Source organism: Dactylosporangium sp. NPDC006015, assembly GCF_040614215.1.
GTDB classification, from domain to species: Bacteria; Actinomycetota; Actinomycetes; order Mycobacteriales; family Micromonosporaceae; genus Dactylosporangium; species Dactylosporangium maewongense.
Genome location: NZ_JBEXUD010000022.1, coordinates 1 through 112,092 on the forward strand (window position 1 = coordinate 1; position 112,092 = coordinate 112,092).

The following is a 112,092-nucleotide window of genomic DNA, read 5'->3' on the forward strand; positions in this document are numbered from 1 at the left end:
GCTGTCGCGGCGGGTCCCGGCGGGGGATTCCCACCGGGACCCGCCGGGACCCGCCGCGGGTCCCGGCGGGGGATTCCCACCGGCGGAAGTGGGTAGTCGTCCAGCTATGGGCCAGCAGGTGAAGAACATCATGACCAGCGCACCACTCACCATCGACGTCGACGCCCCGATCACCGCCGCCGCGGAGCTCATGCGCGACGCTGACATCGGCGCCCTCGTCGTCACCGCCACCAGCGGCGTCCGCGGCGTCCTGACCGACCGCGACGTCACCGTCCGCGTGGTCGCCACCGGCGCCGACCCGGCCACCACCGCCGTCGGCGACGTCGTCGCCCCCGACCTGGTCGCCGTCTCCCCACACGACGACGTGGACACCGCCACGGAGCTCATGCGCACCAACGCCCTCCGCCGCCTCCCAGTCCTCGACGGCGACGACCTCGTCGGCATCGTCTCCCTCGGCGACCTCGCCATCGACCACGACCCCACCTCACCCCTGGCCGACATCAGCTCCGAGGCCCCCAACAACTGACCTCCCCGCCCCACCGCTCTCCGGCGACGGGTTCCCACCCACCCCCCGAAGTGCTGCCACACGTCCCAGACGCGCCGCGTTGTCAGTCGTGCCGCGTTGTCAGTCGTGCCGCGTTGTCAGTCGTGCCGCGTTGTCAGTCGTGCCGCGTTGCGGGGTGTGCCGCGTTGCGGGGTGTGCCGCGTTGCGGGGTGTGCCGCGTTGCGGGGTGTGCCGCGTTGCTGGGCGTGCCGCGCTGCACGGGGAGACGCTGCGCTGCCGGAGATGCGGCGCTGCTGGGGTGCTGTGCCGGGGGGCGAGCCGCGTTGTCATGTGTGACGTGCTGCCGGGGTGCTGGGCTGCTGGATGCGCAGCGCTGCCATGTGTGACGCGCTGTCGCGCTGACAGGGTGGGCCCTGCACTGCGGCCGGCGGTCGGAGGCCGCTCCACCGGCGTGCGACGGCGAGAGCGTCGCGATCGCCGCGGCGCCGCCGTGCCAGCCGTCGGACGTGACGGCCGGGAAGCTGCCGGGGCTCGCCGCATTCGTTCGTCAGCCTCTGCAACGTGAACCAAGCGCGGCGACCACGTATCGCCGGGGAACCGTCCGAGCCGGCAGCACCTTGTCGGTTGCGGTGGCGAGCGCCCACGCCAGCCGATCGGGCACGGGCACGGCTCGGACAACGATCGTGGCGGCCGCCGAAGGTCGGGGAGATCCTCGGCGTGGCGGTGAACGGCGCGGAGTTCTACGGCGAGGTGGAGAGGTCGTGGCCGCCGGCGGCAGGTGTGAAGCGCAGGTGGGGCGCATGCCGAGGGGCGCGTTGAAGGTTGTGGAGGCCTGTGGCGGGCTGGTGAACGACGTGGAGGCGAAGGTCGTGGGGGTCTGTGGCGGAGCGGCGAACGACGTGGGGATGAAGGTTGTGGAGGCTCACGGTGCCTGGGTGTCGAAGGGCGGAGGATCTGCAGCGAGGTGAAGGTCGTCGAGGCACGCGGCGGGATGTGAAGGTCGTGAAGGCCTGTGGCGGGGTGGCGAACGACGCGGGGATGAAGGCCGTGGATGCGTGCAGTGGCCGGGCGTTGGAGGACGTGGGGATCTGCGGCGGGTAGTGAAGGACACGGAGACCCCGCGGGGCTGAAGGCGGTTGGGATGTCCGTTGACGAAACCAGTGCAGCCGCGCCGCAGCGGGCCACCGGTCGGGGCCGGCAGTGGTTGTGGCTGTCTGGGGTGTCGGACGGGGCTGAGGGGGCCGGTCGGTCTCAGGTGGCCGGTGATCGCCTGCGTCGCCAGGTGCAGCGCCCTGGACCTGAACTCGCCCCGCCAGCGGCGCGGGATGCGGAGGGGGACGACGAGGTAGTTGAGGGTGGTGGTGGGCAGGGAGGTGGTGAACGTGGTTGCGCGTAGGTCGGGCTGGAACTGGAGTCGGGCGGGGCTGAGGGGGCGGTCGGTGTCAGGTGGTCGGTGGGGTGCGGAGGGGGACGACGAGGTAGTTGAGGGTGGTGGTGGGCAGGGGGGCGGTGAACGTGGTTGCGCGTAGGTCGGGCTGGAACTGGAGTCGCACGGGGTGGTGGGGGAACGCGCGCAGGGCGTCCAGGAGGAGGCGGGCCTGGAACGAGCGGACGACGTGGGTGCCGTCGGTGGTGGCCTTGAGGGTTTGCTCGGACTCGCCGGTGAGGGGGTCGTCGGCGTGGACCAGGAGGGCGCCCTCGATCGGTTGGAGAGTGACGCGGCCGTGGGGGCCACCGAAGGCAGTGGCGCGGTCGACTGCCTGGGCGAGGGTGTCGGCGTCGGTCTCGACGGTGCAGATGGCGGAGATGTCGAGGAGGCGGGACATCTGAGCGTCGGGGTAACCGGTGCCGAGGGTCGGGGTGGTGAGGCTGCCGCCGTCCCAGGACAGGGCGAACAGGTCGTCGTCCGCGTGGACGTGGATGGTCTCCTCGCGGGACAGGTGCTGGGCGGCGCGGGCCAGCACGGCTGCGGGCACGAGTGCTTCGACCCCGGCGCGGACGGTCGCAGTCTCGCGGGCGACGGCATCGGTTGCCGGCGTGGAGGTGGGGTGCCAGGGGATCGCGGCGGCGGCCAGGCGGAAGCGGTCGGTGGCCAGGAGCGACAGGGTGGTGGTGTGGGCGCGGAGGCGGACGCCGGTGAAGAGGGGGAGGGCGTGCTCGCGGGAGGCGGCGCCGGCCACCGGGACGGCGGCGGTGCGGAGGTCGTCGCCGGCGACGGTGCCGTGGGCAGGGGGCAGGTGGACCGGCGGGGGTGTGGCGTCGGGGAGGCTGGGCAGCGCGAACCGGGCGCCCGGGACGCGGATCGACAGGCGGCCGCCCTGGACGGTGAGGCGGGCGTCGGCGGCGTCGAGGGACGTGAGGGTGTCGGCGACGGCCCGGCGGGGGACGACGACCTCGCCGGGGGTGTGGACGGTCGCGGGGGTGTGCAGGTGGACGACGACCTCGCCGTCGGTGGCGACCAGGTGCAGGCCGGCGTCGTCGGCGCGCAGCAGCACGCCCGCGTGGGACGGCTGCAGGGAGCGGCCGGTCAGCATGCGCAGCAGAAACGACGCGGCTGCGGCGAGCCGGGAAACAGATGCGGTCACGTCCATGCCTGCGAACCTACGCCGAGGGTATGACAAAAACCGGAGCCGGCGAGAGCACGCAGCCCTCACCCGATCGCGGTATAAAACCGACCAATGCCGCATATCATGATCGCGTGGCGATGACCGCTGTCACGGAAGCGCCGCCGGGGCTGTCGCTGGTCTTCGGCGTCGGTGACCTGTTGTGCGCACTGCCCCTGCGTGAGGTGGTGGAGACGATCCGGCCGCTGCCGGTGCAGCCGCTGGCGGGCACGGCCGACGTGCTGCTCGGGGTCAGCGTGATCCGCGGGCTCGCGGTGCCCGTCGTCGACACGGCGCGGCTCCTCGGCGCGGCGGCGGAGCGGCCCAGCAGGTTCGTGACGACGCGCACCGGAGGCGGGCCGCTCGCGTACGCCACCGGGCCGGTCCGAGGCGTGCTGCCGGTGGAGCCGGACGCCGACCGGCCGCCACCGCCGATGCTCGCCGCCTCGGCGACCAGGATCGTCGCGGCCGTCGGCGTCCTGGATGCCCGCCCCCTGCTGTTCCTGAGCAGCGAATGGCCACTGCCGAGCGCGCCCCGCGACGAATGGCCGTTGACAAGCCCAAGCCCAAGCCCAAGGACAAGCTCAAGCACAAGCTCAAGCCCAAGCCCAAGCACGGAGCACGACGAGTGGCCGGTGCACGATGGAACGTGACGAGGACGTCGCGCGGCTGCGCGAGCTGCTGTCGGTCCGGCTCGGGCTGACGTTCGACGACAAGCGGGACCCCCAGCTCGCCGCGACCCTGCGGGCGCGCGCCGGCCAGCACGGCCTGTCCGGCCGGGGCTACCTCGACCGCCTCGGCACCGCCTGGAACAACGAGCTCGCCGCCCTCGCCGAGGCCGTGACCGTCAACGAGACCTACTTCTTCCGCAACATCGAGCAGTTCAACGTCCTGGCGGAGGTGGTACTGCCCGCGCGCGTCCGGGCCAGGGCCACCCAGCGATGCCTGCGGCTGCTGTCGGTGGGCTGCTCGACGGGCGAGGAGGCGTACACGCTCGCGATGGTCGCGGCCCAGCGCGTCGAGCCGTCGTGGGACGTGTCGATCGTCGGGCTCGACGTCAACCGGGCCGCCCTGCGCGTCGCCGCCGCCGGGCGGTACTCGCAGTGGTCACTGCGGGAGACCCCGGACGCCGTGCAGCAGCGATGGTTCCGGGCCGCCGCCGACGGGGTCGAGATCGACGAGCGGCTCCGCGGGCGCGTGCGGTTCCTGGAGTACAACGCGGTCAACGACGACCCGGTGCTGTTCGCGCCCGACACGTACGACGTCGTCTTCTGCCGCAACCTGCTGATGTACCTGACGCCGAGGACGGTCGCGGCCGCGGTCGCCCGGATCACGCGGGCCCTGGCGCCGGGTGGCTACCTCTTCCTGGGACACACCGACACGCTCGGCAGCAAGCCGCCCGCCCTGGCGGTGCAGCACACCCACAACACGTTCTACTACCAGAAGGTCGTACAGCAGGCGCAGAACGCACACCGGGTGCGGCCGGCGCCTCAGGAGGACGGCAAGGCGAAGGCGCTGCATCTCGTGCAGCAGGAGCGGTTCGGTGAGGCCCTCGCGGCGCTCGACGCGATCGACACCGCCGCGGCCGACCGGCCCGACGTGCTGCTCCTGCGCGGCGCCGTCCTCGCCCATCTCGGGCACACCGGGCGGGCCGCCGCGGTCTGCCACCGCCTGCTGGACCGTGACGCCCTCAACCCCGACGCGCACCACCTGCTCGGCGAGTGCCGGGAGGGCGACGGCGACACGGACGGGGCGCTGGAACACCACCGGATGGCCGCCCACCTCGACGCCGAGTTCGCGATGCCGCGGCTGCGGATGGGCCTGCTCGCCCGGCGCGGCGGCGACCGGGCGACCGCCGAACGCGAGCTGGGCCGGGCCGCGGCCCTGCTGCGGCACGAGAAGGAGGAGCGCGTCCTGCTCTTCGGCGGCGGGTTCGGCCGCGGCGCCCTGATCGCCCTCTGCCACGCCGAAACGGCCGCACCACGATGACGCCCGCGGAACACGCCATGACAGCCACGGACCGACGCCGGCCGCCGCGGGACACGCGATGAAGACGAAGACCCTCGACCTGATGCAGCGCCTCGCCGAGCTGCGCGAGTCGTTCGACCGCTCCTTCACCGAGCCGCACCGTGAGCAGGTCACCGGCTTCGACGACCTCCTTGCGATCCGGGTCGGCGGCCACCGGTACGCGCTGCGCCTCACCCAGGCCGCCGGTCTCTTCCCGGACCGCCCGGTGACGCGCCTGCCCGGCCCCCAGCCGTCGCTGCTCGGCGTCGCCAGCTTCCGGGGCTCGATCGTGCCCGTCTACGACCTCGGGGCCGTGTTCGGCCACCCGGCCACCGCCGACCGGCGCTGGCTGGTCCTGGTCGCCGGCGAGCCGACGGTGGCGCTCGCGTTCGAGGGCCTCGACGGCCACCTGCGCGTCCCGCGCGACCTGATCGTGGAGGAGTCGACGGGCCACGGCCCGCGCGGCTGCCTGCGCGGGATCGTGCCGATGGACGGCGGCGCCCGGCCGATCGTCGATGTCCCGGCGGTACGGGCGGCGATCCAGACACTGACGGGAGCCGCACGGGACGCGGTGACAGCGGGGGACGGGGAACGATGAACCGGAGATGGACGTTCGGCCGCAGGCTCGCCGCGGGCTTCGCGGCCGTCGTGCTGCTCACGATGATCACCGGCGCGGTCACGGTCGCCGCGCTGGACACGGTCGTCGGCGGCAAGGACCACGTCATCGACATCGGCGTGCAGGGCCTGGTGGAGGCGCAGCAGCTGCGGGTGTCGGTGGAGGCGAAGAGCAGCGCGGCCCGCGGGTACCTGCTGACCGGCGACGATCGGTTCCGCACCCAGATCACCGAGGCCCGCGCCGCCTTCGCCCAGGCGGTCCAGCGGTTGCGCGGAGTGACGGACTCGCAGCGCGAGCGGGACCTGCTCGACGCCTCCGTCCAGGCCGAGCAGAACCACCAGGCGGCGCTGGAGGCGGTGATGGCGTTGCAGCGGGACGCCGCCCCGGCAGAGCGGATCGGCAGGGAGTTCGACGACACGGTGGCGCCGCAGCGCGAGGCGCTCAACCAGCACATCGACGCGCTGGCCGGGCTGCTGCGTCAGGACCTGACGGCCCAGCGGGACGCCGCGTCGAGCAAGGCGCGGGTGGCGACCTTCGTCGTGATCGGCATCGCGCTGATTGCACTGGTGCTCGGGGTGCTGGTGGCGGTGCTGCTGATCCGGGCGCTGGGCAGGCAGGTCGCCAGCACGGTCGGGCACATCCAGAGCTCCTCGGCCCAGCTGGAGGCCGCCGCCAGCCAGCAGGCGAACGGCGCCCGCGAACAGGCGACCGCGATGAGCGAGATCAACACGACGATCGAGGAGCTGCTGATCACGTCGCGTCAGATCGCCGAGGGCTCGCAGCGGGTCGCGAAGATCGCCGAGGAGACCGCGGGCGCGGCCAGCTCCGGCGACGCGACCATCGAGCAGGCCCGCGAGTCGATCACCGCGATCCGCCGCCAGGTCGACCTGATCGTGCAGCACATGCTGGAGCTCGGGCAGCGCTCGCAGCAGATCGGCGGCGTCGTCGACCTGGTGTCGGAGCTCGCCGAGCAGACCAACATCCTGGCCATCAACGCGACCATCGAGGCGTCCGGGGCGGGGGAGTGGGGCCGCCGGTTCGCGGTCGTCGCCGACGAGATCCGCAAGCTCGCCGACCGCACCGCCGGCTCCGCCAAGGAGATCCGCGCCCTCATCGAGGACGTCCGCGGCGCGGTGAACACGACGGTCATGGCGACGGAGACCGGCGCGAAGGCCGTCGACGCCGGCACCCGGCAGTTCGGCGCGGTCACCGCGTCGTTCCAGCAGATCGCCGACCTGGTCGCGACGACGACCGAGTCGGCGCGGGAGATCGAGCTGTCCACCAAGCAGCAGACGACCGCGGTCGAGCAGGTCAACGTCGCGGTCACCGACACCGCCCGGGTCACCCAGGAGAGCGAGTCCAGCGCCGTGCAGACCAGACAGACCGCCACCCATCTCGCCGGTCTCTCCACCGAGCTGCTGCGGCTGGTCGCCGCGGGCGCCGACCGGCATTGAGCGCCCCGTCGCCCGCGGTGCCGGGAGCTGCCGGAATGGCGCGACAGGCCAAGGACCCGCTGCGGTACTTCCGGATCGAGGCGCAGGAGCTCGTCGGGCAGCTCGCCCAGGGGGTCCTGGAGCTCACCCGCGACAGCGCGGACCGGGAGCCTGTCGCCAGGCTGCTGCGGCACGCGCACACGCTCAAGGGCGCGGCGCGGGTGGTGCGGCAGAAGGAGATCGCCGACGCCGCGCACGCCCTCGAGGAGCTGCTCGTCCCGCACCGCGACGGCGCCGCGCCGGTCCCGCCGGAGACGGTCGGCGCGCTGCTCACCCTGACCGACCGGATGACCGCCCTGACCGACGTTCTGCAACAGCCGGACAAGAAGGAAGAAAAGCCCGAAAAGCCAGAGCCTCAAGCCGCTCCTGTACGCCGTGACAGCGCCGACATCGATGAGCTGCTCGACGCGGTCGGCGAGGCCCATGCCCGGTTCGCGCCGCTGCGCCGCCAGGTCGCGACCGTCGAGCGGGCGCGCCGGGCCGCCGAGGCGATCACGGAGCAGCTGCGGATCCGCGCCGCGCAGCACGACGGCGCCGACGGCCGGACGGGCGCCATGGCGACCCGCCTGGCCGCCGACCTGACAGCGCTCGGCCGGCAGCTCACCGAGACCGTCGAGCAGGTGGAGCGCGAGCTCGACGACATCCGCGGCCGCGCCGAACGGCTCCGCCTGGTGCCGGTCGCGGCGGTGCTGACCACGCTGCACCGGGCCGCGTACGACGCCGCCGCCGCCGAGGGCAAGAAGGTCGTCTTCGACAGCCGCGGCGGCGACCTGCGGCTCGACCCGCACGTGCTGAGCCTGGCGTCCGGCGCGCTGCTGCACGTGGTCCGCAACGCCGTGTCGCACGGGGTGGAGACCGAGGCGGAGCGGCGCACCGCCGGCAAGCCGCCCGCCGGGCACGTCACCGTGGAGGTCCGCCGCCGCGGCACGAACGCCGCGTTCCGCTGCACCGATGACGGCCGCGGCTTCGACCTGGCCGCCGTGCGGCGCCAGGCGGAGGCGCAGGGCTTCGTGGCCGGCGGCTCCGGGACGGCCGAGCAGGACGTGCGGGAGCTGATGCGGCTGCTCATGCACGGCGGGATCAGCACCGCCGGCGAGGTCACCGGCATCTCCGGGCGCGGCATCGGCCTCGACGCCGTCCGTGACGTCGCCGAGCAGCTCGGCGGCGAGATCGACGTCAGCACCGAGCCCGGCCGCGGCACCACCGTGGAGCTGGTCGTGCCGCTGTCGCTGGTGTCGCTGTCGGGGCTCGTCGTCGAGGCGGCCGGGACCCTCGCGTCGCTGCCGCTGGACGCGGTGCGCACCTGCGTCCTGCTGAGCGCCGTCGAGGTCGCCGCCGCCGCGGCGGCCGGCGCGATGGCCCACGAGGGGCAGGTCATCGCGTTCCTGCCCCTCGCGCGCGTGCTGACCCCGGGCGGAGATCCACCGGCGCAGCCGCAGGGCGACGGCGGCGCGGTCGGCGTCATCATCGCCGCCGGCGGCCGGGTCCTCGCGGTGGGCGTCGACCGGCTGCTCGGCACGTCGGCGCTGGTCGTGCGGCCACTGCCGGAGCTCGCGCCGGCCGGCGCGGTGGTCAACGGCCTGTCCATCGACGCCGAGGGCAACCCACGGATCGTGCTCGACCCGCACGGCCTCGTCGCCGCGGCCGACGGCGAGAAGCCCGCCGACCCGCTCACCCGGGAGGCCGCCGCCGCCGGGCGCACCGACCCGGTCCTCGTCGTCGACGACTCCCTCACCACCAGGATGCTGGAGCGCAGCATCCTCGAGTCGGCGGGCTACGAGGTCGAGCTCGCCGCCTCCGCCGAGGAGGCCCTCGAGCGGGTCAAGCTGCGGCGGTACGCCCTGTTCCTCGTCGACATCGACATGCCGGGCATGGACGGGTTCACGTTCGTCGCCCTGACCCGCGAGGACCCGGTGCTGCGCGAGACGCCCGCGATCCTCGTCAGCTCGCGCGCGTCCGCGGAGGACCGCCGCCGCGGCGCCGAGGCCGGCGCCAGCGCGTACATGGTGAAGTCGGAGTTCAACCAGGAGGAGCTGCTCGGCCACATCCGCGACCTGGTGGGGAACCCATGATCAAGGTACTGGTGGTCGAGGACTCCGCGACGGTGCGGCAGTGCCTGCGCGAGGCGCTCACCGAGCGGCACGGCTTCGACATCGTCGGGGAGGCCGTCGACGGCGCGCAGGCCGTCGAGCTGTGCCGGCGGCTGCGGCCCGACGTCATCACGATGGACGTGGTCCTGCCCGTGATGAGCGGCCTCGCCGCCACCGAGCGGATCATGGCGAGCCAGCCGACGCCGATCCTCGTGGTGTGCTCGGCGTCCCGGCAGGAGCTGTTCACCACGTACGACGCGCTCGCCGCCGGAGCGGTCGACGTGCTGGAGAAGCCGCGCGGTGACGCCTCCGACGACACGTGGGGCGCGCGGCTGCGCACCGCGGTCAAGGTCGTGTCGCGCATCCGGGTCGTGACGCGGCACCGGCCCCCGGGAGCGGCCGCACCCGTGCAGGCGGCCATCCGTACACCTCGGATGCCCAGGAGACTCGTCGCGGTCGGCGCCTCGACGGGCGGCCCCGGCGCCATCGTCACGTTGCTGCGCGGCGTCCCGAGAGGCTTGTCGGTGCCGCTGCTGTACGTGCAGCACCTCGCCACCAACGAGACGTTCGCGCAGGCCTTCACCGGGTGGCTCGCCGAGCAGACCGGCCATGTCGTGCGGTACGCCCGCGGAGGGGAGAGCCTCGAGTCCGTCGCCGGGCAGGTCGTGATGGCGCCGCCGGACCGGCACCTGATCGTCCGCGGTGGGCACCTGCACCTGAACTCCGGGCCGCCCCGGCACTCGTGCCGCCCGTCCGTCGACGTGCTCTTCGAGTCCGTCGCCGCCGAGGTCGGCGCGGGCGCCACCGGCGTGCTGCTCACCGGCATGGGCCGCGACGGCGCCGAAGGCCTGCTCGCGATGCGCCGCTCCGGCGCGCACACCTACGCGCAGGACCAGGGCAGCTGCGTCGTCTACGGCATGCCGAAGGAGGCCGCGGCGCTGCACGCCGCGGTGGAGATCCTGCCGCCGGACCTGATCGCGGCCGGGCTGACGGAGAAGGTCGGATGGCGAGCACCGTCCTGATCGTCGACGACAGCCTGACCGTCCGGATGGACCTCCACGAGGCGTTCGAGGAGGGCGGCTTCCGCACCGTGCTGTGCGCCAACGGCGCCGACGCGCTCGCCGCGTTCGAGGCCGAGCAGTTCGACGTCGCGCTCTTCGACGTGCTGCTGCCGGACGCCGACGGGGTCGAGCTGCTGCGGGCGCTGCGCGCCCATCCCGGCCACGCCGGGGTGGTGGCGCTGCTGCTGTCCAGCGAGGCGGAGGTCAGCGACCGGCTCCGCGGCCTGCGCCACGGCGCCGACGACTACGTCGGCAAGCCCTACGACGCGCACGCGGTCGTGGCCCGCAGCCGGGAGCTGCTGCGGCGCGGTGCCGAGCCACCCGCCCAGCCGTCGGTGCTGGTCATCGACGACAGCCTCACGTTCCGCGAGGAGCTGCGGCACCTGCTCGCCGGCGCCGGCTACGAGGTCCTCGCCGCCGCCAGCGGCGAGGAGGGGCTGCGGGTCGCGGCGGCCAGCCCGCCGAGCGCGATCATCGTCGACGGGGTGCTGCCCGGGATCGACGGCGCGACCGTCATCCGCCGGGTCCGGCTCGACGCGACGCTGCGCAACGTGCCGTGCCTGCTGCTGACCGCCGCCGACGACTACGCGACCGAGCTGCAGATCCTCGACGCCGGCGCGGACGCGTTCGTGCGCAAGCAGGAGAGCCTGGCGGTGGTCCTCGCCAAGCTGGCCGCCGTGCTGCGCAAGAGCACCGTCACCCCGCTGCCGCCGGAGGGCCCGTTCCACGGCCAGGTCAAGGTGCTGCTCGTCGACCCCGACCGTGGGTTCCTGGACCACGCCGCGGACCTGCTGCGGGAGGAGGGCTACGAGCCGGTCGCCGCGCCCGACGCCGACGACGCCCTCGCCATGCTCGCCGTGCAACCGGCCGGGTGCGTGGTCCTGGCGGTCGACGGGCAGGGCGACACGACCGCGGGCCTGGAGCTGTGCACCCGGATCCGGTCGGTGCCGGGGCTGCGTGACATGCCGGTCATCGGCCTGGGCGCCGGCGACGCGCTGCTGGACTGCCTCGCTGCCGGCGCCGACGACTACGTGCGCCGCGCCGACGGCCCCAACACGCTGCGCGCCCACATCCGCGCGCACATCCGCCGGCAGCAGCTGCACGAGCAGAACCGGCGGATCCGCGACGAGCTGGTGCGCCGGGAGCTGGAGGCGGCGCACGAGCGGGCCGCCCGGCAGGTCGCGGAGGCCCGCGCCGAGCTCGTCGAGGAGCTCGAGTGGCGCAACCGGGAGCTGGAGGCCTTCAGCGGCTCCGTCTCGCACGACCTGCGCTCGCCGCTGCAGACGATCATCAGCTTCAGCGAGCTGCTGCTGGAGGAGCAGACCGGCGGGGAGCCCACCGACCTCGCCCTGCGCATCCACAGGGCGGCCCAGCGGATGAACGCGCTCATCGACGCGCTGCTGCAGCTCGCCTCCGCCAACCGCGGCCAGATCCAGCGCGCCGCGGTCGACCTGACCGCGCTCGCCACCGACGTCGTGGACGAGCTGCGCCAGCGCGACCCGGACCGGGAGGTGGAGGTGACCGTCGCGCCCGGGATGCGGGCCTCCTGCGACGGCGAGCTGGTCCGCGCCGTCCTGATCAACCTGGTCGGCAACGCGTGGAAGTTCACCGGCCGCACCGCGTCCCCGCGGATCGAGATCGGCTGCTCGCCGCCGGCGTTCTACGTCCGCGACAACGGCGCCGGCTTCCCCGCCGAACGCGCCGACCAGCTCTTCCGCCCCTTCGGCCGGCTGCACGACAGCAGCGACTTCCCCGGCACCGGCATCGGCCTGACCACCGTCCAGCGCATCGTCGACCGCCACGGCGGCCGGGTCTGGGCGCAGAGCGAGCCGGGCCGCGGCGCGACGTTCTCCTTCACGCTCCCCGACGCCTGAGCTTCGTGGCGTCGCCGCAGAACCTTCCGGGCGGCTGCCGAGTATTGAGTGCATGCAGCGGCCCGAGAACGACGACGACCGGTTCGTCAGCTTCATGCATGCCAGCGCGGCCCGGCTGTACCGGGTCGCGTACCTGCTCGCCGGGGACGCCGCGCAGGCGGAGGAGCTGACCCAGCAGGCCCTCGTGCGCACGTACACCGCCTGGTCCCGCGTCGCCGGCGACGACGCCTACGGCTACGCCCGCCGGATCCTGGTGAACCTGCACAACGACTGGTGGCGGCGGCGGTTCCTGCGGGAACGGCCGACGCCGGACGTGCCGGAGCCCCGCCGCGCGGAACAGGACCCGGCCGACGGGGTGGTCGTCAGGGACGGGGTGGCCCGGGCCCTGCAGACGCTGTCGCGACGGGAGCGGGCGGTGATCGTCTGCCGCTACTACCTGGACCTCACCGAGCAGCAGACCGCCGACGAGCTCGGCGTGGCCCTCGGCACCGTCAAGAGCACCAACGCGCGGGCACTGCGCAAGCTGCGGATCGCGGCAGACGAGACGACGTATGAGATGAAGGAGGCGCGGTGATGCGCAGCATCGAGGAGCTCCGTCGGGCGATGCGCGACGAGACCGCCGACCTCGCGCCCCGGGTGACGTTCGCCCAGGTCCGGCAGCGGGCCCGCCGGCGCCGCTTCACCGGACTGTTCACGTTCGCGGCCACTGTACTGGTGTCCGTCGCCGCGACGATGACCGCCCTGGCGGGCGCGCCGGCCGGACCCGCCCCGCTGCCCGCGCCCTCGCTGAGCGCCGCCGCACCCACGCTGAGCGCCGCCGCGGCGGCACCGACGCAGCTGGCCGGCGACACCGAGCTGCGGGGCACCGGGCCGGTCGTGCGCACCGGCGTCGCCTACGGCACCGGCGAGGAGCTCGTCCTGCGCTACAGCGGCGACGACATGAACGGCCTGTACTCGGCGCTGCACGACCCGGCCAAGGGGACCTACCGCAGGCTCGGCGGCGGCATCACCGTGCCGCCGGTCGGCGGGTTCTCCACGATCCTGGAGCTCGACGACCGGCACGGCGGCATTGTCGACTACGGCGTGGTCCACGGCGCCGGCCTGCGGGTCGAGCTCACCGCGGACGGGCAGCGCACGCAGGCGAGCACCGCCGAACTGCCCGGGATGCCGGACGCGACGATCTTCTGGGTCCGGCGCGCCGGGGTCGCGGTCCAGCCGACCGGCGCGGTCGGCGGGCCCACACCGGATCTCGGGTTCACCGCCCGCGACGCCGCCGGGGTCGTCGTCGCCACCGGCGGCCAGGTCCAGCGCAGCGACGGCGAGGTCGTCATCGCCGACACCTCCGTCCAGATCGGTGACCTCATGCGGACCGGTGTGACGCTCGCCGACGGCGGCCGGCTCGTGCTGTGGTTCAGCGGCGACGAGCGCGGCGCCGGGCTCGTCGCCGGCAGCGACCACGGCACCGGCGCACCCACTGAGGTGCGCGGCCTCGGCCGCTTCGCCCGCCCGCCGTTCGACATCGGCTTCTACGGCGGCCGCCACGAGTTCGACGAGGCCGGCGGCACCAAGATCGTCGTGTCCGTCTACGTCGGCCCGGCCGCCGCGGTGACCCTGGGCGCGCCCGGGGCGACGGGCCGCGGATCCGCGCGCTGGAGCGCCCACCCGCAGCTGCGCGTCGCGTGGGTCAACGGGGTCCCGGCGGGGGACGGGTGGAAGGTCAACGGCGTCGCCACCGACGCGCAGGGGGCGGTCGTCGCCGCCTACGACGGCCGGTGACGGCGCCGGCGGGGTGTGCGATCGTGCCCGCATGGATATCCGGGTCATCCGGTCAGGCACGGTGCAGGTCCGGCACGGGCTGCTCGCGGTACGGACGATGGCCGCGCTCGGGGGCGAGATCTACGGCCGGATGGCGACGCTGTCCCGCGACCAGCGGGACGAGCACTCGATCATCGACATCGTCGACCAGTTCAACCGGGTCCGGTCGGTGGCCGACGGCGAGCGGGAGTACCTGCAGGGCGTCATCGAGTTCTACCAGGCGCGGACGGAGACCAAGATGACGATCGCCGCGGAGCGGCTCGCCGTGATCGCCGCGGTGACCCTGCCGATCACCGCGCTGTCGTCGGTGCTCGGCATGAACCTCATCGTCAGCGACCACACGCGGTGGCCGCACCTGATCGCGGTCCTCGTCATCATGGTCGTCATGTCCGGCACCCTGCTCGGCTGGGCCAAACGGCAGGGCTGGTTCTAATTAGCCACAGGCCGGCTCTCGCTACAGGGCTGGTGCTCGCTACAGGATGCGGGCGAGGAAGGCGTCGAGCTTGCCGCGGGTCCGCTCGACCTTCTCGTCCACCGAGAGCGTCTCCCGCGGCCCGCCGGCGTCCGGGGTGCGCAGCCCGCGCACGTAGAGCGAGCAGGCCAGGTCGCTGCAGATGTACGAGCCGACCGAGTCGCCCTTGCGGCCCGCCTCGCCCGCGCGGCGGCCGGTCATCAGCGACACCCCGTTGCCCGGGTGGGTGGTCAGGCACAGCGAGCACATGTTGCGGTGCAGGAAGCCGCGCTGCTGGGCCGCGATGCGCAGCGTGACGCCGACGAGGGCGTCGCCGCCGCCCGGCGCGACCAGGTAGGCACGGTCCAGCGCGCCCGGGTCGCGCCAGCCGAGGAAGTCGAGGTCGGGCCAGGGCCGGTCGGCCAGGTCACGGGGGAGCGCGATGCGTTTCGCCTCGCCCTTGGAGCAGTTGACGAACGACGCGCGGATGTCGGTCTCGGTCAGTGGTCTCACGCAGCCGACGGTACCGACGCCTAATGACCCTAGGCAACTGACTATTGTGGCTAGGATGAGACGCGCAGGGCTCACCACCGACCTCGTGACCCGGGCCGCCGCGGACCTCGCCGACGAGGCCGGGCTCGACGGCGTGACGGTGTCGGCGGTCGCGCGGCACTTCGGGGTCAAGGACGCCAGCCTCTACTCGCACGTGCGCGGGCTGCGGGACCTGCGCTCGCGGGTGGCGCTCCTCGCCGCGGCGGAGTTCGCCGACCTGCTCGCCCCGGCGGTCGCCGGCAGGTCCGGCCGGGACGCGCTCGTCGCGTTCGCCGACGCCTACCGCGGCTACGCCCGCGCCCACCCGGGTCGCTACGCGGCGCTGCAGGCGCCGGTCGACCCGGCGGCGGACGTCTCGGCCGCGCGGCGGGGGATCGAGCTGACCTACGGGATGCTGCGCGGCTACGGCCTGGAGGAGCCCGACGCCACCGACGCCGTGCGCCTGCTGCGCAGCACCCTGCACGGCTTCGTCGACCTGGAGGCCCGCGGCGGCTTCAACGACCCGCGCGACGTCGACGCCTCCTGGCGCCGCACCGTCGCCGCGCTGCACGTCCTGCTGATCCATTGGCGGGAAGCGCTCTCAGAATGAATTAGCAGCTCAGAGCGCTGTTTGAGAGCGCTCTCAGAAGTTGACCATTGACATTGGTCAGATCGATTCCCCAAAATCACCAGGGACCCCAGGAAGCCGCCCACTTCTGATCGGAGTCCCACCCGATGCGCCTTACCCGAGGCCGACCCTTGTTCACCGGCGCCGCCGCACTCGCGCTCGTCGCCTCCGCCGTCACCTTCGTCGCCCTGCAGAGCGCCGCCGCCGACACGCTCGGCTCCGGCAGCTACGCCACCACCCGCCCCGCCGGTCAGGCACCGCCCGCCGGCTGCGGATCGATCGGCACCAACCCGCGCCAGTGGGTCACCGCCAACGCCCCAGCCGGCGCCGTCCCCACCAACGACTGGTGGTCGTCGCTGCTGTTCAAGAAGTTCAACTGCAGCTACTCCGAGCCGCTCAACGCGCACCCGATGGCGTTCAAGCCCGCCAACAACGGGCTCGGCGTCAGCTACACCACCGACGCCGCGATCTCCGGCACCGCCACCGGCGTCGGGGAGTACCACTACCCGTACACGACCGACTTCACCCTCGGCGTGGCCGGCCTCAACTCCCCGGACACCAAGGTCGACGGCTGGACCGACTGGACGGTGACGCCCTACTGGTCCGACGGCGCCCGCACCCTGCGCGCCACGATCGGCCACGGCCTGCCCTTCGTCTACGCCCGCACCAGCGGCGGCAGCGCCCAGCTGACCTTCGGCGGCCCGCCCGCCGTGTGGAGCAACAGCGGCGCCCGGATCGGCTTCACCGTCCGCGGCCACGACTTCGTCGCCTACGCGCCGACCGGGGCCACCTGGACCGTCAGCGGCAGCACCATCACCTCGACCCTCGCCGGCAAGGACTACTACTCGGTGGCGCTGCTGCCGACGACCACGTCCACCCCGGCGGCCGACCGGACGGCGCTCGCCAACACGTACGGCACCTACGCGCACAACCACGTGACCGGCACGCGGGTCAGCTGGGCGTACAACGCCGGCGCGAGCACGGTCAACGCGACCTACGCGTTCACCACCACCGCCCGTGAGGGCAGCGGCAGCGGCACCGTCGTGTCGCTCTACCCGCACCAGTGGAAGAACCTCACCGGCGCCACGCCCATCGCGCAGACCTACGTCTCGGCGCGCGGGCCGATGAAGACGCTCACCGGCGTCTCGTCGTTCACCACCGGCACGAAGTACCAGGGTGTCCTGCCGGAGATCCCCGCGGTCGCCGACAGCAGCGGGGCCGACCTGGCCACGCTTGGCGGCTACCTCGACCAGGCCGCCTCCGGCGACCCCCTGGCGGGCTTCGGCGACGACACCTACTGGACCGGCAAGGGCGTCGGCCGCGCCGCCCGCCTCGCCGAGATCGCCGACCAGCTCGGCCGCACCGCCCAGCGCGACGCGCTGCTCAACGCGATCCGCACCCGCCTCACCAACTGGTTCACCGCCAGCCCCGGCGAGGCGACCCGACTGTTCGTCTACGACGCCAACTGGGGCACGCTGATCGGCTACCCCGCGTCGTACGGCTCCGACAGCGAGCTCAACGACCACCACTTCCACTACGGCTACTACATCGCCGCGGCCGCGACCCTGGCGAAGTTCGACCCGGCGTGGGCGGCGAGCAACGCCTACGGCAGCATGGTCAACCTGCTCATCCGGGACGCCAACAACCCCGACCGCAACGACACGATGTTCCCGTTCCTGCGGGACTTCGACATCTACGCGGGCCACGACTGGGCCTCCGGGCACGGAGCGTTCGGCGCCGGCAACAACCAGGAGTCGTCCTCGGAGGGCATGAACTTCGCCAACGCCCTCATCCAGTGGGGCCAGGCGACCGGCAACACCGCCGTGCGCGACGCGGGCCTGTACATCTACACGACCCAGGCGCAGGCGATCCAGGAGTACTGGTTCGACTCGTCCAACCAGAACTTCCCGTCGACGTTCGCGCACAACACCGTCGGCATGGTCTGGGGCGACGGCGGCGCGTACGCCACCTGGTTCTCCGCCGAGCCGGAGATGATCCAGGGCATCAACATGCTGCCCATCACCGGCGGCTCGCTGTACATGGGCTACAAGCCGGCCTACAACAGCGTCAACTGGAACGAGATGGTCACCAACAACGGCGGCCCGCCGACCGTCTGGCAGGACGTGCTGTGGTCCTTCCAGGCCCTCGGCAACGGCGACACCGCGCTGGCGAACTTCCGGGCCAACTCCGGCTACACCCCGGAGGAGGGCGAGAGCAAGGCGCACACGTTCCACTGGCTGCGCAACCTCGCCGCGCTCGGCCAGGTCGACACGTCGGTCACCGCCAACACGCCGCTCTACGCGGTGTTCACCAAGAACGGCGCGAAGACCTACGTGGCGTCGAACCTGACCGGCTCACCGCTCACCGTGACGTTCTCCGACGGCCGGACGCTGACCGTGCCCGCCGGCAAGACCGCCACGACCGGTGCGTTCACGTGGGTCGGCGGCGGCGGGACCAGCAACCCGCCGACGTCGCAGCCGCCCACCTCGCAGCCGCCGTCGTCCCAGCCCCCGTCGTCGCAGCCCCCGTCGTCGCAGCCGCCGTCGTCCCAGCCGCCGGTCGGGTCGAACCTGTTCTACCTGCGCAGCGGGCCGGCGCTCAACACGACCGCCGGGACCGCCGCGGGCACCCAGACGGTCAGCGCCGCCAACGGCAACTGGGACGGCACGCCGCACAACCCGGTGACCTACACCAAGTGCGGCATCACCGGCAGCACGAACGGCCAGGCGACCGCGTTCACGCTGTACGTCGACGCCGGGAGCACCGTCGGGCAGGGCATCCAGGTCCGGGTGTCGTACGACCTCACCAACAACGGCAGCGACGAGCGGGTGGAGACCTACCGGTACTTCGCCACCGACCCGGTGCCGGGGACGGAGACGTACACGCAGGCGGTGGGCCTGTCGTCCTCCTCCGGCAGCCTCGGCGCGATGAGCAACGGCTGTGTCCGCATGGAGGTCTGGAACGCGATCGGCAACGCCGCGACCACGGTCCGGATCGACGCGTCCGCCGCCAACGGCAACCAGTCGACGCTGCGGATCCCGTACACCGTGTGAGTTCTTCCTGAAAGTGGCGGGCCGGCACGAGTCAGTGCCGGCCCGCCATGTTTCAGGCTGACCGGCACCGCTGCTGGGGTCGCACGTATGTCGGTGGTTCGCGAAGTGTTCCTTGCGATGCACCAAACATTACGGAGCCGCTGATCTCGCCGAATCACGGAAACGTGCCAGCGCCTCGGGCCGCTCCTCGACGGGCGCCTGACCCTGGCCCAGCACCGCCAGGACCGTGCCGAGCTTCTCCCGCAGCGTCGGGTCGAGGTGCAGCAGGACGTACAGCAGCGCCCACGCCAACCCGATCACCTTCGCCCAGTCGTGCATCGCTCCGGAGAAGCTGAGCCACGGCTGCGCCGCGTAGACCGCCGCGAGCGGCAGGCCGGCGAACAGCGCGACCCGCAGGACCTCCGCCGCGACCGCCCGCCCGCCGCGCCGCACCGGCGCCGGCACCGCGACCGCCGCGGCGCGCCGCAGCCGGCCGAGCTCGCCGGTGGCGAGGGCCCCCGCGTTGTGCCGCAGCACCTCCTCGACCCGCCGCCACGCGTCGGCGGACGCGGGCGCGGCGACGAGGAACTTCAACTGCCGCACCGCCCTGGCCGCCCCCCGCCCGCCGTCGGCGAGCTGCCGGTGCGTGTCCGGGTCGACGAGCCCGAACGACGCCGGGAGGTCGTGCTCGACGGCGTACGCGATCCGCTCCAGCCGCTCCACCCAGAACCGCCGCCATTGCAGGTCGTTGCGCCGCCCGTGCTGCCGCAGCTCGCCGAGCATCGCGAGGGTCTCCGTCAGCGCGACGGCCCGCGGCGTGCCCCGCCGGTGCCGGCGCATCGCCCACGCCGCGACGAGCCGGCACGCGGCCGCCACGGCGAGCCGGACGGTGCCCATCGCCGCGACGGCGCCGAGCGTGGCACCGGCGACCGCCGTCCAGCCGTCGTGGCCCCGGTACAGCACGGTCCCGGCCAGCGCGAACCCGGCGATCAGCGGCACCGCCCGGGTGAGGACGACCCGGCGGTCGTCGGCCCGGGTGAAGCGGAACAGGATCCGGTTCAGCAGCAGGTACGCCGCGGCCGCGGCGACAGCACCGACGACCTTGCTGTCCGCGGCCGCGGAGAGGACGAGGAACGCGGCCGCGGTCGCCAGGTAGCCGGCGGTGAGCCGGGCCACGATGTTGACACGGTTCCACAGCAACGTGGCGGTCTCGACGTCCAGGGCGTAACTGTCGAGGATGGACCGCGCGGCCGGGTCGGCCGCAGGGACCGAGACGTCCAGTGTGGACAGCAGCGGGACGGTGCCGGTCCGCCAGGCGGCGAGGGCGGCCCGGTCCCCGCCGCGCATGCGCCGCCGGACCATCCACAATGGACCACCGGTGCGCCACCAGAGCGCGCGGCGCCGGGCGCGCAGCCGCTGTGGCACGGTCGCCGCCGGCCCGATCGCGTCCAGCGCGAGGGCCCACAGCCGGTACTGCTCGAAGAGCGTCGACTCCTGCTCCCGGACGGGGAACGTGGCACGGACGGCCGGCGCCGTCGCCTCCAGGAGCTCGACGGCCGTCCTCGGGCGGCCCAGCCAGGCGAGCGCGGCGACCCGCCCGTCGACCACGTCGATGTCGTCGGGGTCCGCCGCCACGACGTCGTCGAGGCGGGCGAGGGTCTCCTCCTCGCGGTCGTCGAGGAACAGCCGCACCGCAAGCTCCTTGACGAGCTGCGGATCCTGCCCGCCGGCGGCGAGCACGTCGATCGCGGCCGGCTGACCCGCCCGCGCCTCGGCCCGCTGGGCCCGGTCCAGGACGCCGGCGGCGTGGGCGGCCGCGTCCATGAGCTCCGCGGCGGGGACGCTCGCCAGCGGGCCCAGCACCTCCTCGACGGACAGCGGCGCCCAGGCCGCGACGACCTCCTCGTCGCGGCGGTGCAGCCGGTGCCGCAGGGCCGGCAGCGGGCCACCGGTCCGCCACCACAGGAGCCGGTGCGGGTCCTCCGCGTCGAAGGCGCCGCACGCGGCGGCCGGCAGCCCGGCGTCGTGGTATGCCTGCGCCACGATCCGCCGCAGCGGCCGGGCGCGCGCGGTCTCGGCCGGCAGGCTGTCGGCGAACCGCACCGCCTCCGGCAGCCGGCGCATCCTGATGAGCAGCGTGCACTGGCGGACCAGCACCTGGATCGGGCTCGGGTCGACGGCGAGCCGGCGGTGCAGCGCGAGCGCCGGCCCGGGCCGGTCGAGCCGCTCGGCGACCAGCGCGGCGCGGCGCAGCAGCAGCGGGTGCGTGGAGTCGCGGCGCAGCGCCTCGGCGAGGGCGGCCGCGGCCTCGGCCCGCCGGCCGCCGTCGAGGTGCGCGGTGGCGGCGTCGCAGGCGGCGAGCGCGTCGCGATCCTGTGCCGTGCCGTTCACGATCCGGGTCAGCAGCGCGCACATGTCCACCGCGGCGCGGGCGGGCGGGCCGGCCGCCTCGACGAGCCCGGCGAGGACGCGCTCCTCCTCGCGCCGCCGCCGCCGGAACTTCAGCAGGCCGCCGGTGCGCTCCCAGTGGCTCCGCAGACCGGCCGGGTGGGTGTCGACCGCCAGCACCGGCAGGTTCATCGCCTCGTACGTCTCCGCGCGCAGCGCCCGGCGCGGTGCGGTGCCGAGCACGGCGAGGGCCTGGACGAACCGTCCGTGGTCGCGCAGAGCGATGTTGCGGTCGGTGATCACGGCCTCGTCGTCGGGGGCGACCCGGTGGGCCTCGGCGAGCAGGGCGAGCGCGCATCCGTCCCAGCCGATCGCGAACTGCGCCGCGGCGAGCGCGCGCAGCAGATCGGGGTCTGAGGGGCCCGTGATCAGGGCCTCCGCCAGCAGGTGGGCGGCATCGGCGTGGTCGCCGGCAACAGAGCAGAGCTCCGCCGCTTCAAGGACCGCTGCCGGTCCAGTGCTCGACATGGCGGTAAGCATCGAGGGTCGCACGTGTTCAACGCGAGCGGTTCACCTGAAGTATCGAAATATCCGACCATCCGGTGAATGTTTCACGGCCGTCCAGCGTCGATACGTCCTCCGGTCGCCGGTTCGTTGCCATGCGCCGCTCACACACCGTGCAATCCAGGGCAGTGAATGCCTTCTGGAGAGAGGTTCCATGAATCGACGACGAAGACTGGCGCTCTGGCTCGCCGCGGCGGTCGCCGGAACGGGCACGGTGGTCATCGCGGCGGACCCGGCGGCCGCGCACGGCGCGATGATGGTGCCCGGCAGCCGGACCTATCTGTGCTGGAAGGACGGCCTGAACGCCACCGGCGCGATCCAGCCGAAGAACCCGGCGTGCGCGGCGGCGGTCGCGCAGAGCGGGCCGAACTCGCTCTACAACTGGTTCGCGATGCTGCGCTCCGACGGCGCCGGCCGCACGAGCGGGTTCATCCCCGACGGGAAGCTGTGCAGCGGCGCCGCGACCGTCTACGACTTCTCCGGCTTCGACCTGAACCGGTCCGACTGGCCGCTGACCCACCTCACGTCAGGCTCCACAATGGAGTTCGACTACAGTAACTGGGCTGCGCACCCGGGCACGTTCTCGTTGTACGTCACCAAGGACGGCTTCGACCCGACGCGGCAGTTCAACTGGTCGGACCTGGAGTCCACGCCGTTCCTGCAGGCGACCAACCCGCAGCAGGTCGGCTCGCCCGGCACCAACGACGGGCACTACTACTGGACGGGGCGCCTGCCGTCCAACAAGTCGGGCCGGCACATCATCTACTCGGTGTGGTCCCGCTCCGACAGCACCGAGACGTTCTACGGCTGCTCCGACGTCATGTTCGACGGCGGCAACGGCGAGGTGACCGGCGTCGGCACCACCGGCCCCGGCCCGTCGACCTCGGCATCGGCGTCCACCTCTCCCAAGCCTTCCACGTCCAGCTCACCGCCGCCGGCCGGCAACGCCGGGTGCGCCGCCACGTACCAGGTGACCAACAGCTGGCAGGGCGGCTTCCAGGCCGACGTCAAAGTGACCAACTCCGGCACCGCACCGGTCAACGGCTGGCGCGTCGGGTGGAGCTGGACCGGCGGGCAGCAGGTGAGCCAGGGCTGGAACGCGACGGTGACCCAGTCGGGCGCCGCCGTCACGGCGACCAACGTGAGCTGGAACGGCACCGTCCCGGCGGGTGGCAGCACCAGCTTCGGCATGCTGGTGAACGGCGCCACGGGCAGCGCACCGCAGCTCAGCTGCAGCGCCAACGGGCAGAACCCGCCGCCCACGTCGCCGTCCGCCTCGGCGTCGGTCTCGCCGTCGGCGTCCACGTCGTCGGGTCCGCCGCCCGCCGGCTGCACCGGCGCCGCCTTCTGCGATGGCTTCGAGAGCCAGACCAGCGGCGGGGTGTCCGGCGCGTGGAGCGTCTCCAACGCCAACTGCTCCGGCACCGGCACGGCCACCGTCGACACCGCGGTCGTGCACAGCGGCAGCAAGTCGGTCCGCATCGACGGGAAGGCGGGCTACTGCAACCACGTCTACGTGTGGCCCACCAAGGACCTCAGCGGGCTGGGCTCGGTGTGGTACGGGCGGATGTACGTCCGTCACACGACGGCCCTGCCGGCCGCGCACGTGGCGTTCGCGGCGCTGAAGGACAACGCCGACGGTGGCAAGGACCTGCGCCTCGGCGGGCAGAACAGCGCCCTGCAGTGGAACCGTGAGTCCGACGACGCGACCCTGCCGGCGCAGAGCCCGTCGGGTGTCGCGCAGAGCCGCCCGCTGCCGACCGGGCAGTGGAACTGCGTGGAGTTCATGGTCGACGGCCGCGGGCTGCTCACGACGTGGCTCAACGGCACCGCCGTGCCCGGCCTGCAGGTCGACGGGGTGCCGACCGCCGACATCGACCAGCAGTGGCTGTCGAAGGCATGGGCGCCGCGGGTCAGCGACCTGCGGCTCGGCTGGGAGAGCTACGGCGTCGGCGACGACACCCTCTGGTTCGACGACGTGGCCGTCGGCGCGTCCAGGATCGGCTGCCTCAGCGCATAGCTGGGCCGCAGCGCGGCGGGGACCCCGGGGCGCCCGAAGAACCAGCCCTGACCGTAGTGGACCCCGAGGCCGGCGAGCGCGAGCGCGTCGGCCTCGGTCTCCACCCCCTCCGCGACGACCGTGGCGCCGCACCCGGCGGCCAGGTCGACCAGCGACCGGGTGAGCACGCGCAGCACCTGGTCGGTGCCGACGCCGGTGACGATGCTGCGGTCGAGCTTGATGACGTCGGGCTGGGTCAGCACGATGTGCCGCAGCGATGAGAACCCCGCACCGACGTCGTCGACGGCGAGCCGCATCCCGCCGCCGCGCAGCGGGGCGAGCGCCTGCTTCAGCAGGTCGTAGTCCTCGACCGGCTGGTGCTCCGACAGCTCCAGCACGATCCGGTCCAGCGGCAGGCGGCCCAGCAGGTCCAGGCACTGCGGCGTCAGCAGCGTGCCCGGTGAGATGTTCATGGCGACGTACCCGTGCACGCCGGCCAGATGCTCCGCCGCCTTCCGCAGCGCGAGGACCTCCAGCCGGTCGCCGACGCCGATCTCGTGCGCCTCGGCGAAACACACGTCCGGCGGGCGCTGCCACGCCTGCGGGAAGCGGCTCAACGCCTCCGCCCCGATCCGCCGGCCCGTCGCCACGTCCACGATCGGCTGCAGCACCACCTGCGGCCCGCCCGCCTCGATGACCGGCCCGAGCCGGCCGCCGATCTCCGCGTGCAGCTGGCGCCGGCGGAAGTCCGGCTCGACGACCAGCGCGGCCGCCTGCGACAGCACCTCCATCAGCGCCTTGTCACGCTTCGACAGCTGCTTGTCGGCCCCGAACCCGGCCGCGCAGAACGTGCCGTAGACCGTGCCGTCGCTGAGCACCACCGGCACCGACACGTAGCTGCGCAGGCGGGGCATCCTCGCCGCCGGCAGCTTCATCGCCTCCGGGAACTTGGTGACGTCCGGGATCACCGCCGGCAGCCGGCCGTCCATGATGCTCTGGCAGAACGAGTTGGCCCGGGGGCGGGTCGTGCCGTCGCGGAACAGCATCGGCAGCGCCGACTCCACGACCTCCAGGTGCTGGGTCGTCTCGTCCAGGCGGGTCATGAACGCCAGGCTCAGCCCGAGCGCCTCGCGGGCGGTCTTGAGCAGCTCGGCGATCTGCCGGGCGGACTCGGAGCGGGCTCGTGCCATGTCCTGCACCGTCGGCGGCCGCCTCGGGGTCCTGAGGTTCTGTGGTGCAGGGCACGGTGCGGTTTGGTGACAGAGAGTCGATCGCTTTCCTGACGCCGGGCGCCGAACCGGATCCCTACCGTCATGCGGGACACCGATGCAGATGAGGGAATCATGGGACTTTTCAAGCAGTTCAAGGACATGCGGAACGTCGCCGCCGCCGCGCCGGGCATGGTCGCCCAGGCCCAGCAGACCAGCGCCGCCGCGCAGGCCTACGCGGCCCAGCAGCAGGCCACCTACGGCATGCAGGGCTACGGCGCCGCCAACGCCTACGGTGCCCCGGTCGCGACCGGTATCGCCGCCGACGACCCGCGGCTCGCGCCGATCGCCGGCGTCGACCTGGTGATGTACGCCCGCATCTCGAAGGCCGCCTCGCAGGAGGGCCTCAACGCCGACGGCGTGGTGCTGAAGGCGCAGTCCTTCGGCGTGCCCGCTTCCTCGTGGGACGAGGCCGCGGCCGGCTGGCCGGCCCGCATGCGTGGCGACACCCAGCTCGCCGTGCACTACGGCAACCTGTTCGGTCAGGTCTGACCCCCGTGGGCCTCTTCGGTGACCTGCGCCGGCTGAACCAGCAGGCACGGGCGGTCGACGCGACCTACGACCCGGCCGCCCAGATGCGCGCCGGCATGGCGCAGATGCAGCAGGCCCAGCTCAGCATGCAGGCGCAGACCGCGAACCTGGAGCTGGAGCAGATCGGTACACCCGGCGCGGCGACGATCCTCGGGCTGGTCGACACCGGCACGCGGATCAACATGGTGCCGCTGGTGCGCCTGAACCTGCTGGTCGAGCACGCCGGCAAGCCGCCCTACCCGGTGACCGTCGAGACGATGCTGCCGTTGCACGCGTCGGCGCAGGCGGGGATCGGGCAGCGGGTGTCCGTGAAGGTCGACCCGTCACGCGCGGAGCGGGTGCTGGTCCGCTGGGGCCTGCCCGTCTGAGTCCGCTGTTCCGCCGGTGTACCGGTTGTGCCGTTCCACCGGAGTTGCTGGTTTGCGCTGATCCGCCGGCGTTTCCTGGTTGCGCCGTTCTGCCGGCGATTTTGGTTTGCGCTGTTCCGCCGGTGTACCGGTTGCGCTGTTCGCCGTTTCGCTGGTGCTTGTGTACGGCTTTGCTTGTGTACCGTTTGGGCCCCCGGCACGTCGGCCGGGGGCTGCTCAGCGTCCGCTTCTGCGGCCGACCCTGGTCTGCGCGGAGAACGCCGCGGCGCCGGACGGCCGTGCGGTCGCCGCGGTGCCTCCGGTCTTCGGGGCGCCTCCGCCGGCCGCGGTCTCCCGCTGGCCCTCTCGCTGCCCTTCGCGGTGGGTGGCGGGGCGCCGTCCGTGCCGGCGACCGCTGCCCGCGTCGCCGGCCTCGCCCCCGGCTCGGCGTGCCGTGGTGTCGCTGCCCCGGTTTGCCGTGGCGTCCCCGCTCCGGCGGCCGGTGCCGTCTCCGGCTCGGCGTGCCGTGGTGTCGCCACCCCGGGTCGCCGTGGCTTCCCCGCTCCGGCGTGCCGCCGCGGCGCCGCCGCGGGCCGTCGCTTCCTCGCCGCCGCGTGCCTTCGGCTCGCCGCCGCGCGCGCTCCCGCCCCGGCGTCCGGTCCGGCCGGGGCCTTCCGCGGCGAGCGCGGTGCCGCGGCGGGTGGGGGAGGCGGAGGCTGTGATCGTACCGGCGACGCTTGGGCTTGTGGCACTTTCTGCCGCGCTGCCCGCTCCACGGCGGCGACCCGAACGGCGGCGACCCGCGGTGCGCGGGGTGTCGGTGCCGTCCTCGACCCTGGCGCGACCCTGCTGCCGTGGGACGGTGACCGGCTCGGCGGGCGGCTCGTGGAACGTGCGCACGCCCGGGGCCAGCTCGGTCAGCAGCGAGTCGCCGGGGCGCAGCCTGGTGATCGTCGGCTTGATCCCGGCCTCGCGGGCCAGCTGCCGCACGTCACCGGTCTGCTTGTCGGTCATCAGCGTGACCACGGTGCCGCTGGCACCCGCCCGGGCCGTGCGACCCGACCGGTGCAGGTAGGCCTTGTGCTCCGCCGGCGGGTCGGCGTGGATGACCAGCGCGACGTCGTCGACGTGGATGCCCCGCGCGGCGATGTCGGTCGCGACCAGCGTGCGGGCGCTGCCGTCGGAGAACGCGGTCAGGTTCCGGTCGCGGGCGTTCTGCGCCAGGTTGCCGTGCAGCTCCACGGCCGGCACACCCGCGGCGACCAGCTTGCGCGCGAGGGTCTTCGCGCCGCGCTTCGTGCGCGTGAACACCACGGTCCGCCCGGGCGCGGCGGTCAGCTCGACCAGCACCGGGAACCGGTCCTCGTCCCGCAGGTGCAGCACGTGATGGGTCATGTCCACCGGCGGCGCCGCCACCGGGTCGACACTGTGCGTGACCGGGTCGCTCAGGTAGCGGCGGACGAGCACGTCGACGCCGGCGTCGAGCGTCGCCGAGAACAGCAGGCGCTGCGCGTCGGCGGGCGTCGCGTCGAGCAGCCGGCGGACCACCGGCAGGAAGCCCAGGTCGGCCATGTGGTCGGCCTCGTCCAGGACGGTGACCTCGATGTCGTCGAGGCGCGCGTGACCGGACCGCACGTGGTCGTCGAGCCGCCCGGGGCAGGCGACGAGCACGTCGACCCCGGCACGCAACGCGGCGATCTGCGGGTTGGCCCCCACGCCGCCGAACACGACCTGCGTGCGCAGCGACAGTGCCTGCGCGAGCGGGGCCATCGCGGCCTCGACCTGCGTCGCGAGCTCTCTGGTCGGCACGAGCACCAGCGCCCGGGGGCGTCCGGGGCGTCGCGGTGCCCGGCTCGCGGCGAGCCGGATCAGCACCGGCAGCACGAACGCATACGTCTTCCCGGAGCCGGTGCGACCCCGCCCGAGCACGTCACGACCGGCGATCGCGTCCGGCAGCGTGGCCGTCTGGATCGGGAACGGCTCGGTCACGCCGCTGGCGGCGAGCGCGGCGACGAGCGGTGCCGGGACGCCGAGATCGGCGAAGGTCGCCGACGAGGATGCAGGGATGAGGCGGCGGACCGCCATGAAGTCTCCGAACGTCTGAGGGGTCGTCCTGCCCGGCGCTGACAGTGGTGGTCGCGGCGCGGGGGCCGACGGTGCGGACCCATCGTACCCGAGACGATCACCTGGTTTGCGGCTCGGACGGTCCGGGTAGCTGCCAATCCATGGCAGACATCGATGTCCGGACCGCGGCCACCTACGCGCGGAAGGCGCCCGATGAGCGTCCGCTGCGGGGGTACGCCACCGTCATGGCCGTCTTCGGCGCCGCCGTCGCCACGGCCGCCGGTGTTGCCAAACTCACGGGAAAGCGGCTCCCCGAGCGCCCCGCACCGGCCGACGTGGCCCTGCTGGCGGTCGCCACCCACAAGCTGTCCCGGCTCATCACCAAGGACGCCGTCACCAGCCCGCTGCGCGCCCCCGTCACCCAGTTCGAGAGCGCCGCGGGCTCCGCGGAGGTCAACGAGACCCCCCGCGGCCACGGCGTCCAGCACGCCCTCGGCGAGCTCCTGACCTGCCCGTTCTGCACCGCGGTCTGGGTCGCGTCAGGCCTCGGCGCCGGCCTCGTGTTCGCCCCCCGCGCGACCCGGTTCGGCATGGCCGTGGCGTCCGCGATCGCCGGCGCCGACTTCCTGCACCTGGCCTACTCCGCCGCGAAGAAGGCCGCCGGCTGACCTCCGCTCACTGCTTGGTGGAGTCCCCGCCCCCGGTGTGCTGCTGCGCGGCGTCGACGGCCTTCTCGATGTGCTCAGTGTGCTTGCCGCCGGTCTTGTCGTCGACGATGTCGCCCACCTTCTCCAGCGCGGCGTCAACCTTGTCGTCGTGCTGGTCGGCGAGGTCCTTCACCCTGTCGAAGAAGCTGTTCATCGCTCGTCCCCCTTGTCCGTTTTCCGTACTGTTCCCGTACTCGTGCCACTGTGCCACGATCATGCCCGACCGCCCTCCCCAGGTCACCCGTCCGGCGCGGTTCGCTTCCACCCGGCTGCCTCGACGCGCTGGCCCGGGGTGCTGGCCCGGGGTGCTGCCTCGACCTGCTAGCTCGACGTGCTGGCCTCGGTGTGCTGCCTCGACGCGCTGTCTCGGCATGCTGTCTCGGCATGCTGGCCCGGCGTGCTGGCTCGACGTGCTGCCTCGACCTGCCAGTACGCCGACGCGCTGGCTCGACGCGCTGGCCCGGCGTGCTGCCTCGACCTGCTAGCCCGACGCGCTGGCCGGCGTGCTGCGTCGGCGTGCTGGCTCGACGTGCTGGCCCGGCGTGCTGGCCCGGCGGCGTGCGAGGCGACGATGTTGCCCGCACCCCCATCGGCGCCTAGTGAGGCCGCGTCGTCATCCAAGGCCGCAGCGCCACGCCGGTCGCCTCCTCCACCGCCGCCCGCATCTCCTTCGGGTCGTGATGCGCCGGCAGGTCTTCCATCACCACCTGCACCGCCCCGGTCACCGCCCCGACGAAAGCCCCGACCAACGCCCCCGCCCTGACCCGGTCCAGCTGTTCCGGGAACGCCTCGGCCAGATGCGCCGCGATCTGCTGCTGGGCGTCCAACTGGATCTGCAGCGCCCGCCCCCGCACCGCCGGCACCTCCCGGATCAGCCGCAGCCGTAACGCCGCCAGCCGGTCGGTCAGGTCGTCACTGTCGACGCCGGTCAGATACAGAGCGCGGATCAGCACCTCGACCGGCGTGTCCTCCGAGTCGCGGGCGGCTATCGCGTCGACCGTCGCCTGGACCCGGCGGTCGCTTTCGGGGAACAGCAGCTCCTCCTTGCTCGCGAAGTAGCTGAAGAACGTGCGCGTGCCGATGTCCGCCGCTGCGGCGATGTCGGCCACGGTCGTGCGCTCGTAACCGTCCCGCTCGAACAGCTCGGTCGCGGCGTCGACGAGGGACTGCCGGACTCGGGCGCGTTTGCGGTCACGCAAGCTCATGCCGACATCGTACCGCATCAACTGCCGACTCGCACTCATTGCAATTCTGCACTGGATGCAGCTATCGTGGTGGCATGACTCCTCCCACCGTCCTCATCTCTGGCGCCGGCGTGGCCGGCCCGACACTCGCCCACTTCCTGGCCCGCGGCGGGTTCCGGCCCACGATCGTCGAGCGCGCGAGCGGCCTGCGCTCCAGCGGCAATCCGGTCGACGTGCGAGGCCCGGCGCTGCCCGTGGCCGAGCAGCTGGGCATCATGCCCCAGCTGCGGGCCGCCGCCACCCACGCCACCTCGATGCTCGTCATCGACGCCAAGGGCCGTCCCGCCGGCCGCGTCCCCATGCCGAGCTCCAAGAGCGCGGCGGGCAACAGCGAGGTCGAGCTTCCCCGTGGCGCCCTCGCCGCGATCTTGCAGGAGGCCGCCCGCGGCGACGCCGAGCTGCTGTGGGACGACACCGTCACGTCGGTGTCGCAGGACGCGAGCGGCGTCGACGTCACGTTCGAGCAGGCGGCTCCGCGCCGCTTCGATCTCCTCGTCGGCGCCGACGGCCTGCACTCCGCGGTGCGCCGGCTCGTCTTCGGTCCCGAGCGCGAGTTCGTGCGGCACATGGGCGTCTGGGTGGCGACGATGCCGCTGGACGAGCCGGCCGACCATCCGCACGACGTGCTGATGCACAACACGCCCGGCAGGCTCGTGTCGATCCATCCGTCCACGGGCCGGGCGATGGTCGCGTTCATCTTCCGCGGTCCGATGGTCGACGGCTTCGACCACCGCGACACCGCCCAGCACAAGCGCATCGTCACGGATGCCTATGCGGGCGCCGGCTGGCGGGTCCCCGAGCTCCTCGCCAGGCTGCAGGCGACACCCGACCTCTATTTCGACTCCGTCAGCCAGGTCCGCCTGCCGTCCTGGTCACGGGGGCGGGTGACGCTGCTCGGCGATGCGGCGTCCTGTGTCTCCTTGTTCGGCGACGGCTCGAGCCTCGCCATGGCCGGCGCGCACACCCTGGCGACCGCGCTCGCGGCGAGTCCGTCCGACCATGCGTCGGCGTTCTTGGCGTACGAGGCAGCTCACCGCACCCGCACCGACGCCAAGCAGCGCGCCGCCGGCCTCGCCGCGACGATGCTGATCCCGAAGACGCGGCTCGGCATCGCCACCCGCAACGTCGCCGCCCGCGTCCTGCTCTCGCACGCCTGATCAACCGACGGGCGGCCGCAGGCCGACCCACCGGGCTGCGGCCCGAACGATCTCACCACTGCTCTTGGAGGTGTCAGGTGCGCATCGCGGCGATCGTGTCGGCGGCGGCGAGCATCTGGGCGGCCAGCGGCTGGAGGCCGACCTGGACCAGGACGAGGCCCGTCGAGACGCGTTCGACGACACCCCACTCCCAGATCGCCGTCTCGTCGAGGCCGGTGCGGGCCGCGAGCCAGCGCGAGCGGTCACGGGGGTCGGCCGCCATCAGCTCCACCGGGTCTTCGCGCATGATGACACCGAGGTCGTATTCCGCCTCGACGAGCAACCCGTCAGGGTCGACGAGGCGGAAGCCGTCGGGGGCGCGCAGCGTGTTCCACTCGTGGACGTCGCCGTGGACGAGGACGGCCCGTTCGTCGTCGTGGGCGGCGACGCGACGCTCGGCGCAGGCGAGTGCGTGCGCGACGGTGCGTTCGGCGCAGGGCCGGTCCAGCCGCTCCCACGCCCCGGTGATGAAGGTCGTGAGCCACGCGCCCTTCGCGGCCCCGGTCGGCAGCCCGGCGTCCGGCGCCGGCCGCCACACCTGGCTCGCGACGTCGCAGAGGATCTCGTGGCGCGTGGTGACCGGCAGCCCCAGCTCGAAGAGGCTCGGTCCGAGCTTCTCCAGCAGCAGCGCGTCCCGGGCGACGTCGTGCCGCAGCAGCCGCGCGCACCCGTCGCCGCCCGCGAGCCGCAGCACTGTCACCTCGTTGGCCGCGGCGTTGCCCGCCCGCGGCACGATCAGCTTCAGGACCGCGGGCGTGCCGTCGGTCATGGTGGCGTCGGCGACGAAGGCCTCGGTGGCGTCGGTGTACACCCGCCCGACGCGGATGGCCCAGTCCGCCTCGATGTCGGCGACGAGCTCGGGCAACCGTCGCAGCCAGGCGTGTGCCCCGGCAGCTTCCGCCTTCGCCCGTACCGTCGCCGGCAACGCCTCGTCGACCCACCTCGGCGGCCTGTTGTCCGTGCTCGTCACGGTCCGGTCCTTCCTGTGCCGTCCGCACCTGGCACCACCGGCGTCAGTCGCCGACCGGCGTCTGTCGCGGCCGGTGTCGCGGCAGCGGGCGCGGCTCCGGGCGGTTCGTCCGTGCCGGCCGCCTGAGCTGCTCGGTCGACGCGGCCCGGCCGCTGCGATCCGTTCGGGACGGGAGGTGCCTCCATCGGTCGGAGCCTGCCCGCCGGCCGGGCCGCGGGCAACCGCAATACGGCGCCGCTGTGACGAGGGCCCGACGCTTGGCGGGGTGGCACGGTCAGGTGGTGGCTCGCAGGACGAACCCGCCGCCGTCGCGGTTGCCGATGGTCAGGGTGCCGCCGGCGGAGTCGACGCGTTCGCGGAGGCCGGCGAGGCCGTGGCCCGGCGAATCGAGGTCCGCGTGGCCGGCCGGGTCCCGGGTGGCAGCGGCCCGGGTGGAGGCGTCCGTCGCGGACGCCGACGCGGCGGACGGGCGGGTGGTGGGGCCGCGGCCGTCGTCGCTGATCTCGACGGCGTTGTGCTCCAGGCGGATCCAGCAGTGTTTCGCATCGCTGTGACGGATGACGTTGGTGACGCCCTCGCGGACGACCCAGGCGAAGAGCTGCTGCCGGGCAGGGTCGGCGGCCTCGGCGGTGAGCGGCACCTCGGCCTCGATGCCGGCGGCGTCCAGGGCGCTGCGCGCCGAGGCGAGCTCCGTGGCCAGGGACATCTCGCGGTAGCCGGAGACGGCGGCGCGCACGTCGACGAGGGCCTCGCGGACGAGGCGTTGGATGTCGGTGAGCTCGGCCTCCGCGCGGTCGGGGGCGATGCGGACCAGCCGGGCGGCGAGCTCGCTCTTCACGGAGACGACGGTGAGGGAGTGGCCGAGGAGGTCGTGCAGGTCGCGGGCGAAGCGGTTGCGTTCGGCGGCGACGGCCAGCTGGGTGATCTCCTCGCGGGCCTCGGCGAGCTGGGCGTTGCGCTGCACGACGCGGGTGACGCCCCAGACGGCGAGGGCGGCGACCAGGACGGCGAAGGTGAGGTCGATGCCGCCGTCCCAGCCGGGCACGAGCTTCGGCAGGGCGGCGGCGCACGCGGCGGCGCTGAGGACGACGGTCCAGGCGAGGCGCGGGCCGAGCGAGAACACGGCCATCACGCCGACGTAGACCAGCGCCGTGAGGCCCGATTCGCCGACGATGAGCGTGAGCGCCGCGGTGAGGGCGATCATGACCCCGAGCCGCCACGCCGCGGAGGGAAGGACCATGGGGGCGCCGGTGCGTCGCATCGCGGCGCGGGCGGCGACGAACGACATCAGGTAGAGCACGCAGAAGGCGAGCGCCGCGGTGAGGCCGGCGACGCGCTCCCAGACCTCCGGGCGGCGCCAGGCGTCGCCGATGGGGCCGGCCATGTAGAACAGCCAGACCGCGGCCCACAGCCAGAAGAACCTGGGTGCGGACCGGCGGCTGGTTGGGTCACTCATGACGGACACGGTACCGACGACTCAGGCGCGGGCGGTGTCGACGCGGAACCGGCGCAGCGCGACGAGCGCCAGCACGAGCGTCCAGCCGCCGAGGACGAGGATGGCCTGGACGTCGATGTGGCCGTGGTCGAGCGGGCTGCGGGCGACCTGCCCGGTCCAGTAGGACGGGGTCAACTTCGCGATCTGCTGCATGAAGCCCGGCATGAGCGAGACCGGCACCCAGAGCCCGCCGAATGCGGCGAGGGTCAGGTTGAGCAGCGCGGTGACCTGCTGGACGCCGTCGGGCTTCGCGAGGTAGCCGATGACGACGCCGAGCGCGGCGAAGGGCAGCGCGGACAGCCAGGCGCCGACGAAGCACAGCACCCACTCGGTCGCGGTGAGCCTGATGTGCAGGCCCAGGGCGCCGACGAGGAACGTGACGAGGGCCGGTGGGATGGCGACGAGCAGCGCGACGATGACCTTGTTGACGACGTACCCGCCGGGGGACAGGGGCGTGAGGCGCAGGGTGCGGTTCCAGCCGAGGCCGCGCTCGACGGCGATGGTGCTGCCGCTGGTGAGGGCGGCAGTCATGGCGCCGAAGAGGGCCATGCTGACCATGACGTACTTCTTGGCGTCGGCGTCGCCGCCGACGGAGACGCCGCCGATGATGAGCAGGAGCAGGGCCGGCATGAGCATCGAGAAGATGACGACGCGCTTGTTACGGACGAGACGGACGATCTCCATGCGGAGGTAGGTCGTGTTCACTTGCTGCTCCCGGCGGCGGTGAGGGCGATGAAGGCGTCTTCGAGGTTGCGCGCGGTGACTTCGACGTCGCGCGCGTCGGTGGAGTTGAGCAGGGACCGCAGGGCGGTGTCGGAGTCGTCGCAGTGCAGCATGACGACGTCGCCGCGGGTCTCGACCCGGTCGACGCCCGGCAGGGCGGCGAGGCCGACGAGGTCGGCGCCGGGGAGGGTGGCGCGGATCGTCCGTCCGGTCACGGCCGCCTTGATCTGGGCGGCGGTGCCGTCGGCGATGACCTGGCCGGAGCGCAGGAGCACGATGCGGTCGGCGTAGGCGTCGGCCTCGTCGAGGTAGTGGGTCGCGAAGAGCACCGTGCGCCCCTGTGCTGTCTCCTGCCGCATCGTCGTCCAGAACCCGCGACGGGTCTCGACGTCCATGCCGGTCGTCGGCTCGTCGAGGACCAGCAGGTCGGGGTCGGCGACGAGGGCCATCGCGAAGCGGATGCGCTGCTGCTGCCCGCCGGAGAGGCCGCCGACGCGCTGGTTGGCGAACTCGGCGACCCCCGCGCGTTCGAGGACCTCCGGCACCGGACGCGACCGCTGCTGCAGGGCGGCGGTGAGGCGCACCGTCTCGCCCGCGGTGAGGTCCGGCAGCAGGCCGCCGCTCTGCAGCAGCGCGCCGACCGTGCCCTTCGCGATCGCCTTCGCCGGGGACTGCCCGTCGAGCAGGACCGTGCCCTCGTCGGGGCGCAGGAGGCCGAGCAGCATGTCGATCGTCGTGGACTTGCCCGCACCGTTCGGGCCGAGGAGCGCGACGACCTCGCCGCGGCGGATCGTGAGGTCCAGCCCGTCCACGGCGGTGAGGGCACCGAACCGTTTCGTGAGGCCGGTCAACTGGACTGCTGCGTTCGTCATGCCAGAAGCATCGCCGGGCATCCACCCCGGCGGATCTGTCCGGCGTCACCCGCGACCCCATGACGGATGTCATGCCGGGGTGCATGCGGGATCACCCGAGGACCCTGACACGCGTCCATCGGGCAAATATTTCGTATCGTTATCATTGCGTCCTCGCCCGTTTCATCCGCTTGTGTACCGATATCTGACGACTCATGTAGCCACCTTCGACGTAGATGTCGGTCGTTCGGATGAGCTAACGGGGTGGTGAGGGCCTGATCCCGTGCCATACGATCGCGGTCCCACACCGTCGATCGAGCAGGTCACGTGCGCAAGCAGCTGTCCGTCCCCGAACGTATCGGCGCCCTCGGCGCCGGTATCGCGGTGGCCGCGGCGTTCTGGCCGATGTTCACGACATCCACCGGTCTCGGTGCGCCGTGTCTGCTGCGCACCTTCACCGGCGTCCCGTGCCCGGCCTGCGGTCTGACCACCGCCGCGGTCGAGCTGGTGCACGGACACGTCGTGGCCTCGGCGGCGGCGAATCCGGCCATCCTGGGCGTCGCGGCGGTGACCGCCGTGACGGTACCGCTGCTGCTGCTGCGCCAGGTCGGCGTGGTCGGCGCCCCGGTGCCGTGGTCCGGCAGGGCCCGATCGCGCATGGGCTGGGTCATGCTCGTGGCGGCAGCCATGAGCTGGGCCTTCCAGTTGCACCGGCTCGGGTTCTCCTGAGCCGGAAGTTGTTGCAGTACCCCCACTTTCTCGTCCAAGGAGTTCCATGAACCTCGCAACGTGGCCCGTGCGGGTCGGCGCCTTCATCGTCGACTACATCCCCGCCTGGCTCCTGTTCGGCATCGGCGCCGGCGTCGGCCGCAACGACGACGGCACGCTCGGCCCGATCTACTTCGTGTTCTCGCTGCTCGGCTTCGGCTACATCGTGTACAACCGCTGGATCCTCGGCGGCAAGGGCCAGAGCCTCGGCAAGAAGGCGCTGGGCCTGTACCTGGTCAAGGAGCAGACCGGCCAGCCGATCGGCGCGGGCATGGCGTTCCTGCGGGACATCGCCCACGTCGTCGACAGCATCATCTGCTACATCGGCTGGCTCTTCCCGCTCTGGGACGCCAAGAAGCAGACGCTGGGCGACAAGATCGTCGGCACGGTCGTCACCAAGGCGTAAGTCCGCCATGGGAAGCACCCCGGACCTCCGGGGTGCTTTTTCATGCGCCCGGTAGCGTCGGCGTGATGAGGCTCGTGCTGGTCGCCGACACCCATGTACCGCAGCGGGCGCGTGACCTGCCGGCCCAGCTGTGGGCGGCGGTCGAGGCCGCCGACGTCGTCATCCACGCCGGCGACTGGGTCGACGAGCCGTTCCTGGACCGGTTCGAGGCCCGGTGCGCTCGGCTGGTCGGTGTGTACGGCAACAACGACGGCCCGGCGCTGCGGGCCAGGCTGCCCGAGGTCGCCGACGTCGACCTCGACGGGCTCCGGGTCGCCGTCGTGCACGAGACCGGCCCGGCGACCGGCCGCGAGCAGCGCTGCGACGCCCGCTTCCCGGGCCGGGACCTGCTCGTCTTCGGCCACTCGCACATCCCGTGGGACACCGTCACACCCGCCGGCCTGCGACTGCTCAACCCGGGCTCACCGACGGACCGCAGGCGCCAGCCGTACGCCACCTACATGACCGCGACCGTGACCGGCGGGGCGCTCGTCGACACGGTGCTGCACCAGGTGCTCAGAGCGCCTCGAGCGTGAAGTACTGCTTCAGGAACGGCAGCAGCGTCTGGTACGCGATGATCGTGTCGGGCTGCTTGTTGTCGTGGGACAGCACGATCGAGCCCTGCCGGACGTGCTGCTTCACGTCGGCGATGACCCGCCTGATGTGGGCGGCGTCATCGGAGTCCTTCGTGTGGTTCCAGTCCGCGGGGTCGACGTCCCAGTAGATCGACGCCATCCCGAGGTCCTTCGCCTTCGCGATCAGGCCGGGGGTGAAGTTGCCGCCGGGCGCGCGGAAGTACTTGATCGGGGCGCCGGGGGCGGCGGCGTGGATGGCCTCGTTGGTGCGCTTGAGGTCCCACTCGATGTAGCCGGGGTCCTTCTTCGCGAGATTGGTCAGGTGCTGCCACGAGTGGTTGCACAGGGTGTGCCCCTCGTCGGCGATCCGCCGCACCAGCGCCGGGTTGTCCCGGGCGCGGAAGCCGACCAGGCAGAACGTGGCCTTGACGCCGTTGTCCCGCAGCAGGTCGAGGATCTTCGGGGTGTTCACCGGGTCGGGCCCGTCGTCGAACGTCAACGCGACCGCGGTCGTCCCGGTGCGGCTCTGCGAGCCGGCGGCGCCGTGACCGGAGCCCGGCGGGCGGATCACGAACGTGCCCTCGGGCCCCTTCACCGTCGACGCGCTCGCCTTCGGCGACGGCTTCCCGGCCGGTGACTTCGAGGCGGACGGGCCCGCCGACGGCGACACGTCGGCCGTCGGGGAGGGGTCTGCGGACGCCGTCGCGGAAGGGGCGCCGGTGGCGGGCCGGGCGGCCTGGTGGTCCTGCTTCTTGTCCGACCCGCACGCCGTGAGGGCGAGCATCGAGGCGATCAGCAGCGTGACCACGGACCTGCGTCGGGGCACGTTGAACGCTCCTTACAACAAACGGCAAAACGCGTTGCCCGGCCAACGTAGCCGAATCCGGGCATGATTCACATCCCCTCTAACGGAACGGAGGCATGTGAATACGTAGGGTCATGGGGCTCGATACTGCCGTTATGGTGCTGGCATGACGACCGCCAGGGTGGTGCCCGTGCAGCTCCTACCGCATCTACGCCGTGCCCGGGACCATCTCGACCGGCACTATCGCGAGCCCCTCGACCTCGACGCCGTCGCCGCTGTCGCGTGCGTCTCCAAGTACCACTTCGTGCGCAGCTTCGAGTCGGCGTATGGCGAGACGCCCATGCGTTACCTGACCCGCCGCCGGATCGAGCGCGCCCAGGACCTGCTGCGCTCCGCCAATCTGACCGTCACCGAGATCTGCATGCTGGTCGGCTTCAGCAGCCTCGGCTCGTTCTCGTCCAAGTTCACCGCGATCGTGGGCGAGAGCCCGACCGCCTATCGGGACCGCTGGGCGGCGCTCGGCAATCCGCACGTCCCGGGCTGCTTCCTGTTCATGAACGGCGTGCTGACGCGCAATTCTGGAGAAGCACCCCGAAACTGACGGTCAGTAACGTTGTCCGCATGATCTCGAACGTTTCGCTTGTCACGCTGTACTGCCTCGACCAGGACAAAGCCCGCGACTTCTACGTCGACGTGCTCGGCTTCGAGGTTCGCACCGACGTCACGCTGGGTGAAGGTTACCGCTGGCTGACGATCGGCCACCCGAGCCAGCCGGAGCTGGAGGTGACCCTCATGCTCCCCGGCCCGCCGCTCGACGAGGAGGCCGCCGCATTCGTCCGCCGCCAGCTGGAGAAGGGTCAGATGGGCGCGCTCGGCCTCCGTGTCGACGACTGCCACAAGACGTTCGAGGAGCTGTCCGCGAAGGGGGTCACGTTCCTGCAGGAGCCCTCCGACCGCCCGTATGGCGTGGAGGCCGTCATGCGCGACATCACCGGCAACTGGCTGGTCTTAGTCGAGCCCCGCGCCTTCACACCCGAAGACTTCAGCTGACGGGACGCAAGCCCGCCAGATGACGCGCCGCTTCACCCTGACCTCCGCCCCGAGCCCCGCGATGCACGTGGAGGTGTTTGACGACAAGCGCTCGACCACTGGTCTGCCCGGCACGACGGTCATCGCGACCTGGTCGACTACCTCGACGCCGTCCGTTCGCAGATCATCCCGGCGCTGACGGGGCGGCCGCTGTCGGTGGTGCGGGTGCTGTGGGGGCCAGGCGCCCGTCATGCAGAAGTGCACGCCCGGCTCCAGCCAGCCCGCCCCGACCTGACGCTCGGAGTGGCCGGTTCCGCAGGCGGCGAGCACGGCTCTGCGGTGCGCGACCGCAGCGGTGCGCGACGGCAGCGGTGCGCAACGGCAGCGGTGTGCGGATGGCAGCGGTGCGCGGGTGGCGTCGGGTCGGGTTGGCTGGTGGGCATGGGTGCGCAGAGGGAGATGGCTCAGGCGTGCGGGGCTGAGCTCATGGCTGGTGAGCGTTGTGCGCTGACCAGCCGGTGGCGGCGGCCCACTCCTCCGCTGCGACGATGACGAGGTCGACGACCGGGTCCTTGACGTCGCTGTAGATGCCGAGGTCGTCGGGGATGCCGGAGAGGGCGTCGGCGAGGGCGGACTTGAAGGCGCCATAGGCCGGGACGGCGGCGGGGTGGGCGCGGAACCAGTCGCGGAAGAGCAGGGCCAGGCGTTCGTTCGGGGAGCCGGTGCGCCGGACGTGCAGGTTGATGCCGGGGCCGGACCACATCCGCTTGGTCCATCGGGCCGGGTCGTCGGTCAGGCCGGCGGGCACGTGGTCGCGCTCGAACGGCATGCGGGACAGGCCCAGGGCCTGCAGCGGGGCGTCCAGCGGCGCGTCGAGGTCGGCCACGCTGACCTGCAGGTCGAGGACCGGCTTGGCGGGCATGCCCGGGATCGACGTGCTGCCGATGTGCTCGACGGCGGCGGCGTGCGGGGCCAGGTCGTGCAGGAGGCGGGCGGCGAGCGCGAGGCCCTGGGCGGCCCAGTCCTCGCGCGGCGCGTCGACGATGATCGGCATCAGGGCTCCACTGTGGCTTCGCGTTTGGCCTTGGCGCGGCGTTTTCCTTCGTGCATCGCCTGTACACGTGGCACGGGGATCGTGTGGCCTTCCTCGATCAGGGCGGCGTCGAGTCGTTGCGGGGGTGGCATCCGCTCGGCCCACGGGTCGGCGCCGGCGAGGAGGGCGGGCACGCTGTGGACGGTGAAGTCGGCCGGCGTGACGTCGTCGAGGTCGTCCCAGGCGACCGGGAAGGAGACCGGCGTGCCGGGGCGCAGCCGTGGACTGTACGCGGCGGCGACCGTCGCGCCGCCGACCCTCGTCGGGTCGAGGAAGACCTTGCCCTCGCGGTCCTCGCGGATGAAGGCGGTCGTGGCGAGGGACGGGTCGAGCCGGGCGGCGCGGGCGGCGACCGCGCGGGTGGCGGCGGCGATGTCCTCCATCGGCGCGTGGGCGTCGATGGGCACGAACACGTGCAGGCCCTTGGCGCCGCTCGTCTTCACCACGCTGTCCATGCCGAGGTCGGTGAGCACGGCCCGGATCAGCCTGGCCGCGCCGACCGCGAGCCCGAACGCGTCCGGCGTCGGCGGGTCCAGGTCGAGGATCATGTGGGTGGTGTGCGCGAAGTCGGGTGCCTTCGACAGCAGCGGGTGGAACTCGATGGAGCGCTGGTTGGCGAACCACAGCAGGGTCCGCCGGTCCTCGCACAGCCCGTAGGTGACGTTGCGCTTGGACGACTCGGCCCAGACGGTCACCCGGGGCACCCAGTCGGGCGTGTACTTCGGCAGGTTCTTCTGCATGAAGGGCGCCTGGCCGCGCAGCACCCGCACCACCGACAGCGGACGCCCCGTCAGCGCTGGGATGATCTGCGAACGGACGGCGTCGAGGTAGTCGACCAGGTCGCGCTTGGTCGCTCCCGCCTCGTCGAACAGGGTCTGGTCGAGGTTCGTCAGCGCGACGCCGTCGCGCTCCTCATTCGCAGCGGTCACCGCCACACCGTAACCCCCGTCCGATGTCAGACACTGGAACCTAGTGTCCTAGGAAGCGTAACGCGACGTGACCCCGGCCGCCAGTCGCAGCCGGGGCAGACCCTCAACGAGCGCGGATCACGCCGCGTCCTCCAGCACCAGATCCATGTTGATCAGACCGGCGGTGCTGACGCCGGCGGCGGCCGAGGCGATGACCGTGGCCATCGGCTCGGTGACGTTGCCCGCCAGGTAGATCCCGGGGACGCTGGTGGTTCCGGCGGGACCGGAGGGGAGGTGCGTGCCCAGCGGCACGCCGTGCGCCTCGAAGGCGGCCGGTGTCAGTCCCAGCGGCTCGAGGAACGCGGCGCGTGCCGTGACCCGTCCCATCGCAACTAGGGCCTCGACCGGCACGATGATGCCGTCCGCCAGGTGGGCGCCGTCCGCGCCGTACGAGACGACCTCGCCCTCGACGATCCGGATCCCGCGCCGGTCCAGCCGCGCGACCTCGTCCGGGGTCGGGGCGGGGGCGGTGTGCCGCAGCAGCGTGACCTGCGGGGTCCACTGCCGCCACAGCAGCGCCTGGTGGGCCGCCATGCCGGTGGTGGCGAGGACGGCGACCGGCCGGTCCCTGACCTCCCAGCCGTGGCAGTACGGGCAGTGCAGCACCCGGCTGCCCCAGTGCTCGGCGAGGCCCGGGATGTCCGGCAGCTCGTCGACGAGGCCGGTCGTGGCGAGGATCCGCCGCGCCGACACGGTCCGGCCGTCCGCCGTTTCGACGGCGAACTTCGGCGACGCGCCGGTGACGGCGGTGACGACGCCGTCGCGGATTTCGCCACCGTACTGGTGAACCTCGGCCCGTCCGATCGACAACAGCTCCGCCGGCGGCGTGCTCTCCCGGCCGAGGTAGTTGTGCACGTGGCCGGCGGGGGCGTTACGGGGTTCGCCGGCGTCGATGACCAGCACCCGGCGGCGGGCCCGGGACAGGGTGAGCGCGGCGCTCAGGCCGGCCGCGCCGCCGCCGATGATCACTACGTCGTAGTCGTTGTCCATGCAACGAGCGTCCGTCGCCCTGGCGCGATCCGCAATGGTGCTTGCCGAAACAGCAAGGCCGGCTCGTCTGCGGGTAGGACGCGGGTCCTACCTGAGGACGAGAGATCGCGGTTCGGTTCGCTACCTGAGACTGTCGTCGCGGGTCCGTGACCGGTCGTAGCGTCGGGGCATGATCGAGGCGCAGGCATTGAGCAAACGCTACGGCGGCACCGTCGCCGTCGATGCACTGTCGTTCGCCGTGAAGCCCGGGCAGGTCACCGGGTTCCTCGGGCCCAACGGTGCAGGCAAGTCCACCACCATGCGCATGATCGTCGGGCTGGACCACCCGACGTCGGGCACCGCTACGGTCAACGGCCGTCCGTACCGGGCCCATCCCGACCCGCTGCGGCAGGCGGGCGTCCTGCTCGACGCCCGATCCGTCCACAAGGGACGGTCGGCCCGCGCGCACCTGCTGGCGCTCGCGCACACCCACGGCATCCCGGCCACCCGCGTCGAAGAGGTCCTCGGGCTGGTCGGCCTGGAGTCCGTGGCGCACCGGCGCGCCGGCGGGTTCTCCCTCGGCATGGGGCAGCGGCTCGGCATGGCCGCGGCGCTGCTCGGCGACCCCGCCGTCATCATCCTCGACGAGCCGGTCAACGGGCTGGACCCCGACGGAGTCCTGTGGATCCGCAACCTGTTGAAGGACCTCGCCGCGGAGGGGCGCACGGTGCTGGTGTCCAGCCACCTGATGAGCGAGATGGCGGTCACCGCCGAGCACCTCGTCATCGTCGGCCGGGGCCGGCTCCTCGCGGACACCACCGTCGCCGAGCTGATCGCCCGGGTCGCGGTCGGCACGGTCGTGGTCCGCTCGCCCGACGCCACGGCGCTGCGCGACGCCCTGACCGCCACCGGTGCCGTCGTCACCGGCGTCGAGCCCGGCTTGCTGCACGTCACCGCCGCCACCGCCGAGCACATCGGTGACGTCGCGCGCGCCGCCGGCATCGCCCTGCACGAGCTCACCCCGCGCCGTGCGTCCCTGGAGGAGGCCTACATGGAGCTCACCGGATCGGAGGTCGAATACCGATGAGGCTCACGTTTCCGCGCGTGCTGCGCTCCGAGTGGAGCAAGCTGCTGTCGCTGCGCTCGACCTGGCTCACCCTCGGCGTCATGGCCGTCGTCACCGTCGGCCTCGCCGGCGCGGTCGGCTATGGCGTGCACCGTTCCGTCCTCGGTGGCGGCGGTGCACCCGACGTGGCCCGGGCCGTCAGCGCCGGTTTCCTGCCCGTCGACTTCGTCGTGCTCGTCGTCGGCGTGTTCGGCGTCCTGCAGATGACCGGTGAATACGGCACCGGGTCCATCCGCTCCACCCTGACCGCGGTCCCGCGCCGCTGGCCCGTCGTCTGCGCGAAGGCCGTCGCCCAGGCGACGCTCACGGTGCCGCTGATGACGGTGGTGTGCCTAGGGTCGTTCCTGGTGTGCCAGGCGTTCCTGGGCGCCGACGGCGCGTCGCTCGGCGACCCGCAGGTGCCGCGGGCGGTCGCGGGCGCCGCGGCGGGTCTCGTCCTCACCGGCCTGCTCGGCCTCGGCGTCGGCACGCTGCTGCGCCACTCCGCCGGTGCGATCACCGCACTCGTCGCCGCCATGTTCGTCGGCCCGGCGCTGCTCGGCGCCGCGCTGCCCGCCGACCGCGCCGACGACGTCATGCGCTTCGTGCCGACGGTCGCCGCCCAGGCCATGTATAGCGTCGACGGCTCCGGAAACCCGTTCAAGACCTTCTCCCCGGCCGTGTCGGCCCTGGTCCTGGCAGGCTGGGTCGCGCTGTTACTACTCGCCGGCACCCTCGTCCTGCGACGCAGGGACGCCTGACCCCACCCGCACGCCGCTACGGCCCGGCCGCGCCCAGCGGCGCGACGCGGTCCGAGCCACGCCACCCTTCGCCCGCCGAGCCGGGCAGTGAGCGGGGGCGGAGCAGTGCTGGTCGCGCCTCATCGCTGCGCGTGGCCGGGGATCAGCGGGGCGCGGCGGTCCCCGTCGTGCCCCGCTGATTCTCGGCCGGCGTCGGCGGGGCGGCGCTCGCCAAGGTGGTCACGGAGATGTCCGGGCCGGGCGTGAGCGGAGCGGTCCTGGTCGTGTCGTTCTCGCTCGGCCGCGGCCTGGTAGGAGCGGCGGTCCTGATGGTGTCGTCGTTGCGTGGCTGGGCCGGGCGATGAGCGGGGGAGCGGTGTCGGTCGTGCCGTCGTTGCTCTGTCGGGGCGGGGGCGGGGGCGAGGTGCGGCGGGACCGTTCGGGCCGGGACACCGTTGGTTGGCAGGGTCGGCAGTTGCGGGGCGGCGGGGCGATTCTGGTCGTGCGCCTCGTCGGTGCGGACGGGGGCGGCGGTACCGGGTGGGACGGGACGATCGTGGGTCTGCGTCAGTCGCTGGCTCTCGGCCGTGGCGTCGGTGCGGGTGCTGGGGCGGAACGATGAGGTCCGGGGAGGGGGATCGGATGGTGGAACGGGAGCCGCCGGTGGTGCGGGACAGGGGCGCGGCGGGGGTGGGGGCGCGGTGGTTCGGTGTGGTGCGGGGGTTCGTGGTGCGGCACCCGCGCTGGGTCGACGGTGCGCTTGCCGCCGGGGTCGGGCTGCTCAACGCGGACCGGGCGCTCGCCGGGGCCGGGGCGGCCGGGGTGGCGTTCTACGTGGCCGTTCATCTGCTGCTGGTCTGGCGGCGGGCGGCGCCGGTCCTGGTGTGCTGGGCGGTGCTCGGGCTCGCGGTCCTCGGGCTGGTGGTCGTCGGGGTCAGGGTCGAAGGGCTGCATCCGGAGGCGGTGATCGCCATCGGGGTGTACACCGTTGCGCGGCACGCGGCGCTGCGGCGGCTCGTGCCGGTGGTCGTGGTGGTCGGGTCGCTGGCGCTCACGGCGTCGTTCTCGGCCGGGCCGCGGTGGACGGCGGTGGGGTTCGTGACGTTCGGGTTGACCGCGGTGGTGCTGCTGGGGTTGGTGGTGCGGACCCGGCGGGCGTACCTGGCCGAGCTGGAGGATCGGGCCCGGCGCCTCGAACGCGACCGTGACCAGCGGGCCGAGATCGCCGTCGCCGCGGAGCGGGCCAGGATCGCGCGGGACATGCACGACATCGTGGCGCACCACCTGTCGGTGATGGTCACGCTCGCGGACGCGGCGACGTTGACGGCGGCGTCGTCGCCGGGCGAGGCGGTGACGGCGATGCGGCACGTGGCGGGCACCGGCCGGCAGGCGCTCGGGGAGATGCGTCGCGTCCTCGGGCTGCTGCACGAGGACACCCGGGCCGCCGTGTCCGCGGGCGCGGGTGGTGCCGGTGATGTGGCGGCGAGCCCGCAGCCGGGGTTGGCGGACCTGGATGCGCTCATCGCCGGTGTACGGGCGGCGGGGCTCCGCGTCGAGGTCACCACCGAGGGCGTACCGGGTCGGCTGGGGCCCGGCGTGGAGCTCGCGGTGTACCGGATCGTCCAGGAGGCACTCACCAACGTGCTCAAGCACGCGGGTGCTTCGAGCCGGTCGGGGGTGCGGGTGCGGTACACCGGCGACCGCGTCGAGCTCGAGGTCACCGACGACGGCACGAGCGCCCCGCAGGGCGGTGGGCAGGCTGGTGGCAGGGGCATGACCGGAATGGCGGCGAGAGCGGCGGCGTACGGAGGCCGGTTCGCGGCCGGTCCACGCACCGACGCCCCGGGCTGGTCTGTCCGCGCGACCCTCCACGGCGACCCGGCAAGCGATGCCCCGGCAAGCAGCGGCCCGGCGAGCGGCACGACAAGCGGCGCGGCGGTGCGTGGGGGAAGGGGTGGCGGGGCGTGAGCATCAGGGTGCTGCTGGTGGACGACCAGCCGTTGCTGCGGCTCGGGTTCAGGATGATCCTGTCGACGCAGCCGGACATGGACGTGGTCGGGGAGGCGGGGGACGGCGTGCAGGCGGTGGCGATGGCCGCGGCGCTCGTGCCTGACGTGGTGCTCATGGACGTGCGGATGCCGGTGGCGGACGGGATTGAGGCGACCCGTGGCATCGTGGGGTCGGGGTCGGCGGCGCGGATTCTGGTGCTGACGACGTTCGACCTGGACGAGTACGTGTGGGCGGCGTTGCGGGCGGGTGCCAGCGGGTTCCTGCTCAAGGACGTGCAGCCGGCGGACCTGACGGGGGCGATCCGGTCGGTCGCGGCGGGGGACGCGGTCGTCGCGCCGCGGGTGACGCGGCGGTTGATCGACGCGTTCGCGGGGCATCTGCCGGACCCGGCGGCCGGGGTGTCGGAGGCGGAGCGGCTGCTGGAGGGGTTGACCGTCCGGGAGCGGGAGGTGCTTGTCGAGGTGGCCCGGGGCCGGTCCAACCTGGAGGTCGCGGCGGTCCTGTCGCTGTCGGAGGCGACGGTGAAGACCCATGTGGGGCGGCTGCTGATGAAGCTGGGGCTGCGGGATCGCGTGCAGATCGTCGTGTTCGCGTACGAGGCGGGGGTGGTGCGCCGGGGTGGGTCATGAGGCGGCGCCGGGGCGGATCAGGCCGCTTTCGTAGGCGAACGCCACGGCCTGGACGCGGTCGCGGAGGTCGAGCTTGGTGAGCATGCGGGAGACGTACGTCTTCACGGTCGCCTCGCCGAGGAACAGCGATGCGGCGATCTCCGCGTTGGAGCGGCCGCGGGCGACGAGCCGCAGCACGTCGACCTCCCGTTCGGTGAGCGTGGCGAGCTGCGCGGCGGCGCGTGGGTCGGCGACGGGGGAGGCGGCGTAGGAGGCGATGACCCGCAGCGTCACGGCGGGGTCGAGCAGCGCGTGGCCGGCGGCGACGGTCCGGACGGCGTGGACGAGCTGCTCGGGTGGGGCGACCTTGAGCAGGAAGCCGCTGACCCCGAGTCGCAGCGCCCGGCGGACGGCCTCGTCGTCGTCGAAGGTGGTCAGGATGATCACCTTGGTCGGGCCGGCGGCGAGGATGTGGCCGGCGGCCTCGATGCCGTCGCCGTGGGGCATGCGGACGTCGAGGAGGACGACGTCGGGGTTGGTGCGGCGGACCTCGTCGAGGGCGCGGACCCCGTCGGCGGCCTCGCCGACGACCTCGATGTCGGGCTGGTGGTCCAGGAGCATGCGCAGCCCGGCGCGGATCATCGCTTCGTCGTCGACGACCACGACGCGGATCATGACGCGGTACCGAGGGGGAACGACGCCCGGACGGTGAACCCGCCGGGTCGCGCGCCGGCGGTGAGGGTGCCGGAGAAGACGGCGATCCGTTCGCGCATCCCGATGAGCCCGTGCCCGCCGCCGTCCAAGGCGGGGGCGGAAGGGGCAGCGGCGGAAGGGGCGGGGTTGGGTAGGACGTTGTCGACCGTGAGCGTCAGGCGGTCCGTTGCCCGGTGCAGGTGGACGCTGGTCGCGGCGGTGCCGGCGTGGCGCAGGACGTTGGTCAGCGCCTCCTGCAGGACCCGGTAGGCGGAGATGTCCTGGGCGCGGGGGACGCCGGTGAGGTCGCCGTCGACGGTCAGCTCGACGGGCAGCCCGGCGGCGCGCAGCTCCGCGACCAGTTCCTCGGCGCGGGCGATGGACGGCTGGGCGACGAGCAGGTCGGGTGTGTCGCGGAGGATGCCGACGAGGGTGTGCAGCTCGCGGACGGATTCGCGGCCGAGTCGTTCGACGCCCTGCAGCATCTCCGCCTGTGGTGTGCCGGCCGGGAGGGTGGCGCGGACGGCGCCGAGCTGCAGGACCATGACGCTGATCGAGTGGGCGACGGCGTCGTGCATGTCGCGGGCGATCCGTTGCCGTTCCTCGGCGACGATCGCGTGCTCGCGGGCGTCGCGTTCGGCGTCGAGGGCGGTGGTGAGCCGGGCGAGGAGTTCGGCGCGGTCCTGTAGCCGGCGGGCGAGCAGGCCGACGCCCCAGGCGCCCCAGCACAGCAGGCCGAAGAACAGGTTCTCCCAGGCCATGGCGGCGAGCCCGCCGATCGTGGATCCGGCGGCGCGGCCGGCGATCCACGTGCCGAGGCTCGCCATGAGCTGCGCGGCGAGCGGCGCGGGCCAGGAGCCGGCCGACCAGAACCGGGACGGCCGCGAAGTATCTGGTGGCCAGGAGGCCGCCCGCTGGTAGCCGGCCCAGCCGGGGGCGAGGAAGAACCCGAGGACGGCGGCGCCGGTGGGGCCGTTGAGCCCGCCGGCGACCGCGACCGGGAACGCGGCGGCGACGATGGCGGAGCCGGCGATCGGGAACCGGCCGGCGAGGGCGGTGCCGGCGACGACGGTGGCGAGCGCGGCGGCGGGCACGGCCGGCGCGGCGGAGAACGCGCTGTCGAGGAGGATCTCGGCGACGCCGATGACCGCGAGGGTGACGGCGGCGGCCCAGGGGAGGAGGGCGGCCCGGCGCGCGAGCGTGCGGTGCATGGGTTGATCCTATTGCCGCAGTTCAGGGCCCCGGGTCGGCCGTGCGGCGGACAGGTTGACGGTGCCGTGTCCGTCGCGCGGCGGACGCGGGTCGAGACGCCGGACAGCAGACCGTGGGGAGGGTCGGACCATAGCGTTTGCGGCATGAACGAACACGCAACCACGGCCCACCGGGTCCTTCCATACGCCGCCGGCACGTCGCTGATCGCCGGCGCTGTCCTCTTCTTCGCCGGCCTTGCCACGTCCCCGCCGAGCACCGGCGACGACAAGGCCTCCTACCTGCAGTCGTTGGCCGCCGACCCGTTCCAGACGCAGCTGTCGGCGCTGCTGCTGCACTACGGCAACCTGCTGATGGGCGTCGGGATGCTGGCGCTGCCGCTACTTGTGCGGGGCCGCCGCGGCAGCGTCATGACGCTCGTCGGGGCGCTGCTCGGGGCGCTGTTCCTGACCGAGATGTCCGGGGCGCTGCTGTCGGACTGGTTCCACATGGAGATCGGCCGGAACCTGCCGGTCGAGCAGGCGGTGGCGCTGTCGGACAAGGTGCTGGCGCACCCCGCGCAGCAGCTGGCGTTCAGCCCGGGCCCGCTGGTGTCGCTGGCGTTGCTGCTGACGTTCGTCGGGCTGGCCCGGGCCGGTGTGATCGGCTGGTGGTCGCTGGGCGGGATCGTCCTGGGTTACGCCGGGCTGCTGTTCATGCCGTACGACACGCCGATCCTCCCGGCGGTGGGGACCCTGCCGATGCTGGCGGTGATGGCGTTCGCCGGCCTGCGGGTCATCGAGCGGGCCAGGATCACCGCACCGGAGCCAGTGAGCGTCGCATAGAGACGGACCTTGTGACCGGTGGGCCGCGCGACGGCGTACAGCGCCGGAGCCGCCCGCCGGTCGTAAGGTGTGTGCATGGTCGACGCCACTTTCACGCCCCGGACGGCGGTGGGCCTGCGCTCGGAGCGTGGACCGGTCCTGGCCTCGGTGATGCTGACCACCGGGCTCGTCGCGCTCGACAGCACGATCATCGCGACCGCCGTGCCGTCCGTCGTCCGGGACCTCGGCGGGTTCTCGCAGTTCCCGTGGCTGTTCTCGGTGTATCTGTTGACGGCGGCGGTGACGACGCCGCTGTACGGGAAGCTGGCGGACGTCGTCGGCCGCCGCCCGGTGATGTTCGCCGGGATCGCCGCGTTCCTGGTCGGGTCGGTGCTGTGCGGGTTCGCGTGGAGCATGCTGACGCTGATCGTGTTCCGGGCGGTGCAGGGTGTCGGCGCCGGCGCGATCCAGCCGATGAGCATGACGATCATCGGTGACCTGTACACGGTGGAGGAGCGGGCCAGGGTTCAGGGGTACGTCGCCGGGGTGTGGGGCGTGTCGTCGGTGATCGGTCCGGCGATCGGCGGGGTGTTCGCGGACTACCTGTCGTGGCGGTGGATCTTCTTCGTGAACATCCCGGTCGGGCTGGCAGCCGTGTGGATGCTCGTGCGCAACCTCAAGGAGCGCGTCGAGCGGCGCCAGCACCGCATCGACTACCTGGGCGCGTCGCTGCTGGTCGCGGGCTGCACGCTGCTGATCCTCGGCACGCTGGAGGGCGGCATCACGTGGGCGTGGACGTCGGTGCCGAGCGTGGCGATCTTCTCCGGTGGTGCCGTGCTCATGGTCGCGTTCTGGTTCGTGGAGCGCCGGGCCGCCGAGCCGGTCCTGCCGCTGTGGGTGTTCCGGCACCGGATCCTCGTCGGCGGCAACCTCGTCGCGCTGGTCGTCGGCGCGTTGCTGATCGGGCTCACGTCGTTCGTGCCGAGCTTCGCGCAGGGTGTGCTGGGGGCGAGCGCCGTCGGCGCCGGGTTCGTCGTCGCGGCGATGTCGCTGGGCTGGCCGATCGCCGCGACCCTCTCCGGCCAGGTCTACCTGCGCATCGGGTTCCGTGACACGTCCCTGGCGGGTGGCGCGGTCATCGTCGCCGGGAGCGTCATGTGCGCGGTGCTCGGCCGGTACACCGGCATCGGCTGGCTGACGGTCGCCTGTTTCGTCATCGGTGTCGGGCTCGGGCTGACGTCGAGCCCGACGCTCGTCGCGCTGCAGTCGGTGGTCGGCTGGGACCGGCGGGGTGTCGTCACCGGCACGAACATGTTCTTCCGGTCGATCGGCAGCGCCGTCGGCGGGGCGGTGTTCGGCGCGATCGCCAACACGACCCTCGACCGCCGGTTCGCGGCCGCGCCGCCCGGTGCGCGGGAGCGGCTCGGCGGCGCCGACGCGACCGACGTGGTGCTGAAGGGGAAGGACACCCAGCCGGCGGTCCTGGAGTACGCGCGGGGCAGCCTGTATGCGGCGACACACCACGTGTTCATCGCCCTGGCCTGCGTCGCGGTCCTCGGTGCCGGCGCGGTGCTGCTGATGCCGCGCCGGGCCACGCCGTTGCCGTGATCCGACACACGGTAGATCCATTTCCTACCGGTCAGGTGGGTACGATCGCCGCCATGCGCTCCAGGACCCTCCTCCTCGCCGCGGGTCTCACCGCGGCCCTCGCCGCCGCTGCCGGCTGCGCACCGGCCGACGACGACACTGCATCCCCGGCCGCCTCGAGCGGCGCCAGCCCCGGCACAGCGACCTGTGACCCGGCGAACCTCAAGACGGTCGCCGCGGGCAAGCTCACGATCGCGACCGACGAACCCGTCTACGAGCCGTGGTTCAAGGACAACAAGCCCGAGTCCGGTGAGGGCTTCGAGTCCGCGGTCGCGTACGCCGTCGCCACCAAGCTCGGCTACAGCAAGGACCAGGTCGTGTGGACCCGGGTCACGTTCAACAACGCGATCGCCCCAGGCAAGAAGACGTTCGACTTCGACGTCAACGAGTTCTCCATCACCGACGAGCGCAAGCAGGCCGTCGACTTCTCCGCCCCGTACTACGACGTGACGCAGACCGTCATCGCGTTGAAGACCTCGAAGATCGCCGGTGCGAAGAGCGTCGCGGACCTGAAGGGCGCCAAGCTCGGCGCGCAGGTCGGCACCACCAGCTACCGTTCGATCACCGAGGTGGTGCAGCCGTCGGCGCAGCCGCAGGTGTACAACAACAACGACGACGCGAAGAAGGCCCTGCAGAACGGGCAGATCGACGGGCTCGTCGTGGACCTGCCGACGGCGTTCTACATCACCGGCGCCGAGATCACCGACGCGCAGATCGTCGGGCAGCTGCCGCAGCCGTCGGGCACCCCGGAGCAGTTCGGTCTCGTGCTCGACAAGGGTTCGTCGCTGACCGGCTGCGTCAGCCAGGCCGTCGACGCGTTGCGCGGCGACGGCACCCTCAAGACGCTGACCGACAAGTGGTTGTCGTCGGTGCAGGGCGCGCCGAAGCTCAGCTGATGACGTTCAAGCCCAGCCCGTTGCAGCTGGAACGGGACGCGTACCGCCGCCGGCAGACGATCCTGTCGGTGGCGGTCGCGGCCGTGTCCACGCTGGTCGTCGGGGTTCTGCTGTACGCGGCGGTCACCGGCGCGCCCGGCTGGGACCGGTTCCGTGCCAGCTTCCTGTCGGTGGACGCCGCCCGCGACTCGTTGCCGGCGGTGCTGCGTGGCCTGTGGCTCAACGTGCGGCTGCTCGTCGTCTGCGCGGTCGCGGCGGTGCTGCTCGGCCTCGGCATCGCCACCCTGCGCACCGTCCGGCCCGCGGTGTTCTTCCCGTTGCGGGCGCTCGCCGCCGGCTACACGTACACGTTCCGCGGGCTGCCGCTGATCGTGACGCTGTACCTGTTCGCGTTCGGGGTGCCGGGGCTGCGGCTGAGCGGCACCCCGTCCGTGCTCGTGCTCGGCGGGATCGCGATCGTGCTCACGTACGGCGGCTACATCGCCGAGGTGTTCCGCGCCGGCATCGAGTCGGTGCACCCGTCGCAGCGGGCCGCGGCCCGGTCCCTCGGCCTCAACTACCGGCAGACGATGCGGCACGTGGTGCTGCCGCAGGCGGTGCGGCGGGTCGCGCCGCCGCTGCTCAACGACCTGGTCGCGATGCAGAAGGACGTCGGGCTGATCTCCCTGGCGGGGCCGATCGACGCGATCCGGGCCGCGCAGATCGAGACCGCCGGGTCCTACAACTACACCCCGTACGTCGTCGCCGGGGTCCTGTTCGTGCTGCTGGCGATCCCCGTCGTCGCGGTCACCGACTGGGTCACGCTGCGTGCCGCCCGCCGCCAGTCAGGAGACAACCGGCTGTGACCCTGCTGTCCATCAACGGCGTGCACAAGTTGTTCAACGGCAATCCGGTGCTGCGCGGGGTGTCCCTCGACGTCGCCGAGCACGAGGTCGTCGCGCTCATCGGCGCCTCCGGCTCCGGCAAGTCGACGCTGCTGCGCTGCGTCAACCTCCTGGAACAGGTCGACGACGGCACCATCCACCTCGACGGTGCCGACATCACCGACCCGCGCGCCGACCCGGACAAGGTCCGCCGCCGCATCGGCATCGTCTTCCAGGCGTTCAACCTGTTCCCGCACCTGAGCGTCCTGGACAACGTGACGCTCGCCCCGCGGCACGTCCACAAGCTTCCCGCGCGGGAAGCCGAGGCGAAGGCCCTCGCGCTGCTGGAGCGGGTCGGTCTCGCCGGCAAGGCCCGCGCCTACCCCGACCGGCTCTCCGGCGGCCAGCAGCAGCGGGTCGCGATCGTCCGCGCCCTCGTCAACGACCCGCGGCTGCTGCTGCTCGACGAGGTCACCTCCGCCCTCGACCCGGAGCTGGTGGGGGAGGTCCTCGCCCTCATCCGCGACCTGAAGACCGACGGCGTCACGATGGTGATCGCCACCCACGAGATGAGCTTCGCCCGGCAGGTCGCCGACCGGGTCTGCTTCCTCGACGGCGGTGTCGTCGTCGAGGAAGGCCCGCCGGAGCAGGTGTTCGGCGCCCCGCGCGAACCCCGCACCCGCCAGTTCCTGCAGCGCATCACCGAAGCGGGCCGCCTGTAACCGCCGGCACCTGCTGCGTGCGCTGCCGGGGCCGGCTGCATGTGCGCCGACGGTACCGGCGAAAACCGCGTGCACCGGGGTGGGCGGCTCGGATATGTTGCGGCGATGACCATGACGCATGCTCTCCTCGCGGCGGCCGCGATGTCGGCCGTGCCGGCCATGCGCCTGCGCGCCCGGCGTCGCGCCCTGGTCCGCCAGGTGTGACGCACACCTTGTAGAGCGTCGCCACCCGAGTCGCGCCAGGGCCCTCCGAGTCCATCTTCGGAAACGGACGGGCCGCGATGCCGCCTGTCCGTGTTCGCCGCCCTTCGTCGGGGCGGCAGACGGGACCACGGTCATGGCGCCATCCGCTCATTCTCGCAGCCGTCGCGTGTACGGCCAGAACCTGCTCACCGCACCCACCGAGATCCACCGACTCGTCGACGCCGCCGGGCTCGACCCGTCCACGCTCGTCGTCGAGGTCGGGGCGGGCCGCGGGCACCTCACCGCCGCGCTCGCCGAACGGTGCCGCCGGGTGATCGCCTACGAGGTCGACCCGGACCTGGCGGCGGCCCTGACGGCGGCCCTGCCGGCCCGCGACGGCGTCACCGTCCGGGTCGCGGACTTCCTCGCCACGCGGCCGCCGGCGGCACCGTTCGCGGTCGTCGGCAACATCCCGTACGCGCTGACGTCCGCCGTCGTCGACTGGTGCCTGCACGCTCCCGGGCTGACCGGCGCGACGCTGCTCACCCAGCTGGAGTACGCCCGCAAACGTACCGGCGACTACGGCCGCTGGAGCCGCCTCACGATCGCGACCTGGCCGTGGTGGGACTGGCGGCTCGTGGGGCGGGTGCCTCGTGGGGCGTTCCGGCCCGTGCCCCGGGTCGACGGCGGCATCCTGCGGCTGACCCGCCGCCCTTCGCCGCTTGCGCCGGCCCGCGGCTACGCGGGGTTCGTGGAGCTCGGGTTCAGCGGGGCCGGCGGCTCGCTGCATGCGTCGCTGTGTCGCCGGTACGACCCGCGCCGCGTCTCGGGTGCGTTCCGGGCGCTGCGGCTCGACCAGGACACGCCCGTCGGGCTGGTCTGGCCCGAGCAGTGGCTGACCCTGTTCCGCCTGCTCCAGCACCGTCCGCGGTAACGCACAGCTGGCCGCTTTTACAAGCGCTGGCGAGCGGCCGGCTACTACAGAAAAGGGCCGGCTGCTACCGCAGCGTCTGCGTCAGTGTGTAGCCGGCAGTCGCGGCGGCGAGTCCCAGCACCAGGCTCGCCGTCACGTACGCGGCCGCCCGCCGCGGCCGGCCCTCCTCGACGAGGCGCAGCGTCTCCAGGCTGAACGTGCTGTACGTCGTCAACGCGCCGCAGAACCCCGTGCCCACCAGGGTCCTCACGGTGGCGGGCAGCGCGTCGCCGGCGCCGATCAGCGCCCCGAGCAGCGCGCTGCCGAAGACGTTGACGATCAGCGTCCCGAGGGGTGAGCGGTCCTTGAGCGCCCGTTCGGTGAGGTACCGGGCGGGCGCCCCGACCGCCCCGCCGATCAGCACCAGCAGCAGCGTCATGCGGGGCGCCTCGTCAGGCGGCGGGCGGACCACACGCCGAACGACACGGCCGCCATCGCGGTGACCAGCGTCCCGGCGACGTACGCGGCCGCGGTCCAGGCGGCACCCCGGGAGGCGAGGACGACGGCGTCGACGGTGTAGGTGGAGAACGTCGTGAACCCGCCCAGCACCCCCACCCCGAGCAGCGGCCGCAGCAGCGGGTGCCGGCCCTCGACGACGACCACGAGGACCCCGATGAGCAGGCATCCTGTCGCGTTCACGGCGATGGTCGACCACGGCACGCCCGCCTGGGCGTCGTGCGGCAGCAGCAGCGCCACCCCGTACCGGGCGGCGCTGCCCGCGGACCCGCCCACGGCGACGGCGCCGAGGACGTGCGAGGGGCGTGCGGACATCGGGTCAGGGTACCGGTTTACCCGATCCGTACCCGCCGCTGACCACGGCCACGCCCACGCACCGGACGCTGGGCCGCATGCAGCGTTCGATGCGGTTGATGATCGTGCCCGCCGGCTCCGTGCGGGCGGCCGTCCTCACCTGGGATGTGTGCGTCAGCCCGCTTCCGGCAGCCGGGAGATGATGGTGAAGCCGCCGGCGGGGACGAGGGCGCGGATACGGCCCGCGGTCGTCGTGTAGTGCTCCAGCTCCTCGCCGCCGGGGTCGTTGACGGTCACGGTCGCGGCGCCCTCAACGGCGCCGCCGGCCCCGCTGGACCTGGCCGCCATGTCGACGTCGCAGACGCGGGTGCTCGTCGCGACGCTGCGCAGCAGCGTCACCCGCGCCCGGTGCTGCGGGTCGCGCAGCGTCAGGCAGCGGATCTCCCCGTCGTCGCGGCAGCTGCCGGCCGTCGTCGACGTGTCCGGGTCCGCCTCGGCGATCCGCGCGACCGCCGCCGCGTGCGGGTCCGCGTCCAGGGCCAGCATCGCCAGGAGCCCGTGGATCGTCGACTCCGCGCCCGCGTCGCGGTGCACCACCCCGCGCCGGCCCAGCTGCCGCGGTGACCCGTCGACGATGTCGACACCGTCGTAGGTGCGGCCGGTCGCCGGGTCGTACATGGGCGCGCCGGCCGGGTTGTTGCCGAAGAACCACGAGCCGGCGATCCCGGCGAGGGTCGACAGCGCCGGGCGGCCCGTCACCCGCGCCGTGGTCAGCAGCGACTCGACGCGGGACTGCGCGCCGTACGACAACTGCACTCCGTCGATCGTCAGCGCCTCCCGCGCTCCCGGCACCGCGACCCGCAGGTTGTCCGGTCCGCCCTCGACCAGCAGGTGCGGGGTGAACGACGCCGCGTCGGCCAGGGCGGCGTCGCGTGCGGCGAGGTCACCGGCGACCTCGTACACGCGGGCGAGCCCGGCCGGTGCGAGCCCGGCCCACGCGTGCCAGGCGCTGCGGGACAGCGCCGACGGCAGCACCGCCCCGAACGGCCACGTCCACGGGGTGCCGGTCCGCATCGCCGTGACGCCCTCGGCGAGCTGCTCGATGAGCTTGCGGGCGTCGTCGTCGCCGGTGCAGCCGGTGTACGCGCAAAGCCCGAGCAGCGCCTCGCCGGTGAGGTCGGCGCCGTCGCCGATCAGCCACGCCGGGGTGGCGGACTCCTCGACAACGCGCCACTGGCCGTACCGTGGCAGCACCTGCCGCCGGATGGCGCTCATCGCCAGCCGAAGCCGGCGGCGCAGGAACGCCGGGAACTCCGGCTCGCCGCCGTCGTCGGCGCTGAACGCGGCGAAGCCCTCGCCGAGCGCCCACACGGTGCGGGCCAGCCACGCCGACTCACCCTCGTCGGACGGGTCGGGGCTCTCCGCGGGGATGCCGCTGCGGTTCAGGGTGCCGTCCGGCTGCTGCCACAGCACGACGTTGCCGTGGGCAAGGTCGCCGGGGTCGTCGTCGGTCTCGTCGTCGTGGACGGTCTGCAGGAAGCACAGGCCGCGCAGCAGCTGCCGGGCGGCGTCACGGCTGGTGCCGTCGCCGGTCGCCCGCCAGTGCCGCACGTAGACGACGGCGGCGCGGGCGATGTCGTCGGCGTTGAACGCGCCCTGGGTGTAGTAGCCGTTGTCGGGGTCGACGGGCCCGCCGCCGACCGGGAGGTAGGTGTCGTCCGGGAGCCGCTCGGCGTAGGTCCAGACGACCTCGACCGCCGGCTCCTCGGCCAGGCGGAACGTCGTGTGCCCCGGCTGCGGCGGCGGGGTGAGGCGGACCCGCAACGAGTCCAGATGCGCAAGATTCGTCAGCACCGGACCGGGATACCCGACAAGTCCGAATTTATGCCACTATCGGTTGACTGCGAGCTCGCCGAGCTCGGACCAGTCGTCCTGGTCGACGGTCGCGTTGACGATCCGCGGGGTCGCGGCGAGATACTGCGGCAGCGTCCGCTGCGCGTCCTTGAAGTGCGCCGACTGGACGTGCGCGCCGCCGGCGTCACCGTCGCGGAACGCCTCGACCAGCACGTATTCGTTCGGGTCGTCGAGGCTGCGGGACCAGTCGAACCACAGGCAGCCCGGCTCGGCCCGCGTCGCCCGGGTGAAGTCCGCGGCGATCTCCGGCCACCGCTCCGCGTGCTCCGGCAGGACCTGGAACTTCGCCGTAATGAAGATCATGACGTCTTCCTCCGTGGGATCAGCGGAACATCTGTGATCAGCGGAACATCTGTGGTCAGCGGAACTTTGTGATCAGCGGAACGCCAGCCGCGCCTGGCGGCTCGGCTCCAGGACCATCACCTTGTAGGGGCAGGCCCGGTCGGTGATCGCCTCGTACGCCTTGACCGCCCGGTCGGCCGCGTCCAGGGCCTGAGCGAGGGGCGTCTGCCCCTTGCCCTTGTTGCGGAACAGCGCGCCGTAGAACGCCGAGGCGAACACGGTGCCCTCGTGCCAGCCCACCCGCGTGGACGTGCCGATGTAGACGATCTCACCGTGCAGGCAGTCGCGCAGCGCCTTCTGCCAGGCGCCGATCCCGGTCTTGCAGCCGTCGGCGAGCACCGCGCTCGCGTTGAGCCCGTGCCCGCGCTCGGCCGCGTAGTCGCCGAACTCCTGCAACGCCAGCATCGTCTTGCCGTCGGTACTGCTGAACGTCGGCGTCTCCGCGTGGTCCCCGTGCGCCATCACATGCAGCACGTCGCACGCCGCCGTGAACGCGGCGAAGATCGTGTCGGGGTCACGGGACCGCACGAAGTCGATGTCGACGATCGGGACGGGTAACCCGGCGTTGATGCTCTGCAACGTCGACTGCACGAACGCCATCGACGCGTCGAACGACTGGTCCAGCCCGATGTCGAGCAGGCTCACCCGCCGGTTCCGCATACCGCAGCCCCCCTCGCTCCGGTCACATTGTGCGTCAGTCCGGCAGGACGGGCTTCTCCCACACCGAGACGTGCTGGACGCTCTCACTCGTGAAGGGCTCCTGCTGCCAGTTCGCCCAGCGCGCGAGCGGCCGCAGCCCCGCGATCTGCGCCATCAGGTCCAGCTCGGCCGGCCACACGTACCGGAACGGGATCGACCGGAAGCCGCCGCGGCCCCCGGAGATCTCGACGTAGTTCGAGCTCATCGACTGGGTCGCGACGTCGTAGAGGTCGTACGCCCAGCGGGTCTCGCTCACCAGGAACGGCACCACGTCCTGCCCCGGCGGCAGCCGCCGCAGGTCGGGCATCATCACCTCGACCGCGAACCGCCCACCGGGCTGCAGGTGCGCGGCCACGTTGCGGAAGCACGCGACCTGCGCCGCCTGCGTCGTCAGGTTCATGATCGTGTTGAAGACGAGGTACGCGACGGCGAACGACTGGTCCACCCGCGCCGTCGCGAAGTCCCCGATCGTCACGCCGATCGCGTCGCCGCCGGGCTTCTCCCGCAGCCGGGCCACCATCGCCCGGGACATGTCGATCCCGTGCACGGGCACCCCACGCGCCGCGAGCGGCAGCGCGATCCGCCCCGTGCCGATGCCCAGCTCCAGCGCGGGCCCGCCGTCGGCGAGCTCGACAAGGGTGTCGACGGCCGGCTTCACGACCGCGGGGTCCGCCATCTCCCTCGACGACTCGTCGTACCGGGCCGCGACCCGCTCCCCGAAGTAGCCGTCCTCATCGATCATCGCCGGACCCTATCGCGACCGTCCGTTTTCGGTACGTCAGGGGCACGGTTTCCGGTTCCGGCGCGGGGGCCCGCCGACGCGGCCCCCCGGTGCCGGTGCCACGTGGTCAGAGCTGGCCGGTCCGCTCCCGCCACGCCCGCTCCTTGACGATCCACTCGTTGTCCTGCGGGAACTCGTCGATGCTCGGCACCCGCCGGACCTCGACCTTGCTGCCGGGGAACTGGGGGAGCCGCTTGGCCCACTCGACCGCCTCGTCCTTCGAGGCGACCTCGAGGAGGTAGAAGCCGCCGAACAGCTCCTTCGTCTCCCCGTACGGCCCGTCGGTGACAACCGGCGTCTCCCCGTCGAAGTGCACCACGACCCCCTGCGCCGGGTCGTCGAGCCCCTCCGCCGCCACCAGCACCCCGGCCCGCATCAGCTCCTCATTGAACTTGCCGACCGTCTCCAGCATCTCCTCGAACGGCGTCTCCATCATCTTCGCCGTCGACTCATCGCTGCCGCGCATGATCAGCATGTACTTCGCCATCGTGGTTCTCCTCACGGTGAAGGTCGCTCCTCGACCTTCTCACCCCAAGGTCGAACGACCCACCCGAGGATCGACACGCCACCCAAACGAATTTCCAACTACGTTCCGCCGCAGCTCAGCCGGTGCCCCACCACCCTCCGCCGGCCCGATCACCCCCCGCCCCGGCGGCGTGGTCACCCTCAGCCGGTCGCGTTGTCGGCGACAAATGAGGTGACGCCGCAGAAGCCTATGCGCCCCTGGCCGAGCGGCACGCCGACTGCGGTCGCATCGGCCGATCGGATGGGATCAGGCGATGATCGGCCATTTCCATGTGCGAAGGACTGTCCGCAGCGCCTAGGTAAAGAGCCATGGCCAACGAGGTAACCGTCCCCCTGCTGCCCTGCGCGTCGATTGACGACATCGTCACCTTCTACGGGGTTCTCGGCTTCAGCACGACGTACAAGCAGCGCAAACCCAACCCCTGCGTGGGACTGCAACGTGAAGACCTGCACCTGCAATTCTTCGAAATCGCCGGGTTCGACCCAGAGCAGTCCTACGGCTCCTGTCTCGTGCTCACCTCGGACATCGCGGAACTGCACCGGGCTTTCGCCGCCGGCATGCGGGCCGCATACGGCAAAGTCCTGGTGTCCGGAATGCCGAGGATGACCCGACCCAGGGCTCGAAAGAACGCCGACGGGCTGGGCGGATTCAGCGTCATCGACCCGGGCGGCAACTGGATCCGCGTCTTCCAGAACGCCGCCACGATGCCCACGCCAGCACCCGCACCCACCGGACGACTCGCCAAAGCGCTGGCGAACGCCATCGTGCTGGCCGACTCCAAGGGTGACGTCGGCCAGGCAGTCCGCATCCTCGACAGCGCGTTGGCTCGCCCGCAGGCCGACGATGACCCCGTCACACAGGTAGAGGTTCTGGTGTACCGCGCAGAACTGGCGATGGCGCTCCATGACCGGGAAACCGCAACGGAGATGCTGGCCCGCATCGAGCACATCGCGCTGAGCGCAGACCAGACCGGAAGGGCGGCACCGGCCTTCGAGATCGCTGCCGACCTCGCAGCGGCGCTGCGATGAGTTCGGGGGTGCAGCGGAGCTGCAGGCGACGCCCTCTCATCGGCCAAAAGCGCGCGTCGACGTTTTGGTCCAACATCGCGATCGGCGTCTACGCAGGGTGACAAGGCGGCCCTGTGCCAATCTGGCCGCTGACTCCCGATGGTCAACAAGTGGCGCTCGTTCTGGGTTCTGGCGCAATCTCCGTGAATGATCACTGCGACTACGCGGGCGCCGTCGAGGCTGGCGCTGCTCGTGCAGTCCAAAGCTCAGTCCTCAGGTAGCCGTCGTTGACATCCGTCCTGGCTTCACGGAATGTGCGCCAGAGCCCGGTTCTCGCGGACAAAATCAGAGGCCTGGAACCGGACCGGCGGGGCGGTCTCGGCGGCGTCGGACTGGTCCGGCAGGAGGCGGTGATCCTGCCGGACTGAAACGGTGAGGTGTGGGTCGCAGGACGGCCGGGTCGCGCCGCCCTCCGGCGGTCCGGTCGCGGTCCGGTCCGGTGGCCCGGTGGGTTGTGGTTCGGTCCGGTGGCCCGGTTGTGGCGAGGCCGGTCCGGCGGGAGGCATTGCTCCTGTCGGACCGGCCCGGAGAAGTGCGGGTGAGTGGGCGGGGTCAGTCGACCTCGACCGCGGCGGCGGCGAATTGGACTGAGTACAGCCTGGCGTAGGCGCCGTCGGAGGCGAGCAGGGAGGTGTAAGTGCTCTGCTCGACGATGGTGCAGTGCTTCCATGTCGTTCCGCCGCGGCTCACGCCGAGGCCCGCCCTCTAGCGGGGCGGTCGCGGCCCGGGCCGGGTCCGGCGGGGTGGACGCGGCGGTGCCGGGCCGGTCCGGCGGGAGGCGGGGCTCCTGCCGGACCGGGCGGCGAGGTCCGGGGCTCCGGACAGGTGGGGCGGGGTCAGTCGACCTCGACCGCAGCGGCGGCGAACTGGGCTGAGTACAGCCTGGCGTAGGCGCCGCCGGAGGCGAGCAGGGAGGTGTGGGTGCCCTGCTCGACGATGGTGCCGTGCTCCATCACGAGGATGAGGTCGGCGTCGCGGATGGTGGACAGGCGGTGGGCGATGACGAAGCTGGTCCGGCCGGCGCGCAGGGTGGTCATCGCGCGCTGGATCAGGACCTCGGTGCGGGTGTCGACGGAGCTGGTCGCCTCGTCGAGGATGAGGATCGTCGGCTCGGCGAGGAACGCCCGGGCGATCGTGATGAGCTGCTTCTCGCCCGCCGAGACGCCGGCGCCCTCCTCGTCGATGACGGTGTCGTAGCCGTCGGGGAGGGTGCGGACGAAGCGGTCCGCGTGGGCGGTCTCGGCGGCCGCGACGATCTTGTCCTGGGTCGGGTGGTCGGCGCCATACGCGAGGTTCTCCGCGATGGTGCCCTGGAAGAGCCACGTGTCCTGCAGGACCATGCCGATCTGTTCGCGGAGGTCGTCGCGGGACATGGTGGCGATGTCGACGTCGTCGAGGAGGATGCGCCCGGCGGTCAGGTCGTAGAAGCGCATGACCAGGTTGACGAGCGTGGTCTTGCCGGCGCCGGTCGGGCCGACGATCGCGACCGTCTGGCCCGGCTCCACGGTGAGGGAGAGGTCCTCGATCAGGGGTTCGTCCGCCTTGTACCGGAAGGAGACGCCCTCGAACGTCACCTTCCCCCGCACCTGGGCGGGGCGCGCCGGCTTGACCGGGTCCGGCGACTGCTCGTCGGCGTCGAGCAGCTGGAACACCCGCTCGGCGGAGGCGACACCCGACTGCACCAGGTTGGCCATGCTCGCGACCTGGGTCAGCGGCTGGCTGAACTGGCGGGAGTACTGGATGAACGCCTGCACGTCGCCGAGCGACAGCGACCCCGACGCGACCCGCAGGCCGCCGACGACGGCGACGAGCACGTAGTTGAGGTTGCCGATGAACATCATCGCGGGCTGGATGAGCCCGGAGATGAACTGCGCCCGGAACGACGCGGTGAACAGCGCCTCGTTGTGCTCCTCGAACGTCTTCGCGGCCTCGGCCTGCCGGCCGAAGATCTTCACCACGGAGTGCCCGGTGAACATCTCCTCGATGTGCCCGTTGAGCTTGCCGGTGCTGGCCCACTGCTTCACGAACTGCGGCTGCGACCGCTTGCCGATGCGCATGGTGACCAGCACCGACACCGGCACCGTGACCAGCGCGATGATCGCGAGCAGCGGCGAGATCCAGAACATCATGCCGAGGACGCCGAAGATCGTCAGCAGCGACGTGAGCAGCATGCTCAGCGACTGCTGCAGGGTCATCGCGATGTTGTCGGTGTCGTTGGTGGCGCGGCTGAGGACCTCGCCGCGCGGCTGCTGGTCGAAGTAGCTCAGCGGCAGCCGGGACAGCTTCGCCGACACCTGCTCGCGGAGCCGGTAGACGGTGCGCTGCACGACGACGGTGGTGAGCCGGGCCTGGAGCAGGCCGAGGATCCAGGCGCCGAGGTACACGACGGCGACCCACAACAGGACCCGCTCGAGCCGGTCGAAGTCGATGCCCCGGCCGGGCACGACGTGGTCCATGGCGGCGAGCAGGTCGGCGAAGCGGTCCTGCCCGCGCTCCCGCGCACCCGCGACCGCGTCGGCCTTGCTGATGCCCGCGGGCAGCTGCCGGCCGACGATGCCCTCGAAGATGACGTCGGTGGCGTGGCCGAGCAGCCGCGGCCCGATGACGGAGAGCACGACGCTGCCGATGCCGAAGACCAGCACGGCCGCGATGAGCATCCGGTCGGGCGCGAGCATCCGCAGCAGCCGCTTGGACGAGCCCTTGAAGTCCTCCAGCTTCGCCGGCGGCCCGCCGGCGCCCATCATCATCCGCCCAGGCCCGAACGCGGGCGGCGAAGGCCGCGACCCGCCACCCGGCCCACCAGGGCGCCCCGGTCCGGTCATGCCGTCACCTCCGCTTCGCTCCGGCGCCGGCCTGACCCGACCTGCGCTGCTGATTCGCGGCCCGAGCCGCTTCGCTGGCCGCTCATGCCGCCACCTCCGCTTCGCTCCGGCGTCGGCCTGAGCCGAACCTGCGCTGCTGATTCGCGGCCCGAGCCGCTCCGCTGGCCGCTCATGCCGCCACCTCCGCTTCGCTCCGGCGTCGGCCTGAGCCGAACCTGTCACATGATGAGCGGCCCGAGCCGCTCCGCTGGCCGCTCATGCCGCGGCCTCCTGTTCGGTGAGCTGGGAGAGGACGATCTCGCGGTAGGTGGCGTTGCCGTCCATCAGCTCGGTGTGGGTGCCCGTGCCGACCACGCGGCCCTCGTCGAGCACGACGATGGTGTGCGCGTCGCGGATCGTGCTGACCCGCTGCGCGACGATGACGACCGTCGCGTCGACGATCTCGGCGCGCAGCGCGTCGCGTAGCGCGGCGTCGGTCGCGTAGTCCAGGGCGGAGAAGGAGTCGTCGAAGAGGTAGATCTCGGGCCGGGCGACGAGCGTCCGGGCGATCGCGAGCCGCTGCCGCTGCCCGCCGGAGACGTTGGTGCCGCCCTGCGCGATCGGCGCGTCGAGCGCCTCGGGCATCGCCCGGACGAAGTCGGCGGCCTGCGCGACCTCCAAGGCCCGCCACAGCTCGGCGTCGGTCGCGTCGGGCCGGCCATAGCGGAGGTTGGACGCGACGGTGCCGGAGAAGAGGTACGGCTTCTGCGGCACCATGCTCACCGTCGCCGACAGCAGCGCCGGGTCGATGTCGCGCACGTCGACGCCGTCCACGAGGACGGTGCCACCGGTCGCGTCCATCAGGCGGGGGACCAGGTTGAGCAGGGTGGTCTTGCCGGCGCCGGTGCTGCCGATGATGGCCGTGGTCTGCCCGGGCCGGGCGGCGAGATCGATGCCGCTGAGGACCGGCGACTCCGCGCCGGGATAGCGGAACTCGACGCCGCGCAGCTCCAGCTCGCCGTGGCGGGGCAGCGCGGTGACCGGCTTCGCCGGCACCACGACGCTGGAGTCGGTGGTGAGGACCTCCTGGATGCGCTCCGCGCACACCTCGGCCCTCGGGATCATGACGAACATGAACGTCGCCATCATGACCGCCATGAGGATCTGCATCAGGTAGCTGAGGAACGCGGTCAGCGCCCCGACCTGCATGCCGCCGGTGTCGATGCGGTGCGCGCCGAACCAGAGCACGAGGATGCTGGAGGCGTTGACGACCAGCATCACGGTGGGGAACATCAGCGACATCAGCCGGCCCACGGCGAGGGACACGTCGCGCAGGTCGCCGTTGGTCTTGGCGAACCGGACCCGCTCGTGCTCGTCGCGGACGAAGGCGCGGATCACCCGGATGCCGGTGATCTGCTCGCGGATGACCCGGTTGACCAGGTCGATGCGCACCTGCATGAGGCGGAACAGCGGCCGCATCCGCACCACGATGACGGCGATGATCCCGATCAGGATCGGGACCACGACCAGCAGCAGCGCCGACAGCGGCACGTCCTGCACGAGGGCGAGGATGATGCCGCCGACGCACATGATCGGTGCCGTGACCATGAGCGTGAAGGTCATCAGCACGAGCATCTGGACCTGCTGGATGTCGTTGGTCGTGCGGGTGATCAGCGACGGCGCGCCGAACTGCCCCACCTCCCGCGCCGACAGCTCCTGCACCTTGTCGAAGATGCCGGCGCGCACGTCCCGGCCGAGGGCCATCGCGGTGCGGGCGCCGTAGTAGACGGCGGCGGCGGAGCAGACGATCTGCACGAGCGTGACGGCGAGCATCCAGCCGCCGATGCGCATGATGTAGCCGGTGTCGCCGGTGACGACACCGCCGTCGATGATGTCGGCGTTGAGCGTCGGCAGGTACAGCGTCGCCGTGGTCTGCACCAGCTGCAGCAGCACGATGAGCCAGATCGTCCTGCGATACGGGCTCAGATAGGTTTTGAGCAGTCGGATCAACATCGTCAGGCGTCTCCCCCGGTGGTGTCGGTCGGGCGGACCAGCAGGCCGTCGAGCAGGACGGCGACCACGCCGTCGGCGTCGAGCTCGCCGGGCTCGGCCAGCTCCGGCCGGACCGACGCGATCACGAGCAGCACGAGCATGCCGGCGGTGGTGGCGGGGCTGCGTCGCAGCAGCTCCCGGTCGGGCTCGATGAGGGCCTCGACCGCCTCGGTCAGCACCCGGCGGCCCTCCATCAGCTGCTCGACCTGGCGTCGCCCGGTCTCCATCGGCAGCGTCCGGGCGACCATCATGAGCTGGACATTGGACTCGAACCGGCGCAGCAGGACCGCCGCCGCGTCGCGCATGCGCTTGCGCAGCGGTGCCTGCCGGTCGATCGCGTCGAGGTCGCGCAGCACCGTCTCCTGGTCGAAGGCGGTGCCGAGCGCGGCGAGGATCAGCGACGCCTTGTCGGGGAAGACGCCGAAGATGGTGCCTTCGGCGACGCCCGCGGCCTCGGCGATCTGCTTCGTGGTGACCGCCGCCCCGTGGGTGCGCAGCAGCGGGATGGTCGCGGCGACGATCGCCGCCCGCCGCTCGTCCGGCGACAGCGCGGGGACGCGCCGGCGTCGGGCTCGGACAGGCTGCTGGTTCACGACGGCCACCTTACTGAGCGAGCACTCACTCGGACAACCGAATAATGCTGTGAGCGGAAAAGACGAAAACGGAAACCCGAGTACGACGAGAACCACACCCTAACCACAACCACCGACAGTTCCGGCGGACAGCTACCGCATGGCAACCGGCCGTGATCGCGGCGGGCACCCCGGCGTCCCGAACCTGATGGGGCACAACCGAGCCTGGGAGACGAGATGACGACACATGCTCACGACGAGGAGGCCCGCCTCGCCGCGTTGCACAGTTACGGCGTCCTCGACGGCCCCCGCCCCGCGGCCCTCGACGAGCTGACCCGCCTCGCGTCGTCGATCTTCGACACGCCGATGTCCTCGGTCTCGCTCATCGACCGGGACCGGCAGTGGTTCGCCGGCAGCACCGGCCTCGCCGACGCCGAGACGCCCCGCGACGTCTCGTTCTGCGCGCACACCCTGCCCGAGCGGCGGCAGCTCGTCGTGCCCGACGCCCGGCTCGACCCGCACTTCCGCACGTACCCCAACGTCACCGGCGACCCGCACATCCGCTTCTACGCGGGCTCCCCGCTCGTCGACGAGGACGGCCACGCGCTCGGTGCCCTGTGCGTCATCGACGACCGCCCCGGCGACCTCGGCCCCCGCCAGCGCGAGGCCCTGGACACCCTCGCCGCGCAGGCGGTCGGGCACCTGTCGCTGCTGCGCAACCGGCTCCTGCTCGCCGAGCTCGGCGACGAGCTGGCCCGCGCCACGCAGCGCGAGGAGGACCTGATCGCGACGGTCTCGCACGAGCTGCGCACCCCGGTCGCGGCGATCCAGGGGTACCTGGAGCTCCTCGCGGAGGAGGAGCAGCTCGCCGCGTACGCCCGCCTCGTGGAGCCGATCCAGCGCAACGGCGAGCGGCTCGTCCGCATGGTCGACCACCTGCTGACCGGCACCCGCCCCGCGCACGCCCCGACCGAGCTGCACCGCACCCGGGTCGACCTGGCCATGGTCGTCGAGGCCGCCTGGCGGGCCTGCCGCACCCTCGCCGAGCAGCGCGGGGTGACTCTGTCGGTGGTTCCTTCGCCGGTACGGGTGGACGTCCGCGCCGACGTGACCCAGCTGACGCATGCGGTGCAGCAGCTGGTGCGCAACGCGGTGCTCTTCACCCCCGCGGGCGGCGACGTCACCGTCGCGGTGTACGGCGGCCCGGTGCCGACCGTCGAGGTCGCGGACACGGGCGTCGGCGTCCCGGCCGACGAGCTGCCGTATGTCTTCCAGCGCTTCTACCGCGGCCGCCACGCCCGCGAGCAGGCCGTCCCCGGCGTCGGGCTGGGCCTGCACATCGCCCGCCAGGCCGCCACCGCGCACGGCGGCACCGTCACGCTGAGCTCGGCCGGCAAGGGCACCACCGCGAGGCTGTCGATCACGGCGTGACGGCCGCGGTGGAACTTTCAAGCGAAAGCCGAAGTCCCGCCGTACCGGAGACGTCGATGCTTGCCAATGGCGGGAGGCCGTGGGAACACTGCGCTCACCTCATGTGAGGAGGAGCACATTGCGCCCAGTGTGGAGCGTCTTGGCGGCCCTCGCCGTCGGCGCTGTCGCGGTCCTCGTGGTGCCCGCCCCGGCGAGCGCCCACGGTGTCGCGATGGTGCCCGGCAGCCGCACCTATCTGTGCTATGTGGACGGACTCAAGGCCACCGGCCAGATCATCCCGTCCAACCCCGCCTGCGCCGACGCCGTCGCGCAGGGCGGTCAGCAGCCGCTGTACGACTGGTTCGGCGTGCTGCGCTCAGACGCCGGCGGACGTACCACCGGCTTCATCCCCGACGGCCAGATCTGCGGTGCGGGCACGACGAAGTACGCCGCGTACAACGCCGCCCGGACCGACTGGCCCACCACCCACCTGACCGCCGGCGCCACGATCCAGATGCGGTACAGCAACTGGGCCGCGCACCCCGGCACGTTCCACCTGTACGTCACCCGCAACGGCTGGAGCCCCACCACCCCCTTGGCGTGGGGTGACCTGGAGCCGTTCTGGAGCGCGACCGACCCGCCGCAGTCCGGCCCGCCCGGCGCGCTGAACTACTACTCGTTCAACGCGACGCTGCCGTCGGGCAAGACCGGCAAGCACATGCTGTTCATCCAGTGGGTCCGCTCGGACAGCCAGGAGAACTTCTTCAGCTGCTCCGACATCGTCTTCGACGGCGGCAACGGCGAGGTGACCGGCATCGGCGGCGCGCCGTCGTCGCCCTCACCCTCGGTCTCCCCGTCGAGGAGCACGTCGCCGTCGGCGTCCGCCTCCCCGTCCAGGAGCACGTCACCGTCCAGGAGCACGTCCCCGTCGCGGTCGAACTCGCCGTCCACGGGATCGGGCGCCTGCACCGCCACCTGGAGCATCGTCCCCAGCTCGTGGGCCGGGCACTTCCAGGCCGAGGTCACGGTCCGCAACAACGGGACCGGCAGCCTCAACGGATGGACGGTGCGCTGGTCGTACACCGGCGGACAAGGCTTCGAGGGATCGCCGTGGAACGGCACACTCGTCGCACAGCCCCCGAATCCGGCCGTCAGCAACGTCGACTGGAACAGGGTGCTCGCCGCCGGCGCCACCACGTCGTTCGGCTTCAACGCCACCGGCACCGCCCCGGCGACCGCCCCGACCCTGAGCTGCACCAGCCCATGATCAAGTCACCCCTGTTGCGGCTGCTGACCGGTGTGGTGGCGGTGGCGTTGGTACTGGCAGGCCTCGTCATCGCCACCACCCGGAGCTCCAAGCCGGACGCGCCGGCGGAGAAGGAGACGGTGCACACCGTCACCGGCGCGCACGACGGCCGGCAGGCGGCGACGCTGGAGGTGGTCACCGGCGCGGAGTCGGTGATCATCCACAGTGAGCCGATGGACGGTTTCCTGTACCGCGCCTCGACCCTGCCCGGCAGCCGCGTCGAACCCGCCGCGGCCGTCGACGGCGAGGTCGTCCGGCTCAGCCTGAACGGCACGGAGGTCGCGGGCCAGGCGACGGTCCACGTGTACCTGAACTCGACCGTCCGCTGGACGCTCAAGCTCGCCGGCGGCGGCCTGCGGCAGGTCGTGGACTTCGGCTCTGGCCGGCTCGCCGCCGTCGACGTGGTCGCCGGGGTGCAGGAGCTCGACGTCACCGTCCCGAAACCGGAGGGCGAGCTGCCGATCCGGGTCGGCGGCGTCGGCAAGCTCCTCGTCCACGCCCCGGCGGGCCCGCCGGCGCAGCTGACGCTCGGCCAGACCAGCACCGTGGGCAAGGCGACCCTGGACACCTCGGCCAAGCAGAACCTGGCCGGCGGCGCCGTCATCGCCCTGCCCGGCTGGCAGCAGGCCGCCGACCGCTACGCCCTGCACGTCGACGGCGGCGCCGCCGAGGTCCTCCTCGACCGCCGCTGAGCAGCACCGCCGCACGACGGAGGAGGCGCGGGCCCAACCCCGCGCCTCCTCCATGTCGGTCAGCGGGGCTCGTCGGCCACCGCCAGCCGCGCGGCGCTCCTTCGATCGGCGGCCCGCACTGTATCGACCGGACGCACGCGGGAAAGATTCTCCGGGGCGCGTGTCGATCGGCGGGTGGGCCCGTTCGACCTCGGGGTGAGAGGGTCGGGACGCGATCCCCAGAAGGCGAGGAGCACGGCGATGGCGAAGTACATGCTGATCCTGCGGGCCACCGACGAGGCGATGGCGAAGTCGGCCGACATCCCGTTCGAGGAGATCCTGGACATGATGGGCCGGTACAACGACGAGCTGATCCGGGCCGGGGTCCTGGTCGCGGCCGAGGGGCTCGACGACGCGGGCCAGGGCGTGATGGTGGAGTTCGACGGCGAGACGCCCGTGGTCACCGACGGGCCGTACGGGGAGACCAAGGAGCTGTTCGGCGGCTTCTACATCCTCGACGTCGCCTCGAAGGAGGAGGCCGTCGAGTGGGCGCGGCGCCTGCCGGGCGGGCCGGGCACCAAGGTCGAGGTGCGGCGGGTGTCGGACATCGACGACTTCCCGCAGGACAACGAGTGGATCGCCAAGGAGCGGGCGTGGCGTGAGCGGACCGGGCAGCTGTGACCTCCGCAGACCCCGACGGCCCGCCGGGCACCGAGACGGCGCGGCGGGCCGTCGAGACCGTGTGGCGGATCGAGTCGGCGAGGATCGTGGCGGCGCTCAGCCGGTACACCGGCGACTTCGGCCTCGCTGAGGACGTCGCGCAGGAAGCGGTGGCGGAGGCGCTCGTCAGCTGGTCCCGCGACGGCACGCCGGACAACCCCGTCGGGTGGCTGCTGTCGACCGCGCGGCGGCGCGCCATCGACAGCTTCCGGCGCAGGTCCGCGCGGGACGAGCGGTACGCCGCCATCGCCGGCCAGCTCGGCGAGGGTGAGGCCGCCGCCGGGGCGCTGGTGCCGCAGCAGCAGGACGACCTGCCGTGGGACCCGGACCGCATCGACGACGACATCCTCGCGCTGATGTTCGTGGCCTGCCATCCGGTGCTCGCGCCGGAGGCCAGGGTCGCCCTGACGCTGCGCACCGTCGGCGGTCTGTCCAGCGAGGAGATCGCCCGCGCGTTCCTGGTGCCGGTGCCGACGGTGCAGGCGAGGATCACCCGGGCGAAGAAGACGATCGCGGCGGCGAAGGTGCCGTTCGAGCTGCCGCCCGCGCAGGACCGCAGGCAGCGGCTCGGCGGGGTCCTCAGCGTCCTCTACGTGATCTTCACCGAGGGTTCGACGGCGACCGCCGGCGACAACCTGCTGCGCCCCGACCTCGCGTACGAGGCGATCCGCCTGACCCGGATGCTGTCCGCGGTGCTGCCCGGCGAGCCCGAGGTGCACGGGCTGCTCGCGCTGTGCGAGCTGACCGCGGCCCGCTTCCCGGCACGCACCGGCCCCGACGGCGAGGCGGTGCTCCTGGAGGACCAGGACCGGCGGCTGTGGGACCGGTCCGCGATCCGGCGGGGGCTCGCGGCGTTCACGGCCGCGTCGAAGAAGGGGCTCGGCCCGTACGGGCTGCAGGCCGGCATCGCCGCGTGCCACGCCGCCGCGCCGTCGGTGGAGGAGACCGACTGGGAGCGCATCGTGCTGCTCTACGAGGCGCTCGGCCGGATCGCGCCGTCGCCGGTCGTCGAGCTCAACCGGGCCGTCGCCGTCGCGATGGCGAGCGGGCCGCTGCGGGGGCTCGCGATCGTCGACGAGCTCGTCGCGGCCGACCGGCTGCCCGGCTCGCACCTGCTGCCCGGGGTCCGCGGCGAGCTGCTCCGGCGGCTCGGGCGCACCAGGGAGGCGCGGACGGAGCTGGAGCGCGCCGCCCGCCTGTGCACCAACGCCCGCGAGCGGGACGTCCTGCTGCGCAAGGCGGAGGCGCTGCCGTAGGTCAGGCGTCACCGGCCAGTCGGGAATAGCCTCGTCGGAGGCGTATTCCCGGCCGGGGCGCCGGCTGCGTCACGCTGCGCCGGAGGTCGTGACGCTCCTAGGCTCGGTGGCATGAACATCGCATTGACCGGTGGGACCGGGTACATCGGATCCGTGGTGCTGGAGCAGCTCGTCGCGGCGGGGCACGCCGTCACGGCCCTGGTGCGCAGCGACGAGGCGGCCGAGAAGGTGCGCAAGGCCGGGGCGGAGGCCGCCGTCGGGGACCTGTACGACACCGCGTGGACGGCGCGGCTGTTCGCGGCCGCCGACGCCGTGGTGCACACCGCGGCGCCCGGCGACGGCAGCAGCGAGCAGTTCGACCGGGCGGTCGTCGCGGCGGCGGTCGAGGCGCTCGGCGGGACCGGGAAGCCCTACGTGCACACCAGCGGCGTCTGGCTGTACGGCAGCAACGCCGACATCACCGAGGACTCGCCGCTCGCGCCGCCGGCGCTGACCGCGTGGCGGCCCGCGGTGGAGCGGTCGGTGCTCGACGCGGACCTGGTGGCCACGATCGTCACGCCCGGCGTCGTGTACGGCCACGGCGGCGGCATCCCCGCCGGCGTGCTCACGCCCGGCGACGGCAAGGTCCGGCTGGTCGGCGACGGCTCGCAGCACTGGACGACGGTGCACGTCGAGGACGTGGCCGCGCTGTACGTCACCGTCGTCGAGCGCGGCGAGCGCCTCGGGCACGTGCTCGGGGTGTCCGGCGCCGGCCCGACCGTCCGCGAGATCGCCGAGGCCACCGGCGCCGAGGTCGTGCCGGAGACCGTCGAGGAGTCCCGGGCCAGGCTCGGCGCCCTCTTCGCCGACGCGCTGCTGCTGGACCAGCGGGCCGCCGGCGCGAAGGCCCGCTCGCTCGGCTGGTCGCCGACCCGCCCGACCCTGCTGGAGGAGATCAGAGGTTAGGCGACGCAGAACTCGTTGCCTTCCGGGTCGAGCATGACGATGTGGCCGAGCCGGTCGCCGTAGCGCTCCTCGCGCACCAGCGTGGCGCCCGCGGCGACCAGCTCGGCGGCCTTGTCGCGGATCGCCGCCGGGCCGGACACCCGGATGTCGATGTGCACCCGGTTCTTCGCGGTCTTCCCCTCCGGCACGCGCAGGAAGCCGATCGCGGGGCCGGCACCGGCGGGGTCGACGATCGAGGCGCCGTCGGGCTCGTCGTAGCCGGGCTCCGGCACGTAGCCGAGCGCCGCCGCCCAGAACGCGGCGAGGGCGTGCGGGTCCGACGCGTCGCAGCCCAGGGTCCAGTGGGTCATGCGGCCACGGTACCGACGAAGCCGGCGCTAACGACGATGGCGGGGCGGGACGCCGAAGAGGGGCATCCGCCACAGCGGCAGGTCGGTGAACGACTGGCCCGACAGGGTCAGCATGCGGCGCAGGCTGAGCCGGATCAGGTGGTGCGCGACGTAGAGCAGCCACGCCGCCAGCGGCAGCTCGACCAGCAGCGCGGTGCCGAGGCTGACCCAGTGGTCGGGGCCCGCCGCCGTCATCAGGTCGAACCATGCGTCACACCAGCAGGGTCGCGCTGACGACCGCGGTCAGCAGGAGGACCTGGCGGCGCCGCGCCGCCGCCCACGCGGTGGCGGCGAGGGCGGCGGCGAGCACCAGGTCGAAGCCGACCCACGTGGCGCGCCAGTGGCCGGCGAGGTACCGCGGCGGCAACGTCCACGCGAGCACCGCCACCCACGGGATCAGGAACAGGGCGGCGGTGACGACCACGACGACGAACCGGCGCCGGGTCCGCTCACCCGCACGCGGTGCGGGAATGAGGACGGCCAGGCGCCGGGCCAGGTCGGCCCGCTCGGACGGGGACATCCGAGCGAGCTCGTCGTCGGTGATCGGCACTCAGCGGCCGCGCTGCGCCCGGTAACGGTTGACCAGGGCGGCGGTCGAGGAGTCCAGCGCGGACGTGTCGCCGGCCCCGGCGGTGAGCGCCGGCTCGATCCGCTTGGCGAGGACCTTGCCGAGCTCCACGCCCCACTGGTCGAACGAGTCGATGTCCCAGATCGCGCCCTGGACGAAGACCTTGTGCTCGTAGAGGGCGATGAGCTGCCCGAGCACCGACGGGGTGAGCTTGTCGGCGAGGATCGTCGTGGTGGGGCGGTCACCGCGGAACGTGCGGTGCGGCACCTCCTCGGCGGGCACACCCTCGGCCGCGACCTCCTCCGACGTCTTGCCGAACGCGAGAGCCTGCCCCTGCGCGAACAGGTTGGCCATCAGCAGGTCGTGCTGGTCGGCGAAGACGCCGAGGCCGGGCGCGGGCTGGGCGAAGCCGATGAGGTCGGCCGGGATGAGCATCGTGCCCTGGTGGATCAGCTGGTAGTAGGCGTGCTGGCCGTTGGTGCCGGGGGTGCCCCAGACGACCGGGCCGGTCTGCCAGTCGACCGGGCGGCCGTCGTGGTCGACGTACTTGCCGTTGGACTCCATGTCCAGCTGCTGCAGGTACGCGGTGAACCGGGACAGGTAGTGGCTGTAGGGGAGCACCGCGTGCGTCTGGGCGTCGTGGAAGTTGCGGTACCAGATGCCGAGCAGCCCGAGCAGCAGCGGCGCGTTCTGCTCCGGCGGCGCGGTCCGGAAGTGCTCGTCCATCGCGTGGAACCCGTCGAGCATCTCCCGGAAGCCGTCCGGCCCGAGCGCGATCATCAGCGAGAGGCCGATCGCGCTGTCGTACGAGTAACGCCCGCCGACCCAGTCCCAGAACTCGAACATGTTGGTCGTGTCGATGCCGAACTTCGCGACCTCGCCGGCGTTGGTCGACACGGCGACGAAGTGCTTCGCGACCGCGGCGTCGTCGCCGAACGCGTCGAGGATCCACTGGCGGGCGGCGGTCGCGTTGGTGATCGTCTCGATCGTCGTGAACGTCTTCGACGACACGATGAACAGCGTCGTCGCCGGGTCCGCGGCCCGGACCGCCTCGTAGAGGTCGGCGCCGTCGACGTTGGAGACGAAGTGCATCTCCAGCCCCCGGTCGGTGTAGCCGCGCAGCACCTCGTAGGCCATCGCGGGGCCGAGGTCGGAGCCGCCGATGCCGATGTTGACGATGGTGGTGATCCGCTCGCCGGTGAAGCCGGTCCACTCGCCGGAGCGGATCCGGTCGGCGAACGCGGCCATCCGGTCCAGCACGGCGTGCACCTTCGGCACGACGTTCTCGCCGTCGACCTCGACGACCGCGTCGCGCGGCGCGCGGAGCGCGGTGTGCAGCACCGCCCGGTGCTCGGTGAAGTTGATCTTGTCGCCGTGGAACATGGCGTCGCGCAGCTGGGTGACCCCGCGCGCGGCGGCGAGGTCGCGCAGCAGGCCGAGGGTCTCGCCGGTGACCAGGTGCTTGCCGTAGTCGAGGTAGAGGTCGCCGACCTGCAGGGAGTACTTCGTCCCGCGCTCCGGGTCTTCGGCGAACAGGTCCCGCAGGTGCACCTCACCAAGCTCGGCGCGGTGTTTCGCCAGCGCGGCCCATTCGGGCAGTTGGTTGAGTCGGCCCTGAGACATCAAGCACTCCTTCAGCGAGGTCACACTCTCACAGGGATTGTGCCCCTTTCGGGTGCGTCTCGTCCTCCGTGCGCCGATCTTGCGGTTGGTCCCGCCCGCTGACCAGCGCCTCCTCCGGTGCGCCGGCGGCCGCCCGTACATCTGCCGCAATCGCCTGACGTCGGCGCAGGCCCAGGACGACGGCCCCGGCGGTCGCCACCGCGACCACGATGCCGACCGTCGCCGTCGGCACCTCGAACAGTTTCAGCGCGCTCGCGATGAGCACGATGACCAGCGCGGCGCGGACCACGCCGGCGGGCGCCCGGGACGACAGGCGGGCGCCGATGAGCACGCCGGGGATCGAGCCGATGAGGACCGCGGCGGCCAGGTCGAGCTTCAGGTCGCCGAAGATCGCGTGGCCGAGGGCGGCCGCGGCGACGAGGGGGATGGCCTGGACGAGGTCGGTGCCGACCAGGTCGTTCGGGCGCAGCATGGGGTACAGGGCGAGCAGGATGACGATGATCAGCGAGCCTGAGCCGACGGAGGTCATCCCGACCACCAGCCCGCCGACGGCGCCGAGCAGGGCCGTGGGGACCGGCCTGACCTTCAGCGGCACCTCCGACTTTTCGCTTTTTCCGCTTTTGTACGACTTAAGGAGCAGTCCGACGACGGCCAGCAGGAGTGCGATGCCGAGCGCGACGCGGACGATGTCCTGGACCTGCTCGCCGTCGCCCAGCGCGCGCATGAGGAGGACCCCGGCGAACGCCGACGGCACGCTGCCCAGGCACAGCCAGCGCACGAGCGACCAGTTGACGGTGCCGCGGCGGGCGTGGACCCAGCCGCCGAACGGCTTCATCACCGCGCTTGCGGCCAGGTCGCTGGAGACTGCGGCCAGGGGAGGGATGCCGAAGAACAGCACCAGGATGGGGGTCATCAGCGCGCCGCCGCCCATGCCGGTCAGTCCGACGACGATGCCGACGCCGAGCCCCGCCAGGGCCATCACAGGATCCACCGGCGAATTGTGCACTATCTCGGTCGTCTTTGTCGGTACGAAACGGGGCTGCGGCGGCGGATGTCACGTCGATAGCGTGTGGCGATGCAGGTTGGCACCCAGGTCCGGCTGGTGTTCTGGTCGGTGGCGGCGGCCGCGGCGCTGCTCGCCGTCGATGCCGCCGTCACGGCGGTCGTGACGCGCGACCTCGCCGCGCTCCACACCGTGCTCATGTCTCCCCGGTCGCTCCGGCAGGTCGAGGCCGACTACCACAACAACCTGGCGGTCGCCTCGGTCGGCGCGGTCGTCCTGGGCGCGCTGCTGTTCTTCGTGCGGTGGCGCACCCCCAAGATCAGGGCCATCCTGTGGGTCGCCGGCCCGCTGCTGGCCCTCGCTCTGCTGTGCGGCCTGGTCGGCGGCCCCGAGTGGGCGGTCGCCCCGACGGGTGACGAGCCGGAGCTGCTGCGCCAGGAGTACGCCCGCGCCGTGCCGGAGTGGTACCTGTGGGTGCACGGCGTGGCCGGCCTCATCGCGGCCGGCCTGCTGTTCTTCGTCGCCGGCTTCCTGGTCCGCACCGACCTGCGCGAGTACTACCTGGAAGGCCAGGGCACGGGGGACAGCTACCGCTCCTGGATCGACCGGACCTCGGCGTGAAGCGGATCCCGGGCGACCTGTCGTTCGTCGTGCGGCGCGGCACCGGGCGGTGGACCGTGCTGATCGGCGGCATCTCCGCGGCGGCCTGGGTCCTGCTGATGATCCTGGTGTCGGCCGGCCTGCTGGCTGGTGACTCGCCCGACCGGACCAACGGCGACGCCGTCGCGGTCGTGGCCATCGGGCTGTGCGCCCTGGTGGTCCTCGGCGCGCTGGCCGTCGCCGCCGTGCGGATCGCGGTGTCCGGCGGTCCGGTGCTCGCGCTCGACTCCGTCGGCCTGTGGGTCCGCAACTCGCGCGGGCCCTGGGGCACCCCGGTCTGGGTACCGTGGGCGGGGGTCTCGCAGCTGACCCGGGCCCGCCGGCTGACCGTCCTCACCACCGACGGGGTCCGCTATTCCGTGCCGCTGCGGTTCAACGACCGGACCCCGGCGGAGATCGTCGGCGCGGTCGGCCGGTTCAGCGGGCGGCCGGTCCTGGAGGCGTGACCCGCGTCCCTGGACTGCGTCCCGGGGGTGGTCGTGCTTCACTGAACGGGACGCGGGGCCACCTCGCCGTCCCCGCATGAACCCCGCGACCGTCCGGCCGGCCCGGCGTCGTGTCGTGCTTCTGCGGTCGGCCGTTTGCCGTGGTGTCGTCGTCGCTGGTTTCGTTTTCCGTGGTGTGGTCGTCTTTTCCGTGGTGTCGTCGTCGCTGGTTGCGGCGCGTCGGGCGCCACATCCGGCGAGGGTGCCACGGAAATGTCAGACCCTGCGGCTACGCTCGCGGGCAGCAGCGCACCAGGATCATTGGAGAGCATCGAGTTGACCGCACAACCCGAGACCTTGTACGGGGCTGACGACCTCACGCTCCTCGAAGGGCTGGACGCTGTCCGCAAGCGGCCCGGCATGTACATCGGCTCGACCGACAGCCGCGGCGTCGCTCACCTGTTCAACGAGATCGTCGACAACTCCACCGACGAGGGCATCGCCGGCCACGCGACCCGCGTCGAGGTGACCCTGCACGCCGACGGCTCCGTCCAGGTCGACGACGACGGCCGCGGCATCCCCGTCGGCGTCCACGCGAAGTCGGGCATGTCCGGCGTCGAGCTCGTGCTGACCCGGCTGCACGCCGGCGGCAAGTTCGGCGGCTCCGGCTACAAGACCTCCGGCGGCCTGCACGGCGTCGGCGCCTCCGCGGTCAACGCGCTGTCCCACCGGTTCGACGTCACCGTGCGCCACACCGGCAAGGTCCACCACATGGCCTTCCAACACGGCGTCCCCGGCGACTTCGACGGCGCCGGCCCAGGCGCGGCGTTCACCCGCCGCTCCGGGCTCAATGTCACGGGGCGGATGAAGCGGGGCCAGTCCACCGGCACCTCGATCCGCTACTGGCACGACTCGCGCTACTTCGAGACCGGCGCCGCGCTCGACGTCGAGGCGGTCCGCGCCAAGCTGCGCAACACGGCCTTCCTCGTCCCCGGCGTGACCTATGTGCTCAAGGACGCCACCGGCGGGCAGATCTCGACGGAGACGTTCCACTACCCCAACGGGCTCGCCGACATGGTGGAGTTCCTCGCGCCGTCCGGCGACCGCGCCGTGTGCGGGCTGCTGCACATCACCGGCGAGGGCACCTACAAGGAGAATGCCGCCGACGAGAACGGCGTCATGAAGGCCAATGTCGAGCGCCGCGCCGAGGTCGAGATCGCGCTGCGCTGGGGCACCGGCTATGAGCGGGTCGTGGAGTCGTTCACCAACACGATCCGCAACGTGCACGGCGGCACGCACCGGCGCGGCTTCGAGCGCGGCGCGTTGCGGGCGCTCAGCGACGCGATCCGCAACACCCGCGGCCTGCTGCGGCCGAAGGAGGACCTGCCGACCCTCGACGACGTGCTCGAAGGCATGACGGCGGTCATCCACGTGCGGATCCCGGAGCCGCAGTTCACGTCGCAGACCAAGGACGAGCTGTCCACCGCGCCGGTGACCCGGGTCGTGCAGGGGATCGTCGAGCAGCACATCAAGGCGTGGGTCGAGGCGCGCAAGACCAAGGTCGAGGCCCGCACCGTCCTGCAGAAGATCGTCGACGCCGCGCGGGTCCGCCTGACCCAGAAGCAGCAGAAGGATGCCGCCCGGCGCAAGACCGCCCTGGAAGGCGCGTCGATGCCGGCGAAGCTCGTCGACTGCCGCTCCACCGGCGTGCAGCGCAGCGAGCTGTTCATCGTCGAGGGCGACAGCGCCCTCGGCACCGCGCGCATGGCCCGCTCCTCGGAGTATCAGGCGCTGCTGCCGATCCGCGGCAAGATCCTCAACGTGCAGAAGGCCAACATCCAGCAGGTCCTGGACAATGCCGAGTGCTCCGCGATCGTGCAGGTCCTCGGCGCCGGCTCCGGCCGCACGTTCGACCTGGAGTCGATGCGCTACGGGCGAATTCTGATCATGGCCGACGCCGACGTCGACGGCTCGCACATCCGCACCCTGCTCATCACGCTGTTCGCCAAGTACATGCGGCCCGCCATCGCCGACGGCCGGCTCTACGCCGCCGTCCCGCCCCTGCACAAGATCGTCACGAAGGGGCGCAACTCGGAGACGATCTACACGTACACGCAGCAGGAGATGGTCAGCACGGTCAGCCGCCTCGAGAAGGCCGGCAAGCAGGTCGTCACGCCGATCCCGCGGTTCAAGGGTCTCGGCGAGATGGACGCCGACGAGCTGTGGGACACCACGATGAACCCGGCGACCAGGGCCGTGCGGCGCATCACCCTCGACGACATCGAGAAGGCCGAGGAGGTCCTCGAGCTGCTCATGGGTGAGCGGGTCGAGCCCCGGCGAAACTGGCTGATCGACGCCGCGCCGCGGGTCGACCAAGAGAACATCGACGCCTGAGTCAGGAAGGGTAGTCCGGCGACATGGCACGCAAGGCCAAACCAATGAAGGCCGACCTGTCCGCCTTCGACCAGGCGGGCGCGCGGGTGCTCAACAACCCGCTCATCACCGAGGTCGAGGACTCCTACCTGGAGTATGCGTATTCGGTCATCCACTCCCGCGCGCTGCCCGACGCGCGCGACGGCCTCAAGCCGGTGCACCGCCGCATCCTGTTCTCGATGCAGGAGCAGGGGCACCGTCCCGACCGCGGCCACGTCAAGTCGTCCCGCGTCGTCGGTGACGTCATGGGTAAGTACCACCCGCACGGCGACAGCGCGATCTACGACGCGATGGTCCGCATGGCGCAGGACTTCTCGCTCAACGTGCCGCTGATCGACGGTCACGGCAACTTCGGATCCCCCGACGACGGTCCGGCCGCCTCCCGGTACACCGAGGCGAGGATGTCGCGCGAGGCGATGCTGCTCGTCGGCGAGCTCGACGAGGGCACCGTCGACTTCCGGCCCAACTACGACGGCTCCCTCGACGAGCCCTCGGTGCTGCCCGCCGCGTTCCCCAACCTGCTGGTCAACGGCTCCTCGGGCATCGCGGTCGGCATGGCCACCAACATGATCCCGCACAACCTCGGCGAGGTCGTCGCCGCGGCCCGCTGGCTGATCAACCACCCGACCGCCACGCTCGACAAGCTCATGGAGTTCGTCCCCGGCCCCGACCTGCCGACCGGCGGGCTGCTGCTCGGCCTCGACGAGGTCCGCCGCGCCTACGAGACCGGCCGCGGCGTCGTGCGCATGCGCGGCCGGATCGAGATCGGCCTGCTCGAAGGCAGCCGCGGCCGGCAGGCCATCACCGTCACCGAGCTGCCCTACGGCATCGGCGCCGAGAAGGTCATCGAGAAGATCACCGACGAGGTCAACAAGACCAAGCGCCTGCAGGGCATCGCCGACGTCAAGGACCTCACCGACCGGGAGAACGGCACCCGCCTCGTCATCGAGTGCAAGGTCGGCGTCAACCCGCAGGCGCTGCTCGCCGACCTGTACCGGCTGACCCCGCTGGAGCAGTCCTTCGGCGTCAACAACCTCGTCCTCGTCGACGGCCAGCCGCAGACCCTCGGCCTCAAGCCGCTGCTGGAGGTCTTCCTCGCGCACCGCTACGAGGTCGTGACCCGGCGCACCGAGTTCCGCCGCAAGAAGCGCCAGGACCGGCTGCACCTCGTCGACGGCCTGCTCGTCGCGCTGCTGGACATCGACCGGGTCGTCGCCCTCATCCGCGCCAGCGAGAACGCGGCCGCCGCCAAGGCGTCGCTCATGAGCGAGTTCGGCCTCACCGACATCCAGGCCACCTACATCCTCGACACGCCGCTGCGCCGCCTCACCCGCTACGACCGCATCGAGCTGGAGGCCGAGCAGGCCCGGCTCAACGAGGAGATCGCCGCGCTCAGCCAGATCCTCGACGACGAGAAGGTGCTGAAGAAGGTCGTCTCCGACGAGCTGGCCGCCGTCGTCAAGGAGTTCGCCCAGCCGCGCCGCACCACGCTCATCGACGGCGACCTCAAGGAGGTCCTCGCCGCGTCCATCCCCGCCGGCCCCCTCGAGGTGTCCGACGACCCGTGCCAGGTCCTGCTGTCCACGACCGGCCTGGTCGCCCGCACCGCCGCCGAGTCGGAGGAGGCCCCCGAGGGCAGCCGCAAGGCCGGCCGCGACAAGCACGACACCGTCCGCGCCGTCGTGCACACCACCGCCCGCGGCCAGGTGCTGCTCGTGACCAGCCTCGGCCGGGCGTTCAAGGTCGACGTCCTGCCCCTGCCCGTCCTGCCCGAGCAGCCCGGCACCGTCTCCCTGCGCGGCGGCATGTCCACCGCCGAGCTCGTCTCCCTCCAGCCCGGCGAGACGGTCGTCGCCCTCGCCCCGCTCGGCGGCCCCGGCGCCGAGGGCTCACCCGGCCTGGCCCTCGGCACCCGCAACGGCATGGTGAAGATCTGCGCCCCCGAGTGGCCCGTCCGCGCCGACGAGTTCGAGGTCATCGGCCTCCGCGACGGCGACGAGGTCGTCGGCGCCACCTGGCTCACCGACGGCGCCGAGACCCTCGCCTTCGTCACCTCGGATGCGTCGCTGCTCCGCTTCCCGGCCAAGCTCGTCCGCCCACAGGGCCTGAAGGGCGGCGGCATGGCCGGCGTCGCCCTGTCCGAAGGCGCCCAGGTCCTCTACTTCGGCGCCGTCAACACCCAGGACCCCCAGCACGGCGAGCCCATGGTCGTCACCGCCACCATCGGCAACGCCAAGATGACCCCGCTGCGCCTCTACCCGGCGAAGGGCCGCGCCACCGGCGGCGTGCGCGCCCAGCGCTTCCTGAAGGGCGAGAGCCGCCTGGTGCTCGCCTGGGTCGGCCCGCGCCCGGCCGCCTCCTCCACCAAGGGCGAGCCCCGCGACCTGCCCGCCCCCGACCAGCGCCGCGACGGCTCAGGCGCCCAGCTCCGCGCCCCCGAAATCGTCGGCCACCTGGTCGAACGCGGCTGACCCCTCACTCGCACCCACCAACCTGCCCACCGGCCCGATCCCGCAACCCCCTTCGGTCCCCGCCGGCGCTGCCCACCCCAGCGCCGGCGCGCCGACCCACCGCCGCGTGCTGCCTCCTAAGGGCCTGCGCGCAGCACCGGTGCGCTCACCCGACGCAACAGCACCCGCACCCAGCGCCGGGTGTGGGTTCACCAGCACCAACGGCGGTGCCTCCTCAGCGTCGGCAAGGGCACCCGGCGCGCCGCGGTGCTGCCCCCCTCAGCGTTGACATGCTCGCCCGACGCGGCACCAACAGCACCCAAGGCCGCAAACGGTCGTTGAGGTCACCCTCGACGTCCCAGGTTGTCGGGCGCTGGGAGTCGGGCGTGAGTGTCTCTGGCCGCCGGGCCTGGGCGCCGGGTTCGCAAAGGTGCATTGTCGTGGCGGTTGATCCAAGTCGTGGGGTGGTCGCTCCCGCGGCCGGTGCTGTCCTTTGATCACGGGCGGTGCCGTGCCGCTGTAGGGGCGGGTGTGGGTGTTGCTGGGTGCCGGGGCTCACTGGGCGCCGGGTTCGCAAGGTTGATTCTGGTGGCGGTTGATCCAAGTCGCGGGGTGGCCGTTACCGTGGCCGGTGCCGTCCTTCGATCACCGGCGGTGCCGTGCTGCTGTAGGGGCGGGTGTGGGTGCGAGAGTTGCTGGCTGCCGGGCTGGGCGCCTGGTTCGCGAGGCCGATTGTCGTGGTGGTTGATCCAAGTCGCGGGGTGGCCGTTGCCACGACCGGTGCCGTCCTTTGATCACCGGTGCCGCCGTGTTGCTGCGTCGCCGTGCTGCGGCAGGGGGTGGGTGTGAGTGTTGCCAGCTGCCGAGTTCGTGGGGCTGATCCTCGTGTCGGGTTGATCCAAGGACCGGGGTGGCTGCCGGCGCGACCCGGTCCGTCCTTCGATCATCCGTGCCGTTGGGCGTCGTGTCGTTGGGGGTGCTGGGTGTCTGGTGGGGTCAGGGCTGGTAGGTGAGGTCCAGGGTGTCCGTGTGGGCCGGCCAGGTGAGGGTGAGACGCCAGCAGCCGGGTTGGGGGAGGTCGATGATCGACGGGCCGGGGCCGCCGGGGACGGTGCGCCGGACCACGTCTTGAGTGCCGGTGCGGGTGGCGTCGATCTGGAGGTCGCCGGGTGGGGTGGGGTCCTTGGCGACCCAGAGGATCTTGTTGGAGGAGCCGTCGGGTCTGGTGACGGCGAGCGGGTGGCCGAACATCGCGGCGACGATGGTGCCGTGGTCGCTCAGGACGTGCGGCATGCTCGAGTCGCCGGTGAAGCCGGCGCGGGCCCATTCGGGCAGCGGGCCGGTGTCGACCGGGGAGCCGCATCCCGAGCGGGCGGGGGTGGCAGGCACGGTCTGAGTCGGTGTGCTCAGAGACGGTGCGCCCGGAGAGGGTGCGCCCAGTGCGGGGGCGGTCTGGGACGGCGGTTGCGGGCGGTTGGCGGTACAGCCGCCGGACACCACGACGACGGCCGGCAGCAGCACGGCGCACCACGAAGAAAGTCTCACGCGTTCATGAGTCGCGGCGACGGCGCGAGGTTCCCGGGGCGGGGCGCGAGCCTAGTCGTCGTAGGACTCGGCGAGCTCGGCGAAGGCCTCCTCGACCGGGGCAAGGCGGGTGAGCAGGTCGGCCAGCGGGCGCCGGCCGACGAAGCGGGCGCTGTCGCGGCCGACGGCCAGCAGGGAGATCAGCGCCGACTCGTCGCGGGTCGGGAGCGTGCCGGCGGCGTCCTCCCAGAACAGGACGTGGTCCTCGGTGTCGTCGGTCTTGACGGCGGCCGCCCCGGCCAGCATGAGCAGCAGTTGCTGGGCGGGTGGCTCCCAGAAGCCGGAGTGGCCGACCGTCCACAGGTACGCCTCCAGGGCGCCGTCGTGGTGGCGCAGCACGGTCAGCGTCTGCGGGTCGTCGGCGCGCTCGGCGAGCACGGAGCGAGGGGTCTCGGCGTCGGCGTCGGTGGACCACTGCGGCGTGCGGTCGGACCACCACCAGCCGGCGAACATCGCCGAAGGGTTCTCGATGCGCGAGGCCGGCGGCACCGGTGCGTCCATCCAGGTGTCGAAGCCCTCCCGGGACATGGTGATCCGGGCGGCGGTGATGAAGGTGTACGACACGGCGACGATCTTAGGTCAGCGCGTGCAGGAAGATCACCGCCGGCTTCACAGCCAGCCCGAGCGCCGGAACAGGCGGTAGAGGACCACCGACCCGACGGCCATGATCAGCAGGATGAGGTAGAAGCCGTAGTCCCACCGCAGTCCGGGGATGTGTTCGAAGTTCATCCCGTAGATGCCCGCGATCGCGGTCTGCAGCGCGGCGATCGCGGCCCAGGAGGCGATCTTGCGCATGTCGTTGTTCTGGTCCAGGCCGACCTGGGCGAGGCGGGCCTGGAGGATCGAGTCGAGCAGCTCGTTGTCGGAGGCGACCCGGTCGACGACCTGGGTGAGCCGGCCGAGCAGGTCCGCGAAGTACTGCCGTAGCTGCGGCGGCAGCTCCACCACGGCTGGGTCGTTCATCCGGCGCAGCGGCGCCTGCAGCGGGACGACCGCCCGCTTGAACTCGACCAGCTCGCGCTTCAGCTGGTAGATCTGCTGCACGTCGCAGCCGCCGACGCGCAGGAACGCGGTCTGCTCCAGCTGCTCCACGTCCTGCTCCACGTCGGTGGAGACGTCGTGGTAGACCTCGATCATGCGGTCGCACACCGCGTAGGCGACCGCCCACGGGCCGTGCCCGAGCATGGCGGGGCGTTGCTCCAGCTGATGGCGGACGTCGGCGAGCGCGCCCGCGCCGCCGTGCCGGACCGACACGACGAAGTGCGGGCCGATGAGCAGCGTCACCGCGCCGGTGTCGACGACCTCGGAGGTGGCGGTGAGCTCGGCGTGCTCGACGTAGCGGGCGGTGCGGATCACCAGCATCGTCACGTCGCCGCGGCGCTCGACGGCGGGCCGGCGCTCCCGTGCGACGGCCTTCTCGGCGGTGTGGTCGTCGATGCCGATCTCCTCGGCGACGGCCGCGAACTGGGCCCACGTCGGCTCGAACAGCCCCAGCCAGACGAACCCGTTGCGCCGCCGGCGGGCCGCCGCGTACGCCTCGCGGAACGTGTGCCCGTCCGGCTGCCGGACGCCGCGGACGTAGAGCGCGCAGTCGACGATCGAGTCCCGCCCGTCGTCGGCGAGCAGGTGCGGCAGTGGCTCGCCGGGCTGCAGGTGGCGCATCATCCGGCCGATCATCCGGCCGACCCGCCGGCCGACCCTGACCTGCTGCACTTCCGACCCCCTTGACGCCGAACGCGGTAGCGCCACGCTACCTCGTTGATCGTCAGCGGGTATCGGCCGTGCGGGGCAGCGGCGAGTCCTCGTCGAGCCGCACGTAGAGCAGCGCGCCGAGCACGAGCAGCGTGCCGGCGAAGACCTCCCAGCCGAGCGCGATCCCGGCGACCGTGACGACCACGCACTGCACGACCAGCGCGACCATCGTCAAGCGGCCGGCGGCCCGGGGTCCGAGACGCCCGGCGGCGCCATGTCCAGGACGACCGGCGGCGCGGCGCCGCAACGCGGCAGCGAGCAGCACCGCGCCGAGCGCGACCAGCAACGCACCCAGGATGACGGCGGCGACCCGGATCCCGACCTGGGCATGGCCTGGATCGGCGCCGTTGAGCGACATCGAGTACGCCCCGATCACCCCACCGACGACGAACAGCGCGGCGCCGACGACCACGCCCTCGACGATGATCCCGATCGCCGCGGCCAGCAGCGCCACCATTCGCATCCGGTCAAGTTACTCCCGGGTAGCCGAGGCTTCAAGGCCTGTCGATGAGTCTCGTTAGGGTTGCCCGGATGTACTCGCACATCCTGTTCGACTTCTTCGGCACGCTCGTCGACTACGACGCCGGCCGCACCAGTCAGGGGTACCCGCGCGCTCATGCCGAGCTGGGCAGGCTCGGCGCCACGGTCTCCTACGCCGAGTTCCTCCAGGGCTGGGACGGCGCGTTCGCGGCGTTCGACCGGGACAGCGACGCCGACGACCACGAGTTCTCGATGGCGCAGGTCGGCACCGCCTACCTCGCCGAGGTGCTCGGCCGGGTGCCCGCCGCCGGCGAGGTCGACGCGTTCACCCGGGCCTACCTGGCCGAGTGGAGCGCCGGCGTCCGGTATCCCGATGGGGTCGTGCCGCTCGTCCGGTCGTTGTCGCGGGTGTACCGGCTGGCCGTCGTCACCAACACGCACCAGCCGGACCTGGTGCCGGGCCACCTCGCGGCGATGGGCATCGCCGACCTGATGGACGTGGTGATCACGTCGGTGGAGGTCGGCCACCGCAAGCCGCACCCGGCGATCTACACCGCGACCGTGGAGGCGCTCGGCATCGAGCCGTCCGCGGCCGTCTTCGTCGGCGACACCTACCTCGCGGACTTCGTGGGGCCCGAGAAGTTCGGCATGACCGCGTTCCTCATCGACCCGGCGCGCCGCGCCGACGTGCCCGAGGCGCGGCGCCTCGCGTCGGTGCTCGACCTGCCGGCGCGGATCTCTCCGGACGAAGTGGCATGAGCCGGTCGCGTCCGGACCCGCCCCGACGGGTGACCGCCCGGGCGGTATGAGGGAAGTGATATGGATGGGTCATCCCTAGGCATTGCTATATGTACATACGTGACTACCGTCACGGCACATCCGCTGCCAGGGAGGCCGAGTGAAACGAAAGATCGCCGCAGCCGGTGCATTGCTCCTGACCGGGGGCATGCTGGCCGCTCTCGCGTCACCAGCTGACGCGTCGCCCAGCACCCCAGCCCCCTCGGGCCTGCAGGCCCACCGGGCGGACATCCGGGCCGCCGACAGCGAGGCCTACACGGTCGCCAGGAGTCAGAAGGACGCCAGCGGCGCGTCCCATACCCGTTATACCCGCACCTACCACGGCCTGCGGGTCTACGGCGGCGACTTCGTCGTGCACGCCGCGCCGGACGGCACGTTCAGCAGCGCGTCCGTCGGGCTGCACGCCCCGCTCACCCTCGGCACCAGCGCCGCGGTGTCCAAGACGGCCGGTGCCGCCAAGGCGAAGTCGGCGTTCAGCGGCACGATCACCGCGGTCGGCAGCCCCGAGCTGTTCGTCGACGCGAGCGACGGCGCCGGCGTGCTCGCCTACGAGACCGTGGTCAGTGGCTGGCTCGCCGATGGACAGACCCCGTCGAAGCTGCACGTCATCACCGACGCGACCACCAACGCGGTGCGCGGCGCCTTCGACGAGATCGAGACCGTCCAGGGCACCGGCAACAGCATCTACTCGGGTTCGGTCCCGATCGACACGACGCTGTCGGGCACGACCTACCAGATGATCGACCCGTCGCACGGCAACGGCCGCACCTGCGACATGAACAACGGCACCAGCACCTGCACCACGTTCACCGACGCGGACAACACGTGGGGCACCGGCGCCAACTCCAACCGGCAGTCGGCCGGCGTCGACGCGCACTTCGGCGCGGCGGTCACGTTCGACTACTACAAGAACGTGCACGGCCGGAACGGCATCTTCGGCAACGGCGCCGGCGTGCCGTCGCGGGTGCACTACGGCAACGCGTACGTCAACGCGTTCTGGGACGGCGCGCAGATGACCTACGGCGACGGCTCCGGCAACAGCCGGCCGCTCGTCGCGCTGGACGTCGCGGGCCACGAGATGAGCCACGGCGTCACGGAGGCGCTCGCCGGCCTGGTGTACTCCGGTGAGTCCGGCGGTCTCAACGAGGCCACCAGCGACATCTTCGGCTCGATGGTCGAGTTCTACGCGAACAACGCCAGCGACGCGGGCGACTACCAGATCGGTGAGAAGATCAACATCAACGGCAACAACACGCCGTTGCGCTACATGTACAACCCGACCCTGGACGGCTCGTCGCACGGCTGCTGGTCCACCAGCACCAAGAACGTCGACGTGCACTACAGCTCCGGCCCGGCGAACCACTTCTTCTTCAACCTCGCCGAGGGCACCGGGGCCACCGCCTACGGCACCTCGCCGGTCTGCGGCTCCGCGCCCGCCGTCGTCGGCATCGGCCGGGCCAAGGCCGAGAAGATCTGGTACCGCGCGCTCGACGTCTACTTCACGTCGAACACGAGCTACGTGAACACCAGCAACCCGGCCAACACGGCCCGGGCGTACTCGCTGAGCGCCGCGACCGACCTGTACGGCACGTGCTCCGGGGAGTACAAGGCCGTCCAGGCCGCGTGGACCGCGGTGAACGTGGCCGGCAACGACGCCGCCTGCCCGACCGGCAACGACTTCTCCCTCGCCGCCGCGCCGGCGAGCGGCTCGGTCAACCCGGGCAGCTCGGCGACCAGCACGATCACCGCGACGCTCACCAACGGCTCGGCCCAGACCGTGGCGCTGACCGCGTCCGGCCTGCCGTCGGGTGCGACCGCCAGCTTCAGCCCGGCCTCGATCAACTCGGCCGGCGGCACGTCCACGCTGACGATCGCCACCTCCGCGTCGACCCCGTCCGGCACCTACCCGGTGACCATCACGGGCACGGGCGCCAGCTCGACCCGGACCACCACGTTCAGCCTGACCGTCAACGGCGCGCCCGGCTGCACCGGCACCAACGGCAACGACGTCGCGATCCCGGACAACACCACGGTGACCAGCACGATCACCATCAGTGGCTGCAACCGCAACGCCTCGGCCACCAGCTCGGTGAACGTGGCGATCTACCACACCTACCGCGGTGACCTGGTCGTCGACGTCGTCGCCCCCGACGGCTCGGTCTACAACCTGTCGAACCGGTCGGGCGGCAGCGCCGACAACATCATCCAGAACTTCACCGTCAACCTGTCGACCGAGGCCGCGAACGGCACCTGGACCCTGCGGGTCCGCGACGCCGCGAGCCTCGACACCGGCCGGATCGACACCTGGACGCTTACCCTCTGACGTTCCGGGGACATTAGGCCCCGAACGTCTGTGGCCGACGACACAGCGTCGACACATGGCATAACGCCCACAACGGCGCAGGCAGGCACCGACCGGTCCTGCCTGCGCCAATGTGAGACCTCGCCGTGATGCATTCGATATGAGAGCGGGGCAGCGCTAACGCTCCGTGACCTGTAGAAAATTCCGCATGTCCAAGGTTGTTAGATTCGGCGTCTCCATCGTTGTGCTGGTCGTCCTGGCCGGGATCGGTTGGTACCTCAACCGCGACTCGGCCGAGAAGGCCAACGTCGGCGACTGCATGCACAAGGCTTCGGCCAACGAGCTGAAGATCGTCAAGTGCGGTGACGCCGACGCGGACTTCAGTGTCATCGGCAAGGTCGCCGACAAGAAGGAGTCGGACGCGATGTCCGACGAGAAGAACGTCTGCGAGGCCTTCCCGGAGACCACCGACCTGTACTGGTGGGGCGAGGCCGGCAAGAACGGCGACGTGCTCTGCCTGAAGAACCTCAAGGCCGCCTGAGCCGCGGATCTCGCTGCGGCAACGTCCGGCACGACCGCGTCGCAGCATGGCTCGACACTCAGCTTTGCCGCTCGTCCCCCCGCCCCTCGCGACCCCGGCCCGGAACTCCGGTGCCGGGGTCGCTCTGTGTCCGGGGGACGGCAGTGAACTCAGTAGCCGGGGAAGACGGCGCGGAGGTCGTCGAGGGTGATCGGGCCGGTGATCTTCACGTCGGACGGGGTGTACCGGGCACCGAGGCGGCCGGCGGCCAGGCGCAGGAACGCGTCCAGGGTCAGGCTCAGCTCGCCGTCCGGCGACGCCGGGGCGGCGCCCAGGGTCACCGGGTCGGCCAGGCGCAGGCCGCGCTGCTCGCCGACGTCGGTGAGCGTGACGAGCAGGTCGGCCGTGCGCCCGTCGAGGTAGGCCGGCTTCGCGATCCAGCCGAACAGCCCCTCCACCCGCTCGTCGATGAGCACCGCCGCCTCCGGCGCCAGGGTCGCCGACGGGTCGAGCGCGACCCGGACGTCCCAGTCGTGGTAGCCGAACTCGGTCAGCCGCAGCACCGCCGACGTCGCGACGTCGACGGGCTCGGGCATCCAGCCCACGTCGATGCGGTGCGAGGCGCGCTGCTCGGCGTCGAGGGCCTCGTATGCCTCGACCAGGCGCTGGTTCGCAACCGGGAACTCGACAGCCCGCTCGGCCGGGGTCATCCCGTCCCACCGGGCCCACACGCCCTTGTTGAACTCGAACTCCGGGGCGGGGCGGCCCTCGAGCGAGGCGCGCACCACCTCCAGGTTGATCTCGGCTCCGCTGCCCAGATGGCTGATCACCTGGGAGATGTCCCACTCACTCGCCGCCGAAGGGCTGGTGAGCTGCTCAGACGTGAGCCCGCGAACGACGGTGGTGAGATCCTCGTGCCCCTTGCGCAGGGCGGCGATCGCCTGGTCGGCTCGGCTGCTCATCGTGCTCCTTCAACGCTTGAACATCGACAATTTCCTTGAAGCATAAACAAGTTTGTGACGCAGGACATGACGAGGACTGCCCGATCGGCAATATTGCCGGGTTGGCAACATCAGGTACGTTGTCGATCGTGAACACGGGGCCCGGGTTGCGTGAACGGGACGACGCCGCCACGCGAACCACGTCCCAGCAAGGGACGCGGGTGCGTCCCCGTGCCTGGGCCGAGCTGCTGCTCATCGTCGGACTCTTCCTCGCGTACAAGATGGGCCGGCTGCTCGTCGACGGGCGGGTCGGGGAGTCCTACGCCAACGCGAAGCTGGTGTGGCAGGCCGAGCGGGCGCTGTGGCTACCGGGCGAGGCGGACCTGCAGCACCTGCTGCTCACCTCCGACGTCGTCATCCGCACCGCTAACGTCTACTACGCCGTCGTGCACTTCCCGGCGACCGTCGCGTTCCTGGTGTTCATGTACGTCTTCCGCCCCGCACACTACCTGCGTTTCCGGCGGATCCTCGCCTGGTTGACCGCGGCGGGGCTGGTCATGCACCTCGGGTTCCCGCTCGCGCCGCCGCGGATGCTGGCCGGCATCGGGATGATCGACACCGCCGCGAAGTTCGGTCCGTCGGTGTACGGGCCGCCGCAGACCGACACGCTCAGCAACCAGTACGCGGCGATGCCGTCGCTGCACGTCGGCTGGGCGCTGGTCATCGCGCTCGGGCTCATCACGGCGACCAGCGGCCGGTGGCGCTGGCTGTGGCTGGCTCACCCGGTGATCACGATGCTGGTCGTCGTCGGCACCGCCAACCACTACTGGCTCGACGGGATCATCGCCTCGATCCTGGTCGGCGCGCTGATGCTGGTCGTGGGGCGCACCCAGAAGCGGGCCCGGAAGCGCTCCCGGGGGCGGACCGGGACGCAGGCCGACGCGCCCGCGCCGGCCGAGATCCCCGCGCAGCTGCGGCGCAACCTGGACTACCTGGCCGTCGGCGAGGCCGCCTACCTGGCCACCTTCGGCGACACGATCACCGACGCCGGGCATCCGCAGACCGTTGGAAAGCCGACCTGACCGACGCGGGGCCGGCGTGTCTGCGGTACGAATAGCGCGTGGACTGGAACCTACGCACCTGCGCGCGGCGCGGGCACGTCACCTACGCCCCGGACGAGGCGCCCTTCCGGGAGCGGCTGCACGCCACGACCCCTGTCGGCGCGGCGTGGCGCTGCCTGCGGTGCGGCGACTTCGTCATCGGCGAGCCGCAGGCGCAGGGCCCCGCCGAGGACGCCCCGATCGTGCTGCGGGGCAGGGCGCTGCGCGACGCGCTCGTGCTGCGGCTGCTGTCGATCGAGCGGTTCGCCAAGGGCATCGCCGTGCTGCTCGCCGGCTATGGGGTGTACCGCTTCCGCACCCACCGCGACGGCGTCGAGCGGGCGTTCAACGAGGACCTGCCGCTGCTGCGCCCGTTCGCGGACCGGATCGGCTGGAAGTTCGAGGACTCCGCGATGATCCACACGATCCGGACGGTCATCGAGGCGGAGTCCAAGACGCTGCTGTGGGTCGCGATCGGCCTGATGGTCTACGGCGTCCTGCAGGTCGTCGAGGGCGTCGGCCTGTGGATGCTGAAGCGCTGGGGTGAGTACTTCGCCGTCGTCGCCACGTCGCTCGGCCTGCCGGTGGAGATCTACGAGCTGTCGGAGAAGGTCACCTGGCTGCGCATCGGCGCGCTCGTGGTGAACATCGTCGCCGTGCTCTACATCCTGCTGTCGAAACGGCTCTTCGGGCTGCGTGGCGGGCATGCCGCGTACGCCGCCGAGCGGCACGAGACCAGCCTGATCGAGGTGGAGATCGCCGCCAGCGAGCCGACCCTGCCGAAGGGCCTGCGCAACCCGAAGGCGCCGGTCGCCCACGGTGACGACCGTCCGACGGAATTGACCTCTGGCGGGAAACGTGCGGGCGTCGTATAGTTGAACGCGAGACCGGCATCTTCCCCCGTGGATGCCGGTCTTCTACTTTTCCCGGGCGGACCTGATCGCCCGGATGGTGTTGAGGTTGTGCTCGCGGGCGCAGGCCTCGAGCGTGCCCGGGTCGTCCTCGCCCCGCTCCAGCCGGTCCAGCAGCTCGTCGTGCTCGTCGACCGCGGCCCGCACCCGCAGCCGGGGGTAGAGCGACGCCAGGACTCGCGAAGCGTCGATGCGGTCCCAGATCCATTCGAGGGCCTCGATCACGTGCCGGTTGCCGCAGCAGCCGTAGATCGTGCGGTGGAACTCCCGGTGCAGCGCCATGACCCGCTCGTTGGTCTGCTCCAGGCGCAGCTGGGCGTTGAGCCCCCGGGCGGTCCCGATCCGCTCGGCGGACATCTGCGGCGCCGCGGCCGCGAAGGCGTACCCGTCCAGCAGCGCCAGCATCTCGACCAGCTGCACCCAGTCGTCGTCGCCGAGCGTGGCGACCCGGGCGCCGACGTTGCGCTCGAAGCTGACGAGGCCTTCCGCCTCCAGCCGCCGGATCGCCTCCCGCACCGGCACGGGGCTGACGTCCAGCTCCCTGGCCAGGGTGCTGAGCACGAGGCGGTGTCCAGGCCGGTACCGGCCGTCGAGGATCCGCTGGCGGATGCGGCTGTAGGCGAGCTCGTGCTTCGACGGCGCGGGCGGCCCGTCATGGTCCGCGGACCCGGACGGCCCGGTACTGCTGTGCTCATGTTGCACGTGCGAGTTCCGCTCTTGACAGGGGCCGGGCGCCCGCACGATCATATACGATCGGATGGAGGGCAGAGTCATCCTCACATTCCCGCAGCTGGTTCGCCATCGGCGGTGCGGCTGATGCGAGACGGGGGCGGCCGCACCCGCCGATGGCGCACTGGCGCGGTGTGCGAGCCCCGTTCTCTGCGTACGCTGGTCGGGTGGGTGAGGCGGCCTGGTCGACGTCCGACGATTCCGAGGTGAGCCGCGACCTCGGCGCGGTCGACTGGGCGGCGACCCCGCTGGGTGAGCCCGCGAGCTGGCCGCAGAGCCTGCGCTCGGTCGTGCGGATCCTGCTCGGCTCCCGGTTCTCGATGTGGATGGCGTGGGGTCCCGAGCTCACGTTCTTCTGCAACGACGCCTACCGGCGCGACACCCTCGGCAAGAAGTACCCGTGGGCCCTGGGCAAGCCGGCCCGCGACGTGTGGGCCGAGATCTGGCCCGAGATCGGCCCGCGGATCGCCGCCGTCATGCAGACCGGCGACGCCACCTGGGACGAGGCGCTGCGCCTGTTCCTCAGCCGCAGCGGCTACACCGAGGAGACCTACCACACCTTCTCCTACAGCCCGCTCACCGACGACGACGGGGTCATCGCCGGGATGCTCTGCGTGGTCAGCGAGGACACCGACCGCGTCATCAGCGAGCGCCGCATGACGACCCTGCGCGACCTCGGCGCCGACACCGCCGGCGACAGCGAGGAGGACCTCTTCCGCGCCGTGGTCCGGCACCTCGGGGCCCGCGCCGACGATCTGCCCTTCACCCTCACGTACCTCTTCGACGAGGACGCCGACACCGCCCACCTCGCCTGCAGCACCGGCGTGCAGCCCGGCGCGCCGGCGGCGCCCGCGGTGCTCGACCCTGATGCCGGGCCGTTCTGGCCCATGGCGGAGCTCGCCCGGGGCGCCCCGCTGACCCTCGGCGGCTACACCGAGCTGCCGACCGGCGCGTGGGAGGAGCCGCCGACCGAGGTGCGTCTCGTCCCGCTGCCGAAGCCCGGCGGCGGCCGCCCGTACGGCTTCCTGGCCGTCGGGCTCAACCGCTACCGCCCGTTCGACTCCGCGTACGCCGGCTTCGTCGACCTCATCGCCGGGCAGCTCGCGGCGAGGATCGGCACCGCCCGCTCCTACGCGGCCGAGCGCCGCCGCGCCGAGTCCCTCGCCGAGCTGGACCGGGCGAAGACGGCGTTCTTCACCAACGTCAGCCACGAGTTCCGCACGCCGCTGACGCTGCTGCTCGGCCCGACCGAGGACGCCCTCACCGACCAGGCCAGGCCGCTGCCGCCGGGCCAGCGCGAGCGGGTCGAGGTCGTGCACCGCAACGCCGAGCGGCTGCTGAAGCTCGTCAACACCCTGCTGGACTTCTCGCAGCTGGAGTCGGGCCAGGTCGAGCCGCGCTTCGAGCCGCTCGACATGGCCGCCGCCACCGCCGAGCTGGCCGGCATGTTCGACACCGCCACCCAGCGCGCCGGCCTGCACCTCGTCATCGACTGTCCGCCGCTGCCCCGGCCCGTCCTCGCCGACCCGGAGATGTGGGCGAAGATCACGCTGAACCTGCTGTCCAACGCGCTGAAGTTCACGTTCGACGGCTCGATCACCATCCGCGTCGCCGAGGTCGGCGGCGCCGCCGAGCTCAGCGTCACCGACACGGGCGTCGGCATCGACCCCGCCGACCAGGCCAACCTCTTCGACCGCTTCCACCGCATCATGGGCACCCCCTCGCGCACCCACGAGGGCTCCGGCATCGGCCTCGCCCTGGTCGCGGAGCTGGCCGCCCTGCACGGCGGCACCGCGGGCGTCCACAGCGCGCCCGGCGCCGGCAGCACGTTCACCGTCAGGCTCCCGTTCGCCCCCGAGCCTGCCGCCGGCACCGCGCAGGACACCGCTTCCGGTACCGCCGCCGACGAGGCCTTTGAGAGCGCCGCCGCCGGTGCCGCCGGTGGTGCGCACGACGCGGCCGACCGGAAGTCGGCGGCGGACCGGGTCGTGCCCGGGTTCCTGGCGGAGGTCGAGCGGTGGATGGTCCCCGCGCCGCCGTCCGCCACGCCGGTGCACTCGACGGCGCCGACGGTCATGGTCGTCGACGACAACAGCGACATGCGGGACTACATCCGCACCACCCTCGAGGCCGACTACCAGATCGTCGAGGCGTCCGACGGCATGGCGGCGCTGCGCCTGCTGCGCGGCACCCGGCCGGACCTCATCCTCACCGACGTCATGATGCCCGAGCTCGACGGCTTCGGCCTCGTCGCCGCCCTGCGCGCCGACAGCACCGCGGCGCTCCTGCCGGTCGTCATGCTGTCGGCGCGGGCCGGCGACGAGGCGACCGTCGAAGGCCTCGACGCGGGCGCCGACGACTACCTCATCAAGCCGTTCTCGCCGCGGGAGCTGCGCGCCAGGGTCCGGGCCAACCTCGAGTTCGACCGGGTCCGGCGGGCCCGCGACGAGCTCCAGCGCAGCCGCGAGCTGCTGGACCAGGCGCAGCGCCTCGCATCCGTCGGCAGCTGGGAGCTCGACCTCGCCACCGGCGACATCCACGGCTCGGAGGAGTTCCAGCGGCAGATGGGCATGACCGCCGCCGAGCTGCTCGACCCCGCCGCCCGCGATGCGACCAACGCCCTCCTGCACCCCGACGACCGCGCGCTCGTCGACGCGGCGATGGCCGCCGCGATCGCCGGCGAGCCGCTGGACTACGAGGCCCGGGTGTTGCAGCCCGACGGCTCGCTGCGCGTCTTCCGCACCATCGGCGAGCCCGAGCTCGATGCCGCCGGCGCTCCGGTCCGGCTGCGTGGCTCCAACCAGGACGTCACCGAGCAGCGCCGCGCCGAGCAGGCCCTCGCCGCCGCCAGCGGCCTGCAGGAGGCCGCCGCCCGCGAGCACCGCATCGCCGACGAGCTGCAGCGCAGCCTCATGCCACCGCTCACGTTCGACCCCGAGCACCTCGAGGTCGCCACCTACTACCGGCCCGGCGTCGCCGGCACGCAGGTCGGCGGCGACTGGTACGACGTCATCGAGCTCGGCGCCGACCGCACCGCCCTCGTCATGGGCGACGTCATGGGCCGCGGGGTCCCGGCGGCCGCGGTGATGGGCCAGCTGCGGGCCGCGGTCCGTGCCTACGCCCGGCTCGACCTGCCGCCCGCGGACGTCCTGGAGTTCCTCGACGGCGTCGTGCGCGACCTGCGCGAGGACCAGATCGTCACGGTGGTCTACGCGGTGTACGACCCGGGCGAGCGCAGCCTCACGTACGCCAACGCCGGCCACCTGCCGCCGCTGCTCCTGCTGCCCGGCGGCACCGTGCGCCGGCTCACCGTCTCGGGCCCGCCGCTGGGCACCGGCCCGCTGACCCTGAGCGAGGAGCGCGTCGAGCTGCCCGTCGGGGCGCTGCTGACCCTCTACACCGACGGTCTCGTCGAGCACCGCGACCGCGACCTCGACACGGGCATCGACGCGCTCGCCGCCCACGTCGGCACCCTGACCGGCCCGCTCGCCGACGTCCCGGACCGGCTCGTCGACGCGCTGCTGCCCGACGGCCCGGACGACGACATCACCGTCCTGCTGGCCCGGGTCGTCGCCGAGCCCGGCGAGGAGCGGTCCGTCGTCCAGGACATCCCCGCCGAGGAGCGGGCCGTGCGCACCGCCCGCCAGTTCGTCGCCACGACCCTGCGCCGCTGGGATGCTCCGTCCCGCGTCGTCGACGACCTCGTCCTCGTCGTCAGCGAGCTCGCCGCCAACGCCGTGCTGCACGGCCGCCCGCCCATCCAGCTCCGCCTGCGCAACGGCGGCACCCACGTGGTCCTCGAGCTGCACGACACCGCGACCTACCTGCCCCGCAAGCAGCGCCCGACCCCGGACGACGAGCACGGCCGCGGCCTCCAGCTGGTCTCCTCGCTGTGCGACCGCTGGGGCACCCGGCCCACCGCCGACGGCAAGGCCGTCTGGTGCATGCGCATGATCTGACGCGCTAGGCGCACAACGCGCGGCGGGCGTCCTCGAGGCCCTTCTCGTTCTCCGCCGGGTCCGCGATGCCGGTCAGGTCGTCGCCGGCGATGCGGCGGGCGAAGTAGTCGGCCTGCACCGCGTGGCGGAAGCGCAGCAGCACGGGGAGCGCGTCGCGCAGCTCGCCGGCGGGGACGATCCCGGCCCGGCCGTACGCGTCGAGGAACGCGCCGGCGTTGTCGCCGAGGTACATGACGGCGGAGGCCACGTCGTACATGAGCGGCCCGCGCAACGCGACGCCCCAGTCGATGAGGCCTCCGCCCACGAAGGCCTCCGGCGCGGGGTCGGCGTGCAGCAGCCCCTCGGTGAGCGGACCGGCGCCCGCGAGGTCGCGGAGCGCGCCGGCGACGGCCTCCCGCAGCCACGGCCGCAGCCCGAGGTGCGCGGCGCCGGGGTCGACCCAGTCCATCGCGACCTCGCCGTCGACGGTGACCCCAGTGCGCCGCGAGGAGCGCCCGCACTTAGCGCTGGATCGGCCGGCGGAGCGAGTAGGTGACGGCGTGGAGCCGGTGCGGCTGCCCGACGACGAGCGCGGCGCGGTCATACGCCTGCCAACCCTCCGCACCAGCCCGGTTGAGGTGGCGCAGGTCGTTGTACCGCTCGTCGGTGCCCCACCGCTGCACCCCACCCGGGTGGTGGAACACCGCGTCCCAGTCCTCGAACTTGTCCGTGCCCAGCGTCCCAGCCGCCCGATACTCAAGCCGCGCATACTCCCATTGCGTCACGCCATCCATCATGCACCACTACGTTGGTGGATATGGATCGTGATCGCGACGATGCCGGCCGGGCCCGCAGCGCCCGCCCGCGCGACGGCCTCGGCCGCCCCCTTCCGCGCGGCGCGGAGGGCATCCCGACGATGCCCGACGACGTCGACGCCACCCCCGACGCCGCGCTGACCCTGGCGCAGGAGCTGCTCGACGCGGGCCGCCCGTTTCACGCCCACGAGGTCCTCGAGGCCGCCTGGAAGAGCGCCCCCGCCGAGGATCGCGAGCTGTGGCGCGGGCTGGCGCAGCTCGCCGTCGGCCTGACGCACCTGTACCGCGGCAACCCCACCGGCGGCCACCGCCTGCTGACCCGCGCCGCCGACCGCATCGAGGCCCAGATCCCCGCCCCGCACGGCATCGACGCGCCCGGCCTCGTCGCCTGGGCCCGCGGCGTCGTCGCCGGCACCGTCCCACCCGACGCCCCGGCGCCGCGACTGCGGTGAGCGGCGCGGCTGCGGCGAGCGCCGCGAACGCCCAGCCGTCACAGCACCGCGGCCGGCTCCGGCGCCGACAGGTGCAGGACCTCATAGCGCTCGCCGGCCTGGTCGGGCGGGACCTCGGTGCGCCACAGGGCGAAGCGCACCAGGTGCCACGAGCGCGGGTCGTACGCCAGGGCGGCGGTGTGCAGGTCCGGGCGGGCGGCCAGGGAGCGCAGGTCCGCGACGGCGGATTCGATCGAGGTGTCGGCGGTCAGCGGGGTGAGGTGGCGGGAGGCCGCCAGCGGCGGGGTCGTCGCGGCGGCGCCCTGGGTGGCGGCGACAGCCGTCCAGTGGGAGACGGGTGGCCGGCCGAAGTCGCGGACGATGTTCTGGAACCCGCCGCCGCCGAGGAGGAAGTGGGTCATGGCGGTGGGGGAGTTCCAGAGATAGAACGGGGCGTACTGGTTGACGGGGGAGTCGTCGACGCCGCGGGTGCGGATCAGGTAGGCCTTCAGCGCCAGGCCGTGGCGGTCGTCCAGGACCGGGCCGGCCAGACGGACGCGGGTGCGGATGATCCGCATGTCGTAGTCGGCGGGCAGCGTCAGCTCGTACTGCATGGCATGCATCAGGGGGTCGCCGCCTTCAGGAGGGACAGGGCGCCCTGGACGGCGCGGTCGAACGGGTCTCTGGAGCCGGCCGCCCGGGCCAGGACGTAGCCGCCCTGGAGGGTGGCGACGATGGTGGCGGCGGTGTCGTCGGGGTCCAGGGCCCGGGAGAGCTCGCCTGCGGTGATTCCCTCGGCGAGGACGGCGGACAGCTCGGCGCACAGCCAGTCGAACGTCTCGGCGACCGGGGCGTGCAGGGTCGGGTCGGCGAGGACGTCCGGGTCCTGGGTGAGGCGGCCGACGGGGCAGCCGAGGAGCACGTCGCGGTCGCGGCGCAGGTAGGCCTCGATCCGGGCCAGGGCCGGGCCGGGGGCGGCGAGCTGGTCGCGGGCCCGGGAGCGCAGCTCGTCGGCGGTGCGGCGGATGGCGGCCGCGGCGAGGTCGGGCTTGCCGCGGAAGTGGTGATACATGCTGCCCTGGCCGGCGCCGGCGCGCTCCTGGATGGCGCGGGGGCTGGTGCCGGTGTAGCCGCGCTCCCACAACAGTGCCCGAGTGCTCTCGACGAGGCGTTCGGCGGCGTCCATGCTGTACATACTAGTCGGTACAGCAGTCGCGAAGGCGAGCGGGAGCGGCGTGGTGCCACTCCCGCTCGCGGTGGCGTTAGGTGCGGTCGACCGGCATGGCTTGGAACGTCGAGCGCTCGGCGGCGGCCTGGGCGCGGAGGATCTCGTCGATCTCGCGGGTCTCGTCGGCGGTGTGGCGGCCGAGGATCAGGTCGAGCTCGAGGCGCTCGGCGGGCGTGCGGTAGGCGGCGATCTCCCGGGCGAGGGCCCTGCGGGCGCGGCGCGCCTCGAAGCGGCTGGTGACGGCGTTGCGGACGCGGCTGGCCGTGGTCTGTGCGGGCATCTGGCTTCTCCTCTGGTCTGGTCTCTCTGACGTCTACTGTATCGATTCAGAAAGATCATCACAGCTGGATGGGCGGTGAGCCTCGACACGCGTCGGATGGGCGTCAGGCGCTGCGAGCGGCGCCCAGGTGAAGCGTCAGGTGAGGGTCAGGCGGCTTCGCGGTCGGTGACGTGCGCGGTCGCCTGCCCGGGCACGATCCGCAACGGCCGCCGCGGCGCAGCGCCGCCGGAAGCGCCGCCGGGGCCGCCGGAAGCGCCGCCGGGGCCGCCGGAAGCGCCGCCGGAGCCGCCCGAAGAACCGCCGGAGCCCGAGGTCGAGGAGCCGCCGTCGAAGAAGCCCGGGTCGAGGGCGGGACGGGTCAGGGCGATCACGATCGCGTACCCCGCCAGGACGAACGCGTGGCTCAGCAGCCGCTCCGTCTCGACCCGTCCGGCGAGCAGGTCGTTGACGCTGAGCAGCGCGAGCAGCCCGACGAACGCCGTCAGCATCGGCAGCGCGCCGGCGGGGCGGCCGCGGCGGCTGGCGATCCAGCCGAAGCCGGCGCCGATCGCGACGTTCCAGGCGGCCGACTCGTGCCACAGGTGGCCCGCGCCGTCGCCGTGCAGGTCGGAGGCGGTGGCGGCGGTCGTCACCTGGGCGATGCCGAGCATGAACTGGGCCGCCCCGAAGCCCCCGAGCAGCACGCGCAGCGCCAGGACGACGTGGGCCCGGCCGATCCGGCCACGAATCCAGGAAGCGGGCAGGGCGAGCCGCCGACGGAGACCGGAGGCGGGCGCAGGGGGTACATCGGCCGCCGGAAGCACTCCGTGGGCGTCGAGGGCGGCGAGGAGGTCGTCCACGCCGGCCGGCTGTGCGGGCACCTGCTGGACCCGGAAGAGCCGGGTGGCCGTCACCGCGTCGGCGTGCCAGGCCCGGCAGTCGGCGCAGCGGCGCAGGTGCGCGTCGGTGAGGGCGGCCTCGATCGGCTCGTCCTCACCGTCGAGGCGGGCCGACAGCGCCTCGCGGAAGGCAGCGCAACGTTCCACGACCCGATGGTGCCAGACGGAGGCGCCCCGCAGGTCATCCGGCGGCGTTCACCGCGTCCGGGACGGTGTCGAAGAGCGGGAAGACGTTGTCCAGCCCGGTGATCCGGAAGACCCGGCGGATCCGCTCCTCGGGGCAGACCAGGCGCAGCGAGCCGGAGCCGCTCTCGCGGACCCGGTTGTGGGCGCCGATCAGCACGCCGAGGGTGGTGGAGTCCATGAACGTGACGGTCGTCAGGTCGACGATCACCGTGCCGGAGCCCTCGTCGAGCGCGGTCGTGATCGCCTCGCGCAGCCGCGGCGCGGTGCTGACGTCGAGTTCGCCGTCCGCCCGGACCACGGTGTGCCCATCGAACGTCGAGATCGGGAACGTCATCAGGCAATCTCCGCATCGTTGAGTGGCGGTATGACGGTAGCCGGTCTTGCGCCGGACGCTATCGTTGGGCCGGAACATGCTGTTGGGAGGACCCGTGGACGACTCGCCCGCCGGCGTGCCGATCGAGATCCTGCTCGTGGAGGACGATCCGGGCGACGTGCTCATCACGCGCGAGGCGTTGGCCGACCACAAGGTGTCCAACCGGTTGACGATCTGCGCCGACGGTGCCGACGCGCTGCGGTTCCTGCGCCGCGAGGGTGCCTATGCCACGGCGCCCCGCCCCGACATCGTGCTGCTGGACCTCAACCTGCCGGGCGTCGACGGCCGCGCGGTGCTGGCCGCGATCCACGCCGACCCGGCGCTCAACGACATCCCGGTCGTGGTGCTGACCAGCTCCCGCGCGGAGGAGGACTTCCTGCGCAGTCACGAGCTGAGGGTCGACACGTACATCGCCAAGCCCGTCGACTTCGCCAGCCTCATGCACGTCGTGCGCCGGATCGAGACGTTCTACATCAGCGTCCGCCGCAACGCGACCGCCTGATCCGGAAGACCCGCGCGCCGGATCGCGGAAACGGGGTCAGGGGGCGTCGATGGCGTTGCGGGTGATGGACTCGGCGAGCCAGCGGCCCGAGGACTTCACGGTGCGGGCGAGCGTGTCGTAGTCGACGTGGATGAGGCCGAACCGGCGGCTGAAGCCGAACGCCCACTCGAAGTTGTCCAGCAGGGACCACGCGAAGTAGCCGCAGAGGTCGACGCCGGCGGTGATGGCCTCGTGGACGGCGGCGAGATGGCCGCGCAGGTAGGCGATGCGCTCGGGGTCGTGGACCGCGCCGTCGGCGGTGGGGCGGTCGTCGTAGGCGGCGCCGTTCTCCGTCACGTAGATCGGGCGGTCGCCGTAGTCACGGCGGATCCGCAGGAGCAGGTCGCGCAGGCCGGTCGGGTCGACGGACCAGCCCATGTGCGTGACCGGGCCCGGCGTCGGGTGGAATCGGACGTGCTGCGCCGTCGGGTAGGGCGTGCCCTCGTCGAGCGTCCCGTCGGTGGCGGCGCTGACCAGGTCCGGCTGGTAGTAGTTGACGCACACAGCGTCGACCGGCTGCGACACGACCTCCAGGTCCCCGGGCCGCACGTACGACATGTCGGTGATGTCCGCGATGTCGGCGATGGTGTCCGTCGGGTACGCGCCGCGCAGGATCGGGTCGAAGAAGATGCGGTTCAGCAGGCCGTCGATGCGCCGCGCGGCGTCGACGTCCGCCGGTGCGTCGGTGAAGGGGCGCACCGCGCCGGCGTTCAGCGCCACCGACACCTGCCCGGTGACCCCCGCCGACCGTAGCGCCGCGACCCCCAGCCCGTGCGCCAGCAGCAGGTGGTGCGTGGCGACCAGCGCGTTGAGGTGTCCCCGCCGGCCGGGCGCGTGCCCGCCGGTGCCGTATCCGAGGAACGCCGAGCACCACGGCTCGTTCAGCGTGTTCCACAGCGCGACCCGGTCGCCGAGCCGCGCGGCGACGGCCGCCGCGTAGTCGCCGAAGCGCAGCGCGGTGTCCCGGTTCGTCCAGCCGCCGGCATCCTCCAGCTCCTGCGGCAGGTCCCAGTGATACAGCGTCGCGGCCGGCCGGACGCCGGCGGCGAGCAGCTCGTCGACGAGCCGGTCGTAGAAGCCGAGGCCGGCCTCGTTGACGCCGGACCCGCCGGCCGGGCGGATCCGCGGCCAGGCGATCGAGAACCGGTACGCGGACAGCCCGAGGTCCTTCATCAGCGCGACGTCGCCCCGGTAGCGCTCGTAGTGCCCGGTGGCGCGGGCGCCGGTGTCGCCGTTGTCGATGCGGCCCGGCTGGGCGGCGAAGGTGTCCCAGATCGACGGGGTGCGGCCGTCGGCGTCCACGGAGCCCTCGATCTGGTAGGCGGCGGTCGCCGCGCCCCACCAGAAGTTCGACGGGAACGTCAGGACCTCTGTCGCGGTCCGCACCGCTGTCGTGCTCACACCCACCACCACTTCCCCGTGCGACAAATTGGAGGCTTGGAGAGCGCTCTCCAAGCCGTGTGACCAGACTGCGACGTCGCGTGTACGGGTGTCAAGGTGCGGCGTGGCGTGCTTCTTCGCAAAACGGGCAAATTGCCCGCAAAGAAGTCCGCCACTCTTGACACGCGGGAAACCACGGGGCAACACTGCGACCTATCGGAGAGCGCTCTCCAAACCGCCCGCCGCGCCTCCACACCCCTCAGCAAGGAGCTCACGTGCATCCGGCACACGCTTCCGCCCCCGCCTGGCGGAGACTGCTCAGTTCGCGATGGCGCATCATCCTGGTGGCCGCCGTCGTCGCAGCCATCGCTGTCGTGGTCGCGCCCTTCGCGCGCGCCGCGGACAGCCTGATCTCGCAGGGCAAGCCCGTCACGTCGTCGTCGGACCAGGCTCCCGACGTGGCCGCCAGCTTCGTCAACGACGGCAACGCCGGCACCCGCTGGAGCAGCCAGTGGAGCGACCCGCAGTGGATCCGCATCGACCTCGGCGGCACCGCCACCATCAGCCAGGTCGTGCTGCAGTGGGAAGGCGCCTACGGCAAGTCGTTCAAGATCCAGACGTCGGCGAACGACAGCACCTGGACCGACATCTACACCACCACGACGGGCGCCGGCGGCACGCAGACGCTCAACGTCTCCGGCACCGGCCGGTACGTCCGTATGAGCGGCACCGAGCGCGGCACCGGCTACGGCTACTCGCTGTACGAGTTCAAGGTGTACGGCTCCCTGGACGGCACCACCAACCCGGGCACGTGCAACACCGGGACCAACGCCGCGCAGGGCAAGACCGCCACCGCCTCCAGCGTCGAGGGCGCCGGCAACCCGGCCTCCGCCGCGGTCGACGGTGACGCCGGCACGCGCTGGAGCAGCCAGTTCAGCGACCCGCAGTGGCTGCAGGTCGACCTCGGCAGCAAGCAGAACATCTGCCAGGTCGTGCTGCAGTGGGAGGGCGCCTACGGCAAGGCCTTCCAGATCCAGGTCTCCGACAACGCCACCAGCTGGACCGACGTCTACACCACCAGCACCGGCACCGGCGGCACCCAGACGATCCCGGTGACCGGCGCCGGCCGGTACGTGCGGATGTACGGCACCGCCCGCCCGGGCGGCTACGGGTACTCGCTGTGGGAGTTCAAGATCTCCACCGGCGGCGGCACCACGACCACCCCGCCGACCAGCACCAGCCCGTCGCCGAGCACCCCGCCGTCGCAGGACCCCAACTGGACCCCGGTGTGGAGCGACAACTTCGACGGTGCCGCCAACACCTCGCCCAACGCGGCCAACTGGCTGCTGCGCACCGGCACCCAGTTCCCCGGCGGCGCCGCGAACTGGGGCACCGGTGAGGTCGAGACCGCCAGCGCCTCCACCGCCAACGTGTACCTCGACGGTGCCGGCAAGCTGAACATCAAGGCGATCCGCGACGGCGGCGGCGCGTGGACCTCGGGCCGCCTGGAGACCCAGCGGACCGACTTCCAGGCCGCGGCCGGCGAGCAGGTCAAGTTCACCGCCGTGCTCAAGCAGCCCGACGTCGCCAACGCGGCCGGCTACTGGCCGGCGTTCCGGGCGACCGGCGCCGCCTACCGCGGCAACTACACCAACTGGCCGTCCGTCGGCGAGACCGACATCATGATGGATGTCAACGGCCGCAGCCAGCTGTCGCAGACCCTGCACTGCGGCACCGCCCCCGACGGGCCGTGCGGCGAGTACAACGGCCGCACCTCGGGCCTGGCCAGCTGCACCGGCTGCCAGACCGGCTACCACGAGTACACCCAGGTCATCGACCGGACCAAGACCGACGAGGAGATCCGCTTCTACCTCGACGGCAAGCAGTCCTGGATCGTGCGCAAGAGCCAGGTCGGCGTCACCGCGTGGAACGCGGCCGTCAACCACGGCTTCTACCTGCGCCTCGACCTGTCCATCGGCGGCTCGCTGCCCAACGCGATCGCCGGCTTCACCACCCCGACCCCGGACACCACCTCCGGCGGCGTGCTGTCCGTGGACTCCGTCTCCGTGTCCAAGCAGACCGGCACCGTGCCGACCGCGATGACCGACCCGGCGACCCCGGCCGGCCCGAGTGTCGTCAAGGTCACCGGCTCGCAGGGCAACTGGCAGCTGCAGGTCAACGGCCAGCCGTACGAGGTCAAGGGCCTCACCTACGGCCCGCCGCAGGCCGCCGCCGACGGTTACATGCGGGACCTGAAGAACATGGGCGTCAACACGATCCGCACCTGGGGCGTGGACGACGCGAACACCCCGACCCTGCTCAACCGGGCCGCGCAGCAGGGCATCAAGGTGATCGTCGGGCACTGGCTCAACCAGGGCGCCGACTACGTCAACGACACCGCGTACAAGAACGCCACCAAGACCGAGGTCGTGAACCGGGTCAACGCGCTCAAGAACAACCCGGGCGTGCTGATGTGGGACGTCGGCAACGAGGTCATCCTCACGATGCAGGACCACGGCCTGGACGCCGCGACGGTCGAGGCCCGCCGCGTGGCGTACGCGAAGTTCGTCAACGAGCTGGCGGTCGCGATCCACGCCGCCGACCCGAACCACCCGGTCACCTCGACCGACGCGTACACCGGCGCGTGGCCGTACTACAAGAACAACTCGCCGGCGCTGGACCTGCTCGCGGTCAACTCCTACGGCGCGATCAACAACATCAAGCCGGACTGGATCGCCGGCGGCTACACCAAGCCGTACGTCGTGACCGAGGCCGGCCCGTCCGGTGAGTGGGAGGTCCCGAACGACGTCAACGGCGTGCCGAGCGAGCCGACCGACCTGCAGAAGCGGGCGGGCTACACGGCCAGCTGGAACGCGATCAAGGGGCACCCCGGCGTGGCGCTCGGCGCGACCGAGTTCCACTACGGCCTGGAGAACGACTTCGGTGGCGTCTGGCTCAACACCTACGGCGGCGGCTGGCGCCGGCTCGGGTACGGCGCGCTGAAGCAGGCGTACACCGGCACCCCGCTGGCCAACACGGCGCCGGAGATCACCAGCATGACGGTCGGCAACCAGACCGCCGTGCCGGCCGGTGGCACGTTCACCGTCAACGTCGCCGCGACCGACCCGAACAACGACACCATCCGGTACAACGTGATGATCAGCGACAAGCACATCACCGGGAACACCGGCTTCCGCAACGTCAACTTCACCCAGAACGGCTCCACCTTCACGGTGACCGCTCCGGAGACCCTCGGCGTGTGGAAGGTGTACGTCTACGCGTTCGACGGCCAGGGCAACGTGGGCATCGAGACGAAGTCGTTCAAGGTCGTGCCGCCGGTCATCGCCGGCACCAACATCGCCCAGGGCAAGACGGTGACCGCGTCGACCTACCAGCCGACCGGCACCAACGGCCCGCAGCTGCCGTCCTACGCGACCGACAACAACTACGGCACCCGCTGGGCGTCGGAGTGGGTCGCCACCGCGTGGTGCACGGTCGACCTGGGCAGCAAGCAGACCTTCAACAAGGTCTTCCTGGCCTGGGAGGCGGCGTACGCGACCGGCTACCAGATCCAGACGTCCGACGACAACAACAACTGGACGACGATCTACTCGACGACCACCGGCAACGGCGGCTTCGACGAGATCAACGTCAACGGCAACGCCCGCTACGTGCGCATGAACGGCACCGCCCGGGCCACCACCTACGGGTACTCGCTCTGGGAGTTCGGCGTGTACCGGTAAGTCACGCGATTCGGGCGGGCGGCGTCTGCCGCCCGCCCTTTCGTCTGTATTTTTCAGCGAATTTCATGCTATGTAGTGGAGAGCGCTCTCCATGCTCCGTGCTATAAAACCGGCCATGAGCGATCCACGTTCGGCCCGCAAGCCCACCCTTGAAGACGTCGCGGAAGCCGCCGGCGTCTCCCGGGCGACGGTCTCGCGCGTCATCAACGGTGTTCGCAACGTCGACCCGAAGCTGCACGAGATCGTGTGGCAGGCCGTCGACGCCACCGGCTACGTGCCCAACCGTGCGGCCCGGTCGCTCGTCACCCGCCGCAGCGGGACCGTCGCCCTCGTCGTCTCCGACTCGGTCAGCCACGACGACGACCCCTTCATGCGCCGGTTCTTCGCCGACCCGTTCTTCGGCCGGATCGTCGGCGGCGTCATGTCGGTCCTGCGCCCGCGGGGCATCCAGCTCGCGCTGCAGATCGTCGGCACCGACGAGGCCCGCGGCCGGCTCGTCGGCGACCTCGGTCAGGGCCAGGCCGACGGCGCGGTCGTGCTGTCGCTGCACCCCGACGACACGCTGCCCCGCCAGCTCTACGAGGCCGGGATCGCCGCGGCACTCGTCGGCCGCCCCGCCCAGCCGGTGCCGATCAGCTACGTGGACCTCGCCAACGACGCCGGCGGCGTCCTGGCCGCCGAGCACCTCATCGGCCGCGGCTGCACCCGCCTCGGCATGATCACCGGCCCGGCGCACGTCCCCGCCAGCCAGGACCGGCTCACCGGCTTCCGGCAGGCCCTCGCCCGGCACGGGCACGCCTGGTTCCCCACCGTCGAGGGCGGCTTCACCTACGAGTCGGGGGAGACCGCCCTGCTGGAGCTGCTGGACCAGCAGCCCGAGCTGGACGGCGTGTTCGTCGCCAACGACGTCATGGCCCAGGCGGCCGTGATGGCGCTGCGCGGCCGCGAGCTGCGGGTCCCCGACGACGTGGCGGTCGTCGGCTTCGACGACAGCAGCGCCGCGCTCGACGCCCGGCCGCAGCTCACCACCGTCCGGCACCCCCTGGAGGACATGGCGGCGGAGAGCGCCCGGCTGGTCCTCGCCCGCATCGACGACCCCTCCCTGCGCGTCGAGTCGGTCATCTTCGACCCGAAGCTCGTCGTCCGCCAGTCCGCATGACGGCCGGCACTCCTGCGGCCGAGGTGGCGGTCTCCGAGTCGTTGGTGGCGGCGTTGGTACACACGCAGCACCCGGACTTCGACGGCCCGCTGCGACTGGTCGCCAACGGCTGGGACAACGCCGTCTACCGGCTCGGCACCGCCTGGTCGGTGCGGCTGCCGCGGCGCGCCGTCGCGGTGCCGCTGCTGGTCAACGAGCAGCGCTGGCTGCCGCGCCTGGCACCGCGGCTGCCGGTGCCGGTCCCCGTCCCGGCGGCGGTGGGGGAGCCGGCCGGGTCGTATCCGTGGCCGTGGAGCATCAACCCGTGGCTGCCCGGCCACCCCGCCACCGCGGTGCCCGTGGCGGAGCGGATCGCGTTCGCCGCGGACCTCGCCCACACCTTCGCCGCGCTGCACGTCCCCGCGCCCGCGGACGCGCCGCCGAACGCCTTCCGCGGCGTGCCGCTGAGCGACCGGACCGAACCCGTGCGGGAACGCCTCGCCGGCGGCGGCTTCCCGGCCGGGCTCGCGGCGGCCTGGGAGGAGGCCCTGGCCGCGCCGCCGTGGACGGGCCCGCCGGTGTGGCTGCACGCCGACCCGCACCCGGCGAACCTGCTCGCCGGCGACGACGGCCGGCTCGCCGCGCTCATCGACTTCGGCGACCTGACCTCCGGCGACCCCGCCACCGACCTCGCCGCCGCCTGGATGGTGTTCGACGCCGCCGGGCGGGCCGTGTTCCGGGAGACCTACGCCGCGCTGGCGCCGCTTGAGGACGCGACGGTCGATGCGACCTGGCGGCGGGCGCGGGGCTGGGCGCTGAGCATCGGCTCGGCCATCGCGGCGAGCTCCGCCGACAACCCGGCCATGGCGGCGATCGGCGCGCACGCGCTGGACCAGGTGCTGCTCCCGGACGGGCGGTAACCGGGGCGCGCCACGACTCTGGTCAGTGACGCGCGCCGGGAGCTGCCGGAAGGGCGTGACGGGCAGGTATTCCACATCTCGGAGAGCGCTCTCCGAGATGGTTCGAGTCTGCCCGTTCGGATCTTCTTCGTCAACCCGTCGCAAGCTGTTGACACCGTCCGGTGCCAGCGGGAAACTTCCCTTACGGAGAGCGCTCTCCAGCCGGGTCGGGTGCCGGCGGGGAGCAGCGCCGAGGTGGCCGGCCACACGATCCGAACGGATCGACGGGGGTTGGCTGGGTCACCTGACCGACGCCGTAGGACAGGCTGTTCGGGTTGGTCGTCCAGGCGGGGGCTGCTCGAAGATCGTCCGACGGGCCCGCGGTGCCGTTTCCCGGCCCGCGCCGCGCCCACCGGTGCCGGCCAGGTGCGCCGTCCGGGCTGTGCCGTTCAGGCAGGCCGGAGGGTCCACCAGCACGTCACCGACGGCGACCGGGTTGGGGTCGCCGCCGGCGGGACGACCGCGCGAGCCGCCGTCCCGTTGCATCGATCCCGCGGTCGCGGCCGGTCGCTCCGGGCTCTGGGCGCCCTGACCGCCGCGACCGCGGGATCGGTCCCCGACGAAGGGAGCCCGCCCGTGCCACCCCGCCCCGCCGCTTCGCAGGTCGTGGTCCTGACCCTCGTCCTGGCCCTCGGGTCCGCGTGCGCGGGCGACCAGGTCGAGCCGCCACCGGCCGCGAAGGCCGCGCCGGCCAGCGCGCCGGCCACGACCGACTTCGGCGGCACCGACATCGCGTGGGTCCAGCTGATGATCCCGATGGACGAGCAGCTGCTGCCGGTCCTCGACCTCGCGAAGGAGCGCGGCGCCGACCAGCGGCTGGTCCAGCTGGCCGGTGAGCTGCGCAGCCGGTACACCGGCGAGATCCAGCAGCTCAAGACGCTGCGCCGCGGCGCCGGGCTGGACGAGACCAACCCGCACGCCGGGCACAAGATGCCGGGCCTCGTCGACGCCGACAGCCTGGCCGCGATCGGCGGGGCCGGCGGCGCCGAGTTCGACCGGAAGGTCACCGCGTGTCTGCGGGAGCACCTGGATCAGCTGGCGAACCTGGCCCGCTCCGAGATCACCAACGGCACCAGCGCCGCCGTCAAGGACCTCGCCAGACAGGTCGAGTCATCTCGCACCGCCGGCCTGACCCAGCTCCCCGCTTCCCCATGATCCGGAAGACTTCGTGCAGTCAGGGGTGCTCAAGGTCTTCCGGATCACTGCGGGTGGGGCGGAGGCGGGTTTCCCGTGATCCGGAAGACTTTGTGTCGTCATAGCAGCACAAAGTCTTCCGGATCACGGAATGCGGTCAGCGGCGGAGAAGGCGGTGGCCGGCGAGGGCGGTGACCAGGACGGTGACCGCGGCGAAGCCCAGCAGCGCCACCCTTGCCGGCAGGAACTGCGTCGCCACGCCGAGGCCGAGGACGGGCACGGCGAGCCCGAGGTAGCCGCCGAGGAACACCGCTGCGAGGGCCTCGCCGCGGGTGGCCGCGGACGCCAGGTCGACGACCGTGGAGACCGCGCCCTTGAGCAGCGCGCCCGCGCCGCCGCCGGCGACCGCGCCGCCGAGCAGGAACACCGGCAGGCTTGCCGCCCACACGCCGGTGGTCAGCGTCAGCAGGCCGGCGGCCATGAGCGCCACGCCGCCGGCGACCTGCCGGCGCACCGGCTCGCGGCGCAGCAGGATCTGCGTGGCGGCGCCGCTGGCGAACACCATCGCCGCGACCAGGCCGGCGAGGGCCCGCGACGGGTGGTGCAGGGTGCCGGCGACGAAGGCCGGCGCCAGCGAGGTGAACAGGCCCAGCACCGACAGCGCCGCGAACGCGCCACCGCCGGCGGCGAGGTAGCGGGGAGAGATCCGCTGCGGGCGGTACCGGCGCGGGCGCGGCGCGACGGAGACCGTCTCCGGGACGCGGGCGACCACGGCAGCCGCCGCGAGCAGGAGCACCAGGAAGACCGCGTAGGAGGTGCGCAGCGGCGCGGGGCCGAACTGGGCGAGCAGGCCGGCCAGCAGCGGGCCGGCCGCGAAGCCGCCGAGGTTCGCCACGGTCGCGACCAGGTCGGCCCGGGCCCGGCCGGCGGACGGGCGGGCTGCGGCGTGCAGCTCGGACAGGTGCGCGGTGGCGGTCGCGGTGAGCATGCCGACGCCGAGCCCGGACAGGACACGGGCGGCGACGACCACGCCGAGCGACGTCGAGGTCAGGAACAGCGCGGCGGCCGCCGCCTCGAGCAGGATCGCCGGCAGCAGGATCCGGCGCCGGCCCCACAGGTCCGACAGGTGGCCGGCGAGGAACAGGCTGACGATGACGCCGAACGCGTACGCGGCGAACGCGACCGTGACGTCGATCGTCGAGTAGCCGTCGTGCCGCTGGTAGATCGCCCACAGCGGGGTCGGCACGACGGTGAACGCCAGGGACACCGCGAACGCCGCCGCGACGGTCCAGAACCCCCGCTCGTGGCGGGACGTCGACGGAGCCGCCGGAGCCGGTCGGGCGGGGCGGGTCAGCACACTGGTCATGGGCCCGACTGTGCCGCGGCGGGTCGAGCACCTGCGACGAATGTTCGTGCTCGCAGCTATCATCATCGGTGATGGAGCTGCGGCATCTGGTGTACTTCGTGACCGTCGCCGAGGAGCGCAACTTCTCCCGCGCGGCCCAGCGGCTGCGGGTGGTGCAGTCCGGTGTGTCCGCCGCGATCCGGGCGCTGGAGCGGGAGCTCGGCACGCCGCTGTTCGAGCGCACGTCGCAGCGCGTCGCGCTGACCGACGCCGGCACGGCGCTGCTGCCCGCGGCCCGGGCGACGATCGACGCGGCCCAGGCCGCCCGGGACGCCGTCGACGAGGTCCGCGGCGGGCTGCGCGGCACGGTGCGCATCGGCACCCTGATCTCGGTCGGCTTCGTCGACCTGCCGGGACTGCTCGGCCAGTTCCGCGCCGAGCACCCAGGCGTCGACCTGCGGATGCGGGCGGCGCCGACCGGCTCGGCGGGGCTGGCCCGGGCGCTGCTGGACGGGGAGCTCGACGTCGCGTTCGTGTCGCTGGCCGGGCGCCCGCCGGCGGGCCTGTCGGTGCGCGTCCTCGTCGCCGAGCCGATCGTCGCCGTGCTGCCGGCCGGGCACAGGCTCGCCGGCGCGGGCGCGACAGACCTCGCCGGCAAGTCTTCCCGGCGCCCCGCCGGCACGGCTTCTGTGGGCCCTGCCGGCACGGCTTCCGTGAGCCTCGCCGATCTTGTCGATGAGCCGTTCGTGGACTCGCCGCCCGGCTACGGCAACCGGACCGAGGTCGACCGGGGCTTCGCCGCCGCGGGCCTGCAGCGGCGGGTGGCGCTGGAGGTCGCCGACATCGCCACCGTCGCCGACTACGTGCGCAACGGCCTCGGGGTGGCGCTCATCCCGCGCTTCGCGGTGCGGTCCGGTGACGGGCTGGTGACGCTGCCGGTCACCGGGGCGGGGCTGCGCTGGACGTTCGGGGTGGCGACGGCCTCCGCGCGCGGTCCGAGCGCGGCGGTCCGCGCGCTGCTCGACATGGTCGACGCCCACCGTCTCGAGCGCTGAATTCGCTCAGGTGGGTGCGCCGCGGGCCGAA

At 72.4% G+C, this 112,092-nt stretch carries 105 protein-coding genes and 2 pseudogenes; 59 read left to right on the forward strand and 48 right to left on the reverse strand.

Annotation, left to right across the window (positions count from 1 at the left end; all coding sequences use genetic code 11):
- Window positions 1-130 precede the first annotated feature (130 nt).
- Window positions 131-526, forward strand: coding sequence for a CBS domain-containing protein (locus ABZ321_RS32625; RefSeq protein WP_354898468.1), 396 nt, complete (start codon window positions 131-133; stop codon window positions 524-526).
- Window positions 527-1,305: 779 nt separating this feature from the next.
- On the forward strand, window positions 1,306-1,473 hold the full coding sequence (locus ABZ321_RS32630) for a hypothetical protein (protein ID WP_354898471.1): 168 nt from the start codon (window positions 1,306-1,308) through the stop codon (window positions 1,471-1,473).
- 474 nt (window positions 1,474-1,947) lie between these two features.
- On the opposite strand, the gene ABZ321_RS32635 is transcribed toward ABZ321_RS32630, so the two are convergent.
- Window positions 1,948-3,096 (reverse strand): DNA polymerase III subunit beta, encoded by a 1,149-nt coding sequence (locus tag ABZ321_RS32635; RefSeq protein WP_354898474.1) that lies wholly within the window; start codon window positions 3,094-3,096, stop codon window positions 1,948-1,950.
- Between the two features lie 113 nt (window positions 3,097-3,209).
- Here ABZ321_RS32635 and ABZ321_RS32640 point away from each other — a divergent pair, with 113 nt between their 5' ends.
- From ABZ321_RS32640 to ABZ321_RS32685, 10 genes are read left to right on the forward strand one after another with little or no spacing between them, the layout of a single operon-like run.
- The gene (locus tag ABZ321_RS32640) at window positions 3,210-3,761 is read left to right on the forward strand and encodes a chemotaxis protein CheW (RefSeq protein WP_354898787.1); all 552 of its coding nucleotides are present in this window, start codon (window positions 3,210-3,212) and stop codon (window positions 3,759-3,761) included.
- Window positions 3,751-5,097 carry a CheR family methyltransferase gene (locus ABZ321_RS32645; protein WP_344504275.1) on the forward strand — a complete coding sequence of 449 codons (1,347 nt, stop codon included), beginning with the start codon at window positions 3,751-3,753 and terminating at the stop codon, window positions 5,095-5,097. The genes ABZ321_RS32640 and ABZ321_RS32645 overlap by 11 nt, the downstream gene beginning before the upstream one ends.
- Before the next feature lie 58 nt (window positions 5,098-5,155).
- Window positions 5,156-5,713 (forward strand): chemotaxis protein CheW, encoded by a 558-nt coding sequence (locus tag ABZ321_RS32650; RefSeq protein ID WP_354898478.1) that lies wholly within the window; start codon window positions 5,156-5,158, stop codon window positions 5,711-5,713.
- Entirely contained in the window at window positions 5,710-7,185 is a 1,476-nt protein-coding gene (locus tag ABZ321_RS32655) for a methyl-accepting chemotaxis protein (RefSeq protein WP_344504277.1), read from the forward strand. The genes ABZ321_RS32650 and ABZ321_RS32655 overlap by 4 nt, the downstream gene beginning before the upstream one ends.
- Window positions 7,186-7,220: 35 nt before the next feature.
- Window positions 7,221-9,296 carry a response regulator gene (locus ABZ321_RS32660; RefSeq protein WP_354898481.1) on the forward strand — a complete coding sequence of 692 codons (2,076 nt, stop codon included), beginning with the start codon at window positions 7,221-7,223 and terminating at the stop codon, window positions 9,294-9,296.
- Window positions 9,293-10,336: a chemotaxis-specific protein-glutamate methyltransferase CheB gene (gene cheB / locus ABZ321_RS32665; protein WP_344504279.1), complete on the forward strand. Its 1,044-nt coding sequence runs from the start codon at window positions 9,293-9,295 to the stop codon at window positions 10,334-10,336. Before ABZ321_RS32660 ends, cheB begins: the two co-directional genes overlap by 4 nt.
- Window positions 10,318-12,249, forward strand: a complete 1,932-nt coding sequence (locus ABZ321_RS32670; RefSeq protein WP_354898484.1) for a response regulator — start codon at window positions 10,318-10,320, stop codon at window positions 12,247-12,249. Before cheB ends, ABZ321_RS32670 begins: the two co-directional genes overlap by 19 nt.
- Window positions 12,250-12,301: 52 nt before the next feature.
- Complete coding sequence (locus ABZ321_RS32675; protein ID WP_344504281.1) at window positions 12,302-12,823, forward strand: SigE family RNA polymerase sigma factor; 522 nt, start codon at window positions 12,302-12,304, stop codon at window positions 12,821-12,823.
- A complete protein-coding gene (locus tag ABZ321_RS32680; protein ID WP_354898487.1) occupies window positions 12,823-14,025 on the forward strand; it encodes a hypothetical protein in 1,203 nt (400 codons plus the stop codon). The genes ABZ321_RS32675 and ABZ321_RS32680 overlap by 1 nt, the downstream gene beginning before the upstream one ends.
- Before the next feature lie 31 nt (window positions 14,026-14,056).
- A complete protein-coding gene (locus tag ABZ321_RS32685; RefSeq protein ID WP_344504283.1) occupies window positions 14,057-14,497 on the forward strand; it encodes a CorA family divalent cation transporter in 441 nt (146 codons plus the stop codon).
- A gap of 39 nt (window positions 14,498-14,536) precedes the next feature.
- Here ABZ321_RS32685 and ABZ321_RS32690 read toward each other — a convergent pair whose 3' ends face one another.
- On the reverse strand, window positions 14,537-15,028 hold the full coding sequence (locus tag ABZ321_RS32690; protein ID WP_344504285.1) for an FBP domain-containing protein: 492 nt from the start codon (window positions 15,026-15,028) through the stop codon (window positions 14,537-14,539).
- Window positions 15,029-15,083: 55 nt separating this feature from the next.
- On the opposite strand from ABZ321_RS32690, the gene ABZ321_RS32695 reads away from it, so the two are divergent.
- Together ABZ321_RS32695 and ABZ321_RS32700 are read left to right on the forward strand one after the other, a co-directional pair.
- Window positions 15,084-15,656, forward strand: a complete 573-nt coding sequence (locus ABZ321_RS32695; protein WP_354898491.1) for a WHG domain-containing protein — start codon at window positions 15,084-15,086, stop codon at window positions 15,654-15,656.
- Window positions 15,657-15,781: 125 nt separating this feature from the next.
- A complete protein-coding gene (locus ABZ321_RS32700) occupies window positions 15,782-18,727 on the forward strand; it encodes a glycosyl hydrolase (protein WP_354898494.1) in 2,946 nt (981 codons plus the stop codon).
- 129 nt (window positions 18,728-18,856) lie between these two features.
- Here ABZ321_RS32700 and ABZ321_RS32705 read toward each other — a convergent pair whose 3' ends face one another.
- The gene (locus tag ABZ321_RS32705; protein WP_354898497.1) at window positions 18,857-21,622 is read right to left on the reverse strand and encodes a hypothetical protein; all 2,766 of its coding nucleotides are present in this window, start codon (window positions 21,620-21,622) and stop codon (window positions 18,857-18,859) included.
- A 190-nt stretch (window positions 21,623-21,812) separates the two neighbouring features.
- On the opposite strand from ABZ321_RS32705, the gene ABZ321_RS32710 reads away from it, so the two are divergent.
- Window positions 21,813-23,678 (forward strand): lytic polysaccharide monooxygenase, encoded by a 1,866-nt coding sequence (locus ABZ321_RS32710; RefSeq protein ID WP_354898500.1) that lies wholly within the window; start codon window positions 21,813-21,815, stop codon window positions 23,676-23,678.
- Here ABZ321_RS32710 and ABZ321_RS32715 read toward each other — a convergent pair.
- Window positions 23,600-24,847: an EAL domain-containing protein gene (locus tag ABZ321_RS32715; RefSeq protein ID WP_354898503.1), complete on the reverse strand. Its 1,248-nt coding sequence runs from the start codon at window positions 24,845-24,847 to the stop codon at window positions 23,600-23,602. The genes ABZ321_RS32710 and ABZ321_RS32715 overlap by 79 nt on opposite strands.
- A gap of 153 nt (window positions 24,848-25,000) precedes the next feature.
- On the opposite strand from ABZ321_RS32715, the gene ABZ321_RS32720 reads away from it, so the two are divergent.
- Window positions 25,001-25,417 carry a hypothetical protein gene (locus tag ABZ321_RS32720; protein ID WP_354898506.1) on the forward strand — a complete coding sequence of 139 codons (417 nt, stop codon included), beginning with the start codon at window positions 25,001-25,003 and terminating at the stop codon, window positions 25,415-25,417.
- 5 nt (window positions 25,418-25,422) lie between these two features.
- The gene (locus ABZ321_RS32725) at window positions 25,423-25,824 is read left to right on the forward strand and encodes a hypothetical protein (protein ID WP_354898509.1); all 402 of its coding nucleotides are present in this window, start codon (window positions 25,423-25,425) and stop codon (window positions 25,822-25,824) included.
- Window positions 25,825-26,577: 753 nt separating this feature from the next.
- Here the strand turns inward: ABZ321_RS32725 and ABZ321_RS32730 are convergent.
- A pseudogene (locus ABZ321_RS32730) lies at window positions 26,578-27,888 on the reverse strand (DEAD/DEAH box helicase); the annotation flags it as partial.
- Between the two features lie 140 nt (window positions 27,889-28,028).
- Between ABZ321_RS32730 and ABZ321_RS32735 the strand changes: the two are divergent.
- Entirely contained in the window at window positions 28,029-28,535 is a 507-nt protein-coding gene (locus ABZ321_RS32735) for a DUF1360 domain-containing protein (RefSeq protein WP_344504294.1), read from the forward strand.
- Between the two features lie 7 nt (window positions 28,536-28,542).
- On the opposite strand, the gene ABZ321_RS32740 is transcribed toward ABZ321_RS32735, so the two are convergent.
- Complete coding sequence (locus tag ABZ321_RS32740) at window positions 28,543-28,728, reverse strand: antitoxin (RefSeq protein ID WP_344504295.1); 186 nt, start codon at window positions 28,726-28,728, stop codon at window positions 28,543-28,545.
- A 442-nt stretch (window positions 28,729-29,170) separates the two neighbouring features.
- The gene (locus ABZ321_RS32745) at window positions 29,171-29,779 is read right to left on the reverse strand and encodes a TetR/AcrR family transcriptional regulator (RefSeq protein ID WP_354898512.1); all 609 of its coding nucleotides are present in this window, start codon (window positions 29,777-29,779) and stop codon (window positions 29,171-29,173) included.
- A gap of 74 nt (window positions 29,780-29,853) precedes the next feature.
- On the opposite strand from ABZ321_RS32745, the gene ABZ321_RS32750 reads away from it, so the two are divergent.
- Window positions 29,854-30,975, forward strand: a complete 1,122-nt coding sequence (locus ABZ321_RS32750; protein WP_354898515.1) for an FAD-dependent monooxygenase — start codon at window positions 29,854-29,856, stop codon at window positions 30,973-30,975.
- Between the two features lie 73 nt (window positions 30,976-31,048).
- Here the strand turns inward: ABZ321_RS32750 and ABZ321_RS32755 are convergent, their stop codons facing one another.
- From ABZ321_RS32755 to ABZ321_RS32770, 4 genes are all read right to left on the reverse strand, one after another.
- Entirely contained in the window at window positions 31,049-31,984 is a 936-nt protein-coding gene (locus ABZ321_RS32755) for an aminoglycoside phosphotransferase family protein (protein ID WP_354898518.1), read from the reverse strand.
- Between the two features lie 274 nt (window positions 31,985-32,258).
- A complete protein-coding gene (locus ABZ321_RS32760; protein ID WP_344504299.1) occupies window positions 32,259-33,440 on the reverse strand; it encodes a sensor histidine kinase in 1,182 nt (393 codons plus the stop codon).
- 21 nt (window positions 33,441-33,461) lie between these two features.
- Window positions 33,462-34,184: an ABC transporter permease gene (locus tag ABZ321_RS32765; RefSeq protein WP_354898521.1), complete on the reverse strand. Its 723-nt coding sequence runs from the start codon at window positions 34,182-34,184 to the stop codon at window positions 33,462-33,464.
- Window positions 34,181-35,074: an ABC transporter ATP-binding protein gene (locus ABZ321_RS32770; RefSeq protein WP_344504301.1), complete on the reverse strand. Its 894-nt coding sequence runs from the start codon at window positions 35,072-35,074 to the stop codon at window positions 34,181-34,183. The genes ABZ321_RS32765 and ABZ321_RS32770 overlap by 4 nt, the downstream gene beginning before the upstream one ends.
- A 306-nt stretch (window positions 35,075-35,380) precedes the next feature.
- Between ABZ321_RS32770 and ABZ321_RS32775 the strand changes: the two genes are divergently transcribed.
- The 3 genes from ABZ321_RS32775 to ABZ321_RS32785 all read left to right on the forward strand — a co-directional run bounded on the left by ABZ321_RS32775 (window position 35,381) and on the right by ABZ321_RS32785 (window position 36,802).
- Window positions 35,381-35,782, forward strand: coding sequence for a DUF2752 domain-containing protein (locus tag ABZ321_RS32775; RefSeq protein WP_344504302.1), 402 nt, complete (start codon window positions 35,381-35,383; stop codon window positions 35,780-35,782).
- A 46-nt stretch (window positions 35,783-35,828) separates the two neighbouring features.
- Window positions 35,829-36,227 (forward strand): RDD family protein, encoded by a 399-nt coding sequence (locus tag ABZ321_RS32780; protein WP_344504303.1) that lies wholly within the window; start codon window positions 35,829-35,831, stop codon window positions 36,225-36,227.
- A 65-nt stretch (window positions 36,228-36,292) separates the two neighbouring features.
- Window positions 36,293-36,802 carry a metallophosphoesterase gene (locus tag ABZ321_RS32785; protein ID WP_354898525.1) on the forward strand — a complete coding sequence of 170 codons (510 nt, stop codon included), beginning with the start codon at window positions 36,293-36,295 and terminating at the stop codon, window positions 36,800-36,802.
- Here the strand turns inward: ABZ321_RS32785 and ABZ321_RS32790 are convergent.
- Window positions 36,783-37,667 carry a polysaccharide deacetylase family protein gene (locus ABZ321_RS32790; protein WP_354898528.1) on the reverse strand — a complete coding sequence of 295 codons (885 nt, stop codon included), beginning with the start codon at window positions 37,665-37,667 and terminating at the stop codon, window positions 36,783-36,785. The genes ABZ321_RS32785 and ABZ321_RS32790 overlap by 20 nt on opposite strands.
- Window positions 37,668-37,812: 145 nt before the next feature.
- Here ABZ321_RS32790 and ABZ321_RS32795 point away from each other — a divergent pair, with 145 nt between their 5' ends.
- The 3 genes and pseudogenes from ABZ321_RS32795 to ABZ321_RS32805 form a co-directional block, all read left to right on the forward strand.
- Window positions 37,813-38,247, forward strand: coding sequence for an AraC family transcriptional regulator (locus ABZ321_RS32795; protein ID WP_354898531.1), 435 nt, complete (start codon window positions 37,813-37,815; stop codon window positions 38,245-38,247).
- 20 nt (window positions 38,248-38,267) lie between these two features.
- Window positions 38,268-38,696, forward strand: coding sequence for a VOC family protein (locus ABZ321_RS32800; RefSeq protein ID WP_354898534.1), 429 nt, complete (start codon window positions 38,268-38,270; stop codon window positions 38,694-38,696).
- Between the two features lie 123 nt (window positions 38,697-38,819).
- Window positions 38,820-38,934, forward strand: a pseudogene (locus ABZ321_RS32805) (ATP-dependent DNA ligase); the annotation flags it as partial.
- A 225-nt stretch (window positions 38,935-39,159) separates the two neighbouring features.
- Here ABZ321_RS32805 and ABZ321_RS32810 read toward each other — a convergent pair.
- The 3 genes from ABZ321_RS32810 to ABZ321_RS32820 all read right to left on the reverse strand — a co-directional run bounded on the left by ABZ321_RS32810 (window position 39,160) and on the right by ABZ321_RS32820 (window position 41,726).
- A complete protein-coding gene (locus tag ABZ321_RS32810) occupies window positions 39,160-39,729 on the reverse strand; it encodes a GrpB family protein (RefSeq protein WP_354898537.1) in 570 nt (189 codons plus the stop codon).
- Window positions 39,729-40,697 (reverse strand): ATP-dependent DNA ligase, encoded by a 969-nt coding sequence (locus ABZ321_RS32815; RefSeq protein ID WP_354898540.1) that lies wholly within the window; start codon window positions 40,695-40,697, stop codon window positions 39,729-39,731. The genes ABZ321_RS32810 and ABZ321_RS32815 overlap by 1 nt, the downstream gene beginning before the upstream one ends.
- Window positions 40,698-40,814: 117 nt before the next feature.
- Window positions 40,815-41,726, reverse strand: a complete 912-nt coding sequence (locus tag ABZ321_RS32820) for an NAD(P)/FAD-dependent oxidoreductase (protein WP_354898542.1) — start codon at window positions 41,724-41,726, stop codon at window positions 40,815-40,817.
- A 169-nt stretch (window positions 41,727-41,895) separates the two neighbouring features.
- On the opposite strand from ABZ321_RS32820, the gene ABZ321_RS32825 reads away from it, so the two are divergent.
- The 4 genes from ABZ321_RS32825 (at window position 41,896) to ABZ321_RS32840 (ending at window position 46,189) form a co-directional block, all read left to right on the forward strand.
- A complete protein-coding gene (locus tag ABZ321_RS32825) occupies window positions 41,896-42,792 on the forward strand; it encodes an ATP-binding cassette domain-containing protein (protein ID WP_354898545.1) in 897 nt (298 codons plus the stop codon).
- The gene (locus ABZ321_RS32830; protein ID WP_344504312.1) at window positions 42,789-43,571 is read left to right on the forward strand and encodes an ABC transporter permease subunit; all 783 of its coding nucleotides are present in this window, start codon (window positions 42,789-42,791) and stop codon (window positions 43,569-43,571) included. Before ABZ321_RS32825 ends, ABZ321_RS32830 begins: the two co-directional genes overlap by 4 nt.
- A gap of 621 nt (window positions 43,572-44,192) precedes the next feature.
- A complete protein-coding gene (locus ABZ321_RS32835; protein ID WP_354898548.1) occupies window positions 44,193-45,518 on the forward strand; it encodes a histidine kinase in 1,326 nt (441 codons plus the stop codon).
- Window positions 45,515-46,189, forward strand: coding sequence for a response regulator transcription factor (locus tag ABZ321_RS32840; RefSeq protein ID WP_344504314.1), 675 nt, complete (start codon window positions 45,515-45,517; stop codon window positions 46,187-46,189). Before ABZ321_RS32835 ends, ABZ321_RS32840 begins: the two co-directional genes overlap by 4 nt.
- On the opposite strand, the gene ABZ321_RS32845 is transcribed toward ABZ321_RS32840, so the two are convergent.
- Together ABZ321_RS32845 and ABZ321_RS32850 are read right to left on the reverse strand one after the other, a co-directional pair.
- Window positions 46,184-46,843 carry a response regulator transcription factor gene (locus ABZ321_RS32845; protein WP_354898551.1) on the reverse strand — a complete coding sequence of 220 codons (660 nt, stop codon included), beginning with the start codon at window positions 46,841-46,843 and terminating at the stop codon, window positions 46,184-46,186. The two genes, ABZ321_RS32840 and ABZ321_RS32845, sit on opposite strands and share 6 nt — an antisense overlap.
- Window positions 46,840-48,072 carry a histidine kinase gene (locus tag ABZ321_RS32850; protein WP_354898554.1) on the reverse strand — a complete coding sequence of 411 codons (1,233 nt, stop codon included), beginning with the start codon at window positions 48,070-48,072 and terminating at the stop codon, window positions 46,840-46,842. Before ABZ321_RS32850 ends, ABZ321_RS32845 begins: the two co-directional genes overlap by 4 nt.
- A gap of 144 nt (window positions 48,073-48,216) precedes the next feature.
- On the opposite strand from ABZ321_RS32850, the gene ABZ321_RS32855 reads away from it, so the two are divergent.
- From ABZ321_RS32855 to erm, 6 genes are all read left to right on the forward strand, one after another.
- Window positions 48,217-48,894 carry a hypothetical protein gene (locus ABZ321_RS32855; protein WP_354898557.1) on the forward strand — a complete coding sequence of 226 codons (678 nt, stop codon included), beginning with the start codon at window positions 48,217-48,219 and terminating at the stop codon, window positions 48,892-48,894.
- A gap of 75 nt (window positions 48,895-48,969) precedes the next feature.
- Window positions 48,970-50,481: an MDR family MFS transporter gene (locus tag ABZ321_RS32860; protein ID WP_354898560.1), complete on the forward strand. Its 1,512-nt coding sequence runs from the start codon at window positions 48,970-48,972 to the stop codon at window positions 50,479-50,481.
- Between the two features lie 53 nt (window positions 50,482-50,534).
- Window positions 50,535-51,416, forward strand: coding sequence for an ABC transporter substrate-binding protein (locus tag ABZ321_RS32865; RefSeq protein ID WP_344504319.1), 882 nt, complete (start codon window positions 50,535-50,537; stop codon window positions 51,414-51,416).
- Window positions 51,416-52,261, forward strand: coding sequence for an amino acid ABC transporter permease (locus ABZ321_RS32870; protein ID WP_344504320.1), 846 nt, complete (start codon window positions 51,416-51,418; stop codon window positions 52,259-52,261). The genes ABZ321_RS32865 and ABZ321_RS32870 overlap by 1 nt, the downstream gene beginning before the upstream one ends.
- A gap of 2 nt (window positions 52,262-52,263) precedes the next feature.
- Window positions 52,264-53,001 carry an amino acid ABC transporter ATP-binding protein gene (locus ABZ321_RS32875; protein WP_354898790.1) on the forward strand — a complete coding sequence of 246 codons (738 nt, stop codon included), beginning with the start codon at window positions 52,264-52,266 and terminating at the stop codon, window positions 52,999-53,001.
- A 337-nt stretch (window positions 53,002-53,338) separates the two neighbouring features.
- On the forward strand, window positions 53,339-54,118 hold the full coding sequence (erm, locus tag ABZ321_RS32880) for an ErmE/ErmH/ErmO/ErmR family 23S rRNA (adenine(2058)-N(6))-methyltransferase (RefSeq protein ID WP_354898564.1): 780 nt from the start codon (window positions 53,339-53,341) through the stop codon (window positions 54,116-54,118).
- Window positions 54,119-54,182: 64 nt separating this feature from the next.
- Here the strand turns inward: erm and crcB are convergent, their stop codons facing one another.
- From crcB to ABZ321_RS32915, 7 genes are all read right to left on the reverse strand, one after another.
- A complete protein-coding gene (gene crcB, locus ABZ321_RS32885; RefSeq protein ID WP_344504322.1) occupies window positions 54,183-54,536 on the reverse strand; it encodes a fluoride efflux transporter CrcB in 354 nt (117 codons plus the stop codon).
- Window positions 54,533-54,928, reverse strand: coding sequence for a CrcB family protein (locus ABZ321_RS32890; protein WP_344504323.1), 396 nt, complete (start codon window positions 54,926-54,928; stop codon window positions 54,533-54,535). The genes crcB and ABZ321_RS32890 overlap by 4 nt, the downstream gene beginning before the upstream one ends.
- A 153-nt stretch (window positions 54,929-55,081) precedes the next feature.
- Complete coding sequence (locus ABZ321_RS32895) at window positions 55,082-56,761, reverse strand: hypothetical protein (protein ID WP_344504324.1); 1,680 nt, start codon at window positions 56,759-56,761, stop codon at window positions 55,082-55,084.
- A gap of 36 nt (window positions 56,762-56,797) precedes the next feature.
- On the reverse strand, window positions 56,798-57,124 hold the full coding sequence (locus ABZ321_RS32900; RefSeq protein ID WP_344504325.1) for a putative quinol monooxygenase: 327 nt from the start codon (window positions 57,122-57,124) through the stop codon (window positions 56,798-56,800).
- A gap of 72 nt (window positions 57,125-57,196) precedes the next feature.
- Window positions 57,197-57,808, reverse strand: a complete 612-nt coding sequence (locus tag ABZ321_RS32905; RefSeq protein ID WP_354898569.1) for a hypothetical protein — start codon at window positions 57,806-57,808, stop codon at window positions 57,197-57,199.
- Window positions 57,809-57,857: 49 nt separating this feature from the next.
- Window positions 57,858-58,604: a class I SAM-dependent methyltransferase gene (locus tag ABZ321_RS32910; RefSeq protein WP_344504327.1), complete on the reverse strand. Its 747-nt coding sequence runs from the start codon at window positions 58,602-58,604 to the stop codon at window positions 57,858-57,860.
- Window positions 58,605-58,710: 106 nt separating this feature from the next.
- Window positions 58,711-59,130 (reverse strand): YciI family protein, encoded by a 420-nt coding sequence (locus ABZ321_RS32915; protein WP_354898572.1) that lies wholly within the window; start codon window positions 59,128-59,130, stop codon window positions 58,711-58,713.
- Between the two features lie 347 nt (window positions 59,131-59,477).
- Between ABZ321_RS32915 and ABZ321_RS32920 the strand changes: the two genes are divergently transcribed.
- Window positions 59,478-60,197 (forward strand): VOC family protein, encoded by a 720-nt coding sequence (locus tag ABZ321_RS32920; protein ID WP_354898575.1) that lies wholly within the window; start codon window positions 59,478-59,480, stop codon window positions 60,195-60,197.
- A gap of 591 nt (window positions 60,198-60,788) precedes the next feature.
- On the opposite strand, the gene ABZ321_RS32925 is transcribed toward ABZ321_RS32920, so the two are convergent.
- The 4 genes from ABZ321_RS32925 to ABZ321_RS32940 form a co-directional block, all read right to left on the reverse strand.
- Window positions 60,789-60,926: a hypothetical protein gene (locus ABZ321_RS32925; protein WP_354898577.1), complete on the reverse strand. Its 138-nt coding sequence runs from the start codon at window positions 60,924-60,926 to the stop codon at window positions 60,789-60,791.
- Between the two features lie 146 nt (window positions 60,927-61,072).
- Window positions 61,073-62,983 carry an ABC transporter ATP-binding protein gene (locus tag ABZ321_RS32930; RefSeq protein WP_354898793.1) on the reverse strand — a complete coding sequence of 637 codons (1,911 nt, stop codon included), beginning with the start codon at window positions 62,981-62,983 and terminating at the stop codon, window positions 61,073-61,075.
- A 330-nt stretch (window positions 62,984-63,313) separates the two neighbouring features.
- The gene (locus ABZ321_RS32935; protein ID WP_344504332.1) at window positions 63,314-65,050 is read right to left on the reverse strand and encodes an ABC transporter ATP-binding protein; all 1,737 of its coding nucleotides are present in this window, start codon (window positions 65,048-65,050) and stop codon (window positions 63,314-63,316) included.
- A gap of 2 nt (window positions 65,051-65,052) precedes the next feature.
- Window positions 65,053-65,682 carry a helix-turn-helix domain-containing protein gene (locus tag ABZ321_RS32940; RefSeq protein ID WP_344504333.1) on the reverse strand — a complete coding sequence of 210 codons (630 nt, stop codon included), beginning with the start codon at window positions 65,680-65,682 and terminating at the stop codon, window positions 65,053-65,055.
- Between the two features lie 216 nt (window positions 65,683-65,898).
- Between ABZ321_RS32940 and ABZ321_RS32945 the strand changes: the two genes are divergently transcribed.
- The 6 genes from ABZ321_RS32945 (at window position 65,899) to ABZ321_RS32970 (ending at window position 71,969) form a co-directional block, all read left to right on the forward strand.
- Entirely contained in the window at window positions 65,899-67,092 is a 1,194-nt protein-coding gene (locus tag ABZ321_RS32945) for a GAF domain-containing sensor histidine kinase (RefSeq protein ID WP_354898581.1), read from the forward strand.
- Window positions 67,093-67,219: 127 nt separating this feature from the next.
- Entirely contained in the window at window positions 67,220-68,338 is a 1,119-nt protein-coding gene (locus ABZ321_RS32950) for a lytic polysaccharide monooxygenase (protein WP_354898584.1), read from the forward strand.
- Window positions 68,335-69,069 carry a hypothetical protein gene (locus tag ABZ321_RS32955; RefSeq protein WP_354898586.1) on the forward strand — a complete coding sequence of 245 codons (735 nt, stop codon included), beginning with the start codon at window positions 68,335-68,337 and terminating at the stop codon, window positions 69,067-69,069. The genes ABZ321_RS32950 and ABZ321_RS32955 overlap by 4 nt, the downstream gene beginning before the upstream one ends.
- 240 nt (window positions 69,070-69,309) lie before the next feature.
- Entirely contained in the window at window positions 69,310-69,729 is a 420-nt protein-coding gene (locus tag ABZ321_RS32960) for a YciI family protein (RefSeq protein ID WP_354898587.1), read from the forward strand.
- The gene (locus tag ABZ321_RS32965) at window positions 69,726-71,024 is read left to right on the forward strand and encodes an RNA polymerase sigma factor (protein WP_354898590.1); all 1,299 of its coding nucleotides are present in this window, start codon (window positions 69,726-69,728) and stop codon (window positions 71,022-71,024) included. Before ABZ321_RS32960 ends, ABZ321_RS32965 begins: the two co-directional genes overlap by 4 nt.
- Window positions 71,025-71,135: 111 nt before the next feature.
- Entirely contained in the window at window positions 71,136-71,969 is an 834-nt protein-coding gene (locus tag ABZ321_RS32970) for an NAD-dependent epimerase/dehydratase family protein (protein WP_354898592.1), read from the forward strand.
- Here the strand turns inward: ABZ321_RS32970 and ABZ321_RS32975 are convergent.
- From ABZ321_RS32975 to ABZ321_RS32995, 5 genes are read right to left on the reverse strand one after another with little or no spacing between them, the layout of a single operon-like run.
- Window positions 71,966-72,319 (reverse strand): VOC family protein, encoded by a 354-nt coding sequence (locus ABZ321_RS32975; protein WP_354898595.1) that lies wholly within the window; start codon window positions 72,317-72,319, stop codon window positions 71,966-71,968. The two genes, ABZ321_RS32970 and ABZ321_RS32975, sit on opposite strands and share 4 nt — an antisense overlap.
- Before the next feature lie 27 nt (window positions 72,320-72,346).
- Entirely contained in the window at window positions 72,347-72,553 is a 207-nt protein-coding gene (locus tag ABZ321_RS32980; RefSeq protein WP_354898598.1) for a hypothetical protein, read from the reverse strand.
- A 16-nt stretch (window positions 72,554-72,569) separates the two neighbouring features.
- Window positions 72,570-72,878 (reverse strand): hypothetical protein, encoded by a 309-nt coding sequence (locus ABZ321_RS32985; protein ID WP_354898601.1) that lies wholly within the window; start codon window positions 72,876-72,878, stop codon window positions 72,570-72,572.
- A 30-nt stretch (window positions 72,879-72,908) separates the two neighbouring features.
- On the reverse strand, window positions 72,909-74,549 hold the full coding sequence (gene pgi / locus ABZ321_RS32990; protein WP_354898604.1) for a glucose-6-phosphate isomerase: 1,641 nt from the start codon (window positions 74,547-74,549) through the stop codon (window positions 72,909-72,911).
- A 28-nt stretch (window positions 74,550-74,577) separates the two neighbouring features.
- A complete protein-coding gene (locus ABZ321_RS32995; RefSeq protein WP_354898607.1) occupies window positions 74,578-75,540 on the reverse strand; it encodes a sulfite exporter TauE/SafE family protein in 963 nt (320 codons plus the stop codon).
- An 84-nt stretch (window positions 75,541-75,624) separates the two neighbouring features.
- Between ABZ321_RS32995 and ABZ321_RS33000 the strand changes: the two genes are divergently transcribed.
- From ABZ321_RS33000 to ABZ321_RS33015, 4 genes are all read left to right on the forward strand, one after another.
- Entirely contained in the window at window positions 75,625-76,173 is a 549-nt protein-coding gene (locus ABZ321_RS33000) for a hypothetical protein (RefSeq protein WP_344504344.1), read from the forward strand.
- Complete coding sequence (locus ABZ321_RS33005; protein WP_354898610.1) at window positions 76,170-76,658, forward strand: hypothetical protein; 489 nt, start codon at window positions 76,170-76,172, stop codon at window positions 76,656-76,658. Before ABZ321_RS33000 ends, ABZ321_RS33005 begins: the two co-directional genes overlap by 4 nt.
- 252 nt (window positions 76,659-76,910) lie before the next feature.
- Entirely contained in the window at window positions 76,911-79,031 is a 2,121-nt protein-coding gene (locus ABZ321_RS33010; RefSeq protein ID WP_344504346.1) for a DNA topoisomerase IV subunit B, read from the forward strand.
- 23 nt (window positions 79,032-79,054) lie between these two features.
- Window positions 79,055-81,541, forward strand: coding sequence for a DNA topoisomerase IV subunit A (locus ABZ321_RS33015; protein WP_354898613.1), 2,487 nt, complete (start codon window positions 79,055-79,057; stop codon window positions 81,539-81,541).
- A gap of 975 nt (window positions 81,542-82,516) precedes the next feature.
- Here ABZ321_RS33015 and ABZ321_RS33020 read toward each other — a convergent pair.
- From ABZ321_RS33020 to ABZ321_RS33035, 4 genes are all read right to left on the reverse strand, one after another.
- A complete protein-coding gene (locus tag ABZ321_RS33020; protein ID WP_344504348.1) occupies window positions 82,517-82,909 on the reverse strand; it encodes a hypothetical protein in 393 nt (130 codons plus the stop codon).
- 207 nt (window positions 82,910-83,116) lie between these two features.
- Window positions 83,117-83,668, reverse strand: a complete 552-nt coding sequence (locus ABZ321_RS33025; RefSeq protein ID WP_344504349.1) for a hypothetical protein — start codon at window positions 83,666-83,668, stop codon at window positions 83,117-83,119.
- A 45-nt stretch (window positions 83,669-83,713) separates the two neighbouring features.
- The gene (locus ABZ321_RS33030) at window positions 83,714-84,817 is read right to left on the reverse strand and encodes a magnesium and cobalt transport protein CorA (protein ID WP_344504350.1); all 1,104 of its coding nucleotides are present in this window, start codon (window positions 84,815-84,817) and stop codon (window positions 83,714-83,716) included.
- Window positions 84,818-84,869: 52 nt separating this feature from the next.
- Window positions 84,870-85,319 carry a hypothetical protein gene (locus ABZ321_RS33035; protein WP_354898618.1) on the reverse strand — a complete coding sequence of 150 codons (450 nt, stop codon included), beginning with the start codon at window positions 85,317-85,319 and terminating at the stop codon, window positions 84,870-84,872.
- A gap of 68 nt (window positions 85,320-85,387) precedes the next feature.
- Here ABZ321_RS33035 and ABZ321_RS33040 point away from each other — a divergent pair, with 68 nt between their 5' ends.
- The 3 genes from ABZ321_RS33040 to ABZ321_RS33050 all read left to right on the forward strand — a co-directional run bounded on the left by ABZ321_RS33040 (window position 85,388) and on the right by ABZ321_RS33050 (window position 88,977).
- Window positions 85,388-86,095 carry an HAD family hydrolase gene (locus tag ABZ321_RS33040; RefSeq protein WP_354898621.1) on the forward strand — a complete coding sequence of 236 codons (708 nt, stop codon included), beginning with the start codon at window positions 85,388-85,390 and terminating at the stop codon, window positions 86,093-86,095.
- 139 nt (window positions 86,096-86,234) lie between these two features.
- On the forward strand, window positions 86,235-88,457 hold the full coding sequence (locus ABZ321_RS33045; protein WP_354898624.1) for a M4 family metallopeptidase: 2,223 nt from the start codon (window positions 86,235-86,237) through the stop codon (window positions 88,455-88,457).
- 187 nt (window positions 88,458-88,644) lie between these two features.
- Window positions 88,645-88,977 carry a hypothetical protein gene (locus tag ABZ321_RS33050; protein ID WP_344504354.1) on the forward strand — a complete coding sequence of 111 codons (333 nt, stop codon included), beginning with the start codon at window positions 88,645-88,647 and terminating at the stop codon, window positions 88,975-88,977.
- A 149-nt stretch (window positions 88,978-89,126) separates the two neighbouring features.
- Here the strand turns inward: ABZ321_RS33050 and ABZ321_RS33055 are convergent, their stop codons facing one another.
- Window positions 89,127-89,918 (reverse strand): maleylpyruvate isomerase family mycothiol-dependent enzyme, encoded by a 792-nt coding sequence (locus ABZ321_RS33055; RefSeq protein ID WP_354898627.1) that lies wholly within the window; start codon window positions 89,916-89,918, stop codon window positions 89,127-89,129.
- 200 nt (window positions 89,919-90,118) lie between these two features.
- Between ABZ321_RS33055 and ABZ321_RS33060 the strand changes: the two genes are divergently transcribed.
- Window positions 90,119-90,979 carry a phosphatase PAP2 family protein gene (locus ABZ321_RS33060; RefSeq protein ID WP_354898629.1) on the forward strand — a complete coding sequence of 287 codons (861 nt, stop codon included), beginning with the start codon at window positions 90,119-90,121 and terminating at the stop codon, window positions 90,977-90,979.
- A 38-nt stretch (window positions 90,980-91,017) separates the two neighbouring features.
- Window positions 91,018-91,872: a DUF2127 domain-containing protein gene (locus tag ABZ321_RS33065; protein WP_344504357.1), complete on the forward strand. Its 855-nt coding sequence runs from the start codon at window positions 91,018-91,020 to the stop codon at window positions 91,870-91,872.
- A gap of 42 nt (window positions 91,873-91,914) precedes the next feature.
- On the opposite strand, the gene ABZ321_RS33070 is transcribed toward ABZ321_RS33065, so the two are convergent.
- The gene (locus ABZ321_RS33070) at window positions 91,915-92,610 is read right to left on the reverse strand and encodes a GntR family transcriptional regulator (RefSeq protein WP_344504358.1); all 696 of its coding nucleotides are present in this window, start codon (window positions 92,608-92,610) and stop codon (window positions 91,915-91,917) included.
- 194 nt (window positions 92,611-92,804) lie between these two features.
- Here ABZ321_RS33070 and ABZ321_RS33075 point away from each other — a divergent pair, with 194 nt between their 5' ends.
- The gene (locus ABZ321_RS33075) at window positions 92,805-96,596 is read left to right on the forward strand and encodes a SpoIIE family protein phosphatase (protein ID WP_354898632.1); all 3,792 of its coding nucleotides are present in this window, start codon (window positions 92,805-92,807) and stop codon (window positions 96,594-96,596) included.
- A 4-nt stretch (window positions 96,597-96,600) separates the two neighbouring features.
- On the opposite strand, the gene ABZ321_RS33080 is transcribed toward ABZ321_RS33075, so the two are convergent.
- Together ABZ321_RS33080 and ABZ321_RS33085 are read right to left on the reverse strand one after the other, a co-directional pair.
- Window positions 96,601-97,044, reverse strand: coding sequence for a phosphotransferase (locus ABZ321_RS33080; protein WP_354898635.1), 444 nt, complete (start codon window positions 97,042-97,044; stop codon window positions 96,601-96,603).
- A gap of 52 nt (window positions 97,045-97,096) precedes the next feature.
- Window positions 97,097-97,360, reverse strand: a complete 264-nt coding sequence (locus ABZ321_RS33085; protein WP_344504361.1) for a hypothetical protein — start codon at window positions 97,358-97,360, stop codon at window positions 97,097-97,099.
- A 32-nt stretch (window positions 97,361-97,392) separates the two neighbouring features.
- Between ABZ321_RS33085 and ABZ321_RS33090 the strand changes: the two genes are divergently transcribed.
- Complete coding sequence (locus tag ABZ321_RS33090) at window positions 97,393-97,842, forward strand: DUF309 domain-containing protein (protein ID WP_344504362.1); 450 nt, start codon at window positions 97,393-97,395, stop codon at window positions 97,840-97,842.
- Window positions 97,843-97,880: 38 nt separating this feature from the next.
- Here the strand turns inward: ABZ321_RS33090 and ABZ321_RS33095 are convergent, their stop codons facing one another.
- The 5 genes from ABZ321_RS33095 to ABZ321_RS33115 form a co-directional block, all read right to left on the reverse strand.
- Window positions 97,881-98,435, reverse strand: coding sequence for a DUF4865 family protein (locus ABZ321_RS33095; protein ID WP_344504363.1), 555 nt, complete (start codon window positions 98,433-98,435; stop codon window positions 97,881-97,883).
- An 8-nt stretch (window positions 98,436-98,443) separates the two neighbouring features.
- Window positions 98,444-99,007: a TetR/AcrR family transcriptional regulator gene (locus tag ABZ321_RS33100; RefSeq protein WP_354898639.1), complete on the reverse strand. Its 564-nt coding sequence runs from the start codon at window positions 99,005-99,007 to the stop codon at window positions 98,444-98,446.
- A 76-nt stretch (window positions 99,008-99,083) separates the two neighbouring features.
- Window positions 99,084-99,329, reverse strand: coding sequence for a hypothetical protein (locus ABZ321_RS33105; protein ID WP_344504365.1), 246 nt, complete (start codon window positions 99,327-99,329; stop codon window positions 99,084-99,086).
- Window positions 99,330-99,475: 146 nt separating this feature from the next.
- On the reverse strand, window positions 99,476-100,354 hold the full coding sequence (locus tag ABZ321_RS33110; protein ID WP_354898642.1) for a zf-HC2 domain-containing protein: 879 nt from the start codon (window positions 100,352-100,354) through the stop codon (window positions 99,476-99,478).
- Window positions 100,355-100,388: 34 nt separating this feature from the next.
- On the reverse strand, window positions 100,389-100,727 hold the full coding sequence (locus ABZ321_RS33115) for an STAS domain-containing protein (RefSeq protein WP_344504367.1): 339 nt from the start codon (window positions 100,725-100,727) through the stop codon (window positions 100,389-100,391).
- Between the two features lie 94 nt (window positions 100,728-100,821).
- On the opposite strand from ABZ321_RS33115, the gene ABZ321_RS33120 reads away from it, so the two are divergent.
- Window positions 100,822-101,268, forward strand: a complete 447-nt coding sequence (locus ABZ321_RS33120) for a response regulator (RefSeq protein WP_354898646.1) — start codon at window positions 100,822-100,824, stop codon at window positions 101,266-101,268.
- Between the two features lie 36 nt (window positions 101,269-101,304).
- On the opposite strand, the gene ABZ321_RS33125 is transcribed toward ABZ321_RS33120, so the two are convergent.
- Complete coding sequence (locus ABZ321_RS33125; RefSeq protein WP_354898649.1) at window positions 101,305-102,708, reverse strand: GH1 family beta-glucosidase; 1,404 nt, start codon at window positions 102,706-102,708, stop codon at window positions 101,305-101,307.
- Window positions 102,709-102,962: 254 nt separating this feature from the next.
- Here ABZ321_RS33125 and ABZ321_RS33130 point away from each other — a divergent pair, with 254 nt between their 5' ends.
- From ABZ321_RS33130 to ABZ321_RS33145, 4 genes are all read left to right on the forward strand, one after another.
- On the forward strand, window positions 102,963-106,430 hold the full coding sequence (locus ABZ321_RS33130) for a discoidin domain-containing protein (protein WP_354898652.1): 3,468 nt from the start codon (window positions 102,963-102,965) through the stop codon (window positions 106,428-106,430).
- Window positions 106,431-106,545: 115 nt separating this feature from the next.
- A complete protein-coding gene (locus ABZ321_RS33135; RefSeq protein ID WP_344504372.1) occupies window positions 106,546-107,589 on the forward strand; it encodes a LacI family DNA-binding transcriptional regulator in 1,044 nt (347 codons plus the stop codon).
- Window positions 107,586-108,488: an aminoglycoside phosphotransferase family protein gene (locus tag ABZ321_RS33140; protein ID WP_354898655.1), complete on the forward strand. Its 903-nt coding sequence runs from the start codon at window positions 107,586-107,588 to the stop codon at window positions 108,486-108,488. Before ABZ321_RS33135 ends, ABZ321_RS33140 begins: the two co-directional genes overlap by 4 nt.
- Window positions 108,489-109,103: 615 nt before the next feature.
- Complete coding sequence (locus ABZ321_RS33145) at window positions 109,104-109,682, forward strand: DUF305 domain-containing protein (protein WP_354898658.1); 579 nt, start codon at window positions 109,104-109,106, stop codon at window positions 109,680-109,682.
- 136 nt (window positions 109,683-109,818) lie between these two features.
- Here the strand turns inward: ABZ321_RS33145 and ABZ321_RS33150 are convergent, their stop codons facing one another.
- On the reverse strand, window positions 109,819-111,027 hold the full coding sequence (locus tag ABZ321_RS33150) for an MFS transporter (RefSeq protein WP_354898661.1): 1,209 nt from the start codon (window positions 111,025-111,027) through the stop codon (window positions 109,819-109,821).
- Between the two features lie 71 nt (window positions 111,028-111,098).
- Here ABZ321_RS33150 and ABZ321_RS33155 point away from each other — a divergent pair, with 71 nt between their 5' ends.
- A complete protein-coding gene (locus ABZ321_RS33155) occupies window positions 111,099-112,061 on the forward strand; it encodes a LysR substrate-binding domain-containing protein (RefSeq protein WP_354898663.1) in 963 nt (320 codons plus the stop codon).
- The last annotated feature ends 31 nt before the right edge of the window (window positions 112,062-112,092 follow it).

What these genes read in the sequence shown, in the direction of transcription:
- ABZ321_RS32930 (WP_354898793.1), bottom strand. Translation starts at nt 62,983, where the DNA reads ATGATGATGGGCGCCGGCGGGCCGCCGGCGAAGCTGGAGGACTTCAAG.
- ABZ321_RS32825 (WP_354898545.1), top strand. Translation starts at nt 41,896, where the DNA reads ATGATCGAGGCGCAGGCATTGAGCAAACGCTACGGCGGCACCGTCGCC.
- ABZ321_RS32830 (WP_344504312.1), top strand. Translation starts at nt 42,789, where the DNA reads ATGAGGCTCACGTTTCCGCGCGTGCTGCGCTCCGAGTGGAGCAAGCTG.
- erm (WP_354898564.1), top strand. Translation starts at nt 53,339, where the DNA reads ATGGCGCCATCCGCTCATTCTCGCAGCCGTCGCGTGTACGGCCAGAAC.
- ABZ321_RS32710 (WP_354898500.1), top strand. Translation starts at nt 21,813, where the DNA reads ATGAATCGACGACGAAGACTGGCGCTCTGGCTCGCCGCGGCGGTCGCC.
- ABZ321_RS32870 (WP_344504320.1), top strand. Translation starts at nt 51,416, where the DNA reads ATGACGTTCAAGCCCAGCCCGTTGCAGCTGGAACGGGACGCGTACCGC.
- ABZ321_RS32935 (WP_344504332.1), bottom strand. Translation starts at nt 65,050, where the DNA reads ATGTTGATCCGACTGCTCAAAACCTATCTGAGCCCGTATCGCAGGACG.
- ABZ321_RS33010 (WP_344504346.1), top strand. Translation starts at nt 76,911, where the DNA reads ATGTCAGACCCTGCGGCTACGCTCGCGGGCAGCAGCGCACCAGGATCA.
- ABZ321_RS32645 (WP_344504275.1), top strand. Translation starts at nt 3,751, where the DNA reads ATGGAACGTGACGAGGACGTCGCGCGGCTGCGCGAGCTGCTGTCGGTC.
- ABZ321_RS33105 (WP_344504365.1), bottom strand. Translation starts at nt 99,329, where the DNA reads ATGCCCGCACAGACCACGGCCAGCCGCGTCCGCAACGCCGTCACCAGC.
- ABZ321_RS32705 (WP_354898497.1), bottom strand. Translation starts at nt 21,622, where the DNA reads ATGTCGAGCACTGGACCGGCAGCGGTCCTTGAAGCGGCGGAGCTCTGC.
- ABZ321_RS33095 (WP_344504363.1), bottom strand. Translation starts at nt 98,435, where the DNA reads ATGCAGTACGAGCTGACGCTGCCCGCCGACTACGACATGCGGATCATC.
- ABZ321_RS33150 (WP_354898661.1), bottom strand. Translation starts at nt 111,027, where the DNA reads ATGACCAGTGTGCTGACCCGCCCCGCCCGACCGGCTCCGGCGGCTCCG.
- ABZ321_RS32900 (WP_344504325.1), bottom strand. Translation starts at nt 57,124, where the DNA reads ATGATCTTCATTACGGCGAAGTTCCAGGTCCTGCCGGAGCACGCGGAG.
- ABZ321_RS33040 (WP_354898621.1), top strand. Translation starts at nt 85,388, where the DNA reads ATGTACTCGCACATCCTGTTCGACTTCTTCGGCACGCTCGTCGACTAC.
- ABZ321_RS32780 (WP_344504303.1), top strand. Translation starts at nt 35,829, where the DNA reads ATGAACCTCGCAACGTGGCCCGTGCGGGTCGGCGCCTTCATCGTCGAC.
- ABZ321_RS33000 (WP_344504344.1), top strand. Translation starts at nt 75,625, where the DNA reads ATGCAGGTTGGCACCCAGGTCCGGCTGGTGTTCTGGTCGGTGGCGGCG.
- ABZ321_RS33050 (WP_344504354.1), top strand. Translation starts at nt 88,645, where the DNA reads ATGTCCAAGGTTGTTAGATTCGGCGTCTCCATCGTTGTGCTGGTCGTC.
- ABZ321_RS32910 (WP_344504327.1), bottom strand. Translation starts at nt 58,604, where the DNA reads ATGATCGATGAGGACGGCTACTTCGGGGAGCGGGTCGCGGCCCGGTAC.
- ABZ321_RS32820 (WP_354898542.1), bottom strand. Translation starts at nt 41,726, where the DNA reads ATGGACAACGACTACGACGTAGTGATCATCGGCGGCGGCGCGGCCGGC.
- ABZ321_RS32630 (WP_354898471.1), top strand. Translation starts at nt 1,306, where the DNA reads ATGCCGAGGGGCGCGTTGAAGGTTGTGGAGGCCTGTGGCGGGCTGGTG.
- ABZ321_RS32915 (WP_354898572.1), bottom strand. Translation starts at nt 59,130, where the DNA reads ATGGCGAAGTACATGCTGATCATGCGCGGCAGCGATGAGTCGACGGCG.
- ABZ321_RS33115 (WP_344504367.1), bottom strand. Translation starts at nt 100,727, where the DNA reads ATGACGTTCCCGATCTCGACGTTCGATGGGCACACCGTGGTCCGGGCG.
- ABZ321_RS32770 (WP_344504301.1), bottom strand. Translation starts at nt 35,074, where the DNA reads ATGACGAACGCAGCAGTCCAGTTGACCGGCCTCACGAAACGGTTCGGT.
- ABZ321_RS33090 (WP_344504362.1), top strand. Translation starts at nt 97,393, where the DNA reads ATGGATCGTGATCGCGACGATGCCGGCCGGGCCCGCAGCGCCCGCCCG.
- ABZ321_RS32975 (WP_354898595.1), bottom strand. Translation starts at nt 72,319, where the DNA reads ATGACCCACTGGACCCTGGGCTGCGACGCGTCGGACCCGCACGCCCTC.
- ABZ321_RS33135 (WP_344504372.1), top strand. Translation starts at nt 106,546, where the DNA reads ATGAGCGATCCACGTTCGGCCCGCAAGCCCACCCTTGAAGACGTCGCG.
- ABZ321_RS32850 (WP_354898554.1), bottom strand. Translation starts at nt 48,072, where the DNA reads ATGCACCGCACGCTCGCGCGCCGGGCCGCCCTCCTCCCCTGGGCCGCC.
- ABZ321_RS32860 (WP_354898560.1), top strand. Translation starts at nt 48,970, where the DNA reads ATGGTCGACGCCACTTTCACGCCCCGGACGGCGGTGGGCCTGCGCTCG.
- ABZ321_RS32685 (WP_344504283.1), top strand. Translation starts at nt 14,057, where the DNA reads ATGGATATCCGGGTCATCCGGTCAGGCACGGTGCAGGTCCGGCACGGG.
- ABZ321_RS33035 (WP_354898618.1), bottom strand. Translation starts at nt 85,319, where the DNA reads ATGCGAATGGTGGCGCTGCTGGCCGCGGCGATCGGGATCATCGTCGAG.
- ABZ321_RS33055 (WP_354898627.1), bottom strand. Translation starts at nt 89,918, where the DNA reads ATGAGCAGCCGAGCCGACCAGGCGATCGCCGCCCTGCGCAAGGGGCAC.
- ABZ321_RS32750 (WP_354898515.1), top strand. Translation starts at nt 29,854, where the DNA reads ATGACTCCTCCCACCGTCCTCATCTCTGGCGCCGGCGTGGCCGGCCCG.
- ABZ321_RS33015 (WP_354898613.1), top strand. Translation starts at nt 79,055, where the DNA reads ATGGCACGCAAGGCCAAACCAATGAAGGCCGACCTGTCCGCCTTCGAC.
- ABZ321_RS32640 (WP_354898787.1), top strand. Translation starts at nt 3,210, where the DNA reads ATGACCGCTGTCACGGAAGCGCCGCCGGGGCTGTCGCTGGTCTTCGGC.
- ABZ321_RS32960 (WP_354898587.1), top strand. Translation starts at nt 69,310, where the DNA reads ATGGCGAAGTACATGCTGATCCTGCGGGCCACCGACGAGGCGATGGCG.
- ABZ321_RS32625 (WP_354898468.1), top strand. Translation starts at nt 131, where the DNA reads ATGACCAGCGCACCACTCACCATCGACGTCGACGCCCCGATCACCGCC.
- ABZ321_RS32760 (WP_344504299.1), bottom strand. Translation starts at nt 33,440, where the DNA reads ATGAGTGACCCAACCAGCCGCCGGTCCGCACCCAGGTTCTTCTGGCTG.
- ABZ321_RS32845 (WP_354898551.1), bottom strand. Translation starts at nt 46,843, where the DNA reads ATGATCCGCGTCGTGGTCGTCGACGACGAAGCGATGATCCGCGCCGGG.
- ABZ321_RS32810 (WP_354898537.1), bottom strand. Translation starts at nt 39,729, where the DNA reads ATGCCGATCATCGTCGACGCGCCGCGCGAGGACTGGGCCGCCCAGGGC.
- ABZ321_RS32700 (WP_354898494.1), top strand. Translation starts at nt 15,782, where the DNA reads ATGCGCCTTACCCGAGGCCGACCCTTGTTCACCGGCGCCGCCGCACTC.
- ABZ321_RS32970 (WP_354898592.1), top strand. Translation starts at nt 71,136, where the DNA reads ATGAACATCGCATTGACCGGTGGGACCGGGTACATCGGATCCGTGGTG.
- ABZ321_RS32715 (WP_354898503.1), bottom strand. Translation starts at nt 24,847, where the DNA reads ATGGCACGAGCCCGCTCCGAGTCCGCCCGGCAGATCGCCGAGCTGCTC.
- ABZ321_RS32785 (WP_354898525.1), top strand. Translation starts at nt 36,293, where the DNA reads ATGAGGCTCGTGCTGGTCGCCGACACCCATGTACCGCAGCGGGCGCGT.
- ABZ321_RS32660 (WP_354898481.1), top strand. Translation starts at nt 7,221, where the DNA reads ATGGCGCGACAGGCCAAGGACCCGCTGCGGTACTTCCGGATCGAGGCG.
- ABZ321_RS32980 (WP_354898598.1), bottom strand. Translation starts at nt 72,553, where the DNA reads ATGACGGCGGCGGGCCCCGACCACTGGGTCAGCCTCGGCACCGCGCTG.
- ABZ321_RS32635 (WP_354898474.1), bottom strand. Translation starts at nt 3,096, where the DNA reads ATGGACGTGACCGCATCTGTTTCCCGGCTCGCCGCAGCCGCGTCGTTT.
- ABZ321_RS33155 (WP_354898663.1), top strand. Translation starts at nt 111,099, where the DNA reads ATGGAGCTGCGGCATCTGGTGTACTTCGTGACCGTCGCCGAGGAGCGC.
- ABZ321_RS32945 (WP_354898581.1), top strand. Translation starts at nt 65,899, where the DNA reads ATGACGACACATGCTCACGACGAGGAGGCCCGCCTCGCCGCGTTGCAC.
- ABZ321_RS32835 (WP_354898548.1), top strand. Translation starts at nt 44,193, where the DNA reads ATGGTGGAACGGGAGCCGCCGGTGGTGCGGGACAGGGGCGCGGCGGGG.
- ABZ321_RS32680 (WP_354898487.1), top strand. Translation starts at nt 12,823, where the DNA reads ATGCGCAGCATCGAGGAGCTCCGTCGGGCGATGCGCGACGAGACCGCC.
- ABZ321_RS32890 (WP_344504323.1), bottom strand. Translation starts at nt 54,928, where the DNA reads ATGTCCGCACGCCCCTCGCACGTCCTCGGCGCCGTCGCCGTGGGCGGG.
- ABZ321_RS32985 (WP_354898601.1), bottom strand. Translation starts at nt 72,878, where the DNA reads ATGTCCCCGTCCGAGCGGGCCGACCTGGCCCGGCGCCTGGCCGTCCTC.
- ABZ321_RS32855 (WP_354898557.1), top strand. Translation starts at nt 48,217, where the DNA reads ATGAACGAACACGCAACCACGGCCCACCGGGTCCTTCCATACGCCGCC.
- ABZ321_RS32745 (WP_354898512.1), bottom strand. Translation starts at nt 29,779, where the DNA reads ATGAGCTTGCGTGACCGCAAACGCGCCCGAGTCCGGCAGTCCCTCGTC.
- crcB (WP_344504322.1), bottom strand. Translation starts at nt 54,536, where the DNA reads ATGACGCTGCTGCTGGTGCTGATCGGCGGGGCGGTCGGGGCGCCCGCC.
- cheB (WP_344504279.1), top strand. Translation starts at nt 9,293, where the DNA reads ATGATCAAGGTACTGGTGGTCGAGGACTCCGCGACGGTGCGGCAGTGC.
- ABZ321_RS32735 (WP_344504294.1), top strand. Translation starts at nt 28,029, where the DNA reads ATGGCAGACATCGATGTCCGGACCGCGGCCACCTACGCGCGGAAGGCG.
- ABZ321_RS32865 (WP_344504319.1), top strand. Translation starts at nt 50,535, where the DNA reads ATGCGCTCCAGGACCCTCCTCCTCGCCGCGGGTCTCACCGCGGCCCTC.
- ABZ321_RS32655 (WP_344504277.1), top strand. Translation starts at nt 5,710, where the DNA reads ATGAACCGGAGATGGACGTTCGGCCGCAGGCTCGCCGCGGGCTTCGCG.
- ABZ321_RS33100 (WP_354898639.1), bottom strand. Translation starts at nt 99,007, where the DNA reads ATGGACGCCGCCGAACGCCTCGTCGAGAGCACTCGGGCACTGTTGTGG.
- ABZ321_RS32795 (WP_354898531.1), top strand. Translation starts at nt 37,813, where the DNA reads ATGACGACCGCCAGGGTGGTGCCCGTGCAGCTCCTACCGCATCTACGC.
- ABZ321_RS32650 (WP_354898478.1), top strand. Translation starts at nt 5,156, where the DNA reads ATGAAGACGAAGACCCTCGACCTGATGCAGCGCCTCGCCGAGCTGCGC.
- ABZ321_RS32675 (WP_344504281.1), top strand. Translation starts at nt 12,302, where the DNA reads ATGCAGCGGCCCGAGAACGACGACGACCGGTTCGTCAGCTTCATGCAT.
- ABZ321_RS33140 (WP_354898655.1), top strand. Translation starts at nt 107,586, where the DNA reads ATGACGGCCGGCACTCCTGCGGCCGAGGTGGCGGTCTCCGAGTCGTTG.
- ABZ321_RS32800 (WP_354898534.1), top strand. Translation starts at nt 38,268, where the DNA reads ATGATCTCGAACGTTTCGCTTGTCACGCTGTACTGCCTCGACCAGGAC.
- ABZ321_RS32695 (WP_354898491.1), top strand. Translation starts at nt 15,084, where the DNA reads ATGAGACGCGCAGGGCTCACCACCGACCTCGTGACCCGGGCCGCCGCG.
- ABZ321_RS32720 (WP_354898506.1), top strand. Translation starts at nt 25,001, where the DNA reads ATGGGACTTTTCAAGCAGTTCAAGGACATGCGGAACGTCGCCGCCGCC.
- ABZ321_RS32955 (WP_354898586.1), top strand. Translation starts at nt 68,335, where the DNA reads ATGATCAAGTCACCCCTGTTGCGGCTGCTGACCGGTGTGGTGGCGGTG.
- pgi (WP_354898604.1), bottom strand. Translation starts at nt 74,549, where the DNA reads ATGTCTCAGGGCCGACTCAACCAACTGCCCGAATGGGCCGCGCTGGCG.
- ABZ321_RS33080 (WP_354898635.1), bottom strand. Translation starts at nt 97,044, where the DNA reads ATGGACTGGGTCGACCCCGGCGCCGCGCACCTCGGGCTGCGGCCGTGG.
- ABZ321_RS32920 (WP_354898575.1), top strand. Translation starts at nt 59,478, where the DNA reads ATGGCCAACGAGGTAACCGTCCCCCTGCTGCCCTGCGCGTCGATTGAC.
- ABZ321_RS32670 (WP_354898484.1), top strand. Translation starts at nt 10,318, where the DNA reads ATGGCGAGCACCGTCCTGATCGTCGACGACAGCCTGACCGTCCGGATG.
- ABZ321_RS32740 (WP_344504295.1), bottom strand. Translation starts at nt 28,728, where the DNA reads ATGAACAGCTTCTTCGACAGGGTGAAGGACCTCGCCGACCAGCACGAC.